91 protein-coding genes (2 of these 91 running past the window's edge) are annotated in these 115,343 nt (G+C 61.5%); 57 read left to right on the forward strand and 34 right to left on the reverse strand.

Annotation, left to right across the window (positions count from 1 at the left end; genetic code table 11):
* The 15 genes from pckA to P8L30_15680 form a co-directional block, all read left to right on the forward strand.
* A protein-coding gene (pckA, locus tag P8L30_15610; protein MDG2241633.1) for a phosphoenolpyruvate carboxykinase (ATP) crosses the window boundary here: on the forward strand, window positions 1-796 show its final stretch. 824 nt of this gene lie to the left of the window's left edge; 796 of the gene's 1,620 nt are visible here — the last part of the coding sequence; its start codon lies beyond the left edge, outside the window; its stop codon occupies window positions 794-796.
* A gap of 171 nt (window positions 797-967) precedes the next feature.
* Window positions 968-1,186: a hypothetical protein gene (locus P8L30_15615; protein MDG2241634.1), complete on the forward strand. Its 219-nt coding sequence runs from the start codon at window positions 968-970 to the stop codon at window positions 1,184-1,186.
* A 68-nt stretch (window positions 1,187-1,254) separates the two neighbouring features.
* Entirely contained in the window at window positions 1,255-2,622 is a 1,368-nt protein-coding gene (locus tag P8L30_15620) for a M24 family metallopeptidase (protein MDG2241635.1), read from the forward strand.
* A gap of 59 nt (window positions 2,623-2,681) precedes the next feature.
* Window positions 2,682-4,100, forward strand: a complete 1,419-nt coding sequence (locus tag P8L30_15625; GenBank protein ID MDG2241636.1) for an MATE family efflux transporter — start codon at window positions 2,682-2,684, stop codon at window positions 4,098-4,100.
* 22 nt (window positions 4,101-4,122) lie between these two features.
* Window positions 4,123-4,719 (forward strand): class I SAM-dependent methyltransferase, encoded by a 597-nt coding sequence (locus tag P8L30_15630; GenBank protein MDG2241637.1) that lies wholly within the window; start codon window positions 4,123-4,125, stop codon window positions 4,717-4,719.
* 75 nt (window positions 4,720-4,794) lie between these two features.
* The gene (locus tag P8L30_15635) at window positions 4,795-5,259 is read left to right on the forward strand and encodes an EVE domain-containing protein (GenBank protein ID MDG2241638.1); all 465 of its coding nucleotides are present in this window, start codon (window positions 4,795-4,797) and stop codon (window positions 5,257-5,259) included.
* Window positions 5,256-6,485, forward strand: a complete 1,230-nt coding sequence (locus tag P8L30_15640; GenBank protein ID MDG2241639.1) for a P1 family peptidase — start codon at window positions 5,256-5,258, stop codon at window positions 6,483-6,485. The genes P8L30_15635 and P8L30_15640 overlap by 4 nt, the downstream gene beginning before the upstream one ends.
* A gap of 23 nt (window positions 6,486-6,508) precedes the next feature.
* Entirely contained in the window at window positions 6,509-8,104 is a 1,596-nt protein-coding gene (locus tag P8L30_15645) for a M20/M25/M40 family metallo-hydrolase (protein MDG2241640.1), read from the forward strand.
* A gap of 170 nt (window positions 8,105-8,274) precedes the next feature.
* Window positions 8,275-9,753 carry a CoA-acylating methylmalonate-semialdehyde dehydrogenase gene (locus tag P8L30_15650; GenBank protein MDG2241641.1) on the forward strand — a complete coding sequence of 493 codons (1,479 nt, stop codon included), beginning with the start codon at window positions 8,275-8,277 and terminating at the stop codon, window positions 9,751-9,753.
* Window positions 9,750-11,066: an aspartate aminotransferase family protein gene (locus tag P8L30_15655; GenBank protein ID MDG2241642.1), complete on the forward strand. Its 1,317-nt coding sequence runs from the start codon at window positions 9,750-9,752 to the stop codon at window positions 11,064-11,066. Before P8L30_15650 ends, P8L30_15655 begins: the two co-directional genes overlap by 4 nt.
* A 160-nt stretch (window positions 11,067-11,226) precedes the next feature.
* Window positions 11,227-11,406: a hypothetical protein gene (locus tag P8L30_15660; GenBank protein MDG2241643.1), complete on the forward strand. Its 180-nt coding sequence runs from the start codon at window positions 11,227-11,229 to the stop codon at window positions 11,404-11,406.
* A gap of 585 nt (window positions 11,407-11,991) precedes the next feature.
* A complete protein-coding gene (locus tag P8L30_15665; GenBank protein MDG2241644.1) occupies window positions 11,992-13,662 on the forward strand; it encodes an amidohydrolase in 1,671 nt (556 codons plus the stop codon).
* 38 nt (window positions 13,663-13,700) lie between these two features.
* A complete protein-coding gene (locus P8L30_15670) occupies window positions 13,701-16,121 on the forward strand; it encodes a penicillin acylase family protein (protein MDG2241645.1) in 2,421 nt (806 codons plus the stop codon).
* Window positions 16,122-16,171: 50 nt separating this feature from the next.
* Window positions 16,172-16,846, forward strand: a complete 675-nt coding sequence (locus P8L30_15675) for a hypothetical protein (protein ID MDG2241646.1) — start codon at window positions 16,172-16,174, stop codon at window positions 16,844-16,846.
* On the forward strand, window positions 16,843-17,394 hold the full coding sequence (locus tag P8L30_15680) for a dihydrofolate reductase family protein (protein MDG2241647.1): 552 nt from the start codon (window positions 16,843-16,845) through the stop codon (window positions 17,392-17,394). The genes P8L30_15675 and P8L30_15680 overlap by 4 nt, the downstream gene beginning before the upstream one ends.
* A gap of 11 nt (window positions 17,395-17,405) precedes the next feature.
* On the opposite strand, the gene P8L30_15685 is transcribed toward P8L30_15680, so the two are convergent.
* Together P8L30_15685 and P8L30_15690 are read right to left on the reverse strand one after the other, a co-directional pair.
* Window positions 17,406-18,398: a hypothetical protein gene (locus P8L30_15685; GenBank protein ID MDG2241648.1), complete on the reverse strand. Its 993-nt coding sequence runs from the start codon at window positions 18,396-18,398 to the stop codon at window positions 17,406-17,408.
* Window positions 18,395-19,471 carry a UvrB/UvrC motif-containing protein gene (locus P8L30_15690; protein MDG2241649.1) on the reverse strand — a complete coding sequence of 359 codons (1,077 nt, stop codon included), beginning with the start codon at window positions 19,469-19,471 and terminating at the stop codon, window positions 18,395-18,397. The genes P8L30_15685 and P8L30_15690 overlap by 4 nt, the downstream gene beginning before the upstream one ends.
* Before the next feature lie 141 nt (window positions 19,472-19,612).
* On the opposite strand from P8L30_15690, the gene P8L30_15695 reads away from it, so the two are divergent.
* The 3 genes from P8L30_15695 (at window position 19,613) to rsgA (ending at window position 23,603) form a co-directional block, all read left to right on the forward strand.
* Window positions 19,613-20,911 carry an HD domain-containing protein gene (locus P8L30_15695; GenBank protein ID MDG2241650.1) on the forward strand — a complete coding sequence of 433 codons (1,299 nt, stop codon included), beginning with the start codon at window positions 19,613-19,615 and terminating at the stop codon, window positions 20,909-20,911.
* A 792-nt stretch (window positions 20,912-21,703) separates the two neighbouring features.
* Window positions 21,704-22,609, forward strand: a complete 906-nt coding sequence (locus P8L30_15700) for an RNA polymerase sigma factor RpoD/SigA (protein MDG2241651.1) — start codon at window positions 21,704-21,706, stop codon at window positions 22,607-22,609.
* Window positions 22,610-22,697: 88 nt separating this feature from the next.
* Complete coding sequence (gene rsgA / locus P8L30_15705; GenBank protein MDG2241652.1) at window positions 22,698-23,603, forward strand: ribosome small subunit-dependent GTPase A; 906 nt, start codon at window positions 22,698-22,700, stop codon at window positions 23,601-23,603.
* Here the strand turns inward: rsgA and P8L30_15710 are convergent.
* From P8L30_15710 to P8L30_15725, 4 genes are read right to left on the reverse strand one after another with little or no spacing between them, the layout of a single operon-like run.
* Complete coding sequence (locus P8L30_15710; protein ID MDG2241653.1) at window positions 23,566-24,363, reverse strand: heme ABC transporter ATP-binding protein; 798 nt, start codon at window positions 24,361-24,363, stop codon at window positions 23,566-23,568. The two genes, rsgA and P8L30_15710, sit on opposite strands and share 38 nt — an antisense overlap.
* A complete protein-coding gene (locus P8L30_15715) occupies window positions 24,360-25,352 on the reverse strand; it encodes an iron ABC transporter permease (protein MDG2241654.1) in 993 nt (330 codons plus the stop codon). The genes P8L30_15710 and P8L30_15715 overlap by 4 nt, the downstream gene beginning before the upstream one ends.
* Window positions 25,349-26,233: a helical backbone metal receptor gene (locus P8L30_15720; GenBank protein MDG2241655.1), complete on the reverse strand. Its 885-nt coding sequence runs from the start codon at window positions 26,231-26,233 to the stop codon at window positions 25,349-25,351. Before P8L30_15720 ends, P8L30_15715 begins: the two co-directional genes overlap by 4 nt.
* Window positions 26,233-27,234, reverse strand: coding sequence for a hypothetical protein (locus tag P8L30_15725; protein MDG2241656.1), 1,002 nt, complete (start codon window positions 27,232-27,234; stop codon window positions 26,233-26,235). Before P8L30_15725 ends, P8L30_15720 begins: the two co-directional genes overlap by 1 nt.
* A gap of 157 nt (window positions 27,235-27,391) precedes the next feature.
* Between P8L30_15725 and P8L30_15730 the strand changes: the two genes are divergently transcribed.
* The 3 genes from P8L30_15730 to P8L30_15740 are packed head-to-tail and all read left to right on the forward strand — an operon-like array spanning window position 27,392 to window position 31,649.
* Window positions 27,392-27,838 carry a flavin reductase family protein gene (locus P8L30_15730; protein ID MDG2241657.1) on the forward strand — a complete coding sequence of 149 codons (447 nt, stop codon included), beginning with the start codon at window positions 27,392-27,394 and terminating at the stop codon, window positions 27,836-27,838.
* Entirely contained in the window at window positions 27,835-29,127 is a 1,293-nt protein-coding gene (locus P8L30_15735) for a hypothetical protein (GenBank protein MDG2241658.1), read from the forward strand. Before P8L30_15730 ends, P8L30_15735 begins: the two co-directional genes overlap by 4 nt.
* On the forward strand, window positions 29,124-31,649 hold the full coding sequence (locus P8L30_15740) for a metallophosphoesterase (protein ID MDG2241659.1): 2,526 nt from the start codon (window positions 29,124-29,126) through the stop codon (window positions 31,647-31,649). The genes P8L30_15735 and P8L30_15740 overlap by 4 nt, the downstream gene beginning before the upstream one ends.
* A 576-nt stretch (window positions 31,650-32,225) precedes the next feature.
* Here the strand turns inward: P8L30_15740 and P8L30_15745 are convergent.
* Together P8L30_15745 and P8L30_15750 are read right to left on the reverse strand one after the other, a co-directional pair.
* Window positions 32,226-32,618, reverse strand: coding sequence for a RidA family protein (locus P8L30_15745; protein MDG2241660.1), 393 nt, complete (start codon window positions 32,616-32,618; stop codon window positions 32,226-32,228).
* A 43-nt stretch (window positions 32,619-32,661) separates the two neighbouring features.
* Window positions 32,662-33,834: an FAD-dependent oxidoreductase gene (locus tag P8L30_15750; protein ID MDG2241661.1), complete on the reverse strand. Its 1,173-nt coding sequence runs from the start codon at window positions 33,832-33,834 to the stop codon at window positions 32,662-32,664.
* A 101-nt stretch (window positions 33,835-33,935) separates the two neighbouring features.
* Between P8L30_15750 and P8L30_15755 the strand changes: the two genes are divergently transcribed.
* Window positions 33,936-34,898 carry an ornithine cyclodeaminase family protein gene (locus P8L30_15755; GenBank protein MDG2241662.1) on the forward strand — a complete coding sequence of 321 codons (963 nt, stop codon included), beginning with the start codon at window positions 33,936-33,938 and terminating at the stop codon, window positions 34,896-34,898.
* 9 nt (window positions 34,899-34,907) lie between these two features.
* Here P8L30_15755 and P8L30_15760 read toward each other — a convergent pair whose 3' ends face one another.
* Entirely contained in the window at window positions 34,908-37,223 is a 2,316-nt protein-coding gene (locus P8L30_15760) for a DUF2723 domain-containing protein (GenBank protein MDG2241663.1), read from the reverse strand.
* 78 nt (window positions 37,224-37,301) lie between these two features.
* Window positions 37,302-39,299 (reverse strand): hydantoinase/oxoprolinase family protein, encoded by a 1,998-nt coding sequence (locus P8L30_15765; protein ID MDG2241664.1) that lies wholly within the window; start codon window positions 39,297-39,299, stop codon window positions 37,302-37,304.
* A gap of 10 nt (window positions 39,300-39,309) precedes the next feature.
* On the opposite strand from P8L30_15765, the gene trpE reads away from it, so the two are divergent.
* Window positions 39,310-40,803, forward strand: coding sequence for an anthranilate synthase component I (gene trpE, locus P8L30_15770; protein ID MDG2241665.1), 1,494 nt, complete (start codon window positions 39,310-39,312; stop codon window positions 40,801-40,803).
* Window positions 40,804-40,842: 39 nt separating this feature from the next.
* On the opposite strand, the gene P8L30_15775 is transcribed toward trpE, so the two are convergent.
* The gene (locus tag P8L30_15775; GenBank protein ID MDG2241666.1) at window positions 40,843-42,207 is read right to left on the reverse strand and encodes a dipeptidase; all 1,365 of its coding nucleotides are present in this window, start codon (window positions 42,205-42,207) and stop codon (window positions 40,843-40,845) included.
* A gap of 236 nt (window positions 42,208-42,443) precedes the next feature.
* A complete protein-coding gene (locus P8L30_15780; protein ID MDG2241667.1) occupies window positions 42,444-42,722 on the reverse strand; it encodes a hypothetical protein in 279 nt (92 codons plus the stop codon).
* 144 nt (window positions 42,723-42,866) lie between these two features.
* Here P8L30_15780 and P8L30_15785 point away from each other — a divergent pair, with 144 nt between their 5' ends.
* On the forward strand, window positions 42,867-43,358 hold the full coding sequence (locus tag P8L30_15785; protein MDG2241668.1) for a hypothetical protein: 492 nt from the start codon (window positions 42,867-42,869) through the stop codon (window positions 43,356-43,358).
* Between the two features lie 3 nt (window positions 43,359-43,361).
* Here P8L30_15785 and P8L30_15790 read toward each other — a convergent pair whose 3' ends face one another.
* The 3 genes from P8L30_15790 to P8L30_15800 form a co-directional block, all read right to left on the reverse strand.
* Window positions 43,362-44,030: a hypothetical protein gene (locus tag P8L30_15790; protein ID MDG2241669.1), complete on the reverse strand. Its 669-nt coding sequence runs from the start codon at window positions 44,028-44,030 to the stop codon at window positions 43,362-43,364.
* 34 nt (window positions 44,031-44,064) lie between these two features.
* Window positions 44,065-44,694, reverse strand: coding sequence for a sigma-70 family RNA polymerase sigma factor (locus tag P8L30_15795; protein MDG2241670.1), 630 nt, complete (start codon window positions 44,692-44,694; stop codon window positions 44,065-44,067).
* 194 nt (window positions 44,695-44,888) lie between these two features.
* On the reverse strand, window positions 44,889-46,007 hold the full coding sequence (locus P8L30_15800) for a thiamine pyrophosphate-dependent dehydrogenase E1 component subunit alpha (GenBank protein ID MDG2241671.1): 1,119 nt from the start codon (window positions 46,005-46,007) through the stop codon (window positions 44,889-44,891).
* A gap of 322 nt (window positions 46,008-46,329) precedes the next feature.
* On the opposite strand from P8L30_15800, the gene P8L30_15805 reads away from it, so the two are divergent.
* Both P8L30_15805 and bcp read left to right on the forward strand, forming a co-directional pair.
* Window positions 46,330-47,028 (forward strand): hypothetical protein, encoded by a 699-nt coding sequence (locus P8L30_15805; GenBank protein ID MDG2241672.1) that lies wholly within the window; start codon window positions 46,330-46,332, stop codon window positions 47,026-47,028.
* Entirely contained in the window at window positions 47,025-47,483 is a 459-nt protein-coding gene (bcp, locus tag P8L30_15810) for a thioredoxin-dependent thiol peroxidase (GenBank protein ID MDG2241673.1), read from the forward strand. Before P8L30_15805 ends, bcp begins: the two co-directional genes overlap by 4 nt.
* A 20-nt stretch (window positions 47,484-47,503) precedes the next feature.
* On the opposite strand, the gene P8L30_15815 is transcribed toward bcp, so the two are convergent.
* Window positions 47,504-47,989 carry a CoA-binding protein gene (locus tag P8L30_15815; GenBank protein ID MDG2241674.1) on the reverse strand — a complete coding sequence of 162 codons (486 nt, stop codon included), beginning with the start codon at window positions 47,987-47,989 and terminating at the stop codon, window positions 47,504-47,506.
* Between the two features lie 142 nt (window positions 47,990-48,131).
* On the opposite strand from P8L30_15815, the gene P8L30_15820 reads away from it, so the two are divergent.
* Complete coding sequence (locus P8L30_15820) at window positions 48,132-48,881, forward strand: HAMP domain-containing sensor histidine kinase (GenBank protein ID MDG2241675.1); 750 nt, start codon at window positions 48,132-48,134, stop codon at window positions 48,879-48,881.
* Here the strand turns inward: P8L30_15820 and P8L30_15825 are convergent.
* From P8L30_15825 to P8L30_15845, 5 genes are all read right to left on the reverse strand, one after another.
* Window positions 48,878-49,786 (reverse strand): EamA family transporter, encoded by a 909-nt coding sequence (locus P8L30_15825; protein ID MDG2241676.1) that lies wholly within the window; start codon window positions 49,784-49,786, stop codon window positions 48,878-48,880. The genes P8L30_15820 and P8L30_15825 overlap by 4 nt on opposite strands.
* 16 nt (window positions 49,787-49,802) lie before the next feature.
* Entirely contained in the window at window positions 49,803-50,240 is a 438-nt protein-coding gene (locus P8L30_15830) for a DUF420 domain-containing protein (GenBank protein ID MDG2241677.1), read from the reverse strand.
* 6 nt (window positions 50,241-50,246) lie between these two features.
* A complete protein-coding gene (locus tag P8L30_15835) occupies window positions 50,247-51,161 on the reverse strand; it encodes a COX15/CtaA family protein (protein MDG2241678.1) in 915 nt (304 codons plus the stop codon).
* A complete protein-coding gene (locus P8L30_15840) occupies window positions 51,158-53,092 on the reverse strand; it encodes an acyl-CoA dehydrogenase family protein (GenBank protein MDG2241679.1) in 1,935 nt (644 codons plus the stop codon). Before P8L30_15840 ends, P8L30_15835 begins: the two co-directional genes overlap by 4 nt.
* Before the next feature lie 101 nt (window positions 53,093-53,193).
* Window positions 53,194-54,390 carry a patatin-like phospholipase family protein gene (locus P8L30_15845; GenBank protein ID MDG2241680.1) on the reverse strand — a complete coding sequence of 399 codons (1,197 nt, stop codon included), beginning with the start codon at window positions 54,388-54,390 and terminating at the stop codon, window positions 53,194-53,196.
* A 206-nt stretch (window positions 54,391-54,596) separates the two neighbouring features.
* On the opposite strand from P8L30_15845, the gene P8L30_15850 reads away from it, so the two are divergent.
* Window positions 54,597-55,070 carry a hypothetical protein gene (locus tag P8L30_15850; protein MDG2241681.1) on the forward strand — a complete coding sequence of 158 codons (474 nt, stop codon included), beginning with the start codon at window positions 54,597-54,599 and terminating at the stop codon, window positions 55,068-55,070.
* A gap of 3 nt (window positions 55,071-55,073) precedes the next feature.
* Here P8L30_15850 and P8L30_15855 read toward each other — a convergent pair whose 3' ends face one another.
* Window positions 55,074-55,562 carry a hypothetical protein gene (locus tag P8L30_15855; protein MDG2241682.1) on the reverse strand — a complete coding sequence of 163 codons (489 nt, stop codon included), beginning with the start codon at window positions 55,560-55,562 and terminating at the stop codon, window positions 55,074-55,076.
* 229 nt (window positions 55,563-55,791) lie between these two features.
* Between P8L30_15855 and P8L30_15860 the strand changes: the two genes are divergently transcribed.
* The 3 genes from P8L30_15860 to P8L30_15870 all read left to right on the forward strand — a co-directional run bounded on the left by P8L30_15860 (window position 55,792) and on the right by P8L30_15870 (window position 61,238).
* Window positions 55,792-58,857, forward strand: coding sequence for a SusC/RagA family TonB-linked outer membrane protein (locus P8L30_15860; protein ID MDG2241683.1), 3,066 nt, complete (start codon window positions 55,792-55,794; stop codon window positions 58,855-58,857).
* A gap of 15 nt (window positions 58,858-58,872) precedes the next feature.
* Window positions 58,873-60,231, forward strand: a complete 1,359-nt coding sequence (locus P8L30_15865; protein ID MDG2241684.1) for a RagB/SusD family nutrient uptake outer membrane protein — start codon at window positions 58,873-58,875, stop codon at window positions 60,229-60,231.
* A gap of 170 nt (window positions 60,232-60,401) precedes the next feature.
* Complete coding sequence (locus P8L30_15870; protein ID MDG2241685.1) at window positions 60,402-61,238, forward strand: carboxypeptidase-like regulatory domain-containing protein; 837 nt, start codon at window positions 60,402-60,404, stop codon at window positions 61,236-61,238.
* 3 nt (window positions 61,239-61,241) lie between these two features.
* Here P8L30_15870 and P8L30_15875 read toward each other — a convergent pair whose 3' ends face one another.
* From P8L30_15875 to P8L30_15885, 3 genes are read right to left on the reverse strand one after another with little or no spacing between them, the layout of a single operon-like run.
* Window positions 61,242-61,883, reverse strand: a complete 642-nt coding sequence (locus P8L30_15875; GenBank protein ID MDG2241686.1) for a plastocyanin/azurin family copper-binding protein — start codon at window positions 61,881-61,883, stop codon at window positions 61,242-61,244.
* Complete coding sequence (locus tag P8L30_15880) at window positions 61,867-64,833, reverse strand: hypothetical protein (GenBank protein ID MDG2241687.1); 2,967 nt, start codon at window positions 64,831-64,833, stop codon at window positions 61,867-61,869. The genes P8L30_15875 and P8L30_15880 overlap by 17 nt, the downstream gene beginning before the upstream one ends.
* Window positions 64,830-65,654 carry a 3'-5' exonuclease gene (locus P8L30_15885; protein MDG2241688.1) on the reverse strand — a complete coding sequence of 275 codons (825 nt, stop codon included), beginning with the start codon at window positions 65,652-65,654 and terminating at the stop codon, window positions 64,830-64,832. Before P8L30_15885 ends, P8L30_15880 begins: the two co-directional genes overlap by 4 nt.
* Before the next feature lie 48 nt (window positions 65,655-65,702).
* Between P8L30_15885 and P8L30_15890 the strand changes: the two genes are divergently transcribed.
* Window positions 65,703-66,692, forward strand: a complete 990-nt coding sequence (locus tag P8L30_15890) for an NAD(P)H-quinone oxidoreductase (protein MDG2241689.1) — start codon at window positions 65,703-65,705, stop codon at window positions 66,690-66,692.
* A gap of 16 nt (window positions 66,693-66,708) precedes the next feature.
* Here the strand turns inward: P8L30_15890 and P8L30_15895 are convergent, their stop codons facing one another.
* Together P8L30_15895 and P8L30_15900 are read right to left on the reverse strand one after the other, a co-directional pair.
* The gene (locus tag P8L30_15895; protein ID MDG2241690.1) at window positions 66,709-68,280 is read right to left on the reverse strand and encodes an RnfABCDGE type electron transport complex subunit D; all 1,572 of its coding nucleotides are present in this window, start codon (window positions 68,278-68,280) and stop codon (window positions 66,709-66,711) included.
* Window positions 68,281-68,300: 20 nt separating this feature from the next.
* Window positions 68,301-71,117: a 2-oxoglutarate dehydrogenase E1 component gene (locus P8L30_15900; GenBank protein MDG2241691.1), complete on the reverse strand. Its 2,817-nt coding sequence runs from the start codon at window positions 71,115-71,117 to the stop codon at window positions 68,301-68,303.
* Between the two features lie 329 nt (window positions 71,118-71,446).
* Here P8L30_15900 and P8L30_15905 point away from each other — a divergent pair, with 329 nt between their 5' ends.
* The 15 genes from P8L30_15905 (at window position 71,447) to P8L30_15975 (ending at window position 87,908) form a co-directional block, all read left to right on the forward strand.
* Complete coding sequence (locus P8L30_15905; protein MDG2241692.1) at window positions 71,447-71,761, forward strand: heavy metal-binding domain-containing protein; 315 nt, start codon at window positions 71,447-71,449, stop codon at window positions 71,759-71,761.
* Between the two features lie 4 nt (window positions 71,762-71,765).
* Complete coding sequence (locus P8L30_15910; GenBank protein MDG2241693.1) at window positions 71,766-72,230, forward strand: heavy metal-binding domain-containing protein; 465 nt, start codon at window positions 71,766-71,768, stop codon at window positions 72,228-72,230.
* A 46-nt stretch (window positions 72,231-72,276) separates the two neighbouring features.
* Window positions 72,277-73,062 (forward strand): polyphenol oxidase family protein, encoded by a 786-nt coding sequence (locus P8L30_15915; GenBank protein ID MDG2241694.1) that lies wholly within the window; start codon window positions 72,277-72,279, stop codon window positions 73,060-73,062.
* Between the two features lie 220 nt (window positions 73,063-73,282).
* A complete protein-coding gene (locus P8L30_15920) occupies window positions 73,283-73,474 on the forward strand; it encodes a hypothetical protein (protein MDG2241695.1) in 192 nt (63 codons plus the stop codon).
* A gap of 24 nt (window positions 73,475-73,498) precedes the next feature.
* Complete coding sequence (locus P8L30_15925) at window positions 73,499-73,747, forward strand: OsmC family protein (protein MDG2241696.1); 249 nt, start codon at window positions 73,499-73,501, stop codon at window positions 73,745-73,747.
* A gap of 22 nt (window positions 73,748-73,769) precedes the next feature.
* Window positions 73,770-74,594 (forward strand): cytochrome-c peroxidase, encoded by an 825-nt coding sequence (locus P8L30_15930; protein ID MDG2241697.1) that lies wholly within the window; start codon window positions 73,770-73,772, stop codon window positions 74,592-74,594.
* A gap of 81 nt (window positions 74,595-74,675) precedes the next feature.
* Window positions 74,676-75,200 (forward strand): hypothetical protein, encoded by a 525-nt coding sequence (locus tag P8L30_15935; GenBank protein ID MDG2241698.1) that lies wholly within the window; start codon window positions 74,676-74,678, stop codon window positions 75,198-75,200.
* A 102-nt stretch (window positions 75,201-75,302) separates the two neighbouring features.
* Window positions 75,303-76,322, forward strand: coding sequence for a MoxR family ATPase (locus P8L30_15940; GenBank protein ID MDG2241699.1), 1,020 nt, complete (start codon window positions 75,303-75,305; stop codon window positions 76,320-76,322).
* Between the two features lie 19 nt (window positions 76,323-76,341).
* Complete coding sequence (locus P8L30_15945) at window positions 76,342-77,280, forward strand: DUF58 domain-containing protein (protein MDG2241700.1); 939 nt, start codon at window positions 76,342-76,344, stop codon at window positions 77,278-77,280.
* A complete protein-coding gene (locus P8L30_15950; protein MDG2241701.1) occupies window positions 77,277-78,647 on the forward strand; it encodes a BatA domain-containing protein in 1,371 nt (456 codons plus the stop codon). Before P8L30_15945 ends, P8L30_15950 begins: the two co-directional genes overlap by 4 nt.
* Window positions 78,644-81,511 (forward strand): DUF4159 domain-containing protein, encoded by a 2,868-nt coding sequence (locus P8L30_15955; protein MDG2241702.1) that lies wholly within the window; start codon window positions 78,644-78,646, stop codon window positions 81,509-81,511. Before P8L30_15950 ends, P8L30_15955 begins: the two co-directional genes overlap by 4 nt.
* 19 nt (window positions 81,512-81,530) lie before the next feature.
* Window positions 81,531-83,108, forward strand: coding sequence for a hypothetical protein (locus P8L30_15960; GenBank protein MDG2241703.1), 1,578 nt, complete (start codon window positions 81,531-81,533; stop codon window positions 83,106-83,108).
* 79 nt (window positions 83,109-83,187) lie between these two features.
* The gene (locus tag P8L30_15965) at window positions 83,188-84,786 is read left to right on the forward strand and encodes a TldD/PmbA family protein (protein MDG2241704.1); all 1,599 of its coding nucleotides are present in this window, start codon (window positions 83,188-83,190) and stop codon (window positions 84,784-84,786) included.
* 152 nt (window positions 84,787-84,938) lie between these two features.
* Window positions 84,939-86,558, forward strand: coding sequence for a TldD/PmbA family protein (locus tag P8L30_15970; protein MDG2241705.1), 1,620 nt, complete (start codon window positions 84,939-84,941; stop codon window positions 86,556-86,558).
* Window positions 86,559-86,561: 3 nt separating this feature from the next.
* Complete coding sequence (locus P8L30_15975) at window positions 86,562-87,908, forward strand: TldD/PmbA family protein (GenBank protein MDG2241706.1); 1,347 nt, start codon at window positions 86,562-86,564, stop codon at window positions 87,906-87,908.
* 362 nt (window positions 87,909-88,270) lie between these two features.
* Here P8L30_15975 and P8L30_15980 read toward each other — a convergent pair whose 3' ends face one another.
* Genes P8L30_15980 through P8L30_15995 form a run of 4 tightly spaced genes read right to left on the reverse strand, consistent with a single transcriptional unit; the run spans window position 88,271 to window position 94,433 of the window.
* Entirely contained in the window at window positions 88,271-89,578 is a 1,308-nt protein-coding gene (locus P8L30_15980) for a hypothetical protein (protein MDG2241707.1), read from the reverse strand.
* A 57-nt stretch (window positions 89,579-89,635) separates the two neighbouring features.
* Entirely contained in the window at window positions 89,636-90,502 is an 867-nt protein-coding gene (locus tag P8L30_15985; GenBank protein ID MDG2241708.1) for an alpha/beta hydrolase, read from the reverse strand.
* On the reverse strand, window positions 90,499-93,180 hold the full coding sequence (locus tag P8L30_15990) for an AAA family ATPase (GenBank protein MDG2241709.1): 2,682 nt from the start codon (window positions 93,178-93,180) through the stop codon (window positions 90,499-90,501). The genes P8L30_15985 and P8L30_15990 overlap by 4 nt, the downstream gene beginning before the upstream one ends.
* On the reverse strand, window positions 93,177-94,433 hold the full coding sequence (locus P8L30_15995) for a DNA repair exonuclease (protein MDG2241710.1): 1,257 nt from the start codon (window positions 94,431-94,433) through the stop codon (window positions 93,177-93,179). The genes P8L30_15990 and P8L30_15995 overlap by 4 nt, the downstream gene beginning before the upstream one ends.
* 143 nt (window positions 94,434-94,576) lie before the next feature.
* Here P8L30_15995 and P8L30_16000 point away from each other — a divergent pair, with 143 nt between their 5' ends.
* On the forward strand, window positions 94,577-99,466 hold the full coding sequence (locus P8L30_16000; protein ID MDG2241711.1) for an NAD-glutamate dehydrogenase: 4,890 nt from the start codon (window positions 94,577-94,579) through the stop codon (window positions 99,464-99,466).
* Between the two features lie 11 nt (window positions 99,467-99,477).
* Here P8L30_16000 and P8L30_16005 read toward each other — a convergent pair whose 3' ends face one another.
* Window positions 99,478-100,071 (reverse strand): hypothetical protein, encoded by a 594-nt coding sequence (locus P8L30_16005; protein MDG2241712.1) that lies wholly within the window; start codon window positions 100,069-100,071, stop codon window positions 99,478-99,480.
* Between the two features lie 363 nt (window positions 100,072-100,434).
* Between P8L30_16005 and P8L30_16010 the strand changes: the two genes are divergently transcribed.
* The 4 genes from P8L30_16010 to P8L30_16025 all read left to right on the forward strand — a co-directional run bounded on the left by P8L30_16010 (window position 100,435) and on the right by P8L30_16025 (window position 105,426).
* Window positions 100,435-100,605, forward strand: a complete 171-nt coding sequence (locus P8L30_16010) for a hypothetical protein (protein MDG2241713.1) — start codon at window positions 100,435-100,437, stop codon at window positions 100,603-100,605.
* Between the two features lie 164 nt (window positions 100,606-100,769).
* Window positions 100,770-102,572 (forward strand): FAD-dependent oxidoreductase, encoded by a 1,803-nt coding sequence (locus P8L30_16015; GenBank protein ID MDG2241714.1) that lies wholly within the window; start codon window positions 100,770-100,772, stop codon window positions 102,570-102,572.
* Window positions 102,545-104,374: a 2-oxoacid:acceptor oxidoreductase subunit alpha gene (locus tag P8L30_16020; GenBank protein MDG2241715.1), complete on the forward strand. Its 1,830-nt coding sequence runs from the start codon at window positions 102,545-102,547 to the stop codon at window positions 104,372-104,374. The genes P8L30_16015 and P8L30_16020 overlap by 28 nt, the downstream gene beginning before the upstream one ends.
* On the forward strand, window positions 104,371-105,426 hold the full coding sequence (locus P8L30_16025) for a 2-oxoacid:ferredoxin oxidoreductase subunit beta (GenBank protein ID MDG2241716.1): 1,056 nt from the start codon (window positions 104,371-104,373) through the stop codon (window positions 105,424-105,426). Before P8L30_16020 ends, P8L30_16025 begins: the two co-directional genes overlap by 4 nt.
* Before the next feature lie 130 nt (window positions 105,427-105,556).
* Here P8L30_16025 and P8L30_16030 read toward each other — a convergent pair whose 3' ends face one another.
* Both P8L30_16030 and P8L30_16035 read right to left on the reverse strand, forming a co-directional pair.
* Entirely contained in the window at window positions 105,557-108,334 is a 2,778-nt protein-coding gene (locus tag P8L30_16030) for a prolyl oligopeptidase family serine peptidase (GenBank protein ID MDG2241717.1), read from the reverse strand.
* A 123-nt stretch (window positions 108,335-108,457) separates the two neighbouring features.
* On the reverse strand, window positions 108,458-111,169 hold the full coding sequence (locus P8L30_16035; GenBank protein ID MDG2241718.1) for a DUF5916 domain-containing protein: 2,712 nt from the start codon (window positions 111,167-111,169) through the stop codon (window positions 108,458-108,460).
* Between the two features lie 175 nt (window positions 111,170-111,344).
* Here P8L30_16035 and P8L30_16040 point away from each other — a divergent pair, with 175 nt between their 5' ends.
* The 5 genes from P8L30_16040 to P8L30_16060 form a co-directional block, all read left to right on the forward strand.
* Window positions 111,345-112,205, forward strand: coding sequence for a DUF2911 domain-containing protein (locus tag P8L30_16040; protein MDG2241719.1), 861 nt, complete (start codon window positions 111,345-111,347; stop codon window positions 112,203-112,205).
* 142 nt (window positions 112,206-112,347) lie between these two features.
* Window positions 112,348-113,472: a Na/Pi symporter gene (locus tag P8L30_16045; protein MDG2241720.1), complete on the forward strand. Its 1,125-nt coding sequence runs from the start codon at window positions 112,348-112,350 to the stop codon at window positions 113,470-113,472.
* Between the two features lie 6 nt (window positions 113,473-113,478).
* A complete protein-coding gene (locus P8L30_16050; GenBank protein MDG2241721.1) occupies window positions 113,479-114,153 on the forward strand; it encodes a PhoU domain-containing protein in 675 nt (224 codons plus the stop codon).
* A gap of 220 nt (window positions 114,154-114,373) precedes the next feature.
* The gene (locus P8L30_16055) at window positions 114,374-115,000 is read left to right on the forward strand and encodes a hypothetical protein (GenBank protein ID MDG2241722.1); all 627 of its coding nucleotides are present in this window, start codon (window positions 114,374-114,376) and stop codon (window positions 114,998-115,000) included.
* Between the two features lie 260 nt (window positions 115,001-115,260).
* Window positions 115,261-115,343 carry the start of a hypothetical protein gene (locus P8L30_16060; GenBank protein ID MDG2241723.1) on the forward strand. Its footprint extends 244 nt past the window's final position, so only the first 83 of its 327 coding nucleotides appear in the window; the start codon lies at window positions 115,261-115,263; its stop codon lies off the right edge, out of view.

Genomic DNA, 115,343 nt, shown 5'->3' on the forward strand with positions numbered 1-115,343 from the left:
CAACTTCGAAGGTGGTTGCTACGCGAAGACGATCCGTCTTTCACCTGAGGGTGAGCCGGAGATCTACCGGGCCACGCAGATGTTCGGGACGATTCTCGAGAACGTGATCCTTAGTGAGGCCACCCGGGAGATCGACTTCGAGGACGGCTCCATTACGGAGAACACGCGGGCTTCCTACCCAATCCACTACATCCCGAACGCGGTTCTGCCGAGCCGCGGCGGGCACCCGAAGAACGTGGTCTTCCTGACTGCGGATGCGTTCGGCGTGTTGCCCCCGATTTCCCGCCTGACGCCTGAACAGGCCATGTACCACTTCCTGTCCGGTTATACCGCTAAGGTCGCAGGGACGGAGCGGGGCGTGACGGAGCCGCAGGCGACGTTCAGCGCGTGTTTTGGCGGACCGTTCTTACCGCGTCATCCTGGTGTCTACGCGAAGATGCTGGGTGAGAAACTGCGCGAGCATGGTGCCAAGGTCTGGCTTGTGAACACCGGCTGGTCCGGTGGTGGTTACGGAGTTGGGAGCCGCATGAAGTTGGCCCACACGCGTGCCATGGTGAACGCGGCGATTGCCGGTGACCTGGAGGGCGCGGAGTTCGTGACGGACGAGGTCTTTGGCCTGGATGTTCCGACGGCCGTCCCCGGTGTGCCTTCCGAGGTGCTCAGTCCACGGAGCACGTGGACGGACGGCGAGGCGTACGACGCGTCTGCTACGAAGCTGGCTGAGATGTTCAAGGCCAACTTCGAGAAGTTTGCTGACCAGGTCGGTGACGAAGTGAAGGCGGCGGGTCCTAAGTAGGCGGCCCTGTCCAAGAAGCGACCCCGCCGTCCTGCAGAACGACGAGGTCTAGATCATCAGAGCCCCTCTCGCCTCGTCAGGCCACTTTTCTGCGGCGTCCCCAGCGGAGCCTCCAGCGCCCATCTAGCTCTAGGGTCTGGAGGTGTCGAGGAGACTGCAGACTTTCAACAGTTGATGAAGCGCAGGGTGCCGCAGGTGGTGCTTATCACCGGCGGTGCAGGCCTTGCCCTGATGTCTCTGATGAACAAACTAACCGCTGATCAGGAGTTGCTGCCCGACGTCTTGTATAATCTCACGCTGCCTTTCGCCGCGTGTGGCGTCGCTTCTGCGATCATCCTCGCCTGGTTCCATGGTGAGGCAGGAAAACAAAAAACGAACGTTCTCGACTGAATTGTACTCAGTGTGATTGGAGTCGTTTGGCTTTCGATCAGCGCTTGGATTGTCTTAGGGAGTTGAACATGAAATTTTGGCTACTTGCCGCCGTGACCTTGACCCTTCCTGCGGGGATGGCCGCACAGGCCCCCGCTAACGTTCCGGACAACGCACCGGCGCGCATTCATCCGCTCCCCACGTTGCGTGAGCAGGCGGTAGAGCAGCAGGCCTGGCTCGAACAGCGCATGAATCGGGTGCTGCCCGAACTCATGGCGGAGTACGACGTGGACATGTGGATTCTGTCCATGCGCGAATATGCTGAGGACCCGGTGTTTTGGTCGATCACGTCGCCGACTACCTTCGCGGCGCGTCGGCGGTCCATTTACGTGTTCACGCGTCAAGAAGATGGTGCTATCGAGCGGCTGGCTCTGGGGGGGACGGCTCAGGGGGGGGTGTTCACCGCCTTTCGCTCGATCCGCCCGGCTCCGACCGAGGAGACGATGGAGTTGGTGGGAAATGAGCAGTGGCGGCTTCTCCGTGAATTGGTCGAAGACCGCGACCCCGGCAACATCGTTCTAAATATTGATCCTGACTGGGCGTTCTCAGATGGACTCCACACGGGCGAGTACGAAGCGCTCACCGATGCGTTGGGGGCGGAATACGCCGGTCGCGTGAAGCGCGAGTCACGTCTCGCCATGAACTACATAGCGCTGCGGATTCCCGAGATGATGCCGCGCTACCGTAGAGTCACAGAGACGGTGCATGCAATCATCTCTGAAGCGTTTTCCAACGCCGTGATCACCCCCGGGGTAACCACCACAGACGATGTGCTTTGGTGGATGCGTCAACGTATTCAGGGCCTCGGATACACGACCTGGTTCCAGACCTCCGTCGACGTGCAGCGAGAGGGCGTCGTGCCGGCGGGCGGGCCCGTTGTCATCCAGAAGGGTGATCTACTGTGGACTGACTTCGGCGTCGTCGCTGAGAACCTCCACACGGACACCCAGCACATGGGTTATGTCATGAAGGACGGAGAGTCCGAAGTGCCCGCCGGGTTGAGACAGTGCCTCGCGAACACCAACCGGCTCCAGGACATCCTGCTCAACAACATGGAGCCGGGCCTGACCGGAAATGAGATCCTCGCGGGCACGCTCGCTCAGATGCGGGCGGACGGCATTGATGGCACGATGTACACGCACCCCATCGGCGATCATGGCCACGGTGCTGGCCCGCTCATTGGCATGTGGGATCAGCAGGACGGTGTTCCGGTGCGTGGGGACGCGGTCCTCTTGGCGTCCACGTGGCATTCAACCGAGATGCAGACGACAACGCCCGTCCCGGAATGGGGTGGAAAACCTGCGTCCTGCAGACAGGAAGAAGAAGCCTACCTGGATACGGACGGGGATCGGCATTGGGTGTATCGCAGGCAGAACAGAATGCACGTGGTTTGGTAGGCGTCCCGTCCGGGGACCGACCCTGGATCGAGGCCCTCCCGGCCAAACGGACCTGACGCTTGGCCAAAGACACCTCTCGTAAAGCAAAGTCCTTCGATCGATCGATCGTCGAAGGTCCCATCCGCGGTGCCGTATGGAAGCTCGCGTGGCCCACGATGCTGCAGAACATCATCGGTGGGCTCCAGGGTATCGTCGATCATGCTATGGTCGGGAACTACGTCGGCTACATGGGCAATGCCGCGATCGGCGTGTCGTGGCAGATCTTCCTAGTGGTCGTCGTCTTCATCAGCTCGCTGTTCACGGGCATGGGGGTGCTCGTGGCGCGCTTCACCGGCGCGAACGAACCGGAGAAGGTGAATCGAACGGTCTATCAGGCGTTCCTGACATCAGTGATGCTCGTCGTGGGTGTGATGGCACCGGTTGGGTACTTCGCGTCACCGATGCTTCTGAACCTGGTGAACGCAGCACCCGAGGTGCAGGTCCAAGCACTCCCTTATCTGCGCATCATGTTCATGTTCTCCTTCGGCATGCTGATGTTCTTCATGCTCGGTGGAGCCCTGCGGTCCGCGGGTGACGCCAAGACGCCCTTGCGGCTCGGTATTGCGATGACGCTGCTGAACATCGCGCTGAACGTCGTATTCATCCGCGGCTTCGGCCCCATTCCAGCGTTCGGCACCACCGGCGCGGCGATGGGCACCGTGATCGCGGGTGCGACCGTGAGTATCTACGCGCTAGTACGGCTGATGAGTGGAACGTGGGTGGTCCAGTTCCACCGTGGCATGAACTGGCGTCCCGACTGGGTGGTCATCAAGCAGCTCTTCAAGTTCGGGCTCCCGACCGGAATTCAGGGTGTGGCTATGAACGTGGGTGGTGTCTTCCTTCTGGCGTTCATCGGCTCCTTGGCCATGAGCGCGCAGGCACAGGCCGCGTACGTGGTCAGCTACACGCAGCTCTTCTCCTTCATCACGTGGACATCCGTGGGCATCATGGGTGCGACGGCTGCGGTCGCGGGTCAGAACCTCGGAGCGGGGAAGCCCGACCGTACTGCGAAGTCGGTCAACGTGGCAGCCGGGTTTGGTCTCATGCTCGCGGCTGGAATCGGGGTGACCTTTATTCTGATCCCTGAACTGCTATTGGGCATCTTCGGCATGGACGACAACGTCGTGCTCGAGATCGCCGTTGAACTCCTCCGATACCTCGCGGTGTCTGGTCTCTTCATCACGGTGGCACTCGCATACACGGGCGGCCTGCAGGGCACCGGTGACACCAAGAGTCCGATGTACATATCGATTCTGTCGCAGCTCGTAATTCCGCTCGGCATGTGCTTCCTGATCAAAACGTTCGGCACCCTCGAGCCACATCACATCTGGATGGCGATCGTCTCCGGACACTTCGCTCGCGCGGCGCTCAGCGTGGTGATCTTCAGGCGAGAGAAGTGGCGTGATATCGAGGTCGATATCGGGACGTCTGAACTCTGACGAAGGTCGTTCGAGGATTACCGTGAAAGAATATGACCGTGAGTATTTCGAGCGATGGTACCGCGGCCGCTTCGCGGCGATCGGTTCTGCACCGACGCTGAAGCGGAAGATCGCTACGTGTGTCGCGATGGCTGAGTTCGTCCTGGATCGGCCGCTCCAGAGCATACTGGACATTGGGTGCGGTGAGGGCCGTTGGCAGCCCGTTCTGTATGAGCTGAGGCCAGACGCGAGCTACATCGGGATCGACTCGAGTCGCTACGCGGTGGACCGTTTCGGGACCGAACGAAACCTCCGCATGGGCAAGTTTGAGCAGCTTGAGTATCACGTCTTCGAAGACCGCTTCGACCTGGTAGTCTGCTCGGATGTAATGCACTACCTGACGAGCGCGCAGATCGACGCGGGCCTTCCGGTTCTCGCAGACCTTGTCGAGGGCGTTGCTTTCCTGGAGACGTTCACCCGAGCCGATGAGGTGGAAGGGGATATGGTCGGCTTCAAGAAGCGCCAACCCGGCACCTACCGGGAGATGTTCCGGGAGGTAGGTTTGGTGCCCATCGGGATGCAGTTCTACGTCCCTGACGACGTCGCCGACATCTTGGACGCTTTGGAAGTCCCGGGCTGACCCGACGTGACGTGCGGCCATTGGCCCCCCATCTTGATGGTCCCTGAAAACACATCCTCGAACGGGAAGGCATAGGTGGCCAAGCAGTATTGGTTGATGAAGTCGGAGCCAGACGTCTATTCGATCGACGATCTAGAGAAAGAAGGCTCGACGTGCTGGGAAGGCGTCCGCAACTACAAGGCCCGCAACAACATGCAGGCCATGAAGATTGGCGACGAGGTGATCTATTATCACTCGAACGCCAAGCCGCCTGGAGCAGTGGGAATTGCTCGAGTCTGTGGGCTGGCCTACCCGGACCACTTCGCGCTCAAGAAGGGGCACAAGTACTTCGATGCGAAGTCTGACCCGGAGAAGCCGCGTTGGTTCATGGTCGACGTCGAATTCGTAGGGAAATTCGATGACATTGTTGGTTTGCCCGAACTGAAGGCCGACGCTGCACTCGCGGACATGGAGTTGATCCGGTACGGCCGGCTCTCTGTTCAATCCGTGAAAAAGGCCGAGTTCACCCGAGTGAAGAAGATGGCTGGGTATAAGGGATGAGAATCCTCTCCGCGTCGGCTCTCTTGTTGTTGCTCGCTGCCTCAGGGGTTGCCGCGCAGAAAGTCCCCGACGCTCGGTCCCTCGGCATCCCACTCACGGGAACGCCAGGGCCGAACAACGCGATCACAGATGTGGCTGGCGTCGAGGTGGGACATAGCACGATCATTCGTGGTGAAGGGAGATTGGTCGTTGGAGAGGGTCCGGTTCGCACAGGCGTGACGGCCATTATGCCGCGCGGAAGGAATGCCGGTGATTCGGTGTTCGCAGCGTGGTATAGCTTGAACGGCAACGGTGAGATGACCGGCACTACCTGGATCGAGCACTCGGGGATCATGGAGAGCCCCGTCCTCATTACGAACACTCACAGCGTGGGTGTCGTTCGGGATGCGGTGATCGACTGGATGCGCTTGCGTGACCCGAGTTTTCTCTGGGCCCTGCCCGTCGTTGCGGAGACATATGACGGCAGCCTGAACGACATCAACGGCTTCCATGTGAAACCCGAACATGCTTTCCAGGCCATTGAGAACGCGCACGGCGGTGCCGTCGAGCAGGGTGCGGTGGGCGGTGGCACGGGCATGCGCTGCCATCAATTCAAGGGTGGTATTGGGAGCTCGTCCCGAGTGGTCGGGGAGTACACGGTCGGGATTCTCGTGCAGTGCAATCAGGGACTTCGTGCGGACCTGCGTATTGCCGGACTGCCGGTTGGCGAGATGATGCCGCAGCCCGCAGCGTGCTACGCGGATCGATCCATCCCAGCCGAGGCGCTCCGCCGCAACGTTCCCTGGTGCGATTCCGGTGACGATGCCGAGGGAGCCCTAGAGGAGATCCCGGACGGCGCAGGCTCCATCATCATCGTGCTCGCGACAGACGCTCCGCTGTTGCCGACTCAGATCAAGCGACTCGTCACTCGGACGTCATTGGGCCTCGCGCGCATCGGGGGGATGGGGTACAACGGTTCGGGCGATATCTTCCTCGGATTCAGCACGGCGAATCGTGAAGCTGCCGCGGCGCGTTCGGGGACACCGGCACTTAGAATGTTGCCGAACGACAGACTCAACGGTCTGATCGCGGCGTCTGTCCATGCCACTGAAGAAGCGATCTTAAACGCGATGCTCGCAGCAGAAACGCTGACGGGCATCGACGGATATACAGTACCTGCGCTCCCGCATGATCGTCTCCGCGAGATCATTGAACGGGCAGGGCCGGCGCTTGGAAGTTCTCGGTAGTTCACTCTAAAGAGGTGGATTCAATGCGTAGCTTTGTTCGTTTGACTCACCTGTCGGCTGCGGTTGTGGCCTTGGTGATTTTTGTCCCTCGTGCGGCGGACGCTCAGTCGCTCGCGACCGACGATCCGGTTCTTCGTGCCATTTGGGCCGAAGGCATGAACAACTCCCAATTCGAGCCCCTCGCGCAGGCGTTGCTCGACTCGGTCGGGCCGCGACTTACTGCGTCGCCAGGCATCGAGGCCGCTCAGGGCTGGGCCGTAAAGACGCTTCAAGGCTGGGGCGTCGAAGCCAAGACCGAGCAGTATGGGACTTGGGAAGGTTGGGCGCGCGGCGTAAGCCACGTCGACCTGATCTCGCCACGGGTCCGCTCGCTAGAAGGCCGCATTCTCGCATGGAGCCCCGGCACTGACGGCCGACCGGTCGAGGGTGAAGTCACTGCTCTTCCGGTGATCGATTCGCCGGGAGACTGGGAAGCGTTTCTCGGCACGGTGAGCGGGAAGTGGGTCATGATGTCCTACCCAGAGACGTCGTGCCGAGCCAACGAGCAGTGGGCCGAATTTGGTGCACCCGGCTCTGCGCAGCGTTACGCACAGGAGCGTTCAATGGGACAGCGCCGCTGGGCGCAGAGCCTAGCGGCAACGGGTTCGCAGGACGGCCGTCGCCGTGATCTGCACGCGGCGCTGGAGGAAGCCGGCGCTGCGGGGATCATCACGTCACAGTGGCCGGGATCGTACGGCACGACGCGGGTCTTCAATGCCTACAATCGTGACTCCCCTACGTTCGAGCTTGGGTGCGAGGACTACAGCCTCGTGCATCGCCTGACCGCGAACGGTCAGAACCCGGTGCTGCGCCTGACGGCAGAGGCCGAGAACCGTGGAGAGGTCCCGGTCTTCAACGTGGTCGGCGAGATCCGCGGGACCGAGCGCCCAGATGAGTACGTGATGCTGTCCGCCCACTTCGACTCCTGGGAAGGCGGATCCGGGGCCACGGATAACGGGTCCGGTTCTGTTCTCATGATGGAGACGATGCGGATTCTCCGGAGCACGTACCCGAACCCAAAGCGGACCATTCTCATCGGTCTGTGGAGCGGTGAAGAGCAGGGGCTGAACGGTTCTCGCGCGTTCTCCGAGGACCATCCTGAGGTTGTTGCAGGCCTCCAGGGGCTCTTTAACCAAGACAACGGTACGGGCCGAATCGTGAACATGAATGCTCAGGGGCTGACCGAAGCGTATGGCTCCCTGGCGCGCTGGATCGGGCAGGTGCCGGCAGAGGTCACGAGAGGCCTTTCGCACAACTTGGGCAGCCCGGGCAGTGGAGGTTCAGACTATGCGTCGTTCATCTGCCACGGTGCGCCCGCTTTCAACCTCGGAGCATTGGGTTGGGATTACGGCTCTCACACCTGGCACACGCACCGGGACACGTTCGACAAGCTCGTTTTCGACGACTTGCGGAATAACGCAGTGCTGACTGCGTCTCTGGTGTACCTCGCGTCTGAGGACGATGAATTCACGGACCGGACGCAACGTACGGAGATCCAGGGCCGTGGGGGCCAGCAGGGATCGTGGCCGGCCTGCTCGCTCGCGGTCCGCAGCTCCAGTACGAGTCCGCGGATGCAGTAGGATCGGCGGCGCTCAGCGCTGTGGAAACTGGCGGGGGTCGACTTGTGTCGGCCCCCGCTTTTTCGTCGCATATGCCGTCGTACGCGATCGCTGGATCATGGATGGCGACCCTCGGTACCGCCGCCTACTTTTGCCCCCCCCTCCGTCAGACACTCTAAGGCAGCGACGAGATGATTCAGAACTATTTGGGCGGAGCCTGGCGCGAAGCCTCGGCGACCGAGTCGCTTCCCATCAGAAATCCAGCCACGGGAGAGGAGATCGGGCGAGTCCCGCTTTCCACTGCTTCCGATGTCGACGCAGCAGTTCAGGCTGCGAAAGCGGCGTTTCCGGCGTGGCGGTCCACGCCATCTCCGGAGCGTGCGCGCGTCATGTTCCGGTTCAGGGCACTCCTGGAAGAGCACAAGGAGGAGCTCGCCACGCAGCTGACAATCGAGCACGGCAAGATCATCGCGGAGACGCGCGGTGAGGTTCAGCGTGGCATCGAGAACGTCGAGCATGCGTGTGGTATCCCCACGCTCATGATGGGCGACACGATCGAGGAGATCTCGAGCGGAATCGACTCGGCTTCGTGGCGGCAGCCCCTAGGGGTATTTAGCGTGATCACGCCGTACAATTTCCCGGTGATGATCCCGCTCTGGTTCTGGCCTTACGCGGTCGCTACCGGCAACACAGTCGTTCTGAAACCCAGCGAGCAGGACCCGCTAACACACCAGAAGATCGTAGAGCTGGCAGAACAAGCCGGCCTACCGCCCGGTGTCCTCAACGTGGTCCACGGTGGGCAGCAGGTCGTAGAGTCGATCTGTGATCACCCAGACATCGTCGGTGTCTCATTCGTTGGCTCGAGTCGCGTTGCGGAGATCGTGTACAAACGTGCGGCGAACGCGGGGAAGAGAGTCCAGACGCTGGGCGGAGCGAAGAACTACCTCATCGTTCTTCCTGATGCGGATATGGATGCGACGCTCGACGCATGTGCCGGGTCGATCTTCGGTTCGACGGGTCAACGGTGTTTGGCAGGGAGCGTGGTCGTGGGAGTGGGCGATGCTCACCCACAGATCCGCGAGCGTCTCATGGACTACGCCTCATCAATTCGGCTTGGAGACGGTCTGGTGCCCGGGACCGACATGGGCCCTGTCATTTCGGCGCCGCACCGAGATCGTGTGAACGCCTTCATCGACCAGGGGGTGGCCGACGGAGCAACGCTCTCGCTCGATGGCAGGGACGCCTCGGTAGAGGGTTTCGAGAACGGCTATTGGATCGGCCCCTCGGTCTTCGAGGACGTGGCGCCCGACATCTCCATCGGGACCGAGGAGATCTTCGGACCGGTCGCGACCATCAATCGCGCGAAGACTGTCGACGAAGCCATCGCCATGATGCAGGCGAGCCGGTACGGTAACGCGTGTTCGCTCTTCACCAACAATGGTGGCGCGGCTCGTGAATTCAGATATCAGGCCGGTATCAGTATGATCGGCATCAACATCGGTGTCGCGGCACCCATGGCCTTCTTCCCGTTTGGCGGCTCGAAGGGGTCGTTTTTCGGTGACCTGAAAGCCCAAGGCCGGGACGCCATCGCGTTCTATACGGATCAGCGTGTGGTCATCTCTCGTTGGTCCAACGTCTCTGCAGACCCCCATCACCCCAAAGAATCATGACCGCACCCAGCCTCGCCGCAGGCGCCACGAGCGCCGAGATCGTCCACGGACAGCGAGAGTACCTGCTGCCATCGATGCTCCACATGTACTCCGAGCCACTCAGCCTGGTGGAGGGGAAAGGTGTTCGTGTGAAGGATGCGGAGGGGAGAGAGTACCTCGATCTCTTCGCGGGCATTCTCACCACTTCCGTCGGGCATTGTAATCCCCGCGTAAATGATGCGGTGAACACGCAGATGAACCGGCTGGGCCATGTGTCGACGCTGTATTCCACGGGAATGCAGGTCGAGGCTGCCAAGAGGATTGCTGAGATTTCTCCGGGTGAACTTAGGCGCACCTTCTTCAGCAATTCAGGCACGGAGGCCATTGAGACGGCGCTCATGATGGCGTGCCTGGCCACGGGCCGAAACGAGATCATCGGGCTAAGGGTTGGCTATCACGGCCGGTCGTTCATGGCCACGAGCGTCACCGCGCACTCGGGCTGGCGTCCGCTCTCTACCCCCATCGCGGGCATCAAACACGCGAAGTCTCCCAACGCATACCGGTGCCCCTACAAGCAGCCTTGTGACGATACCTGCGTCGACAAATTTGTGGACGACCTCGAAGAGGTGATCGTGACGTCGACCAACGGACGGCCTGCCGCGTTCATTGCGGAGACGATTCAGGGTGTGGCCGGCTACGTGGTGCCCCCGCCGACTTATTTCGAGAAGGCCGCTGAGGTGATCCACAGCTACGGCGGACTCCTCATCATCGACGAAGTGCAGGCTGGTTTTGGTCGATGCGGTAAGCACTGGTTCGGCATCGATCACTGGGGAGTCGAGCCGGACATCATGGTCATGGCCAAGGGCATCGCGAACGGTGCGCCGGTGGGTGCAACGGTCACGACCGACGAGATCGCGCACGCTTGGAAGGGGAAGACGATCTCCACCTTTGGCGGAAATCCGGTTTCGATGGCTGCGCTGTGTGCGACCCAAGACGAACTGAAAGCGTGTGACGCGCCCGCGAATGCGGAGGCTCGTGGTGCGGAACTGCGTGCGGGCCTAGAGGCCATTCAGGGTCGTCACCCTTGGGTTGGCGACGTCCGGGGCATGGGCCTCATGCAGGCCATGGAAATCGTGAAGGATCCCATGACCAAAGAGCCAGACAACGACCGGACTGCTGCGTTTCTTCAGGCGACGCGCGACGAGGGCTTGTTGATTGGTGTCGGTGGCCTGAACGGAACTGTCGTGCGCATCGGACCGGCCTTGAATATCAGTTCAGAGGATATCGCGGAGGGGCTGGCGAAGCTTGGGAGGGCAGCGGATAAGGTAGGGTAGGACGGAGGAGTTCTTGCAACTCCCGGAGACGAGGCGCGAATTGGCACCTATGTGAGACGGAAAATCATTCTGGAATGAGCTGAAGGAACGCTGAATTGTGCGGGTCGGGTCGGTCTGCCTACCTAACTACCAACCTATCGTCGAGGCCGGGCTCCAGGAGATGCGGCTACGAGCCACCGGTGATGCAGAGTTGGAAGCCGCCGTTGAGGCGAAGCTGCTGAACAACCAAGTGCTGGGCCGTCCGTCTCGTGTGCGGGACTCCTACGAACAATCGGTGGAGGACCACGGCCGGGATGGGGTGACCCGGGGTACCGTTCGTGACGACCTCTGGAGGCATTGAATTGGCTAAATAGGTTCCCGGTCGTCACGGGATAAGTGGACTGCTGGCCCGAGGTGTGGACCATCTCCAGCCGGCTCGCCGAGGTGCCCGGAGATCGCGAACGTGCGATCAAGGAGTATCGGAGTTACGTGAAGGTCCGCGCTCACTCGAGGCCGGCTAGGGCAGAGATGCCGTCGAGCTGTGCGATCCAGTGAGCGGGCTTCCAGCGGCCCAGTTGGCTGCTCACACCGTTCCCACCTCCGGATACTCCGCCCCACCGGATTCCGCGGAAACTCGATTGAAAGTCCCGGCGGATGACTGACGAGCACGTCTTCCGGCCCGATGGATTGCTGTGCGACGAACAGAGGATCCGGCTCGAACGGCAGGCCCTGGCTCCATTGATCACATGAGGACAGCACGACCGTCAAAGCCATGCAAACCGCGGGGAGGGCATTCCTTTGCATTAGATGGAACGCTGAGGTTGGATGCCCTTGGTGGCACTGTTCTCGGCGCTCTCGTCGGTGTGCTGGCTCCGAGCGCACCAGTTCCGTACGATCAAGCCCGCGGGAGTGCGGGGAAGGGGTGCCACTGTCTAAGGAGTGAATGATGAGTGAGATCAGTCGGAAGAATTTTCTCGGATTGGGCAGCTTGGCTGCAGCAGGACTCGCCACCGGATGTTCGGCGGGAGCCGCCTCTGCCGGTGTCGCTGCAGACCAAATCGTCGTGAATGGTCTGGTTTTGACCCAAGACGATGCCATGCCCAACGCCACCGCGTTCGCCGTCAAAGGTGGCCGGTTCATCGCGGTCGGCTCGGACGCGGATATCCGCAACCTGGCGGCGGCTGGCACTGAGGTGGTCGATGCAGGCGGAGCCACGGTGGTGCCAGGTTTTATCGATGCGCATTCCCATCCTTCCGGCGCGGGCCTGAACGCACTCAAGAACGTCAACACGAACCTGGGGAGCGTGGCACGAATTCAAGAGGCACTGAGGGAGCGGGCCGGACAAACGCCGCCGGGCGAGTGGATCGTCGGATATATGTACGACGATACCAAACAAGAAGAGGGGCGACCGGTGAACCGTCTTGACCTGGATGCGGTCAGCACCGACCACCCTATCGTTGTAGGGCATCGGGGCGGACACACCGGTGTGTACAATTCGAAGGCCTTCGAAGTCGCCGGAGTGACGGTGAATACTCCGGATCCGTTCGGTGGGCACTTCTACCGCGAGAATGGCGAACTGACCGGTAAGGTCGCGGAGCGCGCGCGCCGTGCATTCAGCGTCCCGAGTGGCTCAACCCGTGAGGACCGGTCGGCCGCGGTCAGCCTGATTTGCCAAGAGATGAACTCGACTGGATTGACCTCTGTCCATCAGGCTGGAACGGGCCAGGAAGATTTCAGGGCCTATCAGGACGCCAAAGAGGCTGGTGGTCTAAGCCTGAGGATGTATCTGATGGCCCGAGGCGGTGCCTACCCGGCGCTCCGAGACGCAGGCGTCCGTACTGGTTTCGGCGACGACATGATTCGTGTGGGTCCCGTGAAGTTCGCTGCGGACGGATCAGCATCTGAGCGCACGATGGCTATGAGCACGCCGTACACCGGGCGCCCTGATGACTTCGGCATCCTCACCATGACCCAAGAGGAGATCCACGAAGCCGTCGAGGACGCGCACCGCAACGGGTGGCAGATCGCGATCCACGCAAATGGTGACGTGACCATCGACATGGTTTTGAACGCATACGAGCGCATGCAACGGGAATACCCCCGCGAGGACACGCGTCACAGGCTTGAGCACTGCTCATTAGTGAACCCGGAGATCTTGCAGCGCATTGCGGCCGGAGGGTTCATTCCGGCGCCCTTCTATACCTATGCGCACTACCACGGCGAAAAGTGGATCGAGTACGGTGCGGAGAAGATGGAGTGGATGTTTGCTCACAAGTCGTTCCTCGATCACGGCATCATGGTCGCTCCGGCGTCGGACCACTCACCGGGGCCGTACGAGCCGCTCATGGCCATACAGTCGATGGTGACTCGGAAAGACTTTTCGGGCCGTGAGTGGGGGCCGAGTCAGAAAATCACCGTCGATCAGGCCATGCGCATATGCACGAGACACGGTGCGTATGCCGCGTTCGAAGAACACGAAAAGGGGTCGATCACAGCTGGGAAACTGGCCGACTACGTATTCCTAGCGGAGGACCCGCACGAGACGGACCCGGATCGAATCAAGGAAATTAAGGTGCTCCGTACCGTTGTCGGCGGCCGTGCCGTCTACGAAGCCTAGGAACTCCGCCCACTATGTCTCCCGAGCCGTCCGATACCATGCGCGCTATCAAGAGCAAACTGAACGTTCTTCTTTTGTCCCTCGCGTTCCTCCCGGCGTCGGCTGCGGCTCAGGAAACGACCCGCCTTGCGGCAGATGGTCTCGAACAACCCGTTGAGATTTTGGTCGACCGATGGGGTATCAGTCACATCTACGCGGAGTCGCAGCACGACCTCTTCTTTGCGCAGGGGTGGAATGCCGCGCGGGATCGCCTGTTTCAGTTGGAGCTGTGGCGCCGGCAGGCGACGGGTACGGTGTCCGAGATCCTCGGGCCACGGGAGCTCGAGCGAGACATCGGGACGCGTCTTTTCAAGTTTCGCCGTGACCTCGACCAGGAACTCAGCCACTACCACGACGACGGCATCGAGATCATTGGCGCTTACGTGGATGGGATCAATGCGTATATCGAACACACCCGGGAGAATCCTGAACTGCTCCCCATCGAATTCGAACTGCTCGGTATAACCCCGGGCATTTGGACGACCGATGTCGTGATCTCGAGACACCAGGGACTGCTCGGCAACATCGGGGCGGAGCTCTCTACAGGGCGGAACGTGGCTCGCCTTGGCGCAGATGTCGTGAAGAGCCTGTCATCCTTCGGCCCCGGGGATCCGATTCTCGAGCTGGACGCAGCCCTGGACGGCGAGGCCCTCTCCGAGGACATCCTCGGGCTCTACAACGCGTTCCGAGGGTCCGTGCGTTTCCGTCCAGAGGATATTGTGGATGACCGCCGCGGTGAGCCCGATGCGTTCGTGATGTTGGAACGTGCCGCAGAAGCGTCTTCGAGAACGGTCGCATACGATCCCAAGGGAGATATCGGCTCGAACAACTGGGTGGTGAGCGGTGCACGCTCCGAAAGCGGGTACCCGATCATGGCGAACGATCCCCATCGCGTTCAGGCGGCGCCGTCACTTCGATATTGGGTGCACTTGGTCGCACCCGGTTGGGACGTCATCGGTGGAGGCGAGCCGAGCCTGCCCGGGATCTCGATTGGACACAACCAGTTCGGCGCCTGGGGCCTCACCGTCTTCGCGACCGACGCGGAGGACCTCTACGTCTACGAGACCAACCCATCGAACCCCAACCAGTATCGATACCGCGGTGAGTGGGAAGAGATGAGCGTCATCACCGAGACCATCCCGGTGAAGGGCCAGTCGGATCACACGGTGGAGCTGAAGTACACGCGACACGGGCCTGTGGTCTTCGAAGACGATGGCCGTGACCTGGCCTACGCAGTCCGCGCTGGGTGGATGGAGATCGGCGGATCCCCCTACCTCGCCTCCCTGCGAATGGACCAGGCGACGACGTGGGAAGAATTCGTGGAAGCGTGCACGTACTCGAACATCCCGGGTGAGAACATGATCTGGGCAGACCGCGAGGGTAACATCGGCTGGCAGGCGGTGGGTATCGCCCCGGTCCGCCGGAACTGGAGTGGCCTCGTTCCTGTACCCGGCGATGGCCGGTACGAGTGGGACGGCTACCTGCCCATCCAAGCGAAGCCCCATGTGTTCAACCCAGCCGAGGGGTACTTCGCCACCGCGAACAACGACCTGGTCCCAAGAGATTACGAGTTCATGGACGCAGTGGGCTATTCGTGGTCGGATCCGTATCGCTGGCTCCGGCTTGTAGAAGTGCTCGGGAGCGGCCGGCGTTTCTCGATGGCTGATATGATGCGCCTGCAGACCGACGAATTGTCGATCCCTGCGCGCCAACTCGTGCCCATGCTCGAGGAGATCGCCGTTCCGGACAATCGCACGCTCCGCGCGAAGAACCTGCTTCTCGAGTGGGACTTCGTTATGGACAAGAACTCCGAGGCAGCGGGGCTCTACGCAGCGTGGGAGGCGGAGATCAGACGCGCCGTTCGGGCCGCAGCAGTTCCTGAGGGGGCGGGAATAAACCTCTCACTTCGAAAGACCATCGAGAGAGTGATGGTGCCGCCGGGCGAATTCGGAGTCGACCCCATGGCAGCGCGTGACCAACTGCTGATGGATGCGCTCGAAGCTGCAATGGCTGTGCTCACCGCGAAGCTCGGGCCAGACCAAGGTGGCTGGGTGTGGGGGCAGGAGGAGTACCACCACGCCTATCTGCGTCACCCACTCGGCACATCGGTCGATCCCGTGACGCGTTCGCTGCTCGAGGCAGGTCCGCTTCCAAGGGGTGGCTATGGCTCGACCGTGAACCAGACGACGAACGGCGACAATCAGACAAGCGGGGCGTCGTTCCGGATCATCGTCGACACAGGGGATTGGGATCGCACCGTAGGCATGAACACTCCCGGGCAGAGTGGTGATCCGGAATCACCGTTCTATCGGAATCTGTTCGAACTTTGGGCGACGGATCAGTTCCACCCCGTCTTCTATTCGCGCGACAAAGTAGAGGCCGTTACGGCGGTCAGGATCGACCTGAGACCGGGTAACTAGTGCCGGGTCCTGTTCAGAAATCTACTGGGCGGCTGATCGGCGAGGGTGGAGTGGTTGTCCTCAGTATCCTGATCGCGTTCGGAGTCGATGCGTGGTGGGAGTACCGCGGGGAGCGGGTCCGGGAGCGGGAATCGATAGAGCAGTTGGTCGATGAGTTCGTCGCAATTGATGCCGAACTGGCCCAGTTGGATTCTTTGTATACGCTGGCGAACTCGGGAGAGCAACGTCTCAAGGTGCTCATGGCTGCCATGGGAAGTCGGCAGGGTGATTTTCCTGACCTGACTCTCGACTCTCTTATCGCAGGTGCTATCGGAAATCCGAGAGCTTCCCTTCCGGAAGGCGTGCTCGCTTCCCTCTTAGCATCTGGCGATTTGTCCTTGATTCGGTCGGATCGTCTTCGGGCCGCCTTGGCTGGGTGGGCGCCGGAGCGCTCCAAGGTCGAGGACGATCTGATAGAGGCGTCCGAGTTCACGTCAGATTTCCTCATGCCCTATCTCTGGGGTGAGGTGTCGGTACGAGCCATCGATGTAAAGACCGGCTACCACGAGGAGCTGGGCCCGGGCCCCTTCGATCACGACCCGTGGCAGCTCTTGGTCGATCGCCGCTTCGAGAACCTCATCAACGAGCGATTGATTCTGGTCGAGACCAATGCCGAGCGTGCTCGGGAAGCGCGGGCGCACGCGCAGACCGTGCTGCGTCTAGCCCGAGCGGAGTTGAGTCGGTGACTCGCCGGATCCGGTACTCCGTTGCTATGAGTCTGGACGGGTTCATTGCGACCGAAGACGGTGGCTACGATTGGATTCCTACGGACGACGACCTCGACTTCGCGTCATATCTCGGGAAGATCGGTACGCTGCTCATGGGCCGCGGCACGTATGAAGTCATGCTCGCCCAGGACGAACCTTGGGCGGCGTTCCCAGGCATGGATGTTGTTGTGGTTTCGACGACGCTCCGTGCAAGAGATCACCCTGACGCGACCATCATCAACGATGATGTGGTCACGGCCGTTACATCCCTGAAGAATCAGGCCGGTAAGGACATCTGGCTCTTCGGGGGCGGGGTTCTTTTCCGGAGCCTATTGGAGTCGCAGCTGGTCGATAGGGTCGAAATCGGCGTGATCCCAAAGCTCCTCGGGCAGGGCATTCCGCTGGTGCCCGGGCTCGCGAGTATCGCGAAGCTCGAGCTGCACAGCTCCGAGTCCTTCCCGAATAGTGGGATCGCTCTCTTGAAGTACGACGTGATGGACTCGGACCGGACTCTGGCCGAAGCCTGACGGCTGTTGGGTCAGTTCGCGCCGGATTGAGCGTCCTGCCCAGCCAACTCCACGAAGGCCAGTTCCCCAATCGATGCGTCTTGGGCGCCCACACCGGTCAGGTCGCAGATGATGGTCTCGTCGGACTCGCGACCGGGCTTCTCTTCTAAGACGATTTCTCCCAGTTCGGCGTAGACGTCGTCTACGCACATCAACCCGGCTGCGACCGCATGGTGGACCTCGCCAAGGTGGACGCACTGCGAGGTCAGGTCGGTGACGACCTTGTCAGCCCCAGCGACCACATCTGCCGCGACCTCCTGCTTCCGAGGTCCGTCGGACCCGACCGCGACGAGCGTAGCGCCCTTCTTGAGAGCACCCGAACCAATGAGTGGTGAGCGAGCGGGGGTCGCGGTGATTACGAGATCGGCCTTTGCAATCGCGAGCTCAGGGTCTTCATGAGCGATGGCGTCGGGGTGCCCAGCTTTACCAAGTTCTTCTTTCCACCTAAGGGTTCGCGACCAACTCCGAGACCACACGGACAGGTCGGCGATGTCTCGGACCTGGGAGAGAAGGCGTAATTGCATCTGCCCCTGAATGCCCGCTCCAAGTATGGCCACGTTCAGTGGTCGTGCGTTCGTAAGGTTTTGTGCAGCGAGTGCCCCAGCAGCGGCAGTGCGAAGGTCGGTCAGGTAGCCGTTATCGGCGAGGATGCCGCGGGGGAATCCTGTCTCCGCGTCGAAAATGAGAACGACGCCGGATCCTGTCGGGACCCCGAGGTCGACGTTCCCATAAAAGCCACTGGCGACCTTGAGGGTGAACATGGACGAACCGTGGAGATGGGCACCCTTGATGTGCATCTCGCCGTTGACGTTGGGGAACTCCCAACCCATAGGGGGCGGCACGGTGGCGAGCCCTTTCCCAAGGGCACGAAAAGCACGCTCCGCGCTGCGGAGCGCCACACGGTCGGTGATTGCTTTTCGGATCCGCCACTCGTCGAACACCTTGATCGACGGGCGTTGATTCATGCGGGTCTTTTCTCAGCGAACCACCGGTCGGGTGGCGTAGTGCGTTTGCGTTCACGAGGTCTGAGCCGAAACCACTGGGCTATCAGAAGAATCTCGGCTGCTTCTTCTGGGCGCAATCCTGCGGGGCCCATGTCCAGTTCCGCAAATGTGCTCTCGATTTGATCTGCGACCCTCGCTCTCGCTTTTGAGCTCTTTGGGTGGGGCAACGTCTTTCGGATTCGACCTCGCCGAATGATGTAAACCCGATCGTCGCCCCGAAATCCGGGAACGCGGTAAATGAACGAGAGATCCTGCACTCGTCCGCGAAACGCGACCAGCTCGTCCTGGAAACACTGGAGTCGCTCGAGCCGATCTCTCAATAGCGCAGCATATTCGAAGTCCGTGCGTGCCGCTGCTTCGGCCATCTGCTGCTGGAGGTCTCTCAGCGGAGCCTCGGCTCGCCCTTCGAGGAACCGCTTGGCGAGTTCCACTGCGGCACCGTACTCCCCGGAGGTCGGCCGCCCTGCGCACGGCGCGAGGCAAGTCGACAGGTCGGCCCTTATGCAGCGGGGCGGACGTCTACCCCGGAAGATCTCAAATTGGTCGTTGAAGAAGACGGGCGTAGTGGCGGGGCAGTCGCGGAGCCCGAGCACATGACTGAGTTCCCTGACGGACTCGCCGAGCGCTCGGACGCGCGGGAAGGGGCCGTAGTAGGTCGCTCCGTCTTCCGCGATGCGGCTGACGGGCAGAACCCGAGGTGCGATCTCGTTCGTCACCTTCACGAACGCATAGATCTTCTTCCGCTTGTGTTGGACGTTGAAGCGCGGCTGCCATTGCTGAATCAGCTTCATCTCGTGGATGAGCGAGGCGAACTCGTTTGGGATGTACTCCCACGACACGTGCGATGCCGCACTGATCAACTCCCATGCTTTCTCGCCTTTCGTTGCCCGGAAGTAGGACAGTAGGCGAGTCCGTACATGGACTGATTTTCCCACGTAGAGCAGTTCATCGCCCGGCCCGTACATCCGGTAGACACCGGGGCGGTTCTCTGCCCGGGCCCGGATGTGCTCTCTGAGGGTCGGGTTGGGGATCATCGTGGTGCGGCCGAGAGGCTTCCTAGGGAGGGGCTGGCGCTTTCGCTGTTTCTTCGGGAAAATAGGAGTGTACGCCCCGGGGCTGCAACGCCGTCCCGAAATGGCATTCTCGTTCCTCGGTGGTATCCCGATAATCAGCGTATGAGTACATCTGTCCCAGGAAAGACGATCAGGGATCCGCTCTGGAACACGATCCACCTAGACCCGACCGCGGTCCGGATCGTGGACACAGCGGAGTTCCAACGTCTTCGGTACATCCGCCAGCTCGGTCTGGCGCACCTGGTATACCCGGGAGCAACGCACACTCGCTTCGACCATGCATTGGGCGTGTACCATCTGACGACGACCGCCCTCCGGCACCTCCACGAACGCGGTGGCGTCGAGCCTGAAGCGTGGGAGGGCGAGGAACTCGTACCGTACGCGGCGCTCCTCCATGACATCGGGCACTATCCGTTTTCGCACGCTCTAGAGGAACTCGAAAGCGACCAGGTTCCTGCTCACCACGAGGAGGTGAGCAAGAGGTTCTTCGCTTCACCCGCGCTCAGAGATGCGCTCGCGACGCTCGGACTCACGGCTCCTGAGCGGCTACATGAGTTGATCTCGGGGCAGGGCGACATCCCCCTCCGTGGCCTGGTAAGTGGGAGCCTAGATCTCGACAAGATGGAGTACCTGCGCCGGGACGCCCGCTTCTGTGGGGTGCCTTACGGCGAGGTGGACGTGTCGCGCCTTCTGCAGGGTTTGGCGCTACTGAGAGATCCTGTCACGGAGAAGTACGAGGTCGGGGTTCACGAGAAGGCCATCGCGGCGCTTGAGTCTCTGCTCTTCGCGAAGTATCAGATGTTCAGAAACGTTTACTGGCATCATGCGGTGCGTGCTGCGACCGCACTCTACAAGCGCATCGTGGAAGAGTCTGTCCGCTCCGGCTTACTGGACCCAGAGGAGCTGATCGGTCCGACGGACGAAGAACTCCTGTACGAGATCAGTCGACGCGCGCACGAGGGGGACGGCGAAATCGCCGAGCGCATTGCCACGCGGTGGATGACTAACCTCCGTCATCGCCGGCTCCCGAAGCGGGCGCTTGAGTTGACGGCGGCTGACCTCGAGGGGCGACAGATCGAGGATTGGGCCGTGAGTGACTCACCGTGGAAGAGAGCGGTCGAGGATGACCTGGCTGCTGAGCTCGGTCTAGAGCCGGGTGAGGTCGTCATCGATTTCCCGGCGAAGCCGGCCATGTTCCAGCTCGATATGCTCGTTGAACGACGGGGCGGGGCGGTCGAGCGCCTTGGGCTCGATGGGCTCCAGGGCGTGCTGGATCTGCCGAAGCTGGCGCAGCAGCTGTATACGACGGCTCGGGTGTTGCGGGTGTTCACGTTCGAGCGGCGGGATGTTTCGGCGGAGTTGGTGTTGGATCGGATTACTCGGCCTGTGGGGTCGGCATAGCTTTTTTTGGAGGGGCCGGCGAGGGTGTACGCCGTGTCCCGGGGGCGCTCGCCCTCGGTTGCGTTCCGTCCTTCTGGGGCTCGCTAAGCGACGCACCACTTCCGGTCGTTCGGCGTCGTCTTACTCGCTCCGCTCGTGGTGCGTCGATTCCCCGGGGCCAACTGCTAAATGGCTAGGATCGCCACTGTGATATTGTCCTAGCCGCCACCGTCATTGGCGGCCGCGACCAAAGCGGATGATGCGGCCTGAGCGGCTTCTGGGGTGCTGACTTCGGCAAACCCGACGCGAAGATGCTCGGCGATCACATCGTCATCCAGAATACCGAGCTTAAATCTGGAAACAGCGCGACGCTGTCCTCATTGCGTTTCCGGATTCGACCCATGTCGCTGAGGCCGGTGACGATAGTGTGTGTCACGGAGCGGGACCGAGTCGTCGTTAGGGTGAAGGACATTGCTTAGCCGGGAAGGTGAAGGGCACCGTCACTGGCTGTAACCAATTTCCGTATTCGGCGCACTCTGACGGACAGGAACCACTCATACGCAAAGGGTTACCAGAAAGTGCACTGGCGCGGCTCACAGTTACGCGCCACCCTCCCGGTGGAAAGTCAGGGGCAGCTCAAGATCGTAGATGGCCTGCCCGACCGGTTGAGGGTGCAAAAAGTGCTTGAATTGCTTGACACTCGGGGTCATGCTCGGCACTTTAAAGGGCTAAGGATGCCACGAAGTTCAAGGCCCCCGACGAGCCGGAACTACCCAACTGTCCGGGGTTGAACTTGAAGGAGAATAGATAGCGATGGCCACTGCCAAACCAAGCCCAGCCAAGAAGCGCGGTAGAAAGGGGAATGTCCTTTCGGGCTTCGACGCGAGCGTGGAGGAGCAGAGCGCACTCGATCAGTATCTGCGTGATGTTAGCAGACATGAGTTGATCACTCCTGAGAAGGAGAAAGAACTCGGTGCTAAGGCCCAATTGGGCGATCAGGATGCGATCCAGGAGCTGGCGCGAGCCAACCTGCGTTTTGTGATTAGTGTTGCGAAGAAGTACCAGAACCGAGGCGTCTCTCTCACGGATTTGATCCAAGAGGGGAACGTTGGACTCGTCACAGCTGCGCGGAAGTTCGATCCCGAGCAGGGCGTGAAGTTCATCAGTTATGCGGTCTGGTGGATTCGCCAGGCGATTCTCGCCTCGTTGGCTAACCATGGTCGTGCGGTTCGAGTACCACTCAACCGGGCGAGCGACTTGGCGCGCATCTTCCGTGAAAAAGAGCGATTGAAGCAGGAGAAGGGACGGGAGCCGTCAACTGAAGAGTTGGCCGAGGCCACGTTCTTGACCCCTGAGTTGGTCGAGTCGCTCCAGACGCTGAACGCTTCTGAGATTCGTCTCGACGCCCCTATCGGGGATTCGGAGGATTCGCAGCTCGTCGAGCGTTTCATCACCGAAGAGGCGGCTGAGCCTGAGGTGGAAGTCGAGAGTCGACTTCTTACTGAGACGATCACCGAAGCGCTTTCAACGCTCGAGGCACGCGATGCGAAGGTTTTGCGTCTGTACTTCGGTCTCGAAGGTGAGCGCGAGCACACCCTCGAAGAGATCGGGAACATGCTAGGCGTGACCCGTGAGCGGATTCGTCAGCTCAGGGACCGCGCACTGCGACGCCTGCGCGAGGGTGGGAAAGGAACCGCTCTGGAGTCGTTCGCGGCGTGATGTTCTGTCCGGCCGTCACTCGGTCGGTTCATGTGGCCCCCTGTCAGAGCGACTTCTGGCGGGGGGCTTCGTGTATCCAGGAGTGCCATTGAACGGCGCGGTTCACGAGGCAGCCGGTGGCGTCTACCGTGTAGTCCTCGAAGACGGCACGAGTGTCGACGCCTCGCTGCGGGGCCGGCTCAAGCAGCAGCAGCGGACCGGTATGCAGGTGGTGATCGGTGACGCGGTCACTGTTGAACAAATCGGTGACGCCTGGGCCATCAAAGATGTCGCTGAGCGACAGACGGAGCTGGTGCGCCGTGGCCGTGGTGGCCGCGCAGCCAAATTGCTCGCTGCGAATCTCGATTCAGTCCTCGCAGTCGTGTCCGCAAGGGACCCTGACGTGTCCGTCGAGTTGGTAGATCGTCTGCTTGTGGTGGGTGAGTCTAGCGGCATGCGCCCCATTCTGATCGTCAACAAAGTTGAGCTTCCCGGAGCCGCTGCGGTGGCGGCGATGCTTCAGGAGCTCTATCAGAGCGTTGGGTATCGGGTGCTTTTAGTCAGCGCGAACACAGAGACCGGCCTGGATGAGCTACACGACCTACTCTGCTCGGGGACGTCGACGCTGATGGGCCCTTCCGGAGTGGGGAAGTCATCGCTTCTCAACGCGGTTGATCCGCAGCTGGACCTCAAGATCGGAGCGTTGTCTCGTAAAACGGGGACGGGACGTCACACGACGGTAGGCTCCCGCCTCATTGCCTTGGCATGCGGTGGTCTGGTCGCCGACACCCCGGGCTTTGGCGATGTCGGCCTGTGGGGCGTGGCACCTGAAGAGGTCGCTGCTTGCTTCCCGGAGTTCCAGGAGCACCTAGGCCACTGCCGCTTCCGAAGCTGCGCCCACGTGCACGAGCCGGACTGCGCGGTTCGCGAAGCGGTTCAAGATGGACTGATCGCCGAGTCCAGGTACGGCAGCTTCCTTACCGCTCGGTCCGAGGCTGGGGACGTAGCGGGGTAATTCTCGGCGCCCCTGACGCTGGATCGGGAGCAATGGCGACGGGCCACTGATAGACCTCGGTAATCGTCTCTTCTGTCATGACCTCAGCCGGTGTGCCTTCTGCAGCGACTTTGCCATCGTCCAGGAGGAGCATGCGGTCGGCGAAGCGGGCTGCGAGGTCGAGTCCGTGGGTGACCACGACAACGGTGAGTCCCGAGTCCGCCGCTTCCCGAAGAAGTTCGAGAATGCCCATCTCGTGTCGGATATCGAGACTGTTGGTCGGCTCGTCGAGTACCAACGCACGAGGCTCTTGGGCCAGGGCGCGCGCGATGCGTACTCGTTGGAGTTCCCCTCCGGAGAGGGTCATCACATCTCGGTCAGCGAACGCCGAAACGTCGCATGCCGCGAGCGCGGAATTGACCGCGGTACGATCTGAGTCGCGTTCACTCTCCAAGGGGCCGAGGTGCGGGTATCGTCCCATGGATACCATTTCGCGGACGGTCAGAGGGAAGGAAATCGTCTCCGCTTGTGATACAACACCGACGGCCCGAGCGAGGTCTTTCCTGTCCCATTCGTGGGTCTCACGTCCGTCCAAAAAAGTCTTTCCGGCGTCGACCTTCTCTACGCCCAGGAGTGCCCGCATGAGGGTCGACTTACCCGAGCCGTTCGGACCGAGGACCGCATACAAGCAGCCGTCGAGGGCCTCCATCGATACACCATCTAAGGCCGGCCGCTGTCCGGCATCGTAGCTGACGACCAGATCTAGAGCTTCGATCTTCACGTGGGTCCTACACTACGTCGTAGGAGCACTAAGAAGATGGGCACGCCGACGAACGCGGTGACCACCCCGATTGGGACCTCGATGGGATCCATGACAACACGTGCCGCGAGATCGGCCAAGGTGAGGAAGACGGCTCCACCCAAGAACGAGAGCGGCAAAAGCGCTCGGTGGTCGGACCCGATCAATAGACGGACCGCGTGAGGTACCACGAGCCCGACGAAACCGATGATGCCTGCCACGGCCACCCCCGCCGCGGTGATCAGAGCCGCGATGAGTAGCGTTGTACGCTTCACCCCCTCCACGTCGGCGCCGAGGTAGTACGCGGTCTCTTCGCCGATCGACATGAGATTCAACGGCCGCGAGAGCGCTATGAGTACGCCCGCAGCGGGGAGCGTGTAGACGGCCGCGACCAGGACGCTTCCCCAACTCGCTCCCGCCAGGGAGCCCATGCTCCATTGAACGGCCGTCTGGACGGTCCGTGCCGGAGAGATCGATAGGATAAACGCGATACATGCCGAGAAGAACGCGGCGATCACGACCCCAGCAAGAAGAAGCACTCGGACGTCCATAGCACGCCCGGTCGCTGTCGCGACCCGGAAGACGAGCCAGATTGCCAAGAGCGCTCCGGCGAAGGCTGCGAGCGGGAGCGCCCACGAACTCGCAGACACCAGTCCGAGTGCGATCACCGACACTGCCCCAAGCGAGGCGCCACCGGAAATGCCGAGGATGTAGGGTTCGGCCAGTGGGTTCCGCAGCAAGGCTTGGAAGGTCGCACCTGCGAGTGCCAACGAGCCGCCGACCAGCATCCCCAAGAGGACCCGAGGAAGTCGGAGGTTCATCACGATGTCGCGTTGGACGTCCGTGCCCCCTCCTGAGAGTACGGACAGTACGTCGCCGGTCGGAACCGGTACGGACCCAAAGCCCACACCCAATAGAAGGCTGATCAGAAGGGCCGCGACGAGAAGCCCGCCCAACGTCGAGCGGCTCACCGGAGCTTCGCGGCGTGGAGAAGTTCCGCCAATCTCCAGGCGGCCTCGGCGGTTCCCGGTCCTGGGATTTCGAGCGTGCCGCCGACCTCTACGATCCGAGCGCCCGGTGCCAACGCTGGATCGAAGTCCCCCGCGCTCGAAACGAGCACGACGTCGATCTCCCGGGCGCGAATCTGTTCTGGACTCACGGACGCATAGAGGGATCCGAGGTCCGAGAAGACGTTGTCTCCACCCGAGAGCGAGAGAACATCGTCGATGTATGTCCCCGATCCTGCGACCCAAGGCGGCGTGCCTCCGAGCAGGTATACCGTGCGCAATCGGGGACGGGAAGCGACGGCACTTCGGAGCGCATCCAACTCTGCTCGAATCTCTGCCACTACTGCGTTAGCGGCTTGCTCTGACCCGGTGAGCGCACCGAGCTGAGTTATGGAGGTGTAGGCGTCTTCGAGGCGGTCCGGCCGAAGCGCGAAGTGGGTGATCCCCAGATCATCCAGTCGCGCCGGAGTCCTGGGGTCCTGCTCCCCCGCGAATCGGATGACGAGATCCGGCTGAAGAGCGACGATTTCTTCGAGATTCGGATCGAGCCCGCCCCCGACAGATGGAAAAACCTGTACCCATGGCGCGGTGTCGAAGTCGGTCCGGCCCACCAGCCGTGACTCCACACCCAAAGCTCTCAGAGTGCTGGTGGCAGACGGGACCAAAGAAACGATGCGCTGAGCAGGTCCTCGAAGGTGACGCTCGGTCCCGGTCGCGTCGACGACCGTTATGGTCGCGGCGGACGCCTCGGGAGGTGCGTCATCGATTTGCGGCCCGCACGCGGAGACCGCGAAAAGCAGGAGAAGGTGCGTACTGCTACGAAACGGCGTCGGGTGACGCCGCATCAGCCGACCGGTGTCTGACCGCAGGAATCCTCAAACGCTCGCACCCAGGAACCGTTTCGTTGCGCGAGCGTCGAGAACCATCGCGACTCTGAACCGTAGACGTCCAGAAGAACCTCTTCCTTGCCGTCTCCGTTCAGGTCCAAATGGTCGTGGTAGCGCGGCGCCCCTTTCCCTTGCGAATCAGCCGGCCGGTACCACTCGAACGTCTGCTGATACAGGGTGCCCACTTGTGAACCCATCACAAAAATCGAATAGGCGCCAGCGGCGGGGGCACTCACGGAGAGCTGGTCTCGGAACAGAAAGGTCGCTGCGATCGCCTCTCCAGGTGCGTCGACAAATTGCAGCGCCTGGATGTCTTGGCGGATCGAGAGCGGCCCGTCAGGTGGGAATGCAGCGCGCACACGAGCTATCGTCGCGTTCGCCATTCCCAAGGACGCGACCCGCTGGCCGTAGTCGTGCTGATGCACCCGATAGGTGTCGTAGTCCCTCCCTCGGCCCGCATCGGCAGGAAGCCCCATAAGTCGAGTCGTGCCTGCCGCGCCCGGAACGAGTTCAACCGTGCCTGTGATCGTTGCCCGTGGTACGCAAAAATCTTTGTTCAGAGAGACTTCGCGTGCAGTCAGGCTCCCAACTCGGACGCCCTGAGAGAACAGCGTCCATTCTGAGCCGGGAGCGAGTTGTTCTTGGACGAAGTACTCGTGGAAGCCCGGGGCGCTTTCTTCTGACGGAAGCTCGTTGATGGCGTCGCCTTGGACTTCGCCCACTACATAGAGGGTCGCCTCTGATCCAGAGCGTACTCCGGCCAGCAAGATGGGACCCTGTGGCAACTCGGGTCGAGTGTCTTGCTCCTCGAGCGCCGCAGATAATCCCGGGGCCTCGGCCACCAACTCGGTACGAGCCGGGGGCGGTTGAAGCTGCACGTCGATCCCGTCCCAGGTGACGTTGTCGCAGCCTGTAGCCACGGTTAAGATCACCGCGATCGCTAGGAGATTCCTACGCATCTGGCCTTCGGGTAGGTGGTTCAGGGCCAACAAAGCTAGTGCTGACCCCTGCGGGGGCAAGCTGAGAACGCGGACGCAGGCCGGATATGGCCAGCCGTCGCGCCTTTGTCTACGGGTAGGGATGGACCAACTGGATTCGGGGATGTTTAGGGATGTGATGAGTCGGTTCCCGACCGGCGTCACCGTCGTAGCTGCCGTTACGGCCGACGGTACCCCGAGGGGACTGACTGTTAACGCGTTCACCTCGGTCTCTCTGGACCCTCCTCTCGTGCTCGTCTGTATCGATAGAAAGGCGTCGTCCCACGACCCACTCATTGCTGCGGGTGCTTTCTGTGTGACGATCTTGGCGTCGGACCAAGCCGATGTGGCCCAACGATTCGCCGGAGATCCGGCGGTGGGGCGTTTCGACAACGTGAAGTGGATGATGAGTGAGGGAGGAAATCCGGTGCTGAGTGACGGAGCTGCTTGGTTGGACTGTGTCCTCGAACGTATTGTGGACGCGGGCGACCACTCGATTATGATCGGCCGTGTGACCGCTTCAGGAACGTCAGAACAGGAGCCGCTGCTCTTCTACGGCGGCTCGTTCGGGATTCGGTCCGAGTGACCCGCCTCGACCGCATGTTGGGTTGGCTTCCGGCTCTGTTCGTCGGGGCTGCAGCCGCGGTAGCCGCTGAGGTGGCGATCGGAATCCTTCTCTATGCGGGTACGGGGCTCATGCGGTCGTTGAGCACCGTCCTCGTCACAGAGTTGGGAGCCTTCGCAGTCGGTCTTTGGGCGATGCCCAAGTACGACCCAAAGTTGACCGATGTGCTTCGTCGTAGGTGGGTCATGGCCTTGGTCGCCTTCCTCGGAGCCGCTGTTTTCGGCACCTCATGGACTGTTCTGCAAGAGATGGGCTCGGGCGCCGTGGGGCAGAGCATCGGTCTCGCGGTATTGGCTGCGTTCCCTCTCTACACGTGTGGGGCGATCCTAGGTGGACTTTCGGTTGCCAGCACGCACGATCTGCGCGGGCCTCTCCCCGGACCCGGCGCTCCCGCCGCGTTCGGTGCGGCGATCGGGTTCGGTATCACCGGTCTGATGCTGCCTCGGGCGCCGATGCCGTCGTCGCTGCTCATTGGGTGTCTTGTGATGCTGTCTCTGAGCGGCCTCATCTACGGAGTTGTCCTTGGCGCGCGGCCCCGCGTTGTGGTTCGTGAGGAGCGGACCACACCGTTGGGAGAGGTCAGCGTCGAAGATCGAAGCACTGGAAGGCAGGGCTCTGCGCGGGTCCTCGTTGAGGGAACTCGGTTGCGCCGTTCGCTGCGCTTGGACGAGGCTGGTGCAGATCCCTGGGACGTAACGATCGCGCGTGCTGCGATGCCAGCTCAGGAGGAGGAGTGGCGTGTGCTGGCTTTGGGCGGGGGTGTGTCTTCGCTCACTCGAGCTGTCGTGCGCGAACATCCCAGGGCGGTGGTACACGTCCTTGAGCGTACGCGGGATGTCGTTGAACTCGGGAGCGCGCACCTCGACACCGACCTCGAGATCGGCGACGCCGAGCGCCGCTCGGTACGCATCGGCAATCTGGACGACCTCATCGAGAGACTGGACGGTCAGTACGACCTAGTCTTGGTGGACGGTGACGCCTTGGCGGCTTTGGGCGGGCCTGGAGGCTTATCACGTCGCTCGCGAGAGTCGCTCGTGGCTCATGTGTCACCAGCGGGTCTGTTGGCGTGGGGGCCTCATCTAGATGGCGTAAGTGAGCCCACGTCTGTGTGGGAGCACCGAACGCTGCACCGAGAGACCGCTGAAGGAGGGACGGAGCGCATCATGATTGCTTCTCGGGCGGAACTCAGTGCGCTGGATCCCGGATTCGGTGGCTTCTCTACGTCCGTTGGAGGCCCACCGGACGTATGATCGTTGCGCATCTCTCCGACCTCCACCTCGGCTTCCGTGCCTACGGACGGATCGAACGTGGTGCGGACATGCGAGAGAGAGATATAGCGGCTGCCTTCGAACGGGCCATCCAAGAAGTCGTCCGAATTGCTCCGCAGGTCATCGTGGTCGCGGGGGATGTGTTTGACCGGCCAGACCCACCTGCCAGCGCCGTCGTAGCTTTAGCCAGAGGACTGGAAGTGCTCCGGGCGTCCCTCCCTGACACGCCGGTGCTTATGGTGGCGGGCCCGAGGGACACCCCGAGGCGGCCCGGGGATCCCGGCGCTCTCGCGGTGCTGGATACGTTTCCGAACGTCGAAGCTGCTACAGGACTCACCCGGTCGATCCTCATGGAGAAGCTCGGGCTGCATGCGTGTCTGGTTCCGTATCGGGCGGCTGCACGGCACCCCCCGGCCATTCCAGAATCTGACCCACGTATGAAGTGGAACCTCCTCGTGCTCCACGGAACCGCGGAGACTTCGGGTGAGGAGGGCGTCCACGTCGACCCGGACGAGTGGAACTACGTCGCGTTGGGCGGCGCACACCGTAGAGGGTCGGTTGCGGATAATGTACGCTACTCAGGCTCGCTGGAACGGGTCGCGCTTGACCCTTGGGAGGAGGCCGCCGACGAAAAGGGCTTTCTCACGGTCGACCTAGAGACCGGTGAGACGACGTTCCGATCGATTCCTAGTCGGCCGGTCGTTGCTTTGGCTCCAGTGAAGGTCGTCTCCGGTGATCCCAAGAACTTGCAGCGCCGGGTCAAAGAGGTGACCGACGAAGTGCCGGGCGGCATCGACGGTAAGATCGTGCGGCTGCGGCTGGCGGGTGCGTCGCCGGAAGATCTCTTGGCGCTTCAGGGCGACCAGTTGGGCGAACTTCGAAAGCGCGCACTTCACCTCACGGTAGAAGCAGGCAAAGAAGTCCGCGTGCCTTCCGCTGTCTGGCTCCCATTGGATGCTCCCGGTCTTCTGCGGGACGCGCTCGAAGCCGAGCTCGAACGGGATGGCGTCCTTGGCGAGAGCACTCGGGACGTCGTATGGAGTTTGGTCCCGAACGAACTGCGTGCGGAGATGGACTCGGAGACCATCGGGGCTCTTGATGCGCTGGACGGAGACATCGCAGGTGTTGGGCGTGTGAGCACCTCTCTGCCCACAGGACTGACTGCGGTGATCGGCGGTGGTGGACGTGCTCGAAGAGCGGTGGCAGAGCTACTTCTGCGTGAGGGAGGAGGTTGGGCTGGCGGCGCGCTCCGGCGGTTGTGGGGCGGACGGGACAGCGAGACGCTCGACGACGCGGTTCGCCTCGCCATCGAAGCGGTGGCCGTGAGCCGGGGACTCGCCGTAGTCGACGCGGCGCTCGCGCGAGGCGGAGCTCGGAGTGATGCCGATCATTTGGCCCCTAGGACGAACGGCAGCCGCGGAGAGGATCGACCGGTTCGTGGCGCGGTCCGGGTAGATCCTGAACAGGTCTCTGCGGAGTTCCGCTCCGCGGAGCGCGACCTTCAGGAGCTCCGGGCAGATGTCGTCGAGGTCGACGGGGACCTCGAGGTCGCAACCATGGACTGGCTTCGTGAAAGGCAGGATGCTGAAACCACCCTACATGCATACCGCGATCGAGCTCGTGAGCTCAGGACTCGCCTGAAACAGATGGAAGCTGCAGGCCCGGAGGCACCGTGCCTCACTTGTGGTCGGGTTTTGGACAGCCACTACGAGGAAGTGCTTTCCGAACTCACCGACGACTGGGAGTCCGTGGTACAAGACGGAAGTTGGTGGAAGAGCCGTTGGGAGCAACTCGAAATGAAGCCGGCGTATCTCCAGGAATTAGAAGGCCGATCCCTGCGGTTGCATGCGGCGTTGGAGGGCGGATCGGAGCGCGTGGAACTCCTCCGCGCCCGTCTTCTCGAGTTGGGTCCGGTCGACACCGTCGAGGAGCTCGGTGAGATCCAACAGGGTCCGCTTGGGGATGTCATCGCATCTCTGAAACGCATCAGAGCGGTTCGTGCGAGCAGAGCGACGGACATGTTGCTCGATCGAGCCTCACGATTTGTGTGCCGCATTTCAGGGGGACGCATTCTCGCAATTACCCGGGTTGATGGTCGGGCGGTGCTCCAGGGAGACCGAGGAATCTTGACCCCCGTGTCAGAAGAGGACTTGGCCACTGCTCGCGTGGCCACACGACTGGCCGCTGCGTCGCTCGTTGCAGCGGGCGGGCGGGTGCTAGGTTCGTTGGTTCTCGAGGAGCCCTTCGATCGACTCGACGTGGAGGCCCGGATTCGCACGTTAGTACTCACGCAGAAGCTTCTCCGTGAGATCCCCCGGATTATCCTGTTCAGCCGGGGAGAAGCGGTCGATGCCCGCCCCGAGCTCTTCGACTCGATTCTCGAGGTTCGAGAGGAGGCGTCCGGAATGGGGCCGGCTCTGAGGCCAGCGGCTTCGGGGCCGGGACGCGTGTTGCTCCGTGCTCCGGTGAAGCCCGCCCAAGGAACTGCAACCTTTCCTTCTTAGTTCTCGGCCTAGTCCGTAGAGGAAGAGGCGCATGGGGGTACCTCGTCAGGTGGAACGAGATACGGTGTGGTGAGATGGGTATTTGGCTTCCAGTAATGATGATGTCAGTCGTCGGCGGCTTCGGCCTCCGGGTCTGGTGCCGCTGCCTGGAAGCGCCGTAAGGCCGCTGTCCTGCGTCGCATCGAGGCGCCGAATTCCCATTACTCCTCGGCGGGCGTCCGAAATCTGGAGGATCGCGAGAGGTGGGGTAACATCAACCGCGTCGTACTCCATCCGCTCAATCAGGAGGAGGTCGAACGCCTCCTGGTCGTGTTGGACGTCGACGGCATTCGTGCGCTGTCAGGAAGAGATCGGCTCTTCCTCGAAAACATGACAGTGCCGCGTATGGGCTGACCCAGCCCAATTTCCTAATCTTCTCTGGACTTGGCTGCCCGGCGGCAGGCCTCCTGCAGCTCTGCAGGTTGATTCGCGTAGAGTTCCACGAATCCGCACGCCCCGCAGACGCTAGCGTGTAACTGCGTACTGGCCGCCTCCGGAAGGGGCGCGAGGTCCGGATGCCTGTTGACGCCTAGGCACTCATGTCGAGTCGTTCTCCGGTATCGCGGCGATCGCCTGAATTTCAATGACGAAGTCTGACTTCAATGGGCTGATAGGGACGATCGCCCGGGCGGGTCGGTGGTCACCCATAACCTTCGCGTACGCTTCGTTCACGGTGGGCCAGAGCGTCACGTCCGTGACATAGATCGTCATTTGCAAAGTGAGGCCGAGGTGTGAACCAGCGGCCTGGAGGACCGCATTGACGTTCGCCAACGCTTGGTGGGTCTGGCTCGTGGCGTCCCCCCTAGGGGAGTCTGGCGAGGACGGATCGATCGCGAGCTGTCCTGCGACGTAGACCAGTCCGTTGTGGGCGACTCCTTGGGAGTAGTGTCCCGCGGGCTGGGGCGCCTCCGATGTCGATATCGTCTTCATATGCGTTCAGGTGGTTGAGGTTGATGGGCATTCTCGGTGCTACTCAGTCTCCGGTGAATCGAGCTTCTTCAGTTCTCACCTGGCCGAGCTTTCTCCACCCAAACCGGGAGGACCGAGGATTCTCGATCCCCTCAACGGCATCCGCGATCACATCTCCAAGCACGGGGGCGAACTTGAAGCCGTGTCCACTTCCGCCCGTGGCCACTACGAGGCCCTCTCGGTCGGGATCTGCACCTATTAAAAAGTCGCCGTCGAAGGAGTCGCAGTACATACACACCCGTCGATATACCACGGGTTGGTCGGCCAGCCGTGGGATTACACCACGTAGGAAGTCGCGAGTCCGGGCGACATGATCGTCGCTGACGGTTCCTCGCTGGTCCGGGTGAAGGCGAGTCCCGACACCGTGGTTGGCCACCTTCACGCGTCCGTCTTCGAGTGCGGGGAAGCCGTACCACCCGCTCAGCGAAATGTCCGCAGACCACGGGGAGAAATTCGGAGGACTGAACGCAGCGGCGTCGTCGGCTTGAAAATGAAGTACCGGCTGTCCTGTCGCCCAGATTACGTCCGAGAGCCACGGCAACAATGACGGTGACCATGCTCCCGCAGCCACGACAACACGATCGGAAAAGACCCGTTCTCCGGCAGTGGTGAGTACCCCGGAGACACGGCTCTCGTCGGAGAGGAGCGCTGCCATTCCTGCCTCACGGAAGCGCACGCCTTCGGATCGTGCCAGCCCGATCAGCTGGTCGACGACTGCGCCGCTCTCAGCCCACCCCGCACGCGGATTGAAGTAACCGTCAGAATGGCTGTCGGCATCCCACTGTGACATCAGGTTGGTTGGGACGTCGGTCAGTCGAATTGGATCGTGACCCCGCTCCTTGAGGGCCGCGAAGCTGTCCGCTGAGAAGCTCCCCGCCTCCATCGCCCCCCGTGAGAGAATCAAGAAACCGTCCTCATGATAGAGAGGACGTGGCCATTCGCGATTCCACCGGTCCCATCCATCGAACGCCTCTTCACCCAACTCCATGTAGAAGACGTCTGAGCCGTAGTCCATTCGGATCACCTTACTCACGTCTGTGGAAGAAGCATCGACGTGCGGAAGCGGTCCGGGATCGATCACGGTGACCTCCCAGCCGCGTTGCCTTAGGACGAGTGCTGACGCGGCGCCGAAGACGCCGGCGCCCACGATAGCCACCTGACGGGTTGATTGGGTCACGGTTGGCGAACTCTCATGCGGTGACAGGGATTGGACGATAGAATGGTGCCGATTGGCCGTGGGTTGGCCGTTACTTTGCGATGGCAGGTACCGACATGCAAATGAGAATTCTGTCTGCGGACGACGTCAGGCACTGCGTGGATATGCCGGCAGCTATCGAAGCCACGCGAGGAGCGTTCGCCGCACTCTCCGGAGGACACGCGACCGTTCCGGTCCGCGTGGCACTGGAATCAGAGAAGGGTGTGAGCCTTTTCATGCCTGCGCATCTCACTGATGTGGACCAGGCTGGAGCCAAGGTCGTGTCGGTGAATCCCGGCAACGCCGCACTCGGTCTTCCCGCGATTCACGCGGTCGTGCTCGTCCTAGATCCGGAGACTGGCTGTCCTACAGCGCTCATGGATGGTACGTGGCTCACTGCGCTCCGAACGGGTGCTGTAGGAGGGCTCGCCGCCGATATCCTCGCGCGTGAAGAGTCCCGGACCGTGGCACTGTTCGGTGCCGGTGTGCAGGCTCGGACCCAGCTCGAAGCTGTTCGGTGCGTCCGTGACATCGAAGACGTCAGGATCTTCTCTCCCTCCGGCTCGTCTGCGGACAAGCTTGCCCGTGAGCTCGTGGATGTGACGGCCATATCTGCGAGTTCACCCAACGAGGCGTTGGACGGCGCGGACATCGTGATCGCCGCGACCAACAGCAAGACTCCAGTCTTTGACAGCACCCTGATCGAGCCCGGGACACATGTCACGGGAGTGGGATCGTTCACGCTGGACATGATCGAAGTGGACCCGGCTCTGGTTCAACGCGCCCGCGTCATCGTTGATCAGCGCGAAGCCATCATGGAGGAAGCGGGCGAGATCGTGGCGGCCATTCGCGAGGGGCTCGTGGACGAGTCCGTCATGGTCGCGGAGATCGGAGAGGTAGTGTTAGGCCGGAAGCAGGGAAGGACCTCACCCGACGAGATCACGTTCTTCAAGTCTGTCGGGAATGCGGTCCAGGATGTTGCTGTGGCGTCACTCGTGATGCAGCGTGCCGAGGCGACCAACCGCGGTGTGGTCGTCGACCTCTAGGCGGGCCGCTTAAGTCCCGAGTACTTGCCAAGCTTCAGCGCGCGCCTGGTATCGATCGATCGCCTCTTGGTCCGACATCTGGATTGCGGCCTGTGTGAGCGCCAGGTAGCTCCACATGTAGTAGTTCGGGATGCCGATCGTGGAGAGGTCGGGCCAGTGGGGCCAATCGTCCGGGATACCGGTTCGGTGGATGAAGACTTCGTCCAATAAGGCGGCGGTCCGCGCCACATCGACCCAATCTCCAGTGACCGAGGTATACGAGGATTGTTGCATCTGCAGGAAGCCGGCGTTCTCCGACTCAGGCAGCGCCCCATTGTTCAAGCGGTACGCCAGACCTTGGCGGATCAAGTAATCGTTCACGCCCAAGGCTGAGGCAGCGTTTCCGCTCGACGCGAAGTAGATAGGCCTCTCGTCGATGACGTTGTTGATGAGCGAGAGGGCGTACTGCTGCCAGGGCAGCAGGTTGGCTCCGTCTTGAATCGTCGCGATTACGTTGCCCATCTGGATTTGGCGAGTGCCTTGAATCGGGACGACGCTCTCTGAAACCTGATCGATCTGTTCGTTAGAAAGCGGGATCAGTGACTTCGTCGGTGCGCGGATTCCGCCTGGGACCAAGAGCGGCACCTTACCGCCGGCTTCCGCCTCCGCTGATACATAGGCCGCGAGCGTGTTCTCGGCTGTATAGGGCCGCTGACACTGAATTCGTGACCAGTCTGACGAAGGATCGACTCCTGGCGCGCATGGAGCGGTCAGATCACGGAGCTGTTTTGTGTACCAGTCGGTGTTGAGGTACGAAGTGACGATCACGGTCACGTCACGTCGGATACCCTCGACTTCCTGTAGGTACCAGAGAGGGAATGTGTCGTTGTCACCGTTGGTGAACAGCACACCGTAGGGCTCGACGCTCATGAGCAGATTGTGAGCCCAGTCGCGCGCAGAGTAGTCCTCGGCGCGGTTCGCCCACGAGAAATTGAAGACGAGCGGAATGAGCGCCAGCGCCAGGATTGGAGTCGTCTTACTGAGCCCCACTTTCATTTCGTTGGCTGCTTCTCGCCACAGCGCCGTGATCCCGATTCCGGCCCACAGGCCCCACACCGAGAAGGAACCCATGAAGAAGTAGTCGCGCTCGCGGACTTCGTGCAGGTTGCGCCCGCCGGGTGACTCGAGGGAGTACCCGTATTTGAAATTCATGTAGTAGATGAGGGCGAACGACAACGTGGCGAAGAGCGTCGCCATGAAGACGAACGAGGCTTTGTCGCGACGCGCGTGTTCAATCGCGCCCCAGACGCCGAGTCCTGTGAAGAGCATGGTGAACGGCAACCGGAGGTTGGCGAACACCGGGGTCGTCCCGTCGAGAGATCGCGCCCACTGCCAGTCGAAATACTGGAGGTAATTGGCCAACTGAGAGGACAATGGCGCCAGTCGCGGAATGAGTCCCGGCTTCTGGTATTGATCTCTGTTCAGGGCCTCGGCCAACGCCTCACACCCGGCTTTCCCGTAGGTCGCAACTGCCGTCAGCGCAGACCCGATGTCTGGGCAAGTGGGTGCGGCTTCGTTGATCACCGGATCAAGTGCGGCTCTGATCGGCAGGAAGAGGTGAATTGACAAACCCGCGATCGCGGCCACGCCGGCCATAACGTACAGCCGCCAGTTGAGCAGCGTCTTCGGATGGACGACCAAAATGAACAACCCGATGGCGGGTGCAGCCAAGAAGGCCATGAGGTGATTCCCGACGCTGAGCGCGAGAATGAACGCCATGAGGACGAGTAGGTTGTCGTCCTTCCCTTTCCCGATGTTCTCGTGCCAGCGGACCGCGAGCCAAGAGAGCACTGCAATGGTCAGCAACGAGACGCTGTAGACCTTCTCATTGACGTTCGACTGGCTCCAAACCGTGAATGCAGTCGAGCTGACCAGCACCGCCACAGAGGCGCCGACGAGTCGGAAGATTTTGTCTTTGGAGAATGAGCGCAGCACGTGGTGCACGACCAAGAACCACATCATGTGCGCTCCAGCGCCCATGAGTGCGCTGAACAAGTTGATCCGAACCGCGACCGAGAGACCGAGGGGCGCCAACAGGACCGACCACGCACGTGCGAACACGACGAAGGTGGGGTTCCCTGGTGGATGCGGGATCCCAAGCATGTGCCCAGTCGCGATGTACTCGCTCGTATCCCAGAAGGCGGTGGTGCGGGAGAGCGTCAGCGCATAGAGACCGAATACCAGAATCCCGGCGATCGCTGCAGCCAAATAGGGCGGCTTTATATCGTCGTCAGACGCCGGGGGCGTCTTCAGGGGGCTCTCGAGGGTCTCGGTGTTTTCAGTCATATGTTTGTAGGTCGCGGTCAACGTGGGCAGCCGTTGCACGAACTGGAAAAGATAACGCGACTGGCTCGGCCCGCAGGGCTATTCGGCGGCCTGACTCAGGTGGAGGGTGCCCCATTCGTCCACGTCCACGACCCACTCCGGCGGGACCCATGTTGTGCCGCTGTATTCCTGCACAACGGCGGGACCCTCGATTCGATCTCCGCTCCGCAGGTCTCTGCGCCAGACACGAACCGCGTCCACCTCGCTTCCGCCACTCACCACGCGGCACGCTTCGGTTGCCGGCATCCCTTGCGACTCGTCGAGCCGATCGACCGCGAGTGGTGGTGGGGGTGCGGTCACCGTCGCGCGTAGTGTCACGGCCTCGACCGGCGAATCGTCGCGCCGGTAGCCGTACCGCTCCTCGTGAGCTTCATGGAAGTCGTTCGTCCACGTAGCTGCAGGCACCCGGAGTTCGAAACTCTGTCCGGCATACCGCGCGTCGATCCAGCGTTCCGTCGTCAGTGCGTCCGCCGGCGAGCCTTCGGCGAGCATCTCTTCGAGGGCGGTCGCCTCAAGCGTGTCGAGCGTCTCTGCAATCACCCGATCGATGTCGGTCATGTCCGTGGACAGGAGGACCGTTCGCGATGTTTCGCGGGTCACCGGGGAAGCGAGCATCCCGTAGGCTGAGAGGAGCCCCGGATCTGGCGGCACCAGCGCTTTCTGCGAGCCCACTCTGCTGGTCAGCTCCGCCACATGAAGGCCACCCGCGCCGCCAAAAGCGACTACGGCGAAGTCCGCCGGATCGTAGCCGCGCTCGACAGAGATGACGCGAAGGGCGCGCTCCATCGCGGTATCGGCAACGGAGAGGATCCCCTCGGCAGCTTCTTCCAGAGTCATGTCCAACGCCGTCGCGATTTCCTGGAGCGGCCCGCGGATCCCATCGCGATCCAACTCGGAGCCGCCGCCTAGAAAAGCCCCCGCTGGCAGGCGCCCCAGCCAGACATGAGCGTCCGTGACGGTGACACCTTGGCCGCCGTGCCCATAACAGATGGGTCCGGGCTCGGCTCCGGCGCTCTGTGGCCCGACCCTGAGTGCGCCACCCGCGTCCACGCGGGCCAACGAACCGCCCCCGGCTCCGACCGTATGGATGTCGATGACGGGAATCGATGTCGGTTGCCCGGCGATCTCGAACTCTCGGGTCCTGAGTGGCCTGCCCGGGCAAAGGGAGACGTCGGTCGACGTGCCGCCCATATCGAACGTGATCACATGATCCGTGCCGGCGCGTTTCGCCCAAGTGAGGGCGCCAATCACACCGCCGGCAGGCCCAGAAAGAACCGTGTGGACTGGCTCCCGCCGTGCTCGTTCAACTGGGAGCGCTCCGCCGTTCGATCCCATGATTGTGACGCGCTTGGCTCCCGCCTCCGCCGACAATCTCCCGAGGTACTTCTTCATGATTGGCGAGACATATGCATTCACGACAGTCGTCGATGTCCGTTCATATTCCCGGAACTCCGGTACCAACTCGGACGAGACGGACAGGGGCAGTCCAGACTCAGTAACGGCCGCTGCGACGGCCCGCTCATGACTGTCGTCGGCATAGGAGTGCAAGAGACTGATCGCGACCGATTCAGCGCCGGTCTCGGTGAGTCGGGCCAAGAGTTCGCCCAATTCGGCGTCATCCAAAGGCTCGATCTCTTCGCCCCGCGGCCCTAGTCGGCCGCCAATGCCGAGGCGGCTGTCTCTGTCTACGAGGGATGGGAGCCGGTGACCGACCAGTGCGTAGAGCTGCGGCCGGTTCTGTCGCCCGATCTCGATCACGTCCTCAAAACCACGATTAGTAATCAGAGCGACCTTGCTTCCACGTCGCTCCAGAAGTGCGTTCGTGGCTACCGTAGATCCGTGCAGCAGAAAGAAGTCTTCGTGGCTTTCCAGCATCTCAGCGATCCCGTCGAGCACGGCCTGTGACGGGTCGCGTGGAGTCGATGGGACCTTCAGTGTGGCGATCCGCCCTTCACGGAGAAGAACCAGATCGGTGAAAGTCCCGCCGGTGTCCACGGCGAGCAGGGCCGTTGACGGTGTGTTGGAGTGTGGGGACATTGGGGCGTCCATGCAGATTCTTCCCTCTCTTGATCAATTCAAGGCCCACGCCCGAGCCTCGGGCCTGGTGCCCGTTTGGCGCGAGTTCCTCTTCGACGTCGACACGGCGGTCACCGCATACGCGAAGCTCGTGGAGCCACCGTTCGGCTTCCTCCTCGAGTCCGTCGTGGGAGGCGAACAATGGGCCCGATACTCCTTCGTGGGAACCCGTCCATCGAGCGCATGGAGAGTGGATCGCGGGGTGGTGTCTACTTGGACTGCGGAGGATGGTTGGTCCGAGGTGGACACGGACGATGCGCTGGCCGATCTCGATGCCAGGCTGCGCGCACGTGTGCCCGCTCAAGTCGAAGGTCTGCCACGTTTTTGGGGCGGAGCCGTGGGCTTCTTTTCCTATGATGTAGTCAGGGAGATCGAAGATCTGCCAAACGCCCCGATCGACGACCTGGGAGTACCGGACGGGCTTTTCGTTTTCACCGACGTCGTCTTGGCCATCGACAACTTCAAGAGCCGAGCCATGGCGATCGCCGCGGTCCCGGTAGACGTCGACACGAGTGATGCCGAACTGGAGAGCCTGTACGAAGAGGCGGCGGAAAAGACGAGGCGAGTGGTGGAGCGTCTCGGTGAGGTGGATGGGCCGAAGCCGCTCAATCTTCGAGCCGAGCCGGAGGATGATCCGCCGTTCACGAGCTCTATGAAGCGAGCGAATTTCGAGAAGGGCGTGCAGCGGATTCGCGAGTATGTACGTGCAGGCGACGCGTTCCAGGTCGTCTTGAGTCAGCGTCTCAGCGTGCCCTTGCAGGCGTCTCCCTTCGAACTCTACCGGGGGTTACGAAGCCTCAATCCGTCGCCTTATCTCTATTTTTTCGAACTCGATGGGGTCAGCCTCGTCGGGAGTTCTCCTGAGGTTCTCGTTCGGGTAGAGGACGACGTCGTCACAGTGCGCCCTATCGCTGGGACGCGTCCGCGAGGTAAGACGCCAGAGGAAGAGCGTGCGTTGGCGGACGATCTTCTCTCAGACGAAAAGGAGCTGGCTGAGCATCGCATGTTGGTCGACCTGGGGCGGAACGACGTGGGGCGGGTCGCTCAATACGGGTCCGTGACTGTCCCCGATCTGATGGTCGTGGAGAAGTACTCGCACGTTATGCACATCGTGAGCCAGGTCGAGGGCCGTCTACGAGAGGGTCTGGGCGCCATCGACGTCTTTAAGGCGTGTTTCCCGGCGGGCACCGTATCCGGGGCCCCGAAGGTCAGGGCGATGGAGATCATTGACGAGTTGGAGACCACCCGGAGGGGCCCGTACGCGGGTGCCGTCGGCTACTTCAACTACGGTGGGATGAGCATGGACACCGCGATCACGATTCGCACGGTGCTGGCGAAGGACGGCCGCGCTTATGTGCAAGCCGGCGCGGGGATTGTAGCTGACAGCGATCCCGACAAGGAGTACGAAGAAACCCTCAACAAGGCGCGGGCGCTGCTCAAGGCCGCCGCCATGGTGGGCCGCTAGCCTGCTCGGTCGGTGGGGCTCAGCGGGTCGCGTGCGAGCTTACGCCCCCAGGTTCTCGTAGAGACCCGCAAGAGCTCCGATGCCTTTCTCGAACGCATCAAGCGCGAACCACTCGTTCGGGGCGTGCAAGTTGCAGCCCGGCAGCCCGAATCCGACGAGTAGCGCTGAAGCTCCGAGTTGCTCCTCGAAGTCCGACACGATCGGGATCGAACCCCCCTCGCCCTGGAGTACGGCTGGAGTGCCGAAGGCAGCTTCCAAGGCGGCAGAGGCAGCGTCTACCAATTTGCCTTCCACGTTGGTGCGCCAGGGCCGCCCGCCGTGCAACTCCACGATCTCTACAGTCACGCCAGCGGGTGCCACCTTGGCGACATGGGCACGTACAAGATCAGCGACTCTTTCTGGCGTCTGGTCGGGTACGAGCCGGAAGCTGACCTTGGCCATCGCCTTGTTCGGAAGGACTGTCTTGGCTCCCTCACCGGTGTATCCGCACAGGATCCCATTCACGTCACATGTGGGTCGAATCCATAGCCGCTCGAGTACGTGGTATTCGGCTTCTCCGCCCAGCGCGTCGACTTCGAGATCTTGCTTGTAGTCGTCGGGGCTGAAGGGAAGCGAACGGATGCGGGCACGAGTTTCCTCATCCCACGCCAAGACATCGTCGTAGAAGCCTTCGACGGCGACTCCTCCATCTGCGTTGTGTAGCGACGCGATAATCTTGCCGATCGCGTTCCCGGGATTGACCACAGGTCCGCCGAACTGCCCCGAGTGGAGATCGCTTCGTGCACCCTTCACATGGAGTTCCAGGTAGGCCATGCCGCGCAGGGAAAAGAGCACTGAAGGCATGTTCTCCGCGAACATGTTCGAATCCGAAATCACCACGTAGTCGCACGCGAGGTCGTCGACATTCTCCTTCACGAACGGGACGAGATTTTCAGATCCGACTTCCTCTTCCCCCTCTGCGAGTACGATCACGTTCACCGGCAGCGAGCCCGACGTCGCGAGGTGGGCCTCTAAGGCCTTCACATGCATATAGAGCTGACCCTTGTCGTCCGCAGATCCGCGCGCGAAGACCTTTCCGTCTCGTTCGGTCGGCTCGAACGGGGGTGACAACCACTCTTCGAGTGGCTCGGGAGGCTGGACGTCGTAGTGGCCGTAGATGAGGATCGTCGGCGCCCCCTCGGGCGCTCCGCTCCAGCGACCGAGAACGATCGGATGTCCTTCGGTTGCATGGATTTCGGCTTCGAGCCCGGCATCCGTCAGGCGGTCGCGGAACCAGTCCGCCGCATCACGCATGTCACCATCGTGCTCGGATTTTGCGCTGATGGATGGGATGCGAAGGAACTCGTAAAGCTCCTCACGGAAGCGGCCCAGATTCTGGTCGATGAAGCTCTGTGCGTCAGACATCGCTGCAACCTTTTTCGCCAGAGCCACGTCGGATTATGTGTGGGGAGGCGGATGGGTGGATGGAGTACGGCGTAAACCACGATGCGGCGCCCGGCGTTATCCGGGCGGGGGGGCTTGGTCGCCTCCCTTCAAATAACAAATGCTACGGCGAGGTGCCTCACCGTAGCAGGGTTGGGAAAGGCGCCGGTCCGCTTGCGGGCCGGCGTCACCTTTTTACGTCAGTACGCTGGGGGCGGCTAGATCAGCCCGCGGATTCCCCAGCGGTACACGAACGTCATCATGACTGCGAACACTGCACCGGCTCCCATGCCGCCGGGGCTAATGGCAAGTGGCTCATAGATGTGGAAGATCCCGACCCCGAGCATCCCGCCGATAACCGCTGCGAAAGCACCCAGGGCGGCGATAACCGCTGTGTGGCCCGGCTGTTCTTCCGGACGCTTGACGACGGCCTTCATGAAGAGCCCAATGGAGGCTCCCATGACGATCCAAATCCCGATGCCGATCCAGTTCTGCATATCGTGCTACCGACCCTGTGGGTGGCTGATTCACTCATGTTCTTGGCCTGCAGAATCTATCCGAAGGCATAGCGCAGAGCCAGAGTCGTTCGGGCCCTGCGTACGTCGTTGACTGAGGCGTCCCGGCGAGGTTCCATTCCTTGCATGAGCGATGGAATTATCGACCTGACCCAATACATCTCACGTGCTCCGGAGCAGGAGGACCCACAGCGCGGCGCGTTTGCGTTGTGGGGTGCCGACGGAGAACCGTCGAGATTCGCTCTACCGATTTGGCGCACCATTTATCTGGCTGAGGGTGAGCGAGGGTTCTTAGTCTGGCGTGATCCGGACGACGATGGTGGCCCACACCCTTTTGTGGTGCTGGACCTGGGAAGCGATCCTGCGCGGTTGGATATCGAGATGGCTGCCGTTCCCATCGCGGAAGACGGTGAGCCGCCGGTGTTACACGATCTCGAATCGGCGGGGTTGGCTGTACACCTGGGGACCCGAGAGGGCCGAGTTTGGCACTTGGTGGTCGACGGAGGAGGTCGGCGTCAATCGAGGCTGAGTGCTCGCAGCCGGGAGGAAGTTCTCTTTCTCGCGGGCGAGTGTGCCGGACTACTTTTCTTGCGTGACTTCGCGGACGAAGTGGAGTAGGAGCTACTCCTTCCCCATCCGACGCTTGAGTTCTTCAAGAGCGGCGTCGAAGTCGGGTTCGGCGCGCGGCGCGTCGTTCATATCGATGTGCGTGTCCGAGTCGGTGCCTCCCAAGTCGATCTCTGAGAATGCCTCCGCAGCGTCTCCCTTGGCCTTCTCCCCGTCGATCTTGTCGGACATGCGATCGAGTTCGCTGAAAAGGTCGTCGGCGGCGGAGATCGATTCACGCGCTCCGGTGCGGCCAGCTGTAGCGGAAATCGACTCCCGTTTCGTCTTGGCTTCTTTGATTTTGGACATCATCTCTTCGATGCCCGCTTCACGGAATTCGAACTCAGCTTTGAGAGCCAGGGCCTTCTGTTCGAGTACCGTCTGATGCTGTTCGTGCTTTTCGGCAAAACTGGCGGCGATCATTGCGGTCTCCGCATCGCCGATCTCGTTAGCCATCTGCTCGCGACGGCGGGCGGTCTGTGCCTCGCCCTTTTCCTTCTCTGACTCGATCAGAGCTTTCTTGATCTGATTCTCGAGTTCACCGAGCCCCGACTTCGCGTCCGTGATTTCGTCTATCATGCCCTTGATGAGTTTGTCGACAGTCTCAGGGACGTGCTCTCGATTCAATTCCTTATTGAAGTTGTCGATGCCTTCACGGAAGGCGCGGCGTAGATCTTCGAACATGGTCGCGTTGGCTCGTGGCCGAAGGAACGGCCAGCTAGTTCAGGAAAGGTTCGATGCGTTGTGCGAACGAATTACGTGCACGATGCAGCCGACTCTTCACTGTGCCAAGGTTGACGCCGGTGATCTCCGAGATCTCCTCGTAGCTCTTACCCTCGAGTTCTCTCAGTCGGAAGACCAGACGGTGGTGTTCCGGGAGCGTCTTCACGGTGTCCTCGACCAAGCGCTGCAGGTAGCGCTTTCGATACAAGTCGTCCGGACGCATCGAAAAGTCCTCGAACTGGAGCGGACGGTGATCGTCGTCCCAGTTGCCCGTGAGCTTCTGGAAGAGGACCAAGGGGCTCCGCGAGCGGTTCCGCAACTCGTTCTTCGACAGGTTCGACGCGATCGTGTAAACCCAGGTCGAGAACTTCTTCGATGTATCGAAACGGTGGAGATGTCTCGTTACCCGAATGAACGCTTCTTGGACGAGATCTTGAGCACGATCCGAGTCGCCCGTCTTTCGTGTTATGAAGTGGATGAGCCGGTCACGATAGCGGTCGTAAAGGCGCTGAAATGCGCCTGGGCGCCCCTCAAGGTGCGCCGTTACGAGCTGCTCGTCCGACAGGTCCTCCAGGGGAGTGGCCTGCAGAAAGTGCGGCAGCTGTTCCGGGTTCGCGTTGACCATTTATATCGTCAAATCAAAAGGGGCCGCCCACGATCAACGTGAGCCTCACCCCGAGAGTGCAATTCGCTAGTCGAGAATCATTCTCAATTGTCTTGAAAGATGCCCGAAGCATGCATCGCGTTCAAGACCGCCCGCCGCGGCTTATCCGCGTCGAACTTCAACTTAATGGACGTGTCAACCGTTTTTGGTGGACCCTAAATTGGGCGAACGTCCAGCCCGTGCAGCACGCCGCCCTGTGAGAACCCGTCGTAGAGGGCCTGTTCGGGCGGCGGAATCTTATCCCGTGATTCCAATGCGTCTTCAGCCGCCTGGTTCATCTCGGCGGTTGTTTCGGCCTCAACCTTCTCGAGGACCGACTGATCGAGCCCTCGCTCCATTAGGTAAGCTTCGAAGAGCCCAACAGGATCCCGCTTGCCCCACTCGGCGAAGAGTTCGGCCGGGAAGGTGTCACGCGCTTCACGTTCATCATGTGTGGCGTGGCCACCCATTCGGAACGTGTCTGCCACGATCACGGCAGGGCCTCGCCCGGAGCGGCACCGATCTGCCGCGACCCGAGTCGCCGCATAGACGTCGAGCAGGTTGTTGCCGTCGCAGACCCAGCTTTCGATGCCGTACATCGCCGGCCAAGCGTGCAGATCTCCCGCGCCGTGTTGATCTGCGCGCGTGCCTAGGGCCACCTGGTTGTTCTGGATCACGAAGATGACTGGCAGGTTCTGGACGGCTGCGAGGTTCATCCCTTCATGACAGGCCGCGGTCTTTGTGGCGCCATCGCCCACCCATGTCATTGCGACCCGGTCCTCACCCCTGTTGCGGAAGGCCAGAGCCACGCCGGCGACGATCGTCACACTCGTTCCCATGTGACTGATGGGCTGAATGATGCCCTTCGCCATGTCTCCGATATGGAGATCCCGGCCGCGGCTGGGCGAATCCGAGGTCGCCAGGTAGCCGCGGAACATGTCGGAAAGCGGCATCCCCATCATGTGAAGGGCCCCCGCATTCCGGATCATCGGAGAAACGACGTCCCGGCCCGGATCCAGGGCCCGGACGGATCCCACGGTAACGGCCTCTTCGCCCGTCCCGAGCCATGACTTCGAAATGACCCCAGTCCGAACCCAACGTTTCAGGCCGATGTCGTGGAGTCGAGTTCGCAGGAGGTCACGGTATAAAGAGACCAGGTCGTTGGGGGCCAGCGCGTCGACGATGGCTTGCCGCTCAGGGTCTGCGGCACATCGCTCCCTGTACGCTGTTACGAGCGCAGGGTCGGCTTCCCAAGTGAGGTACTCGGGCGGGTCAAATGCGGGATATCGCTTCATGGGAAAGAAGCTAGGAGAAACAGTAGGGATCCACAGCCGGGAACTCGCAAAAAGAGAGCGGGGGGGCAAAGAGTCTCCATGGCACGAAGAACCAGTCCCCCAGGGGGCGGTGAGAACATCTTTACACTCGCCCCGCTCTAAAGCGCCTTCAGTCAAACCCGACTGCCTGCGTCGACCCCTATATACTTCGCGCCCCGAAGCGTGTCACTCTCATATCGGTACGTTTGAGAAATTCGTGCTTTCCCTTTGTTTGCAGTGCGTTGCAGCAGGGACCCATGGGGGTGAGATTGTTGCCTCCTACTCCCCAATGTTCGAGTACAGGTTGTCCAACTCCTCTCCCGCCGACACTCAACGCAGAGTCCAAGCCGTCGTAGCGCTCCGCGTGCTTGAGGTGATCCGCGAGCAAGACGTGCCGCTGGAGATTCTCGAGTCCGAAGACCCGGCGCAGACCATGCCGCGCAGGCTCGGCCTCAGCGCCGTGGTCGAGCGCCAGATCCGAGTCTACCGCGAGGACGTACGAAAGAAGGTTCGGCTCACGGATAGCGAGATCAAGGATCTATTCCGACTCGTGATCCGTCGCCCCGATAGTCAAGAGGTCTTCTTCGGTGCCGGTCGCCTACTCGCGGAGAACGATAGGCCGAAGCGATGGAGCCGTGTGCTGCCTAGGCGATTCCAGTATTCGGTTGCGAGGAGTCGGGTACGGCGACGGCTGAAGAAGCTCTTTGGTCGACGGATGGGAGGGTTCGGTCGGGGCCCGTTTTACATCGAAGGGCGCTCGTTGATTTTTGTCGAGAGTGATCCGGGCGGGGAAGCGTGCCACTTCATGTCCGGCTTCTGTCAGGAGATTCTCGAGCGGACCACGGGTGGGGTCGCCGAGGTGCACCATTCATTGTGCCAAGGCAGAGGTGACCCTCAGTGCCGATGGGAGGCCTCGATCGTCGAGGAGCCCATGGAGGCCCAGAGGGCCCAAGCCGACAACGAGTCGGTCGGATCCATTGACGAGATCGGGGAAGATTCATGATCGAGATCGGTACGCCAGCTCCTGACTTCACACTCGAGACCGATTTGGGTGAGCCCGTCACACTGGCCAAGCTCCTAGGAAAGAAGGTCGTTCTCTACTTCTATCCGAAGGACAACACACCTGGTTGTACGATCCAGGCTTGCGACTTCCGGGATGCCATGCCTCGCTTCGACGGCGTGGACGCCGTCGTCCTCGGCGTGTCACCGGATTCGGTGGAGTCACATGCCAAGTTCAGGAAGAACTTTGACCTGACCTTCCCCTTGCTCGCCGACACCGAGCATGAGGTTGCCGAGGCCTACGGTGTCTGGGGGAAGCGCAAGACGTTTGGTGTGTCCTACGAGGGGGTCGAGCGGAGCACATTTCTGATCGATGAAAACGGGATTGTGGTGAACGTCTGGCGTGAGGTGAAGGCGGCGGGCCACATGGAAATGTTGGCGGAACTGTTGGGGGCGTAGCCGTCCCGTCCACCGGCGATTTACCGCCGCACGCTTTGCGGCGGACCCAGAGGTTCACCCTCGGCTGCCTGTAATTCCCGATGCACCTTGTAGCTGCAGAGGTTTTGTACGGCGACGAGTCCCGCATCTCTTGCCGCCGAGATCTCCTGTTTCGCGTGGATGTCTTCTTGTAGCCAGATAGCGGGCTGTTCCCTCCGGTCGGCCGCCTGTTCGACGAAGACCCCCGCCTGTCCTGTTGGCCGGAAGATCAGGACCATATCCACGGGTTCTTTCACGTCTTCCAGAGTGCTTACCGCGTCACGTCCCAAGATCCTCTCAGCGAGCGGATTGACGGGTAGGATGTGGTATCCTTTCGCTGCCAGATATGACGGTACGCGGCGGGCGGTCTTCATCGGATCTCGTGAAATCCCGATGACCGCGATCATCCGCATCTCGTGAAACAGCTCGTCGAGCTCTTCCGCAGAGGGATTGCCAGGGTCGGAGCTAGCCTCCAGAAGGCGTCGCACCGGAAGAAGTCTGTGCACGGGGCGAGCATGGGGGACTCTGGCATGGGCCGCAATGGTGTTGTTGCCCCGCCCCCCTCAACTGTGCGAACATCCCTCCCCGGCAGGTGCCGGATTTGAGACCTCTACACGAAGCGCGCACTGTATGGAAATCGGTATCGGCATTGGAATCGCCATCGGGTTCGTAGTCGGAGCCCTAGTCTTCGGCCGAGGGCGGTCGGGTTCGACCAAGAGCCTTGGTGGGTCTGACGTCGACTCGCGAATCCGCGCGGCGGGTGAAGCCGAACGCCAGGTCGCTCTTCGAGAGGCCATTGGTCGTGTCAGTTCATACCTGGACTCGCGCGTGCGGGAGCCCCTGGATGTAGGGCCTGCACGCCCTCCGGTCCGGGAGTTGAGGGCGCGCATGGATCAGGCGCTCGGAGCGCTTTCAGATATCGACTTCTTCTTGGAAGAGGCGCCATCGGAGAGACAAGGGGCCGACCTCGTGCCTCTGGTTACCCAGGTCGCGAAGGAGTTCGCAGCAGATCACAACATCGGTCTGCGCCTCGAAGTTGGATCTTCTCCTGTCCGGGCATCGGTGAATCACAACGTGCTCATGGACGCAGTGTACCTGCTCATGCACAACGCTGAGCGATTCGGCGGTGGGGCCACGATCGAGGTGGCGATCGCAGGAACAGATGGGCGCGCGACCGTTTTGATTCGGGACGGGGGCGAAGGCTTCTCTGAAGAGGCCTTCAAGCGTGCGTTCGATCCTTTCTACTCGACGTCGTCGGAAGGACTAGGACTAGGCCTTCCGCATGCTCGAGGACTCGTCGAAGGTATGGGCGGGCGGATCGCACTGCGTAACGTGCCCGGTGGTGGCGCCGAGGTCGAGGTTTCGTTCCCGACGCTCTAGTCGGAATCCGGCGCGGACAGCCCCACGCCGACAACGCCAGCAACGACCAAGGCGATTCCTGCCCAGCCCAATGGATTGAGGCCTTGGCTAAGTAGGAGCGTCGCCAGGAGAGCGGCAACGACCGGTTCAATAGCGGTCGCCAGCGACGCACGACTCGCCTCGATTCGACCCAGTGCATCGAAAAACAGGAACTGGGCGAGTGCTATTGTCAGCACGCCGAAGGCGACGAGAATCCCCCACGCCTTCGGCGAAGCGGGAAGTACGACGTCGGCCCCGAATTGTGGAAGTGCGAAGAACAGGACGACACAGGCGCCCAACGTGCTGTACGTGACTGTGGCGGTCGGGCCGTAGCGAGGGGCGGCGAATCTCCCGAACAAGGTGTACGTGGCGTAGCTGAGCCCTGCGAGCACGCCCCACACCAAGCCTGCTGGGCCGAATTCGGAAGGAATGGCTCTGGCTCCCGAAACCGAGAGCCAGACCCCCACAAGGGTGACGCCCACCAATCCGACCCGGGCTCGCGTGGGCCATTCGCCGAGTAATGGTCCGGACGCGGCGATCACCACAGCGGGGGCCAGGTACAACAGGGCGACCGTCGTGGGAACGCCGACCGTCGCGGTCGACAGTTGGTAGGCCAACTGAAACACACCGACCGCTACTCCCCCTCCCACACCCAGGACGAGAAAGCCTCTCAGGTCCACACGTAACGCCGCCGGACGAGAGATGCCGAATGCTAAGAGAAGGACCAAGGTGCCCACTACCGGACGGAGGATGGCCACACTCTCTGGGGGCACGCCGAGCCGAAACAAGTGCACCGCGAAGATCCCGGACGACCCCCAGAGGCATGCCGCTGCGACCGCCTCTGCATATCCGAGCCAACGTCCGTTCTTGGACGCTGCGCCGGTCATGTCCGGGCAGGCTCCGTCACTTGTACCCGTAGATCTGATAGAGAAGCAGGTAAACGGTAAGGCCGGTTACGGAGACGTAGGCCCAGATCGGGAAAGCCCATCGTGCGAGTCTGCTGTGCGCACGGAAGCGTTTCTTGCGCACTAGGTAGACGAGCCGGATCGCAAGCGGCACGAGCAGCACGGCCAAGACTATGTGCGTAAACAAGATCGTGAGGTAGGCCGTCTTCGCGGTTCCTGCGCCGGCGAACTCGTGCGTGCCCGTGATGGTGACACGCGTCACATAGAAGATCAGGAATAGGCCAGACGCGGAGAGGGCGATGATCATCGCCCGGCGGTGCTGGTGCAGTTGGCGTTTGCGGATGTAATAAAAGCCCGTAAACAACGCGACGGCGCTCGTCGCGTTAAGGCTCGCGTTGATGAGTGCGAGCACGTCTCCGATCTGGGTGCGATCCATTTGGTATCAGGTTCCTGTTGGTTCGGTCGTTTTCGTTCCCGAACTTCGTGAGAGTACAGCCACATGTACCAGCGCGGCGATCAACAAAGCAGCAACAAGTGTGTGGAGCGACACCGGGACGACAGCGAGCACGGTCAGGACGGACAGGAATCCGAGCGCGACCTGGGTCACGGCGAGTCCACCTGCGAGCACGGTCCACGTCCGAACCGCGGCGGGCAAGGCGTTTCGGGCCGCCCACACCGCGAGGCCGATGACCGTAATCAGCGCGAGAATCCCGACGACTCTATGCCCGAAGTGGATCATGATGGGCGCGTTGATGAGCGGGGGTACTACCTGTCCGAGACAGAACGGGGCATCCGGACATGCCATTCCGGCGTCCATGTGTCGCACGAGTCCTCCCAGGACGGACTGCGCGAAGACGAGGACTACGGCCATAGTCGCGTATCCGGTGCCTCGGTCCGCGAGTTCTCTGGACGCTGGGCCCACGGACGTGGACCAACTCGTGCTAGAGGCGAGAAGCGTGGCCAGGATCAGAAAGAGAAGTGCCAACGCGAGGTGCGTTGTGGAGACCAAGTCGGGGAGCTGATAGAGCACCGTGAGGCCCCCGAACACGGACTGGATCAACAGCAGTGCCATACCGCCCAGGCACGCCTTGAAGATCCAGGGTCGGTCTTTGGTTTCTTTTCTGGCCAGCCATGTTGCGAGGCCGAACATCATCAGGAGGCCACCCGCTACGAGGCGGTGCAGGTGCTCCCAGAAGATCCCTCCCGACATTTCCGGGAGCATCGTGCCGTAGCACGTAGGCCAGTCGGGGCAGGCTAAGCTGGATTCGGTCGCATGTACCACACTGCCCAAGTAGAGCAAGAAGAGCGTCCAGACCACCGAAACGGTGAACGCACGCCTATGTAGCATGTCTGTCATTTCGCGTGCGCGGGTTCTTGGTCTTTCGTCTTGTCGGTCTGCGTTTGGGCAGCGACGCTTGCCTCCAACTGCTGGCGGTATGTCTCGAGAGAGACGATGCCAGCCTCCAGCCATTCGAATTCGCCGTCTAGTAGACGTTCGGCGATTCCATAGGCGGCACGGTCATCATTGTTGAAGAGTACATCGAAACGGTCTCCGATGCGGCGACGCGCTTGCCGGCAGTACAGGTCTGCCAACGCCGTCGCTCCGCGTTCGTCGGTGCCGCGCTCGGCAAGGTAGTGGGCACGTACCACGCAGGCGGTCATGACGAACAGCTCCGCGCCCACGTCCACGATCCGACCGAGCACTGCCTGACGTTGCTCCAACGCTGGCCCCAACCGGACTATCGCGTGGAACGTCGATCGGGCCAGCCGGCGGGACGTCCGGCTGACGAATCTAAGGTGGTGCGCGAGGGAGCCGAATTCTCTGTATCGAGGCCACAGGCTCCAGCCGAAGAACCGCGTGGGATACCACCAGGCGTAGTGAGCGCCGGCTTTGAACAGTGTTTTAAACTTCGCGCCAAGGGACGCCTTCGGGTTCACGAGATCGCCCGCGATGCTCAGATGTGTGTCCACGGCTTCCCGGGCAATGAAGAGCCGCATGATCTCCGAGGACCCCTCGAAGATCGTGTTGATACGCATGTCCCTGACATGCCGCTCAATCGGGTAGGGCGTGTCGCCGCGAGACAGGAGCGATTCGTGCGTTTCGTAGCCTCTGCCCCCCCGCACCTGGAGCGCGTCGTTGATGAGATCCCACCCTGTCTCGGTAGCCCACATCTTCGCGATCGCGGCCTCAAGCCGAATGTCGAAGGTCTTCGCGTCCGCCATCCCCGAAGTCAGCTCGACGACGGCTTCCATCGCGAACGTGTCGGCCGACATCTTCGCCAGCATCTGGGCGAGCGCATCGTGTCTTCCAACCGGGCGCCCCCACTGCACTCGCGAGCCTGCCCAGTCGCGACACATCTCGAGCGAAGCTTTCCCCGCTGCTGCGCAGAAGGCGGGGAGGGCGAGCCGCCCCGTGTTGAGTGTGATGAGGGCGAGCTTCAGGCCCTTGCCTTCACCCCAAAGAAGATTCTCTCGCGGGATTTTCACATTCGTGAATTTGAGCACCCCGTTGGACAGCCCTTTGAGACCCATGAACGAACATTCATGGATGGTCTCAACGCCCTCCCACTCGGTCTCGACGATGAACGCAGTGATGGGCCGTCGGCTCTTGCCCGGTGCTGCCGGCGTGCTCGCCATGACAACAATGATGTCCGCGCGCGGGCCGTTTGTGGTCCACAATTTCTCGCCGTTCAGGACCCAATGAGATCCGTCTTCGGAGAGAACGGCTGTAGTGCCCATGTTCGCAGGATCGGAGCCTACGTCCGCTTCGGTCAGCGCAAACGCCGAAAGGGATCCCTTAGCCAGCCGGGGCAGATAGCGGTCCTTCTGCTCGTCGGTTCCGAACTTTAACAGGGGGCCCGGTACACCAATGCTCTGGTGGGCGGACAAGAAAGCGCCGGTCGAGCCACACCGTGAAGCGACGATCGCGAGGGCACGGTTGTAGGACAGCTGCGACAATTCCAGCCCGCCGTACTTGCGCGGAATCTTGATTCCGAATGCACCGAGGTCGGCCAACCCATCGAGGACTTCCTGGGGGACCCAGCCGTCGCGGTCGATTTGGTCGCCGTCGATGTTGTCGCGTGCGAAGTCCTCGATCGCGGTTAGGAAGGGAGCTGCTCGTTCCTGTTCTTCCGGATCAGATCTCGGATGAGGATGGACGAGCCCAAGGTCGAGGCGTCCTTCAAAGAGAGAGCGGGCGAAACTGCGCTGTTCCCATTCTTGCTCTCGGGCTTGCTCTGCGACCTCCCTAGCCTCGAGTTCGGTCGCGAGGTTTTTATCGTCAGCCATGTCTCATCCTGCGTGCGTGAAGACCATCGATGCGTCCGTCGGCTGCGCCGGGACGACCGGGGTAAATTTAATACCCGGCTCGCGATGTGACGCTCCGAGATTCACTCGTTGTCACGCAGGAATTCTGCGATGTCGTCCGCTCTCGCCGCTGCGTCTGTCTCACCGACTTCCATGAGCTTCATTAGGTAGTCGGGCTGAAAGAGGACGAAGCTGAGGAAATCCGGGCTCCGCGTTTGTTGTGTTCCGAGACCTCTCGTGAAAAACCGAAACGCCTTTGGAAGTTTTGGTTCGTATTCGTAGGCGAGTTTCCCCAGGTCTACCGACGGTCGAAGTGTCAGCAATTTGACGGGATTGAACCCCGCTCGGCGCTCAGGCGGTAGGCCGGAGAGGAGCTGGTTGAGTCGCTCGAGCCTGACTGCATCCGTGTCGAGTAAGTCGAGGAAAATCGAGTTCATGAGGACCCCCATTACCTGTGCCGGTGGCGGGTATCCCTGGATGGTGGGCTCTTCCGCTTCTGTCGCACTGCGATCGTAGCGCGTAGAGATCGCCATGATCTTCCTCGCACCGAGGTGCAGGGCTGGCGAGAGCGGTGCGGTGAGTCTCACCCCTCCGTCTCCGTACCACCCCTCACCGAGCTGCACAGCTGGAAAGAGGAGGGGTAGGGCAGACGAGGCCATGATGTGATCGACAGATATGACCGTTGATCGTGCCTTGCGCTCCGGGCGCTCCCACTCACGGATGTCACTGCCCTGAACCCATGTGACGGACTGACCCGTCGAATAACTCGAGGTGCTAATCGCGAGGGCCTTGAGCCGGCCCCTCTCCAGGTTATACTGGATTCCGGTCAATTCTCCGTCTACAGCATGTAGAACTTCTGTCAGGTAACGGCGGAGCGGCGCGGTGTCGACCAGTCCTCGGACCCGGGGCGGACCGCCCAGGCCACCCGAGGCGAGTTGCTTGAGCCAACGCAATCCGTTCATGCTCAACGAACGGGTGTCGACCTTGAAGACGTCTTCGACTGTGAGGCGGCCCCAGAGTTGGCTCAGCTCGCCGACTGCTTGGATGAATGAGCCGTGGTGAGACGCGAGGAGCGCCGCGTTGATGGCGCCTGCGGAGACGCCGGTGATGTACGGAATCGTCAACTCGGGAAACTGGCGTGCGACCTGGCGCAGGAATCCGACTTGGTAGGCCGCGCGTGCGCCGCCACCGCCCATTACCAAGCCGAGGTCGCTGGGGCCGGGGGAATGAACCGCGGTTTCCAGCTCTTCGAGGGCGGTGAGTGTTGAAGGGGTCTTCATGGGGAGAAGCTAGTGAAGCGTGGGAGATCATACAGGCGTCTGGATTAGACTTGATTCACCCGACACATTGATGTGTGCTTGCTACGGCTTGCGAAGCGTCGTAACAGGTAGTCTCCGAAGGCGTAGATCGGATGGGACATGACGCCGGACACAAATCGTGGGCCTCAGTCGTTTGTTGCGTAGGTCCTCAACTCAGAAGACCGACAATGATGACAAAGCTGCGTTCGCTACTGCTCGTTCTGACTGTCCTCTCGACGGCGTGCGTTTCCTATGTCGCCACCGACGTGTCTCAGGTGAGCCCCCAGGACAAAGTCCGGTTGGAACTCGATGCTGAACAGGTGAATGAACTCATCACCTTCGTCGACCCGGAGAACCGTTCGATTACCGGACGAGTGGTGAATGTTGATACAGACTCCATAGCGATCGTGCTCCGGACGCCTGCCGCGTTCACTCAGGTCTCGATCCATCGTCGCTCGATTCTAGGGGCCCATGTCGGCGTTGCTGACACGAAGAAAAACTTCATCGGGTCGTTAGTAATCGTGGGAGCAGTAGCGGCCATTGCGGTGAAGGGCTTCCAGGGGAATGGCAACAGCCGGGTCGGGGACGGGGCCGGGATCGACGAAACTCGGGTGCCGTTCTTCGGCTTCAGAATCCCGTTCAGCTTCGGGTTCGGTCGCTAGGGGCTACCCTACGATTGGGCGACCAATCGCCATGATGCCTGCCGCCACGAGGCCGAGCGCCACGACGGTTGCCACGATGTGCGGCATGTAAGTCCGCTCATTCATGGGACGCCGTTTCATGACCGCAGGGACGATGTGGGCCACGATCGCTGCCGGAAGCATCATCGCGATGTGTCCGCCCAGTTGTGCGTAGAAGGGCCGCGTCATGATCAATGCGATGCCCAGCAGCACGTTGAGGTCCACCGTCCCCGCGAATGCCGATGCTAGAATGCGCATCTTTTTGTCGTAGGGGATCCCCTTTGCAGCTCCATATGCGGCATACCCAACAGCCATGATCCCGGACAGAAGTACCAAGTAGCGTAGGCCGGAGTGAGCGTAGAAGAGCATGATCCCTCTCAGTTTGTGGTCGAAGTCACTTCGTTCTGCCAGGAATCTGGCCGTGATGGCCTCCGTTGGAACCCCCGGAAGGGAGCTTCGGGAGGAGGTCTTCATATTGTGCCTCGCCCGGGAAGAACGGGTGGTCGCAGTATATCAGTCTATCAACGGAGATCCAGGTGAAAGGATTATCCGGTCAAGCCGTACCTGAGGGGCAGCCAAGGCTATCAAGAATTTTCCTTGCATAGATGGTACGAACTATTCTAGTTTATGGCCGCTCTAGAAGGAGCCGCCCGTTGCGATGTCCGCGACGGGCTATTGTGTCATTTCATGGTAAGGAGGCAACATGTCCCGAAGCGATGTCCGCAAAGGGATCCTCCGTTCGGCCATGCGCTCATTCGTCACTGGTGCATTTATGGTCATGCTTGCTTGGGTTCCGGCCCAAGCGCAGACCGGCACGGTTACGGGTACAGTGCGGAACGCTACCAGCGGGCAGCCCATCGCGGGTGCCCAGGTTAGTATCCCAGCACTGAACATTGGCGCACTGGCCAACAACGTGGGTCGGTATCTCCTGCTGAACGTTCCAGCAGGTACACACTCCGTGCAGGTCCAGTACATCGGATACGGCTCGGAATCAGTTGAAGTCACCGTGGCTGCCGGTCAGACGGCAGCTGCTGACGCTCGACTCCGCTCCGAGGCGATCAGCCTTGACGGTGTTGTCGTTACAGGTACGGCCGGCGCAGCACGCCGGCGCGAGGTTGGTAACTCGATCTCTCAGATCAACGAAGCTCAGATCGAGGCAGCGCCGATTTCCAACGTTGCCGACATTCTTCAGGGCCGTGCCACTGGCGCGACCGTGCTGAGCAACGGTGGGCAGGTTGGCGCCGGTAGCACGATCAAGCTGCGCGGTAACAACTCGATCTCCCAGGGCAACTCGCCGCTCGTCTACATTGACGGGATTCGTATGCGTGCGTCGGCGCTGTTCAACTCGGACGAGGCCAACCAGGGCTCGAACCCGATAGACGACATCAACCCTGACGACATCGAGCGTATCGAAGTCATCAAGGGTGCTGCGGCCACGACGCTTTACGGCACCGAGGCTGCGGGTGGTGTGATCCAGATCTTCACGAAGCGTGGCTCGGCAGGTGCGCCGGCTTGGACGCTCAGCATGGATCAGGGCATCAACACCTTGGGGCACATTGGTCCGGATGCCGACGTAAACCCGACCGGTCTTGGATTGAACAACTGCAACTACACCGAGAACGGTGGGGACGCGATGTTCCCGGCCGACGTTTCTTGCCCGGCCTCTGGCTCGTGGCTCAAGAACGGATACTCACATAACTACAACCTCTCCGTTCGTGGTGGCGCCGAACGCATGAACTACTTCATGTCGGCAGCCTGGGGCGACGAGCGCGGTATTTTCAATCCCGACGCTTGTGGCACTGACGGCACGGGCGCGAAGAGCTGTGGTGAGGCTGCTGGCTACACGAACCCTGCCCAGGGTGCGAACACGTGGAGCCTTCGCGGGAACTTCTCCTTCTCTCCGATGGACGAGTTGGACATTCGCTTCAACACGTTCTACAGCCACAAGAACATCGACTGGGCGCCTGACGGCAACAATGCCGAAGGTCTCCTCCTGAACGTCTTCCGCGGTGGTTCGGACTACACGAACGACACCGATGGTAAGACGCTCACAATGGGCCTTAATCAGCTGAACGATCACTTCGTGACGGGCGTGAACATGCTCTTCAACCCGGGTAACGGGATGAGCCACCGCCTGAACGCGGGTATCGACTGGACGCGGAACACGTACCGCGAAGATCGCCCATGGGGTTTCTTCTATCGGCCCCAGGGAGAGCGTGAGGTCGATGACCGCACCTTCCGTAAGATGACACTCGACTACGCAGGTACGTGGGAAGCGGACCTCTTCGGTGCCGCGTCCTCGTTATCGTGGGGTGCCCAGCTGTACAACGACTTCAGCTCTGGTATCAACGGTTTCGGTGAGGGTTTTGCCGGCCCCGGTGATAAGGTTCTGGAGTCGGGCGCCGTCACCGAGGCTTACGAGTACAACTCGACGGTCACGAGCGGTGGGTTCTTCGTACAGCAGCAGTTCGGTCTCGGGGACAAGCTGTTCCTGACGGCCGGTCTGCGTGTTGACGGTCACTCGGCGTTCGGTTCGGACTTCGGCCTCGAGCCGTACCCGAAGGCGTCCGCCGCCTACGTCATTTCCGACGAAGGCTTCTTCCCGGAAAACTTCGGGATGCTCAAGCTGCGTGCAGCCATCGGTGAGTCCGGCAAGGCGCCGGGCCTCTTCGACGCCGCTCGCACGTGGTCGTCGGTCGCTGGTGATAACGGCCAGCCTGGCGTTTCGCCGGACAACCTTGGTAACCCGGACCTCGGCCCCGAGCGCACGCTCGAGTGGGAGTTCGGTTTCGAGGGTTCGACGTTCAACGATCGTGTGCAGTTCGAATACACGTACTACGATCAGACGACGTCCGACGCGCTCGTTGGCGTCCGCCAGCTGCCGTCGGGTGGTTTCGTCGGTACGCAGCTCGAAAACGTGGGTAAGGTCACCAACAGCGGCCACGAGATCTTCGTGAACGCGACTCTGGTCGCTGGGGACAACTTCTCTTGGGACCTCGGTGGACAGTACTCCACCAACAAGTCTGGTGTTGTTGATCTCGGTGGTCTCGAGAGCATCAACGTTGGGTGGCGGAACTACATCCGTGCGCCGATCGAGTGCACGGCGGAACTCGCGAACGGTGCCGACTGGGACGGTTCCGGCTTCATCGGGCAGGGTTGTACGCCCGGTGAGATGGTCACTTTCCCGCTGCCGGCGTTCTGCCACGATCGTGTGCAGAACCCGGACGTGGTTGGGGCTCCGGTGTTCAAAGAGCAGTGCCTAGGCGCGACAACGCCGGCGCACACGTTCGGCATCAACACCTCGATCACGATCGCTTCACGTCTGACGCTGGACGTGCTCGGCGAGGGCATGGGCGGCCACGTGCTGTCCTCCGGTACTGCATACCAGAACGCGCGTCGTCGCGTGTGGCCGCTGTGCCGGTCCACGGTCGAAGCTGAAGCGGCTGGTAACGTGGCTGCAATGACGGCTGGTGAGCGCGCTCTCTGTCTGCGTAGCAACACGCGCTACGGCATGTGGACGCAGCCGGCGGACTTCTTCAAGATCCGCTCAGCCTCGCTGAGCTACCGTGTGCCCGATGGCATGCTGCCGTCGAGCATTCGTGGTGCTACGGTGCGTCTCCAGGGCCGCAACCTCTTCACGAAGACGGACTATGAGGGCGTTGACCCTGAGGCGTTTGAAGACGGTTCGCTCGAGGTGCTTTTCCGGCAGGAGTACTACAACCTCCCGCCAATTCGCAGCTTCCAGCTGTCGGTCAAAATTGACTTTTAATAGCCAGGAGAAATCATGAATTCCATGAAAAAGCGCTGGCTCCCGCTCGTAGCCCTTGTGGCGACGTTCGGAATGGCCGGCTGTAGCGACAACCTCTTCGAGGTGAAGAACCCGGGTCGGATTCTCGACGCGGATTTGAACACGGTGAAGGGCGTCAATGCACTTGTGACGGGAATGTCTTCTGACTTCTCGGCTGGGTATGACAATATGGCCTTCACAACCGCCATTCTCAGTGATGAGATGGTGGGCTCGGGCTCGTATTTTTCGACCGGGCGTTATCGCCGGGGTCTGTTCGATTCTGAGGATTCGGACGGATTCTGGAACAGCGTGCAGCGTGCGCGCTGGGTAGCTGAGGGCGGATTGCAGCGTATGGCAGCAATCGAGGGCTTTTCCTTCGCAGGTAATGAGAGCACGGCGCGAGCCTATCTCTTTGCCGGTCTCGCGAACCGTTGGTTCGGTGAGAACTTCTGCGAGGTCGTGTTCAGCAAACCGTACACCGACGAGGCACCTGGCCCCGGTGGTGAGATCGATACAGGTCAGCCGCTTCCGCGAACCGCCGCTTTCGAGCGCGCGATTCCGGCTTTGCAGGCCGCGATGTCCAACGGTTCGGGTGATATTGTAACCGCGGCCCACGGTGGGCTGGCGTCGGCATACGTTGGGCTAGGAAACTGGTCTTCGGCGATGAGTGAAGCTGCTCAGGTACCGACGAACTTCGTTCACTACGCGGTCTTCTCCGGGAACTCAGGTCGGGAAGAGAGTCAGATCTGGAACGAGACCCATGGTCGTGCTGAGATTTCGGCGTGGGGAACGCTTGCCGGTACGGTAGGCGAGGGTGATCCCCGCACACCATGGACGGACTGCAGCCTTGGTTCGTGCCCGTCGGCGAACGGTGCCGATGGTGAAACGATCCATTTCCGCCAGGACAAGTATCCTGAGAAGGGGTCGGACATCCCTCTCGTGAAGGGTACGGACATGCGGCTACTCGAGGCTGAGAACGCGCTGCTGACCGGAGATCTCGGAGTGTTTACATCCAAGATCAACGAGGTGCGTGCGTTCCACGGTCTCGCGGCGATCGCAGCGGTGACATCCGCTGGTTCTCTCACTGGTGGAACGTTCGGGAAGGACGGCACTCTTGGTGGTGCCAGCGCGACGTCCATGACCGGTTGGGATGTGCTCGATCGTGAGCGCCACCTGACGATGTGGCTTGAAGGTCGCCGTCTTTGGGACCTCCATCGTTGGGATCATCCCCATCTTAACGGTGGTGGGATTGTGTACTCGGCGACGGTTGCCCGTCGCTCGTCCTGCTTCCCGATCTCCGATCAGGAATGCCAGGTCAACGACAATGTGCCCAACTCGAAGTGCGTCACGATGTAGTTCGGGGCATGTAGCAGTACTGACCGCCCCTTGGCTTCGGCCAAGGGGCGGTTTTTTTGTTCTGTCACTCGGCCGAGCCCGTATCGTGCGATAGAAAGGCGGAGCTTTCCTTTTGAGGCTCCATCGCGCAGTGTGATATGATTGGTGATGCAGGTGTGGAGGGCAGGGGGATGACCTTGATTCGAAAAGCGACTGTTGGTGTGTTGGGTGCGGTGTTGCTCGCCGGCTTGGCTGCGCCCACCCATGCCCAGGTTCGAGTGGAGGGTGAGGTTCTCGACTCAGAGAACGGTCTCCCGGTTCAGGGCGTCATCGTTCAATTCCCGGAACTCGGCCTCGCGGCGCTCACCGACTCAATGGGGTATTTCCTCTTCGAGGCGGTTCCTCGCGGTGAACAGGTCATCTCGACGTACCATTTTGGGTACGCGAAGCTGGAGGCGCAGACCCCGATCGTTCTGGGTGATGTCCTCGCGCTCAACCTTACGCCCCGCCCGATCTCGCTGTCCGGCGTGGCAGTCGACGTGCGTCCGACGGAGGAGATCGAGGCACTGACCATGGGAAGAGGGTCAGACTTCATCGGACCCGAGGCCGTCGAGGAGATGGCGGGGAGGACGAATCGGGTGCTTGAGGTCATGCGTGCGAAGGCGCCGCCGCGGTTGCAGATCAGGCAGCGGGGAAATGGGAGCGGCATGAGCTTCTGTATCCAGTCGACCCGCCGAACCCCGTCGATTCAAGAGCTCAAGGACCTGGGACCCGGATGCCGCCCATCCATGTTGGTGATGGATGGTGTCGTGATCTACGCTCCCCCGAGCACCAGCGATTTCGTCGGTGATGTGTACTCTGGGCTCCCGTCGGACGTCGCCTCCATGCTCTTGAATCAGAACCCCGATGAACTCGAGAGCATCCGGGTTCTGACCCCGCGGGACGCCTTCTTTCGCTACGGCGATGCGGGCCGATTGGGCGCGGTGGAGATCGTCACGAAACGCCCCACCAAGGTCATTCGGCGCTAGGTCTTAACCCTGGGGCGGGAAGACGACTTCGAAGGGCGGAGGGCCGACATGGACGGATCCTCCTTGCCGGAGCGACTCGTCCGCGCTCCACACCAGGAAGTCGTAATCGCCCTCGTTCAGCTTCGTGAATGTGAAGGTGCCGTCACGGTCGGCGAATACCGAATGTGAGGCGTCTGTGATGTAGACGAAGGCTCTCATGCCCGGGTGAGCCGCGCACGCTACATCGACCCCTCCGGATACTTCGAAAACGACGTCTACGGATTCGTCCGGATCGGCATCCCGGTCGAAAAACGGAGCCGCCTCACCGACACGTGTCAGCCGTACATTGTGGGGCAGGCTCTCGCTGTTGGTAAACGTCACCGTCGAACCTGTGGGCACGATGAGTTGGGAGGGCGAGAACTGAAGGCCGATCTGGTCGACTGTGGCTGAGCCAGGCTGAATCGCATGGCCGCCGAGTGGTGTCAGTGAGACGATAGATGGGATCCCACCCACGGCCGGCGGAGCCTGACCATAGACGGTCTGAACGTCTATCTCCTCGGGTGAGTCCACCTCGCCAGGCGGAGCGGCGCACGCTAGAGCGTGCACCGCCACCGCGGCGAGAAGGATGTGGCGGAGCAACGGACTCGCCTTAGCGGTCCATTCCACCGCGAACTTCATCGAACAGCGACTTCGCCAGATGGAACTGCTGACGATGAGTGGTTGTTGGCGGGTACAGCGTGCCACCGCGTACCTGGCCGCCGTTTAGCGAGCTGTATGCCCCGCCAACTGCGCGCATCGCGGCGGTAAGCTTGCCCTGAGGGGTGTCGATTGGCGGACCGCCCCCGCGCCCGAAGCCCCGACCTCCGCCTCCGCCCATGCCGTTTTCACGCATGTAGGCCTGGATCTCGGCGGTGAGCGCTTGGGCCTCGAGCATGAAACGTTCACGAGCGTCGTACATGTCTTGCGTGATCTGCGGCATTTCGGGGTCACCGCGCACCGTGAAATGTGTCGAGTTGCTCGATCCGTTCGCGGAGACCGTCGCCGTGTACACTCCCGGCGTGACCCAAGCCCCCCGGTTCCCTATTGGGCGGGCGAGTTCAGGGTTGTCCCACGCGGCCCACGTCTCGGAACCAGAACCTGTCGAGTGACGGAGGTCCCAATTCACGCGGTGCACTCCGGAGCCGCCCGGAACACTTATCTCGCGGATCACATCCCCGTTTGGGTGAGTGATTGCCAGGGTGGCACTGCCGCCGCTCGCGAGCTTGTACGTGATCTCGACACCGTCGACCGGGTTCTTCCCGAGGTAGTCTGCCTGTCCGCGGTACGACGTGTCCTTCTTGTAGACCATGATCGTGCCGGTCGGGACCGAGAAGACCGTAACCGGAGCGTTGGCATCGGCCCATTCGGCGATCGCGCGTGTGTCGTCGAGGATCCAGAATCCGCGACCGTGCGTACCCATCACGAGGTCTTTCTCACGTGGGTGGATCACCATGTCGTCGTAGTGCGTCGTCGGGAGGTTCGGCACCTTCGCCCAGTTTGTGCCCGCATCCGTGCTGGCGAAGACGTGGTGCTCGGTTCCGACGAAGAGCGTGTTCGGGTTGTCGGGGTGCTCTACGATGACGTTGACGACGCCCATGTCCGGTAGGGCTGCGTGGAGGGGCTCCCAACTCATACCGAAGTCTTCTGTCCGGTAGACATAAGGACTGAAGTCGCCTGCCCGGTGGTCATCGAACGTCGCGTAGGCGGTTCCGGGGGCCGTGAAGGACGCTGCAATGCGGCTGACGTAAGCACCGTCACGAATGCCTTGGACGTTTCCGGAAACTTCGCTCCAGGTCGCGCCGAAGTTCTGGCTGACCTGGAGATTGCCGTCGTCGAAGCCGACCCAGAGTACCGCAGGATCGACCGGGGACTCATCGAGTGTGACCGCTTCACCCCAACTGCTGGTACCGTCGTTTCGTGAGATCGTGATATCCGAGCCACGCACGCCCTGGATCTCCAGGTCATCGCGGTCGATTTGCCGCGACAGGTCTTCGGTGCTCGTCCACGACTCACCCTTGTTGGGTGAAGTGAAGAACCGGTTGCCTGCCACATACAGCACGTCCGGGTTGTGCTGGGAGAGCATCATCGGTGACGTCCAGTCGAACCGATAGCTCACACCGAGCGGGGCCCTCGGCGAGATGTCGAGGTTGTCGCCGGTGATGGCGTCGTACCGGAAATATGTTCCACCGTTTGAGCTGCCGTACGTGAAGCGTGCGCTCCTGGGGTCGGCCTGCCAGTACATGCCATCACCGAATCCGCTCTGCATCCAATCGTCATTCAAGATGCCAGCCCAGCGACGGGTCTCTGACGGACCGAAGAACGAGTGGTTGTCCTGGAGCCCTCCGTAGACCCAGTACGGGTCTCGCATGTCCACGCCGAGCGCGTAGAACTGGGCGATGGGGAAGTTGTTGATTCTGCGGAAGTTCTCTCCACCGTCGTAGGACTCGTTCAGCCCTGCGTCGCCCGCGAGGTAGATGTGCTGTGTGTCGTTCGGGTCGATCCACAAGGCGTGGTGATCCGCGTGTACGCCCACATCGTACGTCGGCGCCCGCGCGATGGACGTCCAGGTGCGTCCGCCGTCGCGGCTGACGCTCGAGCGTGTTGCGAGCGTGTACACGACGTCCTCGTCCGTTGGGTCGATCCAGATGTGCGAGTAATACATAGGGCGGATGTCGAGATCGCTGACGCGCTCCCACATCAAGCCGCCATTCTCCGAGCGGTACGTCCCCTGCGTCTCACCACTCGCTGTCTCGACCAGAGCGTTGAGGACCTGCGGGTTCGACTCTGAGATCGCGATCCCGATGCGACCCTTGTCCCCTGCGGGCAGGCCGCCCTCGAGTTCGTTCCACGTCGCGCCGCCGTCCGTTGATTTGTGGATGCCACTGCCGGGACCACCGCCATTGAAGCCCCAGGCGGTACGCTGCCGTTGATATGTGGCGGCGTAGATCGTGTTCGGGTTGCTCATGTCCATGACCATGTCGACGACGCCCGTATATTCGTCGATATAGAGGACTTTGTCCCAGCTGCGGCCACCGTCGGTCGTCTTGAACACCCCTCGATCTTCAGAGGGCGCCCACAGGTTCCCCATTGCCGCGACGTACGCAATGTCCGGGTTGGAGGGATGCACCCTGACACGCCCGATGTGGCGGGTCTCAGCGAGGCCTAGGTGAGTCCAGCTGTCACCGCCGTCGGTCGTCTTGTAGACGCCGTTTCCGTAGGACGTGCTTTGCCGGTTCTGCTGCTCACCGGTCCCGACGTAGATGACGTCGTTGTTCGACCGCGAGATGTCGACATCACCGAAGGTGCTCACCGCCATCGTGTCAAAGACGTTCGTCCACGTCTGGCCGCGGTTGGTGGTCCTCCAAAGCCCGCCAGAGGCCGCCGCCACGAACATGGTCGACGGGTCGGACGGGAGCGCCTCTACATCGTGGATGCGACCGCCGGTCGCTGCGGGCCCGATGGAACGAGCTTCCAGGGCGCGCATGTCGTCTGTGGCGATGGCCTGTGCAGACACAGCAACAGGGATCAGCGTCGCCAGTGCGGCGAGCAAGGTCAGAGCGTTCATGGTGTGCTTCATGGTGTGTCGCTCCCGGGTTCCGGGTCGTTGGTTGCAGGTTTTGGTAGTGCGGCTGAGTCGAGAGCCGATTTCACCACCTTGATGACGTCGTCGTCCATGTCGTCCAAGCTCGTCATCCACTTCAGGTAGTCGGGCGCTGTAGCCGCTATTGTGGCGAGCGGCTGCCCTTTGTGCTTCCCACGTCTAAAGACACGTCCGTCCTCGGGGCTGCTGAACCAGCGATCCACCTCCGTACGGAACGGGCGGAACGTCTGGCAGTAGTCGTGCAGACCGTCCAAGTCCTGCGGAATATCGGGATACCGTTCGAGTTGTGCTCCAAGGACGGCCGCTGACGTGCGGATGTCGCCGAGCGCGGTATGAGCTTCTTCGTGCTCTCGGCCAAGATAGAATCGTGCTGCCGCCGAAAGATCCCTCGGCTCTTCCTTATGGAAGATGTTCTGCATGTCGAGGAGACGCCTGCCTTCGACGGAGAAGCTGATGCCGCATCGCTTGAATTCGGCGATGAGCACGTGGATATCGAAGCCCTTGATATTAAAGCCGGACAGATCGCTACCCGCGATCAGTTGGTCGTGCAGATTGCGAGCTGTGCGGCAGAACGGGAGTTCGTTCGCGACGTCTTCGTCCGTAATGCCGTGCACAGCCGTTGATTCCGCTGGAATAGGCATCTCGGGGTTGTATCTGCGCACCTTCTCGAGCACGTCCCCCTGGGGCGTGATCTTGATGAGTGCGAGTTCCACGATCCGGTCTTTCTTGACGTCGAGCCCTGTGGTCTCGAGGTCGAAGAAGATGAGCGGTCGGTCGAGTTCGAAGGGTAGTTGCATGGGACGAGCAAGGTAGTGAGCGGGCGTGGAATGGACTACAGTGGGCGGATGAAAACTTCCATGAAGGCAGTTGTGATTCGTGAGCCTGGAGATCCGGACGTATTGGAGCTGCAGGACGTTCCCATGCCTGAGCCGTCCCACGGCGAAGTTCTGGTGAGGGTGGCTACCTCAGGCGTGAATCGCGCCGATCTCCTGCAGAGGCGAGGCAACTACCCAGTGCCAGCCGGATATCCCGCGGATATCCTCGGGCTGGAGTATGCGGGAGTGGTGGAAGGCGTCGGCCCCGGAGTTGGTCCAGACATGGTCGGGCGAGCCGTGATGGGCATCACCGGGGGCGGCGGTTACGCGGAATATGTGACGGAAGCGGCCTCGACCGCTCTGCGTGTGCCTTCGGGCGTGGACGTGAGTGACGCGGGTGCGATTCCAGAAGCATACCTGACCGCATACGACGCTGTGTTCATGCAGGAGGGTCTCGCGGAGGGTGAGACTCTACTCGTCCATGCAGTTGGGAGTGGTGTGGGTTCTGCGGCCGTGCAAATGGCGAAGCGGGTCGGGGCCCGGGCGATTGGGACGAGTCGGACCGCTTCGAAGCTGGAGAGGGCCTCTGGCCTTGGGCTCGATGTTTCGGTTCTGGCCGATGGGGACTGGAGTCAGGAGGTCCTCGATGCGACCGATGCCCGGGGCGTGGATGTAATCCTCGACCTGGTGGGCGGACCGTACCTTGAGAAAAATCAGGCTGTATTGGCCAAGAGGGGGAGACACATCGTGGTCGGCGTGCCAGGCGGCCCGATGGGTGAGATCAACTTGCGCTCCTTGATGATCACTCGCGGGTCGATCAGAGGGACTGTACTTCGAGCGAGGGCGTTGGCTGAGAAGGAAGCGTTGGCGCGGGCCTTTGAGCGAGACATGCTGCCGGGGTTCGCCGCCGGGGAGCTACGGCCCGTGATCGATCGGGTCTTCGCGGCTGATCAAGCCGCCGATGCCCATCGGCACATGGAAGCCAACGCGAACTTCGGGAAGATTCTTCTGCGCTGGTAAGGCGCTGGACCGCGTGTCAGTTGCTGGCGAAGCTGGCCGTCTGGCACGTGCCCTCAAAGCCGATTTCACAGGCTCGAGCGAAGAGGCGGTCGGGGTCTCGTTCGGTGACTGGACCCTTGGCGCCGCGGATTACGAGCGGGAGATCATCCAGTGTGGGGACCGCGGAGGTGAGCGTCCTGTTCCCGGACGACAGTCGCAGCCCGTTCTCGCACGCAGGGTCGAATCCGAGTTCGCATCCAGCCTGCAGAGCTCCCAGCGCCTCCCCGTCTCCAGAATTGCGCTGAACGAGGAGGACGGCGAGCTCATTGCAGGCCCAGCCGGAGCCCTGTATACAGATGTCCTGCTGGAAAGAGGCGAGGTATACACATCCTCGGTCCGAGCCCTCGGAGCATGCGGTCTGCCAGAAGGGGATCCACTGGCCCGGGTGGTCGTCTCGGAATCCTCCGGCCCCATAGATGCCGGCGAAGATCGCGATCCAGATGCCGACGATGGCGAGGTTCCGGCGGATGCCGGTGGTCTGAGGAGCCACGGCGGAGAGATCGAGTTTCCGTAGCGGCCCCGAGGTCACCCATCGATCGACCATCTGAATCATCATGTTCAGAATCAAGACCGGGAGCAGCTTGTCGTAGAACGACGGAGCTTCGAGCGCTCGCAGGACCACGACGAGGACCACGACCCCGAGGCCATACATCATGCCGTAAACGACCCGTCCGGTTTCAGTCCTGGGCGAGGTCGACGGGTCTGTCTGGAGGAGGTGCATGCCCAGGAAGACCGCAATGGGAATGTACGCTTCGTAGAAGAAGTACGTGCCCGTAATGGCGAAGAAGGCCACCCCGAAGGCGTACACGGTGACCACGGAGGCTACGGTCATCGTGGCGACGCCGAACAGGATTTGAACCGGTATCGAGACAGCGAACAGGAATGCGTGGATGTTCGGTGGATCGAAGAGCCGTGTCGCGATGTCCACGCCGAAGGTGGTGTCGGTCGCGTTCGTGGCGATCAATCCAATGGAGAAAATGGCCAGCGGGAAGGACGACGGATTGAAGATGTGTGTGGAGCGACCGTTCTTCTCCCAGCGAATGAACTCCTTCGTCAGGTAGCCGAGCGCGATCATCCCAAACTGCCAATAGAACCAGTCCGGCTTGAAGAGCAGGAACAGGTTGATGCTGAAGATGATGGGGAACGGTCCGAACCCTAGTTCGAAGTGTTCCCGTCGGGACCAAGCGAGCAGCGCGCTGAATCCATATGCGAAGACCAGCTGCGCCAGAATGAGTACAGCGAATCCTCGGATCAACGGGACGTACCAACCCCAGTACAGGTAGATCGCCGCTTGTGTGCTCAGCTGGACGTAGTGCGGCTTCCGGGGGATGACCGCGAGAGTGAACGTGCGTCCCGAGGCTCGAGCGGACAGGCCTAAAGCTACGGCCCAGATCGCGAGGAACGCTGCGGCCCCGATGGTCGACCGACCAATGACGGGGCTCGATCGGAGTGCGAACCCGATTGCCGCCAAGACCACGGCGAACGCCACGGGCAGCAGGAGAGCTCGCCCGCGGCCGAGCGGCTCTGCCTCTGTGATGGGTGCGTTCAAGTGGGTCCCTCCATGGGTGCCTATTGGGCGTCCAATCCCAGCGCCTCTAGGACCAATTCCTCTTGCTGGGCCGCGTGCCTCGTCGCCTTGCCTTCCGCGGGTGATGCCCGCTCAGGACGCGCAACGTACGTGAGTGGCACCGTCCGCGGCACTACGCTCCGTAGCCGAGGCCCGACAAAAGTCAGGGCTCCCATGTTGCGAGGCTCTTCTTGCGTCCAAACGACGTGCTTGAGGTTCGGGTAACGGGCGAGCAGCGCTTTCAAGGCGTCGGTTGGGAAGGGGTACAACAGCTCCTGACGCGCCACGGCCGCATTTGAGGCGTCCGGTCGGCGCTCGTGCGCTTGGATGTCGTAGTAGATCTTGCCTGTGCACAAGACCAGTCGCTCGATCGCATCGGCGTCTTCCACGGTTGGGTCGTCGAGCACGTGTTGGAAGTTGCCCTCGGTCAGTTCGGAGACTGCAGAAGCGGCTGATGGGAGCCGGAGGAGGCTCTTTGGCGTCATGACGATCATAGGGCGCTCCGGTCTCCGGAGTGCTTGGCGTCTGAGCATGTGGAAGTACTGAGCAGGGGTCGTCGGGTAGGTGACCCGCATGTTCTGCTCCGCACACAACTGCAGGAAGCGTTCGAGACGCGCGCTCGAGTGCTCTGGACCTTGGCCTTCGTGCCCGTGAGGCAGGAGTAGCGTGAGGCGTGAGTACTGCCCCCACTTCATATGCCCGGACGATAAGAACTGGTCGATCATGACCTGAGCGACGTTGACGAAGTCGCCGAACTGCGCTTCCCAGAGAACGACGTCCTCGTCCGCGGCCACCGAGTATCCGTACTCGAAGCCGATCACCGCCGTTTCGGTCAGGGGCGAGTTGTGGACCTCGAGACGTGCGTCCGACACGCTCTGGAGAGGCGTCGCGAGCGCACCCGTCTCAACATCATGAAGAACAATGTGACGGTGGCTGAACGTGCCACGTTGAACGTCCTGGCCCGTCAAGCGGATCGGAATATTTTGGTTGAGAAGAGAACCGAAGGCGAGAGTCTCAGCGTGGCCCCAATCGATCTGCTTCTCTGGAGAGAAATCCTGCCCTCGCCGGGAGAGCTGGCGCCACAACTTGGGGTGCGGCGTGAATCCGTCTGGTATCTTAAGTGATGCCGTGTTGATCCCCGAGAGGACTTCGAAGTCGACACCTGTCGACTCGGGCACCACAGGCACTTCCCGTTCCTCGTCCGGTGTGTCGTCGCCGACCGGGTCGAACTCGCGTACGTGGTCTTGAGCGTCCCGGAGCGTGGACGACACCTCGTTTTGGATCGCTTCAGCCTCGTCCTTACTCACCACGCCTTCGTCAGCGAGGCGATCTGCGTAGATCGTACGGGCCGTTGGATGACTCGCGATCTTGGCGTTCTCCATGGGCTGCGTGTACGCTGGCTCGTCTCCCTCGTTGTGCCCGTGGCGCCGATACCCGACGAGGTCGATTACGAAATCGTCGTTGAATTGGGCGCGGTACATCATGGCCAAGCGGATCGTAGCTAGGCAGGCCTCGGCGTCGTCAGCGTTCACGTGCACGATCGGGATTCCGTATCCCTTAGCGAGATCACTCGAATACGTGGTTGAGCGGGCGTCGCGAGGGTCGGTCGTGAAGCCCACCTGGTTGTTCACGATGATGTGGACGGTGCCGCCCACGTCGTAGCCGTGGAGGCGAGACATGTTCAACGTTTCCGCGACGACTCCCTCCGCTGCGAACGCGGCGTCGCCATGCATGAGCACCGGCACGACCCGCTCGCCAGCTCTGACAGCGTCCTTGGACGAGGAGTCGAACTGGGTCGCTCGCGTCATGCCTGCGACAACGGGGTTCACGAACTCGAGATGACTCGGATTCGGGGCCAAACGGATCTGGACGGTTCCTGCACCATCGACCTCGCGCTCGCCACGGGCACCATGGTGGTACTTCACGTCTCCGGTGCCTGGGATGTCGAGCTGGCCTCCTTTGTAGGAGGGGCCCTCGAATTCCGCCAGAAGTTCGCCGTACGAGACGCCGAGCGTGTGCGTGAGCACGTTAAGGCGTCCGCGGTGCGCCATGCCGAGCACGACCTTGTCACCGCCCGCACGTGCTGTTTCGTCGATCGTCAGGTCCAACATCGGGACTAACGCGTCATTCCCCTCGAGAGAAAAGCGCTTCTGTCCTAGGTAGGCCCGGTGAAGGAACTGCTCGAGACCTTCGACGTTTGAGAGCTTGCGCAGGAGTCCGCGCTTTTCGTCTGCACTCATCTCGGGCATGTGGGAGTGTGACTCGACCTGATCCCACAGCCAGTCGACCTTCACATGGTCGTCGAGGTGCTCGAATTCATATCCGATCGTTCCTGTGTAGATCTCACCGAAGTACCGGAGAGCATCTGCGACGGACTCTCCTTCTCCGTTCTCGTCCATGACCAGCGATGCTGGCAACTCGTCGAGTTCCTCCATGGATGTGCCGAAGTAGGACGGGGTCAGCTGGGGATGCCCCGGCGGTTCCGACCCTAGAGGGTCGATCCGAGCGAGGCGGTGACCGTGATCCCGGAAAGCTTGTACGAGAGCCGTGGCGCGCGAAACGACTGGGAGGGCTGCCCGAAGGCTCTCGGCGGCTTCGGAGGTCGGTGCCGGTGCGTATGCTGGGGCCGGGGCCATCGGGGCCGCCTGGGTCTCATCAATCTGATCCGGTACGAAGAGGCCTTCAGCAACGGCCTGCGAGCCTTGCTTCTCGAAAAGGGTTCGCCACTCCGCGGGCACCGCCTCGGGATTGCGAGCGTATTCCTCGAACATCGCCTGTGCGTAGGCGGCGTTCTGGCTATCGAAGAGGTTGTCGTCCATCTACTGCTTTATCCGGTAAGCGCCCTGGCGATGGGCGGCTCTTTTGGCGAGCCCAAAAGTATCTCAATTGGGCCGGCTGTTGGAGTGTGGGTTACCCCCATTTGTGCCTATGGATGCGCCTGGGGCAACGTCGCCGATGGCGAGAACTCGGGGTAAGGAAGACCTGCAATGGGGGCTGCACGGGTGGATCCGGTCGAGACACTGGGTTCCGAGCAGGGAAAGGCCTCCAGCCGGGAAGAAGATGCACGATCGCATCGTAGGGTCGATATTCATGCCTGCGCGGCGGACGCCTTCCCGGGGCACGCGCTTCATTCCCTCGGAGACATCAGATGCTCATCAGCAACACCCAGGAAATTCCCGGAAAGAAGATCGTCGAGTTCTACGGTGTCGTGAGCGGCAGTACGGTTCGCGCGAAGCACATCGGCCGAGACATCATGGCGGGCCTGAAGAACGTCGTGGGCGGGGAGTTGACGGGATATACGGAGCTGCTGTCCGAGGCGCGCGGTGAAGCGATCCGACGCATGAGTTACCAAGCGAAAGAAACGGGCGCGAACGCGATCGTGAACGTGCGCTTCGCCACCAGCAGTGTCGCACAGGGCGCGGCCGAGCTGTTCGCGTACGGCACCGCGGTTTCGGTGGAGTAGGCTGATGGAACTGATCGGCATTCTCGTAACGCCCGTGATACTGCTGGGAGCTTGGATCACCGGCTCGATACTCGAGCGCCAGCACCTGAACAGCCTGCTGCTTCTCGAGAGTGGATCGACCGATGTCCTGGCCATCACCGTTGAGGACCTTCCGGAGGACTGGCATCCCGAGTCCAGTGACCTCGTGATGGGCAACGTCGTGATCTCGCAGGACTACTTCAAGCGGGTCGCCGCCGGAATCAAGGGAGTCTTCGGCGGGAACATAGGCGTGTTCGAGCCACTACTGGAACGGGCCCGTCGAGAGGCGCTCTTGCGCATGAAGGCAGAGGCTCGAGCGCGTGGTCACAACACCGTCATCAACGTTCGGCTGGAGACCTCGCGAATGGCGAGCGCGGCTTCGAAGGGGAAGGGAACTGCAGGTGTCGAGATTCTGGCCTTTGGCACCGCGATCACAGTCGACAGGGGTTGAGGGGATTAAGCAGAGCGTCGTTCGAGGTCTTGGGTAGCGCAGTCGCGTGACCTCCCTTTCCGCCGACCCCCGCCATGTCCCGGCTCTCGTTCGTGAGGTGCCGACCGAGAGACCACCGGCGCTTGTTCACTCTGAGTGGGCGGCGGTGTTTCCGTGGCTGGTGCACGGGTGCACGACCAGAGGGTCGGACGACGCGCCCTTCGATCTGGGCTTGTTCACCGAGGCCTCGCCTGCGGAGCACGTGCGCGCGTGTTGGACCGAGCTGTATACACACGCTGGGATGTCTGGGGCGGTTCACGCCAAGCAGGTGCACGAAGCCGGTGTGCGGTTTCATGCGGGGGCGGTGGACGGCCTCGTCGTCGAAGGTGAGTTCGACGGACACGTCACGGATGAGCCAGGCGTGTTACTGGGTATCTGTACCGCCGACTGTGTGCCGATCTTCATGGTCGATCCGGTGAATCGGGCGGTCGGGGTGCTGCACGCGGGATGGCGTGGAGCGGCGGCCGGGGTTCAGGAGCGCGGCTTGGCGGTGATGGCTGAACGTTTCGGGACGGTCATGGCTGACGTCCACGTCCATGTCGGGCCGTCGATCTGCGGGGCGTGCTACGAGGTAGGCCCTGAGGTGTTCGAGAGTCTCGATCAGACACTTCCGGAGGGTCCGACCCCCATCGACTTGCGACGGTTGCTTGCTGATCGCGCCGTTGTTTCAGGAGTGCTTTGGGAGCACATCACCATTTCTGTTCACTGCACTCGGTGCACGGACAGTGGTCTATACTCGCATCGCGGTGGGGACCGCGAGCGGCAGGTGGGGTACATCGGGATCAGTCCATGAGGTGGGGCGGGGGATCAGCCTCCCAGATTGGGCTGTGCAAGAAGTGCGTACACCACCGCGTAACGGGTAACCGACGTGGGTCATTCTTCCATCTTTGCGGATTGGCCAAGGAGCATTCACGTTTTCGAAAGTATCCACCGCTCCCGGTGTTGAAGTGCGAAGGCTACGAGTACGGCGGCGAAGACCCCTGGGATGCATTCAGAACGGAAGAGGAAAAGGGATGAGTGAAGCGCTCTACACGGCCCGGGCTCGGGTCGAGAAGGTCGACGGGCTGCATAGGCGGGCCACGCTCGAAGACGGTACTACCATGGAATGCGGCGTTCACGGACCAATAAAGGCACACTACGGTCTCGACTCTCAACCCAACTTGCCGCTGCCGGTCGACTATCTCGTCGCGGCGGCGGCTGCCTGACTACTCGGGACACTCAATGGCGCACTGGAGGTGCGCGGGATTCCGATGGCAAACGACGCGATCAGCGTTGAGGCCGAGGGCACGAACGAAGTCGTGGACCGGATCATCATGCTGACGAAGATCCACGTGCACTACTCGATTCGACTCCCCGAGGGGGCCGACCGCGAGAAGGCCGACCGTGCGTTGGACACACATGTGGCGAAGTGCCCCACGGCGCAGAGCATCAAGGACTCGGTCGAGATCACGTGGTCGGCGGACGTGGCGGGCGGCTAGTCGTCTGGACTACCTTCGCCTTATGTCCAAGTGCCGCGCAGCCGTCTTTATCAGCGCAGTCGGTGTATGCATTGCCGGGTGCGACGACGTCGTTATGACTTTGGACGATGAGAGCGGCTTTATCTGGACCGAGGAACGGATCGACGAGTGGCTCCAAGGGGAACTCGTGGATCGTGAGTTCGATGGCCGGATCGAGGAGAAGCTCGTCGAGCATCTCGGTCGCCCCATCAATGCCGAAAGAGCGGAGCTGGGAAGACTGCTCTTCTTCGACCCGATCACGTCGCTAACTGAAGACAACAGTTGTTCGGGGTGCCACGGGCCGAATTCCGCGTTCAACGATGCCAATTCGATCTCGATCGGAGTGGGCAACAACGGCATTGTTGGACCTGGACGTCGCGGCCCGCACAACCAAAGACGAGCGCCGACCATTGTGAATGCCGTCTTCTACCAGGCTCTGATGTGGGATTCGCGGTTCAGGTCGTTGTCGTTCGACCCGTTCGACAACTCGCGCGGCTTCTCCTTTCCAGAGCCCGAAGGCCTTTCGCTGTCCGGTCTCGAACATCTGCTTGTGGCGCAGGCGTTCACGCCCGTGGTCTCCAGGATCGAGATGGCTGGAGAGGAATTCGAGGGTGACAACGACGCCATGCGTGCGGAGATCGCCCGAAAAGTAAAGGAGGTCGAGGAGTATCGACTGCTCTTTGCGGCGTCCTTCGGGGATCTGTCCGAGGGGGCTCAACTCCGCTACGAGCACATCGCAGCTGCGATTGCTGAGTTCGAGTTCACGCTCGTGAGAGCCGACGCCCCAATCGACTCGTACGCTCGCGGTGACCGGACCAGTATGTCCTAGGACGAGAAGGCCGGAGCGAGGCTCTTTTTCGATGAAGCGCTGTGCGCGGAATGCCACCTCGTACGTGGCTTCGCCAATCAGATGTTCAGCGACTTCGAGGGCCATGTCCTCGCGGTGCCCCAGGTCACGCCGGTGTTTGGGAACAAACCGTTCGACGGCGCCGGGAACGAGGACTATGGCGTCGAGCAGCACACCGGAAGGAACGTCGACCGGTACAAGTTCCGCACTACACCGCTCCGGAACGTGGCCTTCCAGCCGACGTTCATGCACAATGGTGCGTACGTCTGCCTAGAAGACGCGGTTCGTCACCATCTCGACGTGCGCAACATGTTGGAGAGGTACACGACGGATGCACTGGGCCCGGGTCTCCAGGGCCCGGTTGGGCCCTACGCCGACATGTTGGATCGAGCCCAGCTATTGATCCTAAATCCGCACATCCTCTCCGAGGTGGAGATCGCACAGATCATGGCGTTCGTGCGGGTCTCGCTAACCGACCCAGATGCCCACCCGGATCGTTTGCGTTCTCTCATCCCGACTTCGCTACCGAGCGGACTTCCGGTCCATCAATTCGAATTTGGTGCGCCGGAGCGGCAGTGCGCGATCTGACCCGAAGCCTGGTGAAGAATTTCACTAGGTGATCGTCAGGTCGCCGTAGGCCTACTAGACTAGGTCGTTCAACGCACTGGGCAGCATGAAGAGGGAGTACGGGTGGAGCCTTCGACGATCGAAACGGTCGAAAATCGGATAAGCCATCTCACCGGGCGCCTCGAGGCGCTTCGTGGAGAGATCGCGAAACGTGTCGTAGGTCAGAGTGAGGCCGTGGAAGAGGTCCTCTTCTGCCTTCTGACTGGCGGGCATGGACTGCTGGAGGGGGTCCCGGGTCTAGCGAAAACGATGCTCATCCACACGCTTGCCGACGCCCTCGACCTCGACTTCAGTCGAGTGCAGTTCACACCGGACCTCATGCCTGGTGACATCACAGGCACGGAGGTGATCGAGGAAGATCGTGCGACGGGACGGAGGACGGCCCGGTTCATCCAGGGGCCAGTCTTTACTCAGGTGCTGCTCGCGGACGAGATCAACCGCGCGCCGCCCAAGACGCAGGCTGCGCTCCTCGAGGCGATGCAGGAAGGGCACGTGACGGCGGGGGGTGAAGTTCTCGAACTCCCACGGCCATTCTTTGTACTCGCCACCCAGAACCCGATCGAGCAGGAGGGGACGTACCCACTTCCGGAGGCCCAACTCGATCGTTTCATGCTGAAGATCAGCATGGACTATCCGGATGGCGTGGAGGAGGTCGAGGTCCTACGGAGCACGACCGGCAGACAAGTCGGTGAGGTTGCACCGGTGCTCAATGGTGCCGAGGTGCTCGAGTTACAGGGATTGGTGCGGGAGATCGCCGTGTCCGATGAAATCCTCGAATACACCGCACGTCTGGTTCGGAGTTCGAGGCCTGGGAGGCCCGAAGCGCTCGACATCACGAATCGGTGGGTGAGATGGGGTGCTGGCCCAAGGGCGGGCCAGTCCTTGGTCCTGTGCGCGAAGGCTTCAGCGTTGATGCGTGGACGGCTGCACGTCTCGTCGGAAGATCTGGCGCGGGTCGCTCCGGCTGTTCTGCGGCACCGCATTTTGGTGAACTTCCAAGCAGAAGCAGAAGGGCGTACGCCCGATGAAGTCGTTCGGGCGTTGTTGGACGGTGTGACTCCGCTCGCCAGCGAGCGTTCGTAGACGGCCGGCAGGTCATGCCATGAGAGGCGCTGCACGTCCGACCAGTGGTGAAGCGAGTGACCTACTCCCTCCGGAGGTGCTCGAACGCCTAGGCAGTCTCGACCTCGTCGCGAAGACCATCGTGCGGGGCTTCATCAGTGGTGCGCATCGGTCGCCTTTTGTGGGCTCAGGCGAGGACTTCTCTAGGCATCGGGCTTATCAGCAAGGTGACGACGTCCGTCGGTTGGATTGGAGACTCTTCGCGCGCACCGATCGACTCTACGTACGGCTCTTTCAGGAAGACTCGAACCTCCAGGGTTTCTTCGTCATCGACGCATCTGAGTCGATGGGGTTTGTCGGGGACGGTGCGGTCAGCAAGCTACGGTACAGTCAGTTCGTGGCGGCGGCGCTCGCACATGTGATGCTGCGGGCGGGTGACGCACCGGGATTGGCCTCCTTTGGTGCCGATACTGCGTTCCACCTTCCGCCCAGGAACCGGCCGGGTCATTTGCACGACCTATTGGTCGGTCTGGAAAGGATTGAGGCTCACGGGGCTGGAGCCCCATCTCAGGCGCTCGATGAAGTCGGCGATGCGCTCCGGAGGCGGGGTCGCGTCGTATTGATTTCGGACTGCCTTTTCGCGGACGATGGTGAGGAGTTTCTGGCCGCCGTGGCGAGACTCAGAGCGCGTGGTGATGAAGTCATCGTGATTCGAGTCGCTTCGCGCTTGGAACTCGGCGAAGTGGAAGGACATGCAGCCCGGTATTTCGACCCGGAGGTGCCCCACCGAGTTGTGGACGCGGTGCCGGGCAAGGACCCCGGATTCCGCGGCCGTGTGGCTGAGTACTACGACCGCTTGCAGCGGGGCCTGGAAGAACAAGGCGCTGAGTACCTGCCCCTCACCACGGACATGCCGTTGGTGACTGCGCTGGGCGGCTGGCTCATGGCGCGGGCGCGGCGAGAGGCCCGGGCGTCGTGATCAGCGTCTTGCTCCCGGGCTTTCTCCTGGCCGGTGCGGGTTTGGCCGGGGTCGTCGGGGCGCTCCATCTTCTCGCGAGGCGGCCTCCGGCAAGGGAGGCTCTCCCCACTGCCCGCTTCCTCAAAGAGGACGCTCGTACACTGCTGCGGCTTCAGTCCCGTCCGACCGATGTGCCGCTCATGATGCTCCGCATGGGACTGGTGTTGTGCCTTGCTGCGGCATTCGCAGGAATGGTGTGGACTCCCGGGCGGAGCGGGGAAGGACACGTCGTATTGCTCGATGCGGGGGCCGGTTCTGGTCTCGACTGGGACTCCGCGATTTCCCTTGTCGCTGAGGCCACCGCGGGTGCGAACGGAGCGGAGTCTGTAGTTGTTGCTTATGGGTTGGAAGACGGTGCTCGCGAGGTTGACATTGCTTCCCTCGGCTCGCTCGAAAGAGGAACAGAAGCGGCGACCGCCGAGGACGGTCTCAGAGCGCTTCGAGAGGTGGTCTTGGCCGATACACGCTTCAGTATTGTTCGGGCCGAGTGGGTGCTGGTTCCGACTTGGAGTTCGTGGAATGATGGGGTCGGGCTCATGCGGCCCGCGATTTGGCCGGGACGACTTCCCATCCATGCAGTCCCATCTGCGCGAGCCGGTGGGTCTGCTCCAAGTGCGGGGAGTGATCCGACGCGTGGACGGCGTGCGAGTGTCGTCGGCCTGGCCGCGGATACCCTCGAGTTGGCGCTCGGCGCTTTGGGGGTGCCTGTCGGACCTGTTCGAGAAGCCCCCCCACGGCCCGGGGATTGGGTCTTCGGAGACGGGATCTCCTCAACTGAGCTGGGTGCTCTGCTGGAGCGGGCTCGCAGTGGAGAGATCGTCGTGATTTCTGGGAGGCTTCCGGAGGGCGCGGCGGGTGTGCCGTGGGTTGGCGATGCAACGCCGAAAAGTCGTCGACAGGGACTCGTCGTGCCCGGCGAGCCCGGTTTTGCGAGCGGTGTCGAGAGCTTCGGCGGGACACCGGCAGAGGGTGCCGCGGTTGTCGCCGTCTTCGCGGACGCGACCCCGGCGGCGGCGGCTGTCTCGACAGGTGCGGGTTGCGTCGTCTACTTGTCTGTCTCGGTCGCTGACGGGGCTCTCCATGGGAGTTCCAACTACCCCGAGCTGCTTCGTCGGCTCACGGGTGGGTGCTCGGACCGAGACGTCCCGAACGCTCGGCTTGGACGGGGCGCGATCGCTTCACTGCAACGAGACGACTTGCCCGATGTGGTCGACGTTGCGGGACTCGCTGCGGACCAGGGAGTGCCTCTATCGAAATGGTGGGTTGCTCTGGCACTCGTCCTCCTCGGCGGTGAGTTAGCCATGACGAGATCAAGGCGGATGTCATGAGGCTCGCCGCAACTGATCCCGTGGCGGTTCTTCTGGCAGAGGTGCGTCGCCGGGTCGTGGTGCGCGAGGTGATGAAGACCGGCGCTGTGGTGACGTTGGCGGTTGGTGCAACGGTGCTGGTGCTGCTCCTGGCGGACGTTTTGTTGACGCTGCCTGGGGAGAGCCGGCGGGTGCTTCGTTGGGTGCCGGCGTTGGCGGGTCTCCCTATTCTGCTCCTGTTCCGAATCGGAAGCCGTACGCGGCCAGGCAAGCTCGCCTCCCTGATCGACCAACGCGTGGAGAGCCAGGGCCTGGTGGCGACCTATTTAGCCCCGAATACTTCAGGCCCTGTCGCGGACGCCTTTCGGTCGCGCGCTCAGGCGGTAGCGGGCTCGATCGAACCACGCAGGGTGGTGTCCTACCGAGAGGGTGCACTTTGGATGGCCAGCCTGGCGGCGTGGGTGATGACCATTGGGATCCTTTCAGCGGGTGGTGGAACCACGTATTTGGCCGAGCGATGGCTGAGCCCAGGGGCGTCTGGCGACGTTGGAATCGCTGCCGGTGCTCGTGTTATGGCCGCGCCGACGACGACGGCCCCTGCGGTCGGGGCAGTCTCCTACACGGTCCGGCCACCATCGTATTCCGGCTTATCGGTGGTAGAAGGCGATGCCTCCACTCCACTCACAGCGCTGCCAGGATCGGTCGTCGAAGTCCGCGGGAATGGCCGGACGTCACCTGCGGAGTTGAGCGCCACGGTCGTGGGTGGAGAGTCGCTGGATCACCGTATCACCGTCGATGGGTGGGAGGTTGATTGGACCGTGGGACTCGACGATCGCGGCCTCGCCTTGTCGCTCACGGGCCCTGCAGGGCTGCTCGAACAGAAGGTGTTGCCGCTCCGGCTTGTTCGGGACCGAGCCCCTACCGTGGCCCTGTCCGCTCCGGGCGAAGACTTGGTTCTCGCGACTGCCTCGGGCCGGATCCCGATCCGAGCGGAAGCGATCGACGACTTTGGCGTGGAGAGCTTGACGCTGCACTGGGTGTTGTCACGGGGCAGTGGGGAGTCGTTCGATTTCTCCGAAGGCGAGTGGCCTTGGGATTCCGTGGAGCGTGCGGATCGAAGGGCTTCGGGGGTGCTTACGCTGTTGCTCGACACGCTCGGCCTTGAAGCAGGCGACGTGATCCATGTCCGTGCGATGACCACGGACGGAAATGACGTGACAGGCCCCGGAGTCGGCGTGTCAGAGACCCGGCAGATTCGGGTCTCTAAGGACGACGATCTCTCCGACGTGACGACGCTCATCGGATTTCCGATCGACCGGGAGAGAGAGCCGCTCTTGAGTCAGCGCATGATCATCTTGCTGACTGAGGAGCTGAGGGATGGCTCGGCGGAGATGGACGCGCCGGAGTTGCGGGACGCCTCTGCGGACATCGCGGACGAACAGGCGCGCCTGCGCGCGCGCATCGGGGAGCAGATCTTCAGCCGAGCCACTGGAGCCATGCAGGACCCGGAGGCTCATCTCGACTTTGAGGACGGTGAGCCCGAGGTCTTCCTGGATCAGCTCGAGCAGGCGGCCGCCCAGGGACCCGTAATCGATCCGGTGACGGGGATCGCTACCATTGCGAACGTCGATATCCCGGCGCACGAACACGACTCCGATCCCATCGTAGCGATCAACCGGTCGCTTCTCACCGTGTACAACTACATGTGGGACGCGGAGCGCGACCTCCGGGGTGCGCTTCTCGGTCCGTCACTGGTGCCGCAGAACCTCGCGCTCGATGAGCTCCAACGTTTGCGTGAGTCGGAGAGGATCTTTGCACGGGGCAGGGTGGCTGTAGCCCCGATCGATGTACCGGCGGTACGTGGATCAGGGGATGTAGATGATGTCGTGCCGGGGGCTCGTGCAGTCGTCGAGCGTGATCCGATGGTGGCTGGGAACGTCATTGGGGAGATCGACGCACTACTCGCCGCTCCCGAGCCGTCCGTGGGACGTATGGCTTCGCTGGCGATCTCCGGTCTCGCACTGGATCTGCTCGAGGGTAATGGTGGCAGGGCGGCGAGCGAGGCTCTGGTAGCTGCGGCAGGCAGGGCAGACGTAGGAGACGGCGTCGGAGTGCGCACGCACCTACTGGGGGCGTTGCGCCTGCTTCGCTCCACGCCGTCCCGCATGAGCACGATGGGAGGTGGCCCACCGAGGTCGTTCGCGGCTGCGCGGTACGTCCGGCGTGAGGGCGGCTCGTTCCGGTTGGAAGAGGACTCGCTGACGCAGTCCGAACCGTTCGTGTTCGCCACCGTGCAGTATGCGTCGGGAGATTGGGACTCGGCGCCTCTGGTTCCGGCTAATCTGATCCACTCTCTCGCCCAGTACACGGATGTTGCGGTGGCCCCCGAAGGGGTCATCGTCGACTTGGCTGCTCCGGAAGTCTTCCAGTACCCGTTCCTCTACTTGACCGGTCACCTCCCGGTCTTCTTCAGCGAGGCCGAGGGTCGCAACCTCGTCGACTTCGTGACGCGTGGTGGACTGTTGTTCATCGATGATCACAACCACGACATCGACGGTGCCTTCAACAGATCTGTTGTCGAGGAGATTGGTCGCCTGTTCGGAGCCGACAATCTGAAACCCATTCCCGCTGAGCATGAGTTGTATTCGACTTTTTTTGAGTTCGAGGATGGCCCGCCGATCACCGGCCATGAACTCAGCGGCTGGGGCGATGGCCTGATCCACCGTGAGCTCTTTCAGGTCGAGGTCGATGGCCGCATTGGCGTGCTCTATTCCAACAAGGATTACTCGTCGGAGTGGAGTTATCACTCGGACAACAAACGCTTCCTCGCCGTCGACAACACGCGCTTTGGGGTGAACATCCTGATGTACGTACTTTCTCGATGACTGCCCGGGTCGCGGAGTCGTGAGCGTCGTGTGGCAGAGTGCGCGTGCGACGCTGGGCGTCGGACTCCTAGCCTTGCTGGTATGGGGTGTGGGCGACGAGCGGTCGGGTGAGGAGGTCGTCCGTGTGACGGCTGCGGCCTCGGTCGCGGAGCTCGCGACCGCGCTCGCTAGCCGTCCCGCCGCGGGCATCGTTTTCGCCGACTCGATCCCTCCTTCCCATGGAGTGAGCCGTCTTCTGCGCGGTGCCGCTGCTCGGGGCCGCGCCGTGAGTCTCGTGGTGCCAGGCGTCCCTCCAGCGCTCGAAGTGACTGTCCCGGTGGTCACGATCGCCAAGCGGAGGAGTGCGCTCACGCTCACCGTGCGAGCGCCTGGGGGCACAGATGTGCCGGTGATTGTCCGCGATGGTTCCGGGGTAGGTGACACGGTCACCGTCAGTATCGGAGACGAAGGTGTTGTGGTCGCCACAGTTGCCATCGAGCCCAGCCGCGCGGGACCGAACCAGTGGATCGTTACGATGGGCGCGGACTCCGTCGCCGCGGCGTCCTGGACCCGGCCGGAATCGCCCGTTGCGTCTCTCGTTCTGTCCGGATCACCAAGCTGGGAAATGCGAGCCGTATTGCGAGCTCTCGAGGCGGGCGGGGGGCATGTCGCCACATGGTCCGACATCGGCCGGGGCCTATCGTTGGGCTCGGAAGACGCGGTGGTCCCCACGACCCTAGCGGAGTTGGCGGACTTTGATGTGCTCGTCCTCGTTGGGTCCGTGCCTGGAATGTCCACGGAACTGGTGCGTCGATGGGTGAAGGACTTTGGTGGCGGCCTCCTGATCATCGAAGAAAGCCTGGCTGATGGTGGGTCTGTCACCCAACGAGTCGCCGGAGCGGACGATCTTGTGTGGAGCGGACCTGCCGAAATCGTCCCCCTCCCGAGTACAGATCTCAAGCTGGTTGTAAGGACGACTCCGTTGACAGCGGGCACCGAGGCTGTGGCGTTCCTGGTTGGTGAGCCAGAAGCCACGCTGTCCACGGTCGAGTGGCTCGGTAGAGGGAGAATCTTCCGGTCAGGTGTCGAGACGTGGCCCTTTGTTCTCGAGGCTGGTTTGGGCGCCGAGCACGCGGCGTACTGGGAGTCCGTGGTCGAATGGCTGGCGAGTGGGATTCGTGGTGACCGATATGTCTCAGGTCCGGCCTCTGTCCCGCATGGGGCCTGGGCGGGAAGGATCGACGGGGAGGTTCCAGACACCGTTACGGTCTCAGCGGAACGCGGCCCCCCGGTAGGCCGACTAGAAGTCGTGCGCGGCTCCGACTCTGTGGGTGTCATGCGGTTCGTCCCCACGAGCGTTGGCACTTTTACGTTCGGAGGAGGCCTCGACGCCGGGCTCAGGACAGTGTCGGCTACGGGGCGAAGTTCTTGGGTCGATGCGGCTCTCGAAATGGGGGGCGCCGGTGGAGAAATCGTAATATTGGGGCGCTCGGGTCTCGATGATGTGACCGGGCCGACCATTGGCGGATCGACGCCATGGCGACTTCCGGTTTTTCTCTTGCTCTCGGCCGTCGCCCTTCTTGGGTGGGCCGTCCGGCGCATGGAGGGGCTGTCTTAGGAGGCACGGGCTTGCCGCTCGTCCCACCGCGCTCCACAATCGCCTTCCGGCCGGATCGAGGACCAGACCAGGAAGCGACATGAAACGCAGAGACTTCATTGTTACCGGAAGCGCAGCTGCAGCGGGGATCGCTCTCGCTCCAAGAGCGCTCCATGGTTGGGTTCGGCCAAGCGTCGGCGACCCATACAACAGAGACATCGCTAGTGCTGCCCTAGATGCAGCAACGCGCGCTGGAGCCAGTTACGCAGATGTCCGGGTGAGCACGAACCGCAGCCAGAACGTCAGCACACGGGAGCAACTCGTGACGGGTCTCTCCGACAGTGAGACGTCCGGTGTGGGTGTGCGCGTCCTCGTCGATGGCACGTGGGGCTTCGCCGCGACGAGGATCCAGACGAACGATGCTGCGGAGGAGACGGCGCGGAAGGCCGTAGCCCAGGCGCGGGCGAATCGGGCGGCGCAGCGGCGTCCGGTCGAGTTGGCCTCGATTGGTCCGGCTGAAGAAGGAGAGTGGAGGAGCCCCATCGAGATCGATCCCTTTTCGGTATCGATCGAAGACAAGGTGGACCTCCTCCTGCGTGCCAACGCGGCGGCCACGCAGGTGCCTGGCGCCGGCTTTGCTTCGTCTCGCATGAGCTTCATCCGGGAGGAGAAGTTCTTTGCCTCTACCGACGGCATCATCACGAACCAGACAATCTATCGTTGCTGGCCGGTGCTCACGGTCTCAGCGGTGGGCGATGGCGGTGACTTCCAGTCGCGCCAGTCCACACCACTTCAGCCGATGGGTCTCGGGTATGAATACGTCCGCGACGCGGATCTGGTAGGGAATGCCTCGCTGTGGGCCGAGGAGGCCGTTCAGAAGCTGTCCGCCAAGTCGGTCGACCCAGGGAAGTGGGACCTAGTCCTTCTCCCGAGTCACCTGTTTCTGACGCTACACGAGTCGATCGCTCACCCCACGGAGCTCGATCGCATCCAGGGGTTTGAAGCGAACTACGCAGGGACGTCGTTCATCTATCCGGTGGAGGACTACCTGGGATCCTTCCGCTACGGCCCGGAATTCATGCAGATCCAAGGTGAACGATCTGCACCCGGCGGACTCGCCACAGTGGGTTGGGACGATGAAGGCGTGCGGCCGGAGGAGTACTTCATTGTGAAGGACGGCCTGCTGAACGATTTACAGACCACCCGTGAGCAGGCGCCGTGGCTCGCCGACTGGTATCGGTCCCAGGGACGCGAGGTGCGCTCACACGGCAACTCGTATTCGCAGTCGTGGGCCGACGTGCAATTCCAGCGTATGCCGAACACGAACCTCATGCCGAATCAGGAACGGGACGTGTCTCTCGATGAGCTGATCGGCGAGGTCGACAAGGGCATCATGATCGAAGGCCGTGGGTCGTATTCGATCGATCAACAGCGCTACAACGCGCAATTCGGCGGTCAGGTGTTCTACGAGATCCGCGATGGCAAAGTCGAGGGCATGCTCAAAGACGTCTCGTATCAGATCCGCACGCCGGAGTTCTGGAACTCGATGGACCAGATCGGTGGGCCGAGCACGTACCAGCTGGGCGGGACCTTTGGTGACGGGAAGGGTCAGCCAGGGCAGGCGAACGCGGTGTCCCATGGCTGCCCGGCCACGCGCTTCCGGGACGTGACGGTGATCAATACGGCCCGGAGTGGGTGACGGTCTCCGGGGCACGGACGGCGCTCTGCTAGAGCGTTCAAGATGAGCCCGAGCGAGTGCGAGCCGGAACCGTTGCTGGCTCGGCGGCGGCGCGGCACATTGCTCGCCGCGTCCGGACCGGACCGCCGGTCGAGAAACACTTGGGAGGGGTCATGAAACGCAGGGAATTCGTTCGGCACTCAGCGGTAGCCGCCGCGGGTCTGGGGCTCGTCGGGAACAGCGACCTCAGGCACGGCGTGCTCTCGGCGTCGACGTTCGGGGCAGGCATCGCGCAGGATCGTGAAGCCATGGCCATGGCCGCGCTCAATGCAGCGCAGATGGCTGGGGCCGACTACGCCGACATCCGCATCTCTACGAATCGCACCCAGCGCATGAGTACGCGCGAGGCCATCGTGACCGGCGTGAGGGACTCCGAGACGTCAGGCTTCGGCATCCGTGTGCTCGTGGACGGGACGTGGGGCTTCGCCGCTTCTCGCGACGTCAGTACGGACGAAGTGGCTCGAGTAGCCCAGGTCGCCGTCGCTCAGGCTCGAGCGAACCGTGCGGCGCAGCGCCGTCCGGTCGAACTCGCCCCGCTGGACTGGACCGGCCGTGGTGAGTGGCGCAGTCCGGTTGAGATCGAGCCATTCGACATCCCCATCGAAGACAAGGTCGCGCTACTGCTCGAGGCCAATCAGGCGGCCATGTCTGTTTCAGGCATCGCCTTCGCCAGCTCGAACATGTCGTTCCTGCGCGAAGAGAAGTTCTTCGCATCGACTGAAGGTGTGATTACCGATCAGACCATCTACAAGGCTGCGGGTGGTGTGAACACCACGGCAGTCTCAGCGGACCGGTCGGACTTCCAGTCTCGCAGCAGCACGGACGTGATGCCCAAGGGCGTGGGCTACGAGCATATCCTCGCCTCGGACCTCGTGGGGAACGCGCCGCGCTGGGCCGAGGACGCGGTACAGAAGCTGTCTGCCACGCCGGTTCAGCCGGGTCGGTACGACCTCGTGCTGCGGCCGTCGCACCTGTGGCTGACCATCCACGAAGCGATTGCGCACCCGACCGAGTTGGATCGGATCATGGGCTTCGAAGCGAACTACGCGGGCACGTCGTTCATTTCCAACCCAGAAGACTTCCTGGGTTCGTTCCGATATGGCCCGGACATCATGAACATCCAGGGGGAGCGCAGCACACCTGGGGCACTGTCCACGGTGGGTTGGGACGACGAAGGCGTGAAGCCCGAGGAATACCTGATCGTGAAGGATGGAATCCTGAACGACCTGCAGACCACAAGGGAGCAGGCTCCGTGGCTCTCCGACTGGTATGCATCGCAGGGCAAGCCCATGCGGTCCCACGGAAACTCGTACGGTCAGTCGTGGGAAGTGACCCAGTTCCAGCGCATGCCGAATGTGAACCTGATGCCGCATCCGGAACGCGACGTCTCCGAAGAAGAGCTCATCGACGGGGTCGAGAACGGCATTCTCATTGACGGCAGCGGCTCGTTCTCCATCGACCAGCAGCGCTACAACGCTCAGTTCGGCGGCCAGACGTACTACGAGATCAAGAACGGTGAGATCACGGGTATGCTGAAGGACGTCGCGTATCAGATCCGTACACCAGAATTCTGGAACGCGATGGACCTGATTGGTGGCGAGAGCACGTATCTCATGGCGGGCGCCTTCGGCGACGCGAAAGGCCAGCCAGCCCAGTCGAACTCGATTTCACACGGTTGCCCGACGACGCGGCACCGTGACATCACGATCATCAACACCGGCCGGAGGGCTTGACCCATGGCGAACTTCATTTCACGAGAAGAGGCCCAGCGGATTGCCGAGAGGGCGCTTTCGTTCTCAAGTGCCGACCAGGCTCGGGTGAATCTGAGCAGCTCGGACACCGGTAACACGCGCTTCGCACAGAACCAGATGAGCACCTCCGGTGATGCGACGAACGCGACGCTGTCCATTTCGAGCGCGCTCGGCACCAAGGTGGCTTCTGCTACTACGAACATCTTCACGGACGACGCGCTGCGCCGGGTCGTGGAGACGAGTGAAGCGCTGGCTCGCCTCGTTCCTGAGAACGAGGAATACATGGGTGAGCTCAGCCAGCAGACGTACCCAGATTCGGCGCCCTACTTCGAGTCGACGGGCGAACTCGCTCCAGAGCGGCGAGCGCAGGCGATCGCCGCAGTCACCGAGCAGGCGGCTTCTCGGAATCTGATCTCGACTGGCTTCTTGATTCATCAAGCGGCGAGCACCGCGGTTGCTACCAGCAACGGCCTCTTCGCGTACGGCACGAACACGCGCGTGAACTTCACCACGACGGTTCGTACGCCTGACGGGACGGGCTCTGGCTGGGCCGGGACGAGCGCGCACGACTTCGACGATCTCGATACCCGCGCACTGGGTGCGGTCGCGGTTGAGAAGGCGATGCGTTCGCGTCAGCCACGTGCGGTCGAGCCGGGTCGGTGGACGGTCGTCATGGAGCCGACCACGGTCGGCAATATGGTCAACCTGATGATGAATCAGACGAGCGCCCGGAACGCGGACGAAGGACGGTCGTTCTTCAGCAAGGCGGGTGGCGGCACGAAGCTAGGTGAGCAGTTTGTGGACAGCCGTGTGAACATCCACTCGGATCCTATGGATCCTCGGATTCTGTCGACTCCGTTCGACGGTCAGGGTCTGGCCAACAAACCCATGACGTGGGTCGAGGACGGCAAGCTCCAGAACCTGAACTACTCTCGGTACTGGGCAGACCGGCAGGGTGTGGAGCCTACGGGGTTCCCGTCGGGCTGGTACATGGCCGGTGGCAATTCCTCGGTGGACGAGATGATCCGCTCGACCGAACGCGGACTGCTTCTCACACGCTTCTGGTACATCCGCGGTGTCGACCCCAGGACGATCCTCTACACGGGCCTGACCCGCGACGGGACGTTCCTCATCGAGAACGGCGAAATCAGTCATCCGGTAAAGAACTTCCGTTGGAATGAGTCCCCGATCTTCATGCTCAACAACATCGAGATGATGGGTGAGCCGGTTCGGATCTCGTCTGGTGAGTCGTCGGGGCTGACCAACTCGGTTGTGGTGCCGCCGCTCAAGGTGCGGGACTTCACGTTTACGTCCCTGTCGGACGCGATCTAGGCCGGTCATGTCAGGTCGACCCTCCCCGGCGATGAGCGACTCGACCTGAGCGAATTCAAGATCGTATCCCGTTCCTCGAAGCCGCGGTGGCCGAGTAAGGTCACGAAGGCGCCGGTGGCACCGTCCACAAGCGCTGCTCATCTGCTCGGTACCGCCTGAATGGGCAACGATGTGTCTACGTTCCGTGGTGGATCGGTACCGTCGCGCACACGACGTGCCGAACCTTTTTCTTGGCGACGGCAGTAGCCTGGTGACATTGGGTTGGGGCCAGCCGACGATGACAATCCAGGCGCTCGCTTTCCGGGCCGCGGAGCACATTGGGGCGGCCGCGCGGAACGGCGAGATCGAGGCGCGCGGTTTTCTTAGGCGGGGTTGGACCGCGGTTTCGGCGGCGGCACGCGTTCCTGCCACAACCGCGCCGCGTCTAGCGTGAGCAGGATCAGGAATGGGGTCCACAGCAGCAATTGAGCCCAGACAGGCTCGGTGTTCACCATGACACCTTCGAATGTGCTGACGCCGGCGTAAGCGAAGAACGCGACGCCAGTGAACAGGAGCCATGTCTTGTTCGCGCGCAGGGCCGCGAAGGGTAGGATCCAGAGTGCGTAGGCCGGTTCGAATCCGGGGGCCAGGATAAGACACGCTCCGATCATCCAAAGCAGCGCTCGTTCTGGCCGATATCGCTGATGGACGCACCAAGCCATAACCCCCAAGAGCATGAGGCCGACCGCGTACCGGGGACCGAGGGTTCCCGGGATTGCGGCTTCGAAGAGCGCATACCCACCTCGCATGGACGACCAACTCTGAATGAAGGTCGATAACGAGAGAGCGTACTCCCGTCCTGCCATGGCGTAGGGGGCGGCGATCACCGCCGTTCCTGCGAAAAGGCCGATGGCATACTTCGAGCCCAGTCGGCGCGTGAGTATCGGAGCAGCGGCCAATGGCACAAGTCCGGTCAAACTCGCCAGTCCGGTTGCCACCCCGGCGCTTCCTGGGACTCGTGCGAGGAGCACGACGAGCACCAAGGCAAAGAGGCCCAAGGGCGCGAGGTTCGCGTTCCAGGCGACTTCAACCAGCAGGAGAGGAGACCACAGATAGAGAAGTTGTGTGAGCCTGCGGCTGCGGCCCGTGATCATTGCCACTCTGCCCACAAGCCAACCTGTGCCGAGGTCCAGGCCGAGCCATAGGAGTTTCGCCTGGAAGATCGCCCCACCTATCGCCGCGATTGCTGCAAAGAAGATCTGAGCGAACGGTGGAGAGATCGTGTGAAGGCCCGGGTTCGTGATCAATGCCTGGTTGGCGGTGTGGATTCCCGCCAGTTCAGAGGCTGTCGGAGCGTGGCGATATGGGTTGATGCCAGCGAGTTGGACCTCGCCGTCCCACAGATAGCGGTACACGTCCTCTGAGAGTTCAGGGATTAGGGGGAGCAGAGCGATACGCATCAGGATCGCGAAGACCCAGATCGTCATGTGCCCTCCCTCAGCCTCCAGGATGTGTCCTGCGGCATAGGCGTAGGCAAGGAAAGCACCTCCGAACAAGACGAGGCCCATCCACGGGAACGTGGCTCCGTCCCACCACCCCAAGGTGGCGAGCAAGGCAAGTTCCACTGTACCCGCGACCAGAAGAATTCTAAGCGCGTCTGGGCGGCGTTCCGGTATGGGGGCGCTGATCATTTACACGACGGTAGCGGCGGAGGCGGAGGCACTCGGACGATCCCATGTCTGCTGACTCTATGCAACTGTCTGGTCCTCTCGGGAGCTTTCATCGTCGAGTCCCCACATGAACGCCTCCGTAAGCTCCCACGTGTCTTGTGGGAGCTCTTCGGGAGGGAGGTGTCCGCAGGAACCGAAGATGTGGAGCCTCGAATCGGTGAGCTCGGCCTTGAGGCGTTCCCCCACGGAAACGGGGACCACTCGGTCATGCGCACCCCATAATAGCAGGACCGGCACCTTGATCTCGCGGAACCGCGGGATGATGTCGTCGATCGATTCCGGGACGATTCGGAGTGCCACGTCGATAAGCGCGCGACGGGCATCCGCCTCGTAGAGAGGCTCGGCGTAGGCCTGTACCTGGCTCTCCGTAATCGAGTCCGCGTCGAATACGATCGATCGCAAAACCCAGCGAATGACCCGCGTGGGTCCCAGCAACCGGAAGGCCGCGAGACACGTCCGCCTGTAACGCGCGAGAGTCACGAAGGGCGGGAGACGTTGCGGATAAGCAGCTGCGGCGACGAGTACCATCCGAGCAAGACGATCCTTTTTTTCGTCCAGTAAGCGCAGCGCGGTCAGGAGCGCTACTCCTCCACCGAGCGAATGACCCATCAGGGTCACTCGCTTCAGGTCCCGCTGAACGATCATGCGGTACACCAACTCAGCCTGGTCTTCGGGGCTGTATTGACCGTCGTCGGGTTTTGGCGCGGAGCCGAATCCCTTCAGGTCGACGAGGACGACGTGGGCTCGCCGCGCGAGGTGGGGCACCCAGTATCGCCAACTGTAGGCAGAGCCACCGTAGCCGTGAATCAACACGACGACTTCGATGTCAGCTGCGGGGTCAGGCCCGTGGGTTTCTACGTGGAGGGGGAGCTCGAACCCGTTCACGAGTCGCGATCGAGCTCGAGAACACGAGCCCCCGCGCTTCCGAGCGCAGACGCGACGTTGGGGTGACACGTGAAGACGAAAACCTGTCGTGTACGAGAGACGCTCGTGAGAACTGCCATGCCGCGGTCACGTCGCTCGGGGTCCCAGTTGACGAAGGCCTCATCGATGAACAACGGGAGTCGTTCGCCACCCTTGTCCAGGTGATCCACGATGGCGAGCCGCAGTGAGAGGTACGCCTGCTCAAGTGTGCCTGTGGAGATGGGCGGGGTGAGTGGCATGGGCTGCTGTAGGTCGGGCCCCGTGACTCGGAAGATGTCCCCGGTGCTTGTTTCATCCACCAAGATCCGGTCATACCGGCCGCCGGTCAGGTGGCTGAGATATTTGCCAGCACGGCGAATGAGGTCGGGCTGGTGTTCCTCACGAAAGCTCCGGTCCGCCTCTCGGAGTAGTTGCGCGAGAACCCATTTGCGATCGCGTTCACGTACTTGTCGGGTCTCTTCGTCGGTGAGTGTGGCAATCTCACCATCGACGGTGTCTACCGTCTCTTGGCCGCGGGAGTGGACAAGATCCCGATCCAGCGCTTCGGCCCGGGCGGCTGTGTCCTCGATCTCATCCCCAAGACGTTGGAGCGCAACTCTGCGTCGAGCGAGATCGTCGTCTGTAACGGTCCATGATTCGCTGGACGATTCTGCCGCGATGATTCGGTCCCTGATCGCGTCCAAGTCGGGGTGAGCGGATTCGAGTTCCGCCTCCAATTGGTCCGCGCGCTGATGTCCTTGCAGGGCTGCTTCGGCGTCCTGAAAGCCTCGTCGCAAGTCACCCTTGCCGAGCTCGGTAAGCCGTCCGACCAGCGTCTCCCGACGGAGTGCGAGCGCCTGAATGTCCGCCTCCATACGCCCGCGGTCGCGTCCTAGGCGAGCCAATTCGCGTTCGGATTGGGAAGCGACTTCGGTAGCTCGCTCCGCCCTGCGGACCTCGCTCTCGAAGAGTTGCAGTAAGACATCCAAGGTCAGCGTCGAATCGAACCCGAGGCTGGCTGCGAGTGCCTGGGCCTCTGTTTCGAGCGCCTGTATACGGTTGGTGGTGTCACGGAGTTCGGAGGTGCGCCGTTCGTGGTCGCGCAGCAGGCCCTGCAATTTGTCCAGGCCTGCCACCAGCAGCTCGTCGGGTTGGCCGAGAAGCTCGGCCCTGATGGGCAGTTCCTGCATCAGGCCACGTGCTCGGTCGCCTGCAGATCGTTCGTTCGCGACTGCGCGTTCCGCAGCTTCGTCAGGATTGGCGCTCTCCGCCGTCTTCTGGCGTCCCTGGAACCATAGTGTGGCCGTGAGTGCCACCCCACCGCCGCCGACGGCCACAAGCGCGGGTAGGTCCAGGAAGGAGCCGGCGATGAGTCCGGTGGCCCCGAGCACTGCTGCGCCCACCGCAAGCCGGCCCGACGGTCCTGGAGGTGTGGAACCGGAGGAGTGCCCGGCCGAGGCCTCTAGAATCCTCCGATTGTCTCGGGCAGACCGTAGATCCCGGACCGCTTGTCTGAAGTCCTCCATGGGAAGGGATGCGAGCGCCCCTCTTGGAAGTTGTCGCCATGGTCCCTCGAGAACCGTTGCGGCATGCTGATCGAGTTGTCTTTCGATCTCGAGCAAGTCCAGTTCGAGCGATGCCGAGCGTGCTCGGTCTGTAAGGCTCCCAGCACCCTTCGCCCCGAGCGCCGTGATCTCTTCAGCGCGTGAAAGTACCCGACGGGAGTTTTCATCGTCTGGAGTGTCGGTGTCGCGAAGAGAAGGCGAGTCCGAGAGGAGGGCTTCGAGCTGTTCATTCAGCCGAGCGAGCTCGCGGTCCATTGAAGCGACTTCGTCTTCCGGCGATGCCGGCAGTCCTTCCACGCTCGCGATCGGCCCAGCCGCCGCACGCAATTCGTCGATCCTGACCAGGCGCGCTCGAATCGGCGTGAGGATCTCGACTCGTTCAAGAGCCACCCGCTGTCGTTCGCGCTCCTCTTTCGCCTCAGTAAGGCGACCACGACTGCTCTCCAAGTCACCGACGAGGTGACGGACGTCACGGTCGCGATCTGCCGCGTCGCGGCGCCGTATTCGGAGTTTTCCGATCTCTTCCTGGAGATCCCGCACCCGTTGGTTTCCTCGTCGGTGCGGGCGCCAAATCGCGCCGGCCTCGTGCTCTAGCTCTCCAGCGACGGTGCGTGCGGGAAGAATATCGCTCGCCCCCATTGCGCCGAGCAGACGGTCCTGGATGCCCGCCCAGGTCTCGGCGTCCAAGCCCGCCAAATCTCCAAGTGTGACTGCGAAGACCTGGCTGAAGACGGACCGAGGCACGGCTTCCACCCAAGGAAGCGCGCGATTGCGGAGTTCTTCGGTCGTACCCTCGAATGTCATCTTTCCGGACGGCTGTGAGCGAAGTTGGCGCTCAATCTCCGCGCAGCCGCTGCTCTCCAGGCTGATGCGGAGACTCCCGCTTGCATCCAGACCATCCCATGGGGAGTAGGGATTGGCCTCGCGTGACGCTGGCTGGAACCCGTACATCATGGTGGTCAGGAAGTGGAAGAGGGTCGACTTCCCGGCCTCGTTGGGGCCCAGGACGACGTTGAGGCCCTGGAGAGGCTCCGCCCCAGAATCGAAATCCGAAAAGCGGCCAAAGGCGTCGATGCGTATCCGTTCGATCTTCACGAACGGTCCGCTTCCGAACCCAAGAGCCGGGATGCGAGCTCTCCGTCCGTATCCGTGAGCAGGTCTCGTACATAGGCATCGACCAAGGCCGGGTCATCTCCGGCCACACCCGCGAGTGCAGCGGGGTCGAGTTCGTCCAGCCGCGTTTCCCCGCGCCTGATAGCCTCGGCCAGGCGTAAGCTCGCCCCCAGGACGTCTCCCCGAACCCGATGCTCTTCCACTGGAACGAGTGGGTGGACCCGATCCGCGATCACCGAAACGTCGAGAACACCCAACATGTCCGTCAGCTCGTGTTCGAGGATCCGAACGTTCTCCTGAGCAGACAGGTCTCGCCACAATGGGCACGGCCCCACGAGCTGCACCCGGACCATCCACTCGACCGCGGTCCCGTTGGCCTCTGCGTCCCGTGCCGAACGCCACGCACTTTCGACGAGCCGCTCGAGACGGTCCAGGGAGGTGGCATCTTCTAGATGATCGACCGAGATCGTGTCCCATCGGACCGGTGCTACCGGCCGGAAGGACAGCGCAACGGCGTCTCGATCTCCCATGTCGACAAGCCGCGCGCCCCGCGCACCGGTGTCAGTGTGCCTGCGCCCAATGAGGCTCCCGGCATACACGATGGGTGGATCGAGGGACAATTCCTGTCGGATGTGTACGTGCCCCAGCGCCCAATAGTCGTAACCGGCCCGAATCAAATAGGAGAGTTCGGACGGCGCATAGGCGTGGTGATCCTCGGCTCCAGGAGTCGAGTGCACCTGGGTGTGCAACAAGGCGACCTCGGGGAGCTCGCCGTCAGGTCTCGGCATGAGTCGTGACAGGTCCCGTGTTTCGCGGTCTGTTTCATGGCCGATGGCGGTCACGTATCCGACGGGAAGGCCGTCGCTCCCGTCGATACGAATGCGCTTGGGCGTGTCATCGAAGGCGACGTGGACGTTCGACGGCCAGTCGAGTTGTCGCGGCCCAGTTGCTTGTGAGCCAGGGTCGTGATTGCCGGTGGCGTAGACCACAGTGATGTGGTGTGCCTCGAGCCGGTGAACCTGGTCGAGCAGGAAGCGCTCAGTCTCGAACGAAAGGCGATCGCCGTCGAAGAGGTCTCCTGCGATCAGAAGAGCGTGGACGTCTTCACGAATTGCGAGGTCGACAGCTCGGCGGAACGCATCTCTCGACGCTTCGCGCAATCGACGTCGGACTGCCGGTGAGCGGCCTGAGAACGACGTGTCTAGGTGGACGTCGGCGACGTGGACGAAACGCATAGGGGAAGCTAGAGGAAGTTGAGGCCTCATGGAATTCGCAAATGGGGCCGTTTTTTTGGGTTCCCACCTTCTGCCTTCGCGGGTATCCTTGACCCTGTAACGTTCCCGCTCCGCCACGTGCCCCGCTGCACTGCCCAGTCCTGATGAGCGACACTACGGAATCGGCCCGCCCAGGCCGCACCGAATCTCCCAAAATTTCTGAAGTCTGCGACCGTCTTTCACAGATCTTGGACGACTCAGGTCCGGCCGTTGGATTTGCGGAGACCCTCCTGTCGAAGGCCCCACCCGAGCTCCTGAGCGAGCGCGATCCTGACAGCCTAGCACGAATGGCTCTCGGCGCTCTCAGCTTCATGGAGGCTTCGATCGGGGACCGCGTCGATGTTTCGGTCACCAACCCGAGCCAGGCCGTCGAGGGTTGGGAAGCCCCGGTTACGGTGCTCCGGACGAACGTCAGCGAACGCCCGTTCATCGTCGACACGATTCGGGAATATTTGCACGCCGAAGGGCTCTCGATCTCCTCCATCGTCTATCCGCAGTTCGATGTCGAACGAGATGCTGACAAGCGATTCGTGTCCGCGAAGAAGCCTGGGCTTGAAGGAAGCCCGGAGTCCTTGGTCCACTGTGAGGTCACCCGCGTAACCGATCCCGAGAGGCTGGAGGCGATTCGCGAGGGTGTGGCTTCGGGGCTGCAGGACGTCGTTCGCGCGACGGATGATTTCGCGCCGATGATCGATTCGGTAAACGCGGTTGTCGCCGAACTCGCCGAGAACCGGAAAGCCCTGCCGGGTCGCGGTGCAGAGCTCGCGGAAATCCAAGACTTCATGCGCTGGCTTCGGGACGGCGGCTTCGTGTTTCTCGGCTACCGGGGCTACGACATGGTCGACGTCGGCGGTGGGCGTAGCGTGGCAGTCGAGCCGGGCTCCGGCCTCGGTATCTTGCGCGACGAGGGTCGGTCGCGTTTCGCCAAGCCGGTTCCGATGACCGAACTACTGCCGGAGATGCAGGATCTCGCTGAGCGCGGCCCTGTGCTGATCATCAGTAAGACCAACGCCGAGTCCACCGTGCACCGCCGTGTGCGCATGGACTACATCGGGCTGAAGAAGCTAGGTGCGGACGGGGCGGTCGTTGGTGAGCACCGCTTCGTTGGTTTGTTCACGTCGCGGGCGTATTCGGAGGATGCGGAGAACATCCCGATCCTGCGGGAGAAGCTCGGCCAGATCATCGAGCATGCGGGCGCGGCCGAAGGCTCCCACGACTACAAAGAGATCTTCACGATCTTCAATTCCCTGCCGAAGGAGGAGTTGTTCCTGACTTCGGCCGAAGAGATCGGGGATGATATTCGGACGGTCCTGACGGCGTATCACACGTCGGGTGTACGTGTGACACTTCGCGGTGATCCGCTTCGGCGTGGGGTCGCGGTCATGGTCATCTTGCCCAAGGACCGTTTTTCCGGCGACGTACGGAAGTCTATCGAAGCGTCCCTGGTAGATCTCTTCGATGAAGAAATCCTCAATTACCATCTCGCCCTCGGGGAGGGTGATCAGGCTCGGCTGCACTTCTACATCGGGGCCACCGCGGACCAATTGGAAGGGCTCGATCCGACCGCGCTTGAGGCGCGCGTGGCCCGCATCATTCGTACGTGGATAGATCGCATCGAAGACGGCCTGGAGGCCGTGCTCGAGTCCGCCGACGATGCCCGCCGATTCTCGGCCCTATATGGCAGCGCATTCTCAGCCGAGTACCAGGCAGCCACTGATTCCGAGATCGCCGTGAGGGATATCCTCGAGCTCGAGGACATGGCTGCTAAGGGGAAGAGGATCTCGATCGCTTTCGCCAACCAAGGAGGCGATGTCCCGGTTGCGGGCGCTGAAGACGCGACTGAGCTCAAGGTTTATCTGCGGGAAGAGCGACTTGTCCTGTCGGACTTCATGCCCATCTTGGAGGACGCCGGCTTAAGGGTATTGGCGGTGAAGCCCTTCGACCTGGACGGTGACGTGGGGCGTGCGACCGTCTACGTGTTCGCGGTACAGGACGGCGAGAAGCGACTTCTCGACGTGGACCATTGCGGAGAGATCCTGTCCGAGACGGTGTTGGCGGTGCGGTCGGGTGAGGCACTGAGTGACCCACTCAATTCTCTTGTCGTCAGTGCGGGTCTGCGGTGGAGAGAAGTCGATGTGTTGCGTGGATATGCCGAATATGCCTTCCAGATTGGAGCGGTTCCCAGTCGTAACTCGCTTCAGTCTGCCTTGGTGCAGTACCCCGGAATCGCGCGCGAATTATTCGAACTCTATGCGACGAAGTTCGATCCCGAGTTGGAAGCCTCGAAGGCGGACCGTCTTTCCGCTGTCGACGACATTCGGACGGCCTTCCACGGATCGCTTAGGAGCGTAGCAGCGCTTGCTGACGATCGAGCCCTCCGGCGCCTCGAAGAGCTCATCACAGCGACTTTGAGAACGAACTACTTCCGCCACGGTGGAGAGGCCCCGACGTTCCGGTCCGGTGGTGTGCCCTACATCTCCTACAAGTTCTCTTGTCGGGATTTAGAGTTCCTTAGTAAGACACGCCTCGTCTTCGAGGTGTGGGTCCACTCTGCTCGCATGGAGGGAGTGCACCTCCGGGGCGCGAAGGTCGCCCGTGGTGGGATCCGTTGGAGCGACCGGCCGGACGACTTCCGCACTGAGGTCCTCGGGTTGGTGAAGACCCAGATGGTGAAGAACGCCGTCATTGTGCCAGGCGGCTCAAAGGGTGGCTTCGTGACGCGTGTGGTCCCGGTGGACCCGGAAGAGCGCGTTGCTGAGGGCCGAGATCAGTACCGTACGCTCCAGCGCGGACTGCTCGACCTGACGGACAATTTGGTCGACGGAAAGCCAGTGACCCCCGAGGGCATCGTCGCGTACGACCCGTCCGATCCGTACCTCGTCGTTGCTGCGGACAAAGGGACTGCGTCCTTCTCGGACGTCGCGAACGCCATCTCAGCCGAGTACGATTTCTGGCTCGATGACGCCTATGCTTCCGGTGGATCGAACGGATATGACCATAAGGTGGTCGGCATCACCGCGCGTGGCGGCTGGGAATGCGTGAGGCGCCACTTCCGCGAAGGTGGCAAAGACATTCAGTCTGAACCGTTCACGGTGGTGGGGGTTGGCGACATGAGTGGAGATGTCTTCGGGAATGGAATGCTCCTCTCGGAGCAAATCCGTCTCGTCGCTGCGTTCGACCATCGGCACATCTTTATCGACCCGGACCCGGATCCTGCGTCGACCTTTGCCGAAAGAAAGCGCGTCTATGAAATGGGTCGCTCGAGCTGGGAGGACTATGATGAATCCCTCCTGAGTGAGGGCGGCATGATTGTGCCCCGTGGCTCCAAGGAGGTTGAACTCACGCCACAAGCGCTTGAGGCGCTTGGACTTTCCGCGGAAAGCACGGAAGCGATGGACGGTGAGTCGCTGATCCGAGCTGTGCTCCAGGCACCGGTCGAATTGCTGTGGAACGGCGGTATCGGGACATACGTTAAGTCCGTCTCGGAAACGCACGTGGACGCAGGCGATCCTTCGAACGACACGGTTCGTATCGACTCGGTGGACCTGCGGTGCGAGGTCGTGGGTGAGGGCGGCAACCTCGGCCTGACACAGGCAGCGCGTATTGCGTTCGCACTTCGAGGCGGGCGCATCAATACAGATGCTCTCGACAACTCGGGCGGCGTCGACATGTCGGATCACGAGGTCAACCTCAAGATCTTGTTGGCGCCTGCGGTCGCGGATGGGAAGATGTCTGCGGACGCAAGGAACGTCCTGCTTGAGGAACTGACTGAGGCCGTTGCAGATCTAGTGCTCACGAACAACCGGACTCAGAGTCTGGGGATCTCTCTCGATGCACTCCGTGCTGCGGAAGCCGGAGACGACTTCCGGGACCTCATGTTCTCGCTTGAAAAAAGCGGCTCACTGGACCGACAATCGGAGTTCCTCCCCACCGTCGACGTGCTCCAGGAGCGGCGGGAACGCGGCCAGGCGTTGGTCCGTCCTGAACTCTGTGTGTTGCTCGCGTACACGAAGATGTCACTGATGAGCGATCTGCTGCGGAGCGGATTGGCAGATGATCCGGTCACCGAGAGTTATCTCCTCGGGTACTTCCCGCCGGCAGCGACGATTGCGGCGGGACACGACAAGCTCGAGTCGCATCGTCTACGCCGGGAGATCATTGCCAGCCAGTTCACGAACGACTTGGTCGACCTGATGGGTGCGACCTTCGTGAATCGATTGATGCGAGATACGGGTCGCACGTCGGTGCAGGTAGCCAGAGCATGGTTGGTGGCTTCGCGTCTCGCGGACCACAGGGCTCTTCTTGCGGAGATGGCCAAGCAGCAGACCGCCACCAATTCCCGAGTGACGTACCGTTGGCTCCTCGGTCTGGCCCGTGTGCTCGAACGGACGACCCGATGGATGCTCGCCAACGTGGATTCTGATGTGTCGCCGGCCGAGGTCGTCGATCAGAATATCGAGGGCCTCGCGACCCTGCGAGATTCTTTCAGGGACGTTGTCGCTGGCGAGGACCGCACCCTGTTCGAAGCGCGTGTTGGGGAGATTCGCGAGGTCGGCGCCGACGAGGCCTTCTCGCAGCGGCTCATGACACTCCGATTCTTGGATCAACTCTTGGAGATTCTGGATATCTGCCGAGAAATGCAGTCGGAGACGCTCACGACGGGCCGCGTGTATTACGAAGTATCTGAGGCTTTCGATATCCCGTGGCTTCGACGCAGCACGTTCGCGGTGGCGGGAGACGATCAGTGGGAGCAGCGAGCGGCCCAGGTGCTGTCGGAAGACCTGTCACGAGCTCACCGCGCCCTGGTGATAGCAATCGTCAGTTCGGGCAACGACACGCCCGATTCGACGCAGGAGCTGATCCAGCGCCGCTCCAGGGACGTCCAGCGCTTCAGGAATATCGCTGACGAACTGAAGTCGGAGGAGTCGCCTGGACTGGCCGCGGTTTCGGTCGCCGCTCGGGAACTGTCGGTTCTGGCCAGTCGCCTTTCCTGACGCTCCGGCGCCTAGAAAGGACCTACCGAGAACGATACAGACGCGGCCACGCCGCGTAGCTGCCCTCCCGTGACCTGCGGGAGGTCTTCCACGCCGTACACGAACCGATAGCTCACGTGAGCGCTGGCTTTCAAGAACGTGAGTAGGCTGAGGCCAGCTATGATTTCTGGTTCAACGACCCCGAAATTGTCGGCGGCGATCTCTGTCGATACCAGGGGCAGGCTCACCGTGGCGTTCCCAGCGCCTAACAAGACGCGCAGCGCCCAAAAATTGTCTTCTCGGGGGCTCGGTTTGTGCTCAACCATCAGTCCGCCATAGGCCACGTCCAGGGCGAGGTCCGACCCAAAGGTCTCACTGGTGATCGTGATCCGGTCGATAAGTGCCCATCCAGAGATCCCTACAGAGGTCGCCCTTGTCACATACACCGCTGCGTCGCCGCCGATCATAGTGGTGATGGATCCGCGCATTCTGGTCGCCTTCGCCCCAGCGGAGACGACGGCACCCGACTGAAACGCTCTCGCTGGCTCGGTCGGCTCTTGGCTAGCGAGCGGAAGGGCCAACCCAAACAGGACTCCGATGACCAGCACGGACAAAGGTTTCTTCACGGGGGTACTCCAAGTGGATGGATCCAGCCCAAAGTAACGCTAACCGGACCCTCTGGCCGCTTTCCGTCGGGCGAATCATCTAACGGGGTGAGCCATCAAAAGGGATCGTTTCCCGGCCAGGACAGTTTAGGATGATTAATAGCCCCAATGTTCAATGTTCAAGGAATCCCGATTGTCTGAACCCTTCCCCAAGCCGCAGTGCGCAAGCCTGTCCACCAGGCGGGAGGGCTTTACGCGGATAGAACTTGTAATCGTGCTGGTCTCGGCGGGGATTACGATGGGGTTCGGGTCTCTTGTGTTCAGTGGTTATTTCCAAATCTTCGATTGGGAGGGAATGGTTCTCGCAGGTTCTGTCTCGACTACATGTATGGTGATGTTCTCGGGATGTTTATTGGCGGTCTCGCGGCGGAGAATCCTGGAGGGAGGCCCGCCATTAGTGAAAACACGCGTTACTATTTCTACAACGTGTATGCTGCGAACGAGTCGCTGTCGTACGTGAGATTCCTTGAGGACACCGTGTGCGAAGCCAACTAGGGCGGTGATGGAACAAGCCTAGGCTCCCCGCACCTGCTTGCCAGCAGGTGGGTCCATGAGCATTGTGCCGAGAGCGCGCCGTGAAGTCGCTCGGATCGGCCCCGCCTCTGGTCCGGTGACAAAGCGCCGCCCGGTCGGCGCGAACATCCAGAAAGGGAGTCTGCATGCAACCCACCAATACCCAGGATCCGCAATACTACCACCGGGTCGTGGATTGTCAGTGGGCGTGTCCCGCGCACACTAATGTGCCGGAGTACATCAGGCTCATTGCGGACGGCAAGTACACCGAGTCGTACATGCTCAACCGCAAGTCGAACGTCTTCCCTGGCATTTTGGGGCGTACGTGTGACCGACCCTGTGAGCCGGCCTGTAGACGAGTACGCGTCGAAGACGAGCCGGTTGCGATCTGTCGCCTGAAGCGGGTCGCAGCGGATCTGCGCGACGAGGTGAAACACCTCATTCCGACGGCTCCCGCCCAAAAGAATGGCAAGCGGGTTGCCTTGGTCGGCGCGGGGCCGGCGTCGCTGACGGTGGCGAACGACCTTCTCCCGCTTGGATACGAGGTGGTGATCTACGAGGGCCTGCCTAAGGCTGGCGGGCTCATGCGTACGAACATCCCGTCGTTCCGACTGCCGGTGAAGGTGCTAGAAGAAGAGATCGACTACATCCTCGATATGGGTGCAGAGATCCACTATGAGCATCGCATCGAGAGTCTCAAGGACCTCTTGGACACGGATGAGTTCGATGCGGTCTTCGTTGGCACCGGTGCCCCGAAAGGCAAAGAACTGAACATCCCGGGCCGGGAAGAAGCAGACGCCAACATTCATATCGGGATCGAATGGCTCGAGTCGCTCCACTTCGAGCATATCGACTCGATCGGCGAGCAGGTGTTGGTGATTGGCGTGGGTAACACGGCCATGGACTGCTGCCGCAGTTCGCTTCGTGTCGGAGGTAAAGACGTGAAGGTTATGGCCCGTAAATCCCGTCCCTATTTCAAGGCTTCTCCTTGGGAGCTGGAGGATGCGGAAGAGGAGAAGGTCGAGATCCTCGTGAATCACTCTCCCGCCAGCTTCGTCGTCGAGGACGGTAAGCTGAAAGGCATGATGTTCGATCTCGTCGAGTGGGAAGAGAACGAGAAGGGTCGGCTGGTCAGCACCAAGACGGGCGAAAAGTTCATCGAAGCTGACGATGTCATTCTCGCCATTGGGCAGGACAACGCCTTCCCTTGGATCGAACGTGACATCGGCATCGAGTTCGGCGAGTGGGACATGCCGGTCGTAGACCGAGCCACCTTCATGACGACCCGCGAGGGTGTGTTCGTGGGTGGCGATGCCGCGTGGGGCCCCGAGAACATCATCTGGGCGGTCGAGCACGGGCATCAAGCTGCCATCTCTATGCATCAGCACTGCCAGGGCGAGTCCGTCACTGATCGACCGCCCTATGGCATGAACCTCGTGTCGACGAAGATGGGACTCCACGAGTGGCGCTACTCAAACGACTACAACCCCGCCGAACGCACCGAAATGCGTTACGAGGATCTCGAGAAGCGCCTCATGGATATGCACGTCGAGGCCGAGCTCGGTTTCGATATTCCGAAGACGGCCCGAGAAGTCCAACGCTGTCTGAATTGTGATATCCAGACCGACTTCACCGCGAAGCTGTGCATCGAGTGTGACGCGTGCATCGATATCTGCCCGGTCAGTTGTCTGACCATGACGGAAAACGGCGAGGAGGCGGAGATACGCCTTCGGCTCATGGCTCCGGCGGAGAACCTCGACCAGGCGTTGTACGTCTCAGACGATCTGCCTCAGACGGGGCGCATAATGGCGAAGGACGAAGACCTGTGCGTGCACTGCGGGTTGTGCGCTGAGCGTTGCCCAACCGCCGCGTGGGACATGCTCGAATTCGATCTCATCAATCCTCACGCAGGACACGGTACGTGGTCTACGACAGCAGCTCCGGTGTAAACGACTTCGCGTTAAAGATTGCGACGGTCAACGGAACCGGGTCCGCGAGTGCGAACGGCCTGCTTTTGCAGGCGCTGTTTCGCATGGGCATCCCTGTGTCCGGGAAGAATGTTTTCCCGTCGAACATCCAGGGTCTCCCCACGTGGTATGAGATCCGGGTCAACAAGGATGGGTATACAGCTCGGAGCCCCGATTTCCAACTCATGGTTGCCATGAACCCGCAGAGTTACGAGCGGGACATCGCGGAGGTACAGTCTGGCGGGTGGATTCTGTACGACAGCACAAAGGAATTACCGGCTGATATGCTGCGAGGCGACGTCACCTTCTTGGGTGTACCGCTCGCGGGCATGTGCGTCGAAAAGTTCGAGGGGTCCCGTACGCGCATCTTGATGAAGAACATCACCTATGTGGGTGCCCTTGCTGCGCTCCTCAGGATCGACCTGGACATCGTGAAGGGCATGCTAGAGGAGAAGTTCTCCAAGAAGCAGCACCTGATGGACGCGAACTTCACGGCTATCAAGATGGGCTACGAGTACGCAGAGGAGCACTTCGATTGTCCTCTCCCCATACAGCTCGAGTCCATGGATGAGACCAAAGACTGTGTGATGGTGACTGGGAATGCCGCCGCGGCTTTGGGGTGTGTCTACGCGGGAGCCACCGTCGGAGCCTGGTACCCGATTACGCCGTCTACGTCGCTCATGGATGGCTTCACAGAATATTGCAATCGCATGCGGAAGGACCCGGAGACAGGGAAGAACAATTTTTGCATCATACAGGCAGAGGATGAACTCGCGGCCGCCGGGATGGTCATCGGGGCCGGGTGGATGGGCGCTCGTGCGTTTACTCCCACGAGCGGGCCGGGCATCTCACTCATGAGTGAGTTCATCGGTCTCGCCTACTACGCTGAAGTGCCGAGCGTCTTCTTCGACGTGCAGCGCACAGGCCCTTCGACGGGTATGCCGACACGCACGCAACAGGGGGACATCCTCTTGTGTGCATACGCCTCCCACGGGGACACGAAGCACATCGTGCTCTTCCCGGGGAATCCGAAGGAGTGCTTCGAGTTTGCTGTGGCCGCTTTCGATCTTGCGGATCGATTCCAGACGCCGACCTTCGTGCTGAGCGACCTGGATATCGGCATGAACGATTGGATGATCCCAAAGCTTGAATGGGATGATTCCTACGTGCCGGATCGCGGCAAAGTACTCTCCGCGGATGAACTGGAAGAGATAGAGCAGTTCTATCGTTATTTGGACGTGGACGGTGATCACATCGCCGCCCGGACTCTTCCTGGTGTCCACCCTAAGGGTGCCTATTTCACGCGCGGGTCAGGGCACGACAAGTACGGCAAGTACACCGAGGACGACGAAGCATACCAAGAGGTTGTTGATCGGATCCGGAAGAAGGTCGAGTCGGCGGGCGACGCTGTGCCGGCGCCGGATGTCTTCACTGTAGAAGGCGGAGCGTCGGTGGGGATCATCTCCTTAGGGGGCTGCCACTGGTCGGTTCTCGAGGCTCGGGATGACATGCTGGCCCACGGGATCGACGTCGATTACCTGCGCGTGAAAGGCTTCCCCTTCAACCAGACCGTCGAGGACTTCTTGGACGCCCACGAGACGGTCTTCGTGATCGAGCAGAACCGGGACGCCCAACTCAAGACGCTTCTGACGCTCGAGACTGGTTGTGCCAAAGAGAAGCTCGTCTCGATTCTCTACTACGGTGGACAGCCACTGAGTAAGGGACACGTCTTGGAGGGCATCATGCCGCACATGGAAGGCATCACAGCGGAGGTGGGGTCATGAGCTACATCACCAAACCGAGTGCCCGACACCCTGGACTGAAGACCAACAGTCTCGGCCTCAGCATACGCGACTACGAAGGGTCAATGTCGACGTTGTGCGCAGGTTGCGGACACGACTCCGTGACCGCTGCGCTTGTTCAGACGTTCTTCGAGCTTGAGCTCGAACCGCACATGGTGGCCAAGCTGTCGGGCATCGGGTGCTCGTCTAAGACGCCCACGTATTTCTTGAGCGAGGCCCATGGCTTCAACTCGGTCCACGGCCGGATGCCCTCAATCGCTGCGGGCGCGAATGCCGCAAACAAAGGCCTGACCTACGTCGGTATTTCGGGAGATGGAGATTCTTTGTCGATCGGACTGGGGCAGTTCTGCCACGTGGTGCGACGGAACGTCGACATGGTCTATGTGCTCGAGAACAATGGCGTGTACGGCCTGACCAAGGGGCAATTCTCCGCGTCTGCTGACATCGGTTCGAAGTCGAAGCAGGGTGAGGTCAACCAGCAAGGCCCCATCGACCCCGTGAATGTGGCGCTCACTCTGGGCGCGACCTTCGTGGCCCGTTCGTTCTCTGGCGACAAGCAGCAGCTTATTCCCATTCTGAAGGCTGCGTTCGCCCACAAGGGCTTCGCCTTCGTGGATGTCATCTCGCCGTGCGTGACGTTCAACGACCATGTCGGGTCCACCAAGAGTTATGCGTACACACGCGTTCACAGCCAGGAGGTCATCGAGACCGACTTCGTTCCGCTGCGGCGTGAGATCAAGACGAAATACGACAAGGGGACTACGCGCGCTGTGAAGCTGCACGACGGAAGTACCGTGCATCTAAGTAAGGTTTCTGAGGACTACGATCCGACCGACCGACGGGCGGTCATCGAGTACTTGGGCGGTGTCGTGGCGAAGGGCCAGGTGCCCACAGGACTGCTGTACCTGGCTGAAGGCGGACACGACATGCATGAATTCGAAGGCACGGTGGAGAAGCCGTTGGTAGACATCCCATACGGGGACCTGTGCCCGGGGAGCGAGGCGCTGGCCGACCTACAGAAAGAGTGGTGGTAGATGTCTAGGTAGACACGTGTCAGTGTCCTCGATCTCGATGCGGACTTTACCGAGTACATCGAAAAAGGAGCGCCGGCCCGATGTTTCGGGCCGGCGCTCTGAGTTTATGGGAGGTGCCCGCTCGTCAGTGTTACCTGCCTGAGTACGGCAGACCCTCAGTAATCCACGCCGCTGCAGGTGTGCCCTTCAGGTAGTGGTCGATCCACTCCTTCATTTTCATCGCCCAGTCGAGTTTGTTGGAGTACGTCCGGGGGTGGTGCGGCTCACCCCGGTATTGCAGGAATACCGATTCCTTGTCCAAGCGGCGCATGGCAAGGAAAAGCTCGATCGACTGCTCCCACGGTACGGCATCGTCTGCGTCACCGTGCAGGATCAGCATGGGTGTGTTGATCTTGTCGGCGAAGAAGACGGGCGAATTGTCGATGTACTCGTCGCGTGCATCCCACAAATTTCCGCTCAGTCGGCTCTGCGTTTTTTCGTATTGGAACTGGCGAGCCATGCCTGAACCCAGGCGAATACCTGAGTACGCACTGGTCATATTGCCCACGGGTGCGCCCGCGATCGCAGTCGTGAAGATGTCCGTCTGCGTCACCATGAACGCCGTCTGGTACCCGCTCCACGAGTGTCCATGAAGTGCGATCGCGTCGGGGTCCGCTAACCCGATATCGATGAGATGCTGCACGCCTGGGACCACACTTTTTGTCGACGCGAAGCCTGGCCGACCTACTTCGAAGCGCACGTCAGGTAGGAAGACTACGTATCCGTCCGAGGCGTAGACCGGGAAGCTCGGCCTGTGGTTGATGGATGGATCGTTGAACGCATGCAGGCGATCCGTCATGAACCTGTAGTAGTAGATGAGGACAGGGTACTGTTTGCCCTCTTCATAGTTGTCCGGCTTGATGACCACACCTTGGAGTGGAATGCCGTCCAGGCTTCTCCACTCGACGAGTTCCGATGTGCCCCAGCCGAAGTCAGCGATCTGGGGGTTCACGTCCGTGAGCTTCTTCGCGCCGCCGAAGTCGGTGTCGGAGACCCAAAGATCTGGGAACTCGTTGTAGTCCTCTCGCGTGAAGAGGGCTCGGTCGATGTTCTCGGCTTTGCTCAGGTACCGGAAGCGGCGTTCTTCTTCGAGAAGGCGGGTGGCGCCGGGTCTGTCCGCGTGTGCGCGGTAGAACCCGAAGTTCTTGTTCCAGTCGTGGTACGACGACAAGAGCAACTCGTCGCCGGGGCCGATGGCATCTTCATCTCGATCCGTGTCGATGATTCTGAAGATGCGTTGCTCGGCCCTCCCCGCGCCCTCTGTGAGATTCCACGCACTGGACCCGTCTGTGGGTACCACCCATATGTCGTACTTGTCGTAGATGAGCGCGGCTGCGTCGCCTTCGAGCCATCCACCGATGCCGTAACCTGGAGCCGGGACCGGGGAGTCGTGGTCTTCATTCGCGATCGGGACGCCGAGGTCGGCTGTGGCGTTTCGAGTGCTCCCTGCGGCGACATCGTAGAAGTGATAGTCGCCTTCGTGGTAGTAGGCGATGAAATTGCCACTCGGCGAGAGTTGCCCGTTCGAGCGGATCTTCTCAACGACTCGCGTGCGCTCACCGTTGGCGAGGTTCACGGCGTAGAGGTCGCGTTGTCCGCCTTCCCACGTGGCCTCCCTCTGGTACGGCACATCACTGCGGGCAAGCGCGACGCTCCCGTTGTCAGGGATGACCAGATCTGGCACCCAGGCGTCAGCGAGTCTGACGATCTCACCGCTGTCCGCGTGGTATACCGCCCGGTATGTCCGATTGCTTTCGCGCCCCCACATAACCTTCTGTTGGGCCATGAGGGCTGAGTCCTCCCAGTGCCACACATCGACGCCTCGGTCTTCTAGGATGGCGTCGAGGTTGTAGGGGTCGAAATCGGCCTGTTCTTCACCCGTGTCCGTTATTTCCGCCAGTTCGTCGGCACGCCATGGCCGCCATCCGAAGAAGAGCTGGGATTCGTCCCCACTCCATTCCAGAGTCGCGTTCGTGGGGATCGTCCAGTCGTCTGGAGCGTCTTCCGCGGACACGTACGTCGAGGCCGTCGATCCATCCCACGCCATGACCGAGCCTGTTCCTGGTTCGCCGTCCTCGTCTTCAGTGACCGCGACGAACGCGAGGCTGCCTTGGTCTCCCCAGGTGAGCTGGGCGTAGTGGCCGAATGGCTCGGAGTGGATTGCCTGTTCAACTCCACCCAGCCGCCTGGCGTAGATGCCGTCACGAGCGTTGTCGGCAGAAGCCACCGTGTAGGCGATGAGGTCGTTGTCGCCGACTTCGTAGTCGCGGACGTTTTCGATGCTTCGAACGGTCAGGTCCGCACGCCCGAGCTCAATCACCTGTAGCTCAGTCCCGACCTCACGATCTCCGGAGGGGGTTTCGGCGTCGGCCGTTCCCTCAGAGGCGAAGGCGTGCATGACGAGCCAGGCACCGTCCGCGGAGAAAGCAAACGACTGAATGTCTTCGTATGTCTCCGCCGATCCGTTGGCGGTGTTCAGTAGCACGACACCGCGGCGCGGACGATTCCCTCGGGCCCCCGCGCGGTCCAATGCCTCAAGGGAGGGATTCAGTCGCATCGCGACGTAGTCGCCCGTTGTCGCGACAACGGGGTTGCTCCCTAGCGGGACGACATAACGCGTGTCTCCGTTCGTCGCTCGAACGACGACTTCTGGATCGCCACGATCCGGCTCCGCAGTGAAGACGACCCAGTCTCCGTCCGCCGAGATCGACGGCTGTTCGATCTGACGGACCTTCATGAGGTCGGTGAACGTCAGTGTCTTCTTTGCCTGGCCAGCGACAGGAGCTGACGTGAAGGCCATCGCTGCGATAGCGATGAGCCGAACCACGAGGCGGCCGTCTAGGTATTGGGAGATAGGGCGGTGCATCATCAGGTCTCCAAGAGCGGTCCGAACCTGACCCCGGGTTCGGGGCCGTGACCTTACTGTATTGGTGCGGATCGCCTCCGGCGAGGTGTCGCCGTGAGAGACCTCAGGCCAACGTCGCCCGGCCGTCTAGTTGGACAGCCAGAGATTCACCTTCATGATGAAACGATCGTCTGCATTCGCGTCGAACATCGCCCCTAGATCTCGACCGAAATCGAAGTCTCCAGTGCTGGAACTGCCCGCCTGACGGCGCTGCCAGACGAAGAAGATCGTCGAGCCCGGACGGTATTCCCAACGCAGCACGGCCGTGGTGCGGAGGGACCGGACATTGAAGTCACGATCCTGAAATGATGAATCCGTGGTTCCGTTTCCGTCGAAGTCGATGAACCGTGTGTGGACAGAGTTCTCGCAGGTGCGTCCGCCCAAACAAGTCGGAGTGCCTCCAGCCTCGGAGTACGTGCCCTCTTCGAATGCGTCGAAGGAGTATGTCTCTGGAGCCGCCAGTTGCTTGTAGCGCGTGTAGTCTCCTGATGAGAGCAGCGCCTGGCTGTAGAACTCGAAGGTGAGGTCCGGTGTGAAGGTGTAGTTGGCCCGGGTCACCGCAGAGAGCGACCGCCGTTCGATGTCTGCGAACAGGTAGCGATCGCCGTAGGTAGTTGGGAACGGGAGCGCTCCCGAGGTGGTGACATATTGCACGCCCTCCTCGGCCCACGTGAGCCTCGGGTCGAAGGACAGGCGGAGGCGCGCGGAAGGCTGCACCGAGAGCCCAAGGCTCGCGCGCGTGCTAGAACCTGAGCCGCGTGTCCCTCGTTGCAGGTTCAGGCTCGACCGCACCCATACGAAGCTCCGATTGTCGTTGCCGACACTCACCGTGAAGCTCCTCACCGCGGGATCGATCATCATCGGTCCGCCGCGCGTCAACGTCCGGCTCATGCGGTCCGGTGTATACGACGTGCTCGTGTTCACGGTCCAGAAGTTGTTGAGCGTCGTGTTTACATTGGCGGAGAATGTGCCAGCTGTATGAGCTTGATCCCACGAGTCGAGGGACCACACGTCGTTGAACGCTTCATGACTGAAGTTGTGGAATGTCGTCAGTCGCACGTTGTATTTTCGGAAGATGCTGGTCGGCTCGATCTGCTGATAACTCAGGCTCGCTCCGCCATCGACGCGTTCCGGTGACGTGCTGAAGCCGATGTCGTTTACCTCGAAGTCCGGCGTGACCTGAGCGGCCCAGACGGACCAGCGCAAGCTGCCCCGACGCTTCTCGGCTTGAAGGCGCCATTCCGCCCCCGTGAGTTGCGTCGCCGTGGAGTCCAACTCGGCCCAGGCGAGATCGGGACGCTGCCGGTAGTGATTCGACGCGCGCTGGATGCGGGTGATAGCCTCGGCGTCCCCCCGTACGTGAGTGTTCGCGAGAAAGCCACCGACGTAGTAGCCGCGGTTGCTCCAGTGGTGTCCGAAGTCGACGCCCGCATTGAAGCTCGAGCTCGTGAGGTCGTCGAACGACCCGTCCCCGGGAAGGCTCCGCTTTAGTGCTGTGAATATGCCGCCGATGTTGCTGCCGCCGCCGTTGAGATCCTGCTCAATACGCACGATGCCGAAGCCCGCCCGTGGTTCGACGGTGAACTCGGTGATCTCGCCCGTTCCACTGAAGAATGCCGAGCCTTCTTCCTGTTCGGTGAGCGCGGCCATCGCACCCACCGAGAGTCCGTTCGCCGTCCGCCCCGTGATCTTGGTTGCGGCTAGGATCGTGCTCGCCTCAGGAGCATCCGTGAAGTCGGCGCCCGAAGGTGCTCTCCCACGCGGCGCGCGGCCGATTCGCCTCGTATAGAAGACCGATTTGTTGCTGCCAGAAAGCGGAAAGTCGAAGACACGCGCGTCTTCCACGAAGAACGGGCGCTGCTCTTGGAAGAAGGTCTCGAAGGCGGTGAGGTTCACGACCGCTGGATCTGCCTCGACCTGCCCGAAGTCGGGGTTGATGGCGGCGTCCAGCGTGAACGCACTTCCGAGCCCGTACCGGAGATCGAAGCCTGCGCGGGCGGACATATCGCTCCCGTCGAAGAACGGGTTCCCGGGAGTCGCTGCGGCGCTGCGAGCGGTCGAGACCACATAAGGCCGAGCCTCTGCGCGACTCGGCGATCCGACCAGATCGATCCCTTCGATGAGCCCGAACTGGCTCACCCGTCCCGTGACGAGACTGGATTCCAACGCGAAGCGGGTCAGTTCGTTATCCGATATGCGCCGCCGCCCGAAGTTGATTCCCCAAGTCTGCGGGCCGTCCGCCGACTCGTAGCGTATCTGTGACAGTGGGATTCGGAATTCGATGGTCCATCCTTCCGGCACGATTCGGACGGCTGATTCCCAGACGGCGTTCCATGCCGCGTCTTCTCTCGCGTCGTCGTAGAGGTACCGATCCGTCTGGACGTTGGCTGCCGTGACTCGAAATCGATATCCGGTCCGGCCGTCGAGGTTCGGGTCGAACATCACTTCGAAGTAGTCGTACTGCCCCAGGGCGACAGCGTCCCGACGATTCATGTTGCGCATGATCGTCTCGGGAGTGGCGTCTCGGACGAGCGCACCCATGTAGATGGCGTCGTCGTCGTATAGGATCCATGCCTCCGAGTCGTTCAGGGCTGGGTCGCCCTCCACCGGTTCCTTCTGGACGAAGTCCTTCGCGGCCGGGAACCGGGACCAGATCTCTTCGTCGAGTCGCCCATCGATCGAAATGGACCCCTCAAGCCGATAAGCCCGCATTGTTGGGACGTCTGCGCCGTTCACGGCTTGTGCGGTTATCGCGCTCGGGGCCGAAGTAAAAAGCAACAGAGCGGCAACTGCGGTCACGTATCTAGACAATGAAATCCGGGAAGCGAGTAGATTCGCGAAAAAGCTAGCTGTGCACCCCGAAGACCAGTGAGAGCGGCGTCTTGTTGAGCGGGGCCCCATGCAGGCATCTTGGCGGACCCTGAGTGCGTGGACGTGTATGTGAGCCACGAACTATGAACTCCCGGAGGAATCCTTGAAGATCCGCCACTTCGTTGCCGTCCTGGGTGCAGTCCTCATCACGGCCCCCGCCTTGTCTGCCCAGCCGCGTGGCTCCGAGCGGGGAACGATGACACAGGTCGTCAACGGAACCCGCCTCACGGTCGACTTTAGCCGCCCGGTCGCGAGGGGACGTGACAATCTGTTCGGTGGCGTCGTGCATTGGGGAGAGGTGTGGACCCCCGGCGCGAACTGGGCGACCACGCTAGAGGTGGATCGGCCCATTCGGTTGAACGGCCACACCGTCGAGCCCGGTCGCTACTCCGTGTGGATGGAACTCAAGGATGGGGAGCCGTGGCGTTTCATGTTGAACCGTGAGGTCCAGCTCTACCACGACTCGCCGTACCCGGCGGACCAGGTCGTGCTCGCTTTTGATGTCGAGCCCCAACAGGGTGCCCACATGGAGGCGCTCAACTGGTACGTGCATGCGATCACGTCGCGCACGGCGACCCTGCGCATGCATTGGGGCCCGACTTTTGTAGAAGTCGACGTCGAGACTGCCGAGTACATGTGGGACGCGCTCCCTGCGGATGAGCGAGCGAGTTACGTGGGGGCCTATGCGTTCGACACGAACGACCCCACGACCGGAGGCCCGCTTCAGGTCACGATCAGCGTGCTTGAGGAGAGCGGACGTATCGTAGGCAGATGGGGTGGGGCGCCGATCGCGCTGGTGCCGGCCGGGCCTGCAGAGTTCAAGATCGGATTTACTCGTGGCGGCGCACTCTTCGATGTCGCCGACGAGATGACCATTCGGATCCTCGTTGAGAACGGCACGAGTGTCGGTGCGGAATTGCGGTGGGACGGAGAAGCGTTCGGGACGGCGAACTCAGGGCGCTGAGCGAGCTCTGGCGGGCGGGCCTCTCTGATATCGAGGGGCGATACGACTGACTCCCGGGGATTGGATCGCGGCACTTTCGGCGCACTTTGGAAATCGTACATTTTATGAATCAGTCGGCGACCATCTGTGGAGAATTGGCCTGGTGACAGACCCCTCCCGGCTTGGCATTCAGCTTGAGACCAAGCCCTATATAGCAGTACTGCAGGCTGTGGCTTTTTTGCTTTGCTTATACCTCTTCTTCGCGAGTATCGAGTTGATGAGTGCCGCGTTCAAGATGAGCGGCAGGGGTCTGGCGGAGCAGCTCCTCAACACGGCGTCGGATCCACTGGCTGGACTCCTCATTGGATTCCTGGCCACGAGCATGATCCAGAGTTCCTCGACGACCACGACGATCGTGGTTGGGTTGGTCGCCTCGGGTGCGCTGACCATCGAGTTGGCTGTGCCCATCATCATGGGTGCCAACATCGGGACGACGACCACCAACACCATCGTGGCCATTGGGCATGTAACACGGCCAGCGGAGTTCGAACGAGCCTTCGCCGCATCGACGGTGCATGACTTTTTCAACCTCCTGGCTGCTTTCACGATCCTGCCCATCGAGGTCTTCTTTCATCCCGTGCAGAAGTCTGCCGTATTTCTCCAGAGCACGTTCGCAGGCGCGGGCGGAATGAAATTGGCAAGTCCGCTGAAGGTCGTGATTCGGCCGCTGGCCGACTTCGTTACTGGGCTGGTCCCCAGCACGCTCCCGCTCATGATCATCGCTCTGCTCCTGCTCTTCATCGCGTTGCGCGGCATGATGAAGATCATGCAGGGAGCTGTACTCTCCCGGTTGGAAGGGCTCTTCGATCGAGTGCTCTTCCGGAACGACGCCGCAAGCTTCACGCTTGGTGTGGTCGCGACCGCGTCGGTGCAGAGCAGTTCGGCGACGACGTCGCTGATCGTGCCGCTCGCCGGGACTGGAGTGCTGTCGCTCCGTCAGGTCTTCCCGTATACGCTCGGTGCAAACATCGGCACCACGATTACTGCCATTCTCGCATCATTCGCCACCGGGAGCCCGGCGGCTGTGACCGTGGCCTTGGCACATCTGAGCTTCAACATCTTCGCGATCGTCATCTATTATCCGCTCAAGGCGTTGCCTCTTTGGATGGCGACGAAGTGGGGGCGCATCGCAGCGCAGTCGAAAGGCAACACGGCCGGCGTGTTCGCCGTGTATATCGCCGCACACGTCATACCTTTGATGTACATACTCTGGTCAGCCCGAAGGTAGTAAGCCATGTGGAAAGAAATCGTCACACTGTTCAAGTCGGAGGGCCCGCTTCAGGAGGCCTACGACGAAGCGATCTTGGCGCTCCGAGAGTCGCACAGCATGTTCGACGACGCCGTCGCGCACCTCCATTCCGAGGGCGTGATGGAGACGGACATCTACAAGCGTGATCGGAGGATCAACAAGTACGAGCGCAGCGTCCGCCGAAAGATCGTCACGCACATGTCGGTGTCATCCAAGCCGGATATCAACCTCGGGCTGATCCTCACGTCGATCGTGATCGACATCGAGCGAATCGGGGACTACACGAAGAACATCGTAGAGCTCGCAGTGTCTGTTTCTGGGCCATTCGACGGCCTCGAACTGGCCGATGAAGTGGCCTGGGTAGAGGCCCGAGTCACAGAGATGTTCGACGATATCGTTCCGATGCTGGACAGCTCTGACGTCGATCTTGCACGTTCTGTGATCGAGGCCCACGGTGGAGTCGCTCAGAAGGTCGACAAGCACGTTGCGGCTCTATCCTCCGGCCAGGCCCTGTCCGGGCGGTCAGGGCATGCCGTCACCGTTGCGATCTATTTGAGGTTCTTGAAGCGCGTGAGTGCTCACTTGAAGAACGTCGCCACCAGTGTGGTGAACCCGTATTACCGGATCGGTTTCCGCGAGAAGGAAGAAAGCGAAGACTAATCGCTGTCCGGGGTAGCTCCGCCCCATCCTTTTCCATGAAGGAGCGTGTAGCTTCGGTCGAGGGCTGTCGTTACGTCGATGAAGTAGTAGCGCGACGCGCCACTCACTTTATAATACGATGAGGTACAGATATGTACCTTGCGAGGTGTCGACTTCAGTCCTAGTTGTCGCTCCTAGCGGCCCATGGTGCACAGAGAGTTACACACACAGGAGCTATTTCATGAAATTATTCAAATCCCTCTCGGTATTACTCGTTTCCATTTTGTTGGCTGCGTGCGGCCCCATGGAGCAAGCGGGGGACGGAACGGTCGTCGTGGGAGATCTGGCTTCGCCAGAAATTACTGCTGAGTCATCGGCAGATGATAAGGTTACTAGTGCGTTGAGCGCTGCCCCCGCGGTGGTTGGTGAGGGTGCGATGGTGTTGGACTGGCCTGCTGCTGAGGGCGAGACTCCGGCGATGCTCAGAGAGGGCGATAACGGTTGGACTTGTTTCCCGGATAGATTCGGTACCCCTGGCCTCGATCCGATGTGCTTTGACGGTCCTGCGATGGTCTGGGTAGGTAACTGGATGATGGGTATGGAGCCCGAGATTGAGACGATGGGCTTGTCCTACATGCTCATGGGCTCTTACGACAACAGTAACACGGATCCTTTTGCCGGGCCGCCTGAGAATCCCGCGGATGGCGTGGTTACAGGTCCTCACATCATGACCTTTCCGGTCGATGCTACGACGTTGAAAGGCATGAGTACGGATCACACCACTGGTGAGCCGTACGTCATGTTCCAGGACACACCCTGGGCTCACCTCATGATGCCCACTGCCACTGGCCTGCCTCCCCGAAGCTAAAGCCAGCACCATGCACCAACGGCCGGGTCACGTCACTGTACGTCCTAGAAATTCAGTCGGAGCACTATGCGGGGACGAGTTCGTTTTATCTATATGGGATTGTGGCGCGTCAGGCCCGGCCCCCGCCCAATCACACAAGACCAAGCAGGGCAGATCTTCTTGCTAAGCCCTGGCTTTGAGGTTATTACAGACGGCGATTGAAGCGTGTATTGTGCGTGTGGTCACGCACCTCCCTGTGACAGGAGTAGTCTCAGATGCAGATGCTCGAAAAAGCAGTTTTTTACGGCTCTGTCCTCGTTGCGTTTATCGCTGCTGTGGCCCCGGCGGAGACGTTCGCACATTT

It is taken from the genome of Longimicrobiales bacterium, from assembly GCA_029245345.1.
In the GTDB taxonomy this organism is placed as follows: domain Bacteria; phylum Gemmatimonadota; class Gemmatimonadetes; order Longimicrobiales; family Gaopeijiaceae; genus CALFPJ01.

Excerpts from the sequence above, each read along its gene's own strand:
- P8L30_16025 (MDG2241716.1), top strand. The coding sequence starts at position 104,371 with ATGAGCTACATCACCAAACCGAGTGCCCGACACCCTGGACTGAAGACC.
- P8L30_15720 (MDG2241655.1), bottom strand. The coding sequence starts at position 26,233 with ATGCGGCGTCACCCGACGCCGTTTCGTAGCAGTACGCACCTTCTCCTG.
- P8L30_15910 (MDG2241693.1), top strand. The coding sequence starts at position 71,766 with ATGGAACTGATCGGCATTCTCGTAACGCCCGTGATACTGCTGGGAGCT.
- P8L30_16030 (MDG2241717.1), bottom strand. The coding sequence starts at position 108,334 with ATGATGCACCGCCCTATCTCCCAATACCTAGACGGCCGCCTCGTGGTT.
- P8L30_15760 (MDG2241663.1), bottom strand. The coding sequence starts at position 37,223 with ATGACTGAAAACACCGAGACCCTCGAGAGCCCCCTGAAGACGCCCCCG.
- P8L30_15865 (MDG2241684.1), top strand. The coding sequence starts at position 58,873 with ATGAATTCCATGAAAAAGCGCTGGCTCCCGCTCGTAGCCCTTGTGGCG.
- P8L30_15870 (MDG2241685.1), top strand. The coding sequence starts at position 60,402 with ATGACCTTGATTCGAAAAGCGACTGTTGGTGTGTTGGGTGCGGTGTTG.
- P8L30_15835 (MDG2241678.1), bottom strand. The coding sequence starts at position 51,161 with ATGACAGACATGCTACATAGGCGTGCGTTCACCGTTTCGGTGGTCTGG.
- P8L30_15885 (MDG2241688.1), bottom strand. The coding sequence starts at position 65,654 with ATGCAACTACCCTTCGAACTCGACCGACCGCTCATCTTCTTCGACCTC.
- P8L30_15665 (MDG2241644.1), top strand. The coding sequence starts at position 11,992 with ATGAGTGAGATCAGTCGGAAGAATTTTCTCGGATTGGGCAGCTTGGCT.
- P8L30_16015 (MDG2241714.1), top strand. The coding sequence starts at position 100,770 with ATGCAACCCACCAATACCCAGGATCCGCAATACTACCACCGGGTCGTG.
- P8L30_15755 (MDG2241662.1), top strand. The coding sequence starts at position 33,936 with ATGAGAATTCTGTCTGCGGACGACGTCAGGCACTGCGTGGATATGCCG.
- P8L30_15640 (MDG2241639.1), top strand. The coding sequence starts at position 5,256 with ATGAGAATCCTCTCCGCGTCGGCTCTCTTGTTGTTGCTCGCTGCCTCA.
- P8L30_15995 (MDG2241710.1), bottom strand. The coding sequence starts at position 94,433 with ATGCGTTTCGTCCACGTCGCCGACGTCCACCTAGACACGTCGTTCTCA.
- P8L30_15955 (MDG2241702.1), top strand. The coding sequence starts at position 78,644 with ATGAGGCTCGCCGCAACTGATCCCGTGGCGGTTCTTCTGGCAGAGGTG.
- P8L30_15965 (MDG2241704.1), top strand. The coding sequence starts at position 83,188 with ATGAAACGCAGAGACTTCATTGTTACCGGAAGCGCAGCTGCAGCGGGG.
- P8L30_15690 (MDG2241649.1), bottom strand. The coding sequence starts at position 19,471 with ATGATCCCCAACCCGACCCTCAGAGAGCACATCCGGGCCCGGGCAGAG.
- P8L30_15765 (MDG2241664.1), bottom strand. The coding sequence starts at position 39,299 with ATGTCCCCACACTCCAACACACCGTCAACGGCCCTGCTCGCCGTGGAC.
- P8L30_15655 (MDG2241642.1), top strand. The coding sequence starts at position 9,750 with ATGACCGCACCCAGCCTCGCCGCAGGCGCCACGAGCGCCGAGATCGTC.
- P8L30_15850 (MDG2241681.1), top strand. The coding sequence starts at position 54,597 with ATGATGACAAAGCTGCGTTCGCTACTGCTCGTTCTGACTGTCCTCTCG.
- P8L30_15795 (MDG2241670.1), bottom strand. The coding sequence starts at position 44,694 with ATGGTCAACGCGAACCCGGAACAGCTGCCGCACTTTCTGCAGGCCACT.
- P8L30_15855 (MDG2241682.1), bottom strand. The coding sequence starts at position 55,562 with ATGAAGACCTCCTCCCGAAGCTCCCTTCCGGGGGTTCCAACGGAGGCC.
- P8L30_15905 (MDG2241692.1), top strand. The coding sequence starts at position 71,447 with ATGCTCATCAGCAACACCCAGGAAATTCCCGGAAAGAAGATCGTCGAG.
- P8L30_15780 (MDG2241667.1), bottom strand. The coding sequence starts at position 42,722 with ATGCAGAACTGGATCGGCATCGGGATTTGGATCGTCATGGGAGCCTCC.
- P8L30_15840 (MDG2241679.1), bottom strand. The coding sequence starts at position 53,092 with ATGGCTGACGATAAAAACCTCGCGACCGAACTCGAGGCTAGGGAGGTC.
- P8L30_15830 (MDG2241677.1), bottom strand. The coding sequence starts at position 50,240 with ATGGATCGCACCCAGATCGGAGACGTGCTCGCACTCATCAACGCGAGC.
- P8L30_15745 (MDG2241660.1), bottom strand. The coding sequence starts at position 32,618 with ATGAAGACGATATCGACATCGGAGGCGCCCCAGCCCGCGGGACACTAC.
- trpE (MDG2241665.1), top strand. The coding sequence starts at position 39,310 with ATGCAGATTCTTCCCTCTCTTGATCAATTCAAGGCCCACGCCCGAGCC.
- P8L30_15730 (MDG2241657.1), top strand. The coding sequence starts at position 27,392 with ATGAGTCGGTTCCCGACCGGCGTCACCGTCGTAGCTGCCGTTACGGCC.
- P8L30_15670 (MDG2241645.1), top strand. The coding sequence starts at position 13,701 with ATGCGCGCTATCAAGAGCAAACTGAACGTTCTTCTTTTGTCCCTCGCG.
- P8L30_15825 (MDG2241676.1), bottom strand. The coding sequence starts at position 49,786 with ATGACCGGCGCAGCGTCCAAGAACGGACGTTGGCTCGGATATGCAGAG.
- P8L30_15890 (MDG2241689.1), top strand. The coding sequence starts at position 65,703 with ATGAAAACTTCCATGAAGGCAGTTGTGATTCGTGAGCCTGGAGATCCG.
- P8L30_15700 (MDG2241651.1), top strand. The coding sequence starts at position 21,704 with ATGGCCACTGCCAAACCAAGCCCAGCCAAGAAGCGCGGTAGAAAGGGG.
- P8L30_15820 (MDG2241675.1), top strand. The coding sequence starts at position 48,132 with ATGGAAATCGGTATCGGCATTGGAATCGCCATCGGGTTCGTAGTCGGA.
- P8L30_15975 (MDG2241706.1), top strand. The coding sequence starts at position 86,562 with ATGGCGAACTTCATTTCACGAGAAGAGGCCCAGCGGATTGCCGAGAGG.
- P8L30_15800 (MDG2241671.1), bottom strand. The coding sequence starts at position 46,007 with ATGAAGCGATATCCCGCATTTGACCCGCCCGAGTACCTCACTTGGGAA.
- P8L30_15775 (MDG2241666.1), bottom strand. The coding sequence starts at position 42,207 with ATGTCTGACGCACAGAGCTTCATCGACCAGAATCTGGGCCGCTTCCGT.
- P8L30_15660 (MDG2241643.1), top strand. The coding sequence starts at position 11,227 with ATGCGGCTACGAGCCACCGGTGATGCAGAGTTGGAAGCCGCCGTTGAG.
- P8L30_15650 (MDG2241641.1), top strand. The coding sequence starts at position 8,275 with ATGATTCAGAACTATTTGGGCGGAGCCTGGCGCGAAGCCTCGGCGACC.
- P8L30_15920 (MDG2241695.1), top strand. The coding sequence starts at position 73,283 with ATGAGTGAAGCGCTCTACACGGCCCGGGCTCGGGTCGAGAAGGTCGAC.
- P8L30_15880 (MDG2241687.1), bottom strand. The coding sequence starts at position 64,833 with ATGAAGCACACCATGAACGCTCTGACCTTGCTCGCCGCACTGGCGACG.
- P8L30_15645 (MDG2241640.1), top strand. The coding sequence starts at position 6,509 with ATGCGTAGCTTTGTTCGTTTGACTCACCTGTCGGCTGCGGTTGTGGCC.
- P8L30_15970 (MDG2241705.1), top strand. The coding sequence starts at position 84,939 with ATGAAACGCAGGGAATTCGTTCGGCACTCAGCGGTAGCCGCCGCGGGT.
- P8L30_15860 (MDG2241683.1), top strand. The coding sequence starts at position 55,792 with ATGTCCCGAAGCGATGTCCGCAAAGGGATCCTCCGTTCGGCCATGCGC.
- P8L30_15725 (MDG2241656.1), bottom strand. The coding sequence starts at position 27,234 with ATGCGTAGGAATCTCCTAGCGATCGCGGTGATCTTAACCGTGGCTACA.
- P8L30_16050 (MDG2241721.1), top strand. The coding sequence starts at position 113,479 with ATGTGGAAAGAAATCGTCACACTGTTCAAGTCGGAGGGCCCGCTTCAG.
- P8L30_15620 (MDG2241635.1), top strand. The coding sequence starts at position 1,255 with ATGAAATTTTGGCTACTTGCCGCCGTGACCTTGACCCTTCCTGCGGGG.
- P8L30_16055 (MDG2241722.1), top strand. The coding sequence starts at position 114,374 with ATGAAATTATTCAAATCCCTCTCGGTATTACTCGTTTCCATTTTGTTG.
- P8L30_15935 (MDG2241698.1), top strand. The coding sequence starts at position 74,676 with ATGTTCAGCGACTTCGAGGGCCATGTCCTCGCGGTGCCCCAGGTCACG.
- P8L30_15790 (MDG2241669.1), bottom strand. The coding sequence starts at position 44,030 with ATGTTCGAAGATCTACGCCGCGCCTTCCGTGAAGGCATCGACAACTTC.
- P8L30_15845 (MDG2241680.1), bottom strand. The coding sequence starts at position 54,390 with ATGAAGACCCCTTCAACACTCACCGCCCTCGAAGAGCTGGAAACCGCG.
- P8L30_15930 (MDG2241697.1), top strand. The coding sequence starts at position 73,770 with ATGTCCAAGTGCCGCGCAGCCGTCTTTATCAGCGCAGTCGGTGTATGC.
- P8L30_15785 (MDG2241668.1), top strand. The coding sequence starts at position 42,867 with ATGAGCGATGGAATTATCGACCTGACCCAATACATCTCACGTGCTCCG.
- P8L30_15685 (MDG2241648.1), bottom strand. The coding sequence starts at position 18,398 with ATGAATCAACGCCCGTCGATCAAGGTGTTCGACGAGTGGCGGATCCGA.
- P8L30_15740 (MDG2241659.1), top strand. The coding sequence starts at position 29,124 with ATGATCGTTGCGCATCTCTCCGACCTCCACCTCGGCTTCCGTGCCTAC.
- bcp (MDG2241673.1), top strand. The coding sequence starts at position 47,025 with ATGATCGAGATCGGTACGCCAGCTCCTGACTTCACACTCGAGACCGAT.
- P8L30_16000 (MDG2241711.1), top strand. The coding sequence starts at position 94,577 with ATGAGCGACACTACGGAATCGGCCCGCCCAGGCCGCACCGAATCTCCC.
- P8L30_16010 (MDG2241713.1), top strand. The coding sequence starts at position 100,435 with ATGTATGGTGATGTTCTCGGGATGTTTATTGGCGGTCTCGCGGCGGAG.
- P8L30_15980 (MDG2241707.1), bottom strand. The coding sequence starts at position 89,578 with ATGATCAGCGCCCCCATACCGGAACGCCGCCCAGACGCGCTTAGAATT.
- P8L30_15695 (MDG2241650.1), top strand. The coding sequence starts at position 19,613 with ATGAGTACATCTGTCCCAGGAAAGACGATCAGGGATCCGCTCTGGAAC.
- P8L30_15900 (MDG2241691.1), bottom strand. The coding sequence starts at position 71,117 with ATGGACGACAACCTCTTCGATAGCCAGAACGCCGCCTACGCACAGGCG.
- P8L30_15945 (MDG2241700.1), top strand. The coding sequence starts at position 76,342 with ATGAGAGGCGCTGCACGTCCGACCAGTGGTGAAGCGAGTGACCTACTC.